This window comes from Occallatibacter sp. FHG110214_02, assembly GCF_059115385.1.
Map to the genome: position 1 here is coordinate 1 of NZ_JBZYWK010000021.1, position 103185 is coordinate 103185.

Sequence of the window (103185 nt, forward strand, 5' to 3'; positions counted from 1 at the left end):
GTCATACTGCCAGCAGTAGTTCGGATAAGGGTTGTTGTCCTGCGAGCCGGCAGCCGTGGCAAGACGGTTGAGCGAATCGTAGGTGAACGACCAGCTTCCATTCACTGAGTCGGTGTAGCCGGTGACGTTGCCCACGGCGTCGTAGCCTTCCGACCCACCTCCGGAACTCTGGATGGAGAAGCTGTAGAGAGAAGCACTGGAAGAAGCCTCCTGCTGGCCCGCGACCTGGAGGCTTAGGGTAGCCTCATCGTGCTGCTGCGGGGTGCTCGTGTCAACCACCTGCACCGTAAAGCTGACCGCGCTGCCCGCGGATGTAGGCGTGCCGGAGATGACACCCGCAGAACTCAATGACAGACCAGAAGGCAGCGAGCCCGAAACAAGCGACCATGTATAGGAGTTCGACCCGCCGGTAGCCTTCAGCTGTGCACTGTAGGAAACATTGGCCGCTCCGCTCGAAAGCGAATCTGTGGTGATTTGCAACTGATTTGGTGTAGGCCCAGCAGGACAAGTGCTGGAGTATGTTCCGGGCGTAACGACAAAAGGCAGGTCGTTGCTGACCACCCCGCCGGAGATAACTTCTACAATCCCCGAAACCGCATTCGGAGGAACTTTCAGGAAGATTTGGCTCGCGGTCCAGAGCGTGACGGCAGCTTGCACAGGCTGGACATTCGTATCAGCCGTGCCGTTCTTGTAAGCGATAAACCAGACTCCGCCGTTGTCGCCAAATCCAGAACCTGATAGCACCAACGGTGTACCGGCCGATCCGTAGGCTACACTCCCCGGCCCATATGTTTTGCCGGCCATCTGGACCTGTGACTGGAGCGCCGGATACGGAGCCGCCACGGTACTCAGTACCGGCGCCTGGGCGAAAGCAGACGATGCGGCAACCATAATCACAAGCGACACAAGCCATGAATCCCAACGTTTCATCGCGGTTCGTCTCTCTCCTGGGCTGTCGCCGTTGACGGTAACTACTCCATGGATGATCTCTATTGGCATTGCGGGGCCGTGATCTGCTGTTGTGCCGACTGTTGGTTGCAAACACGCAATCGGTTGTCATACTGCCGCGACGTCCAAAGGCTCGTGCCTAAAAGCCAGTTCGATAGAGCGCCTGCAGGAGAGTATGTCGTATTGGAAAACAGAGTCGCCGGATGTGTGGTGTCGCTCCAGGAACTGTTAACGGTTGCCAGATGTCCTGCTGAGTCGAACTTCTGCGAGAAAAGAAGTGCTTGTTGCGGATAGGAGCCCGCCGTTTGGGTTGTAACTCCATTGCTGTAATCAAGTAGATTACCCGCGAGATCGTAACAATACTGAAGCCCTGATGCGCTGGAAAGGCTGGTGCAGTTGGCTGATGGCTGTGAGGGTACGGAGGCGCTGGTACAGTAGCCTGCTGCGCACTGCTGTTCACTTACCACACGGCCCATTGCATCGTATGCCCCAAAGGCCCGCAAGGACTGATAGTTGGAAGGTGGTGACGATGCACAGCTTCCTGGCTGCGTCCACTCTGCTGCAAGATGACCAATCCCCTTAGAGGCCGAATCATATTGGAAGCAATTGGATAATGTACCTGCGGGGGCATTGGTATAGGTTTTACTCAACAGGCGATTTAGTGCGTCGTAGCCATAGGTAACCATCTGCGTCCCGGAAGTTACATTAATGGCCGGCGACGTCTTGGTAAGAACATTGCTGTTTGCATCATACGTGTATCCAGTGGTCCCAACCACATAAGAAGAGGAAGCCTCTGTAGGACATGCGGCACTCGAATTTTCAGGATTCGATGCGCAAACTAGGCGAGACAAACTGTCATAACTGAAACTGCGCGATCTACCGCCAGAACTACCATATGCACCGCCCCATTGCATCACTGAACCCAGATTATTCAAGGCATCATATTTGTAGTCCGTTTCAAAAGCGTAGCTTGGAGAAGAACCCTGTTGCGGGTTCTGTTCCATTGCCGCTACTAAACGGCCAAATACATCATTAACTCGTTGAGAAACGTGTCCGTTCTCATCAGATGAATCAACCCACAACGCTGAAGAAATGCTACTTGCATTTGGATGACAGTCGGACTGCCCCATGGTACTGATATTGTCATAGCACCACTGGAGCAAGTTCCCATCTTGCTGTTTTTGTATAGTTTTGCGGCCTATTGCATCGTAGGAATAGTAAGTTGTTATTCCTGAAGGAATTGTTCCGCGATATGGATTAGTTACTGACGCAACATGATCCAGTCCATCGTAAGTTATATCGACATCGTCGCTTCCCAACGGGTCAGATACCAATTGACTATGAATCTTCCGGCCTAAACCATCATAGACAATGCTATTGATAATTGATCCAGATGCACTTCCTGTCGCAGTAGTTACCGTAATCGTGGGAGATTGGCTTGTGACCGGAGTTGCATCTGTCGAGTATGCGTATTGAGCTCCTCCTCCGTCAGGATATTGAATCGATTGAAGGTTTCCATCGTTATAGAAGGTGTAGGTTGTTTTCTGCTGATTCGGATCAGTGATACTAGTCTTTTGTCCCGTATTGAAATCATAATAAATAGTTGTAGTTTGGCTGAGTGCGTTCGTGATGCTTGTCGGGTATAAGCCTTTATAGGTAGAGCTATAGGTGTTGATTTGATTAGTATTTCCCAAAGCATCCACAGTATGATCAATCATTCCTGTTGAAGTCCACGCGGTGTGCGTTTGGATAGCAGATCCTGTATTGTTCCATCTGCTGATCGATGTCGGATTTCCACAAACGCCGCAGGAGGAATAAGCAGATTCATCATACGTAATCTTGGTTTGAGCAATCATATTATTGCTGCCATCATATGTAGTGGTTGTAGTTGGTGTATTAACTAGCCCGTTGCTCCAATACGCAGTATTACTACCCCACGCATAAGAAGTTTGAGTGCTATTCAATACACTCCCCGTTCCACTCGATGTTTGCGTAGAAATTGGTAGCCCGAGTGAAAGTGGAATAGGAGAAGGTGAATTTGCCAAGGCGGCCGACGCTCCTCCTGTATCACAATTATTTGTGTCAGACTCCCAACAGGAAGGTGCCGCTGCTAGGAATACACTGTCGTACCCTGTATTCTTAACTAACGACGCCACGCCATCTATTGTCGTAGTTTGTTTGATAGGCAGACCATTCGCAACTCCGGGATACGGGTCTACCTGATTGAAATTATTTGGCAGGGGTACCGCTCCGAACTGGTTTGATGTGGAACGCGATTCCAATAAGACACCTGCGCTATGTGATCCCTGATATACGTTTGTGCTCGCCTCGTAGCCAGAACCACATCCGTTTTCATTGTTGGGAAGTTCATATTCATAAACCGTATCGTTTCCGTTCGGGTCTGTTACTGTTGGAAATTGTCCCGAAGAAATCCCAGTCCCTTTGTATTGCCAGGTATATGTGTGGCCTTGCAGGTCTGACTCTGTACGCTGCGTGATTTGAGGAGAGCTCCAATAGCCACCGCCCATAACTGCGCTAATGCTTGGGTCGGACACGATGCAACTCGTGTTCATCGCATAAGAATAGTTAATAGTTCCACCAGAGGGCTCAATCAGAGTCTTTAGAGTTCCATAGCCAAAAGATGATGAATCACTGGGATTGGCAGAATCATAGATAAACCCCCAAAATGTATTATCTGGGGAAACAATACTCTGGATAGCTCCGATTGCTCCGCTAGTCTCTTCAAAAGTCTGTATGAAGTTGCATGCCGATTGGTCTTCATCACCACAGCTTCCAGGAACGTTATTGGAAACTACGGTTTGCCCATTATTTTTCCAGAAATTTGTCTGTACGTTAATAGCCGTGTAGCAGACGAGATAGGTTACAGATCTCCCATTCGGTCCGGGAACAACCCACTGCGCACTACCAGTTATTGGCTGGTAAGGCGCATTGTATGGCGATTGCGAAAGATCTGGGCATCCAGTTGTTGCAGAAGTTTTGCTAGACCAAGAAGGGGGGAGGGAGATTGAGCGATTAACCGAATCCGTGATTGTCCCAGACGATTGGTTGATCGTAATTGCATTCCCGTGCTTGTCTGTAATGCTACTTGTCTGATCATTGAAAATGGCATATTGGATGCCCTTTGCATCTATCAAAGTTCCATTATATGAAATATCATGAAAATTGTATGGCTGAGGAGATGACGATTGAAATAAAAGTCTTGTCCCATCTACTGTTCTCATCTGCGTCAAATTAGTCGCATCATAATAAAGAAGATGTGTCGCTAATGTCCTATCTACAATAGAGTAATTTTCCATTATACCCTCTGCAGTATTCTGCGCTAGCGATATAAAAGATGATGCAAGTTGATATCCCTGATCGATTGTAATTTGAGGACCAAAGATGTCTTCATCCTCAATTGCCCCATTAGATGGAACTGCTTCGGTGTAGTAAGAAAACGTACAACTAATATCATCCTGAGTACAGGAATATCCCATTTGCCACGCAGTTGAGTTAGCAATGGCGCTAAAACTTAGCGAAAGATCTCCAAGCTGCGGTAAAGAATAGAGCGGAATATCAATGACAGCATTACCTGTGCTGACATTGACGGTATCTACATGATGCTCCTCGTATGGACCGTAGGGAACAATGCCGAGTGGAGGTGTCTGATTGGCGAACTGATTGCCGGTTTGAGCATAGCTGGTTGCAGACGACAAAAGGATAGATAGCATTGCACTGATAAAAAGAAAACCTGTTCTTTGTTTGCGCATGTCGCTACCTTATCTCGCGGTATCAAATGTTTCAGATGGAAGAGTGTCTGTAAAAACTACAGACGTAAGCTGCAATGTATCTGTATTACCGCTGATTCTTCGGACCTGAATTGTGGACGGCTGAAGAAGACTGCCATACCACTTGAAATCAACGAAAGAAGCAATTTCAGTTGGGTACTGGTTGTGAACGAGTTCGACAATCGGGTATTGAACAGATACAGGCAAACTGCTTACTTTTGAGAATGTCCATACCATTACAACTTGGTTCTGTGGGTAGAACAATTCATCACAGGTTGCAATTACAATTACTTCGTTCGCGCTGCCCTCAGACTGAGTGCGATTGGGAATACTGAAGCGACAATCTTTACGCTTCAGCGAAATAGAAAGCGCAGCTCCTGGGTAACTTTCAGCTAATGAAGTAATATCGCTTGTATTACGAATTGTACGAAGCGTGCCATTAGCTCCACGTAATGTCCGAGAACTATGCGTCTGAGTCATAGATAATCTGTGGCCTGCAGGATCGGTGAAATTCCGACGTGATTGATTATGACCACTACTCCAATCGTCTGACCATGTGACTTGGTGGTCGGGAATGCCTTTTTTCGATATAAGAACTGTCGCCGACGCGGCACCAACAGCATTCCATGCACCTCTCCCTCCTAATGCAGTTATTGCTTTTTCTATCGTCGTGATGGCTACGGAATCGCTTGTGGAGGAAACGGAAATGGATTGCGCAAATAGACAGTTTTCCTCTACACCCCAGTAACTAATAGTTACAAGCAAAGTTACGCAAAAGCAGAAATGACAAACTGCAAGATTCATCTTTCTATGTGCCCGCATGAGTCTCACGATCCCCCCTGTGACCGAATGCCCTCAACTAACGACCAGCCAACCTACGTCACTGCAATTAAACGCCTGAGATATAGTCAGGCCTGATTCAAGCGGCTCTACTTAAACCCCCTAAAATTTTTGGGCGTAAATGAAAGGAATTCTTTGCATATACGCTCGCATGCTCAGCTACAGATGCATTGATTATCCCTGACAAAATGAAGTTACACGCGAAGCAATAGCTGCCCTTTAAATACAAGGACATCATTAAGCACCATGGCGCTTGCCGCCAGCACAAACTGGCGTTTAAATTCAGTGACAAAGTTTGAAAGGGTTAGAACCCCGAAAGCGGTTCAACACATTCAGTTAAACTATTTTTTGACGCTTCATGTCAAGGAACTAATGGCCATAATCCTTTGTGGTGTTTAGTCCCGGCATTTGATGGGTTGGATCGAGGGTAAATCGATCTGGTTCTTTTTGCCAGCATTTGCAGATGAACTCGTATGCCGTGAGGCCATGGAGTGTCTTGAGCCGTTTAGCGAAGTTATAGGCGGCTACGAAGTCTGCCAGATGAGTGCGAAGCTGTTCGTGGTTCTCGTAGTGATAACGCTGCACCGTTGCCTCCTTGATGGTGCGATTCATGCGCTCGACCTGTCCGTTAGTCCAGGGATGATTGGGCTTGGTGAGGCGGTGATCGATGCAGTGCAAAAGACAGACCCTGTCGAAAGGATGTCCACGAAAGCGCGCGGTCGGTCCCCTGCGGTTCTTGGGCAAATCAGCGAATTGGATGCCGTTGTCGGTAAGCACGGTATGGATGCGATAGGGAACAGCTGCGATCAGAGCCTCGAGGAATGCAGCGGCGGCTCGCATGTCGGCCCGCTCCACCAGTTCCACGAAGACTAACTTCGAGGTGCGATCGATGGCCACAAACAGATAGAGCTTGCCCTCGGCGGTGCGCACTTCAGCCAGGTCGATGTGGAAGTAGCCGATCGGATAATGCTGGAATTTCTTGTAGCCAGGCTGGCTGCCGCCTTCCACCTCCGGCAGCCGGCTGATGCCGTGCCGCTCCAGGCAGCGATGCAATGAAGAGCGGGTGAGTTGAGGAACAGTGGCCTGGAGCGCATAAAGGCAGTCATCCAACGGCAGCAGCGTATGCCTGCGAAAGGCTACGATGATGGCCTCTTGCTCCTGGGTCAGGACTGTTGAACGAGGATGCTTCGGTCCGGTGGGCAAGTCGGCCACCGAGCAACGCTTCTTCCACTTGGCTACCGTCTTGGGGTTGATCCCATGCCGACGCGCCAGCGTCCTCAGACTCTCTTGACTATGTTGTATCGCTCGACGGACTGCCTCTGTCGTAGTGGCGCCCCGGTGCAGAACTTGTCCCACAGTGCTTCCTTCCACTCTCGCGAAAAGTATGCACCATCAAATGCCGGGACTAAACACCTAGTTCGGTACCGGGGATACCGGTCTTGGCAAGAATTTCGCTTTTCGGCAAGTCTGCCATCATCAGAAGGATGGCTTCGCGTCTAGTTTCAAATATTTTTCGCGCCTCAGGGTTGACGAGCGTCCTTTCGTCTACCTCCGGCCAGGTATCGGTTTGAAGCAGGTCTGCTCGATCTGCCCTAATCGTTTTTAATGAAAACCGTTCCATGTCTACCCCCCAACGCAATTGACAGGAATGGCCAACATTTTACCGCCGATTTCGTGACGAAGCTAATGTTTAGTTGCCTCGGTCAGGAATATCAATTTTTACTTGTCAAATACGACAACTTCATTCTCACCTGAAGATAGTCTAATAGACTTGTTTTCAGAGCTTTCTCCATCCGAGTGCCGATTAAGTTTTAGTTGCGTTTACGGCTACAGGCTCGCTCTGGATGATTGTGGACCATTCCCAAATTGCATCCATCGGACTCTGAGTGCAATCTTTGCTTTTTCAGCGAATTGCGGCGGCCTGTTTCACAACGCTATAGGGGTCTGACCCGACTCCGATTTCTAAAGCGACAGGCTTGTCATGGAGTTCTTGAAGCCGCTCATCTTGAAAATCACCTTCACGATAGTCCTGAAGAGGGACCATCGTAGACAATATCCGATGGTTCATGCCCATCTGCATCTACTCTCGTTAGCGGATTGTTCCGCACGTAGCTGTACAGGTTCAGGCTCTGTGGGTCTTCTAGATTGGCATAAGGAAGCGGCTCTTCCTTGGCTGCCCAGTCCGGGCTGAGGAACCTTCCCATCGTAGACGCGTAGTATCTGGCCCCGAAGTAGTCGTTCCCTGATTCGTTATCATGTTCCTTCGACGTGAAGTGTAGCGGCGTAGCATCCTCGGCGTTTTGATCCGCGTACGGGTCTGGGAAGTACGCTAATCGATCCCCGAAGGGCAAGCTCTGGAAGTCCATCTCCGGCTGTCCGAGGTTCGCGAGCATCCCGCTGACCTGCATCCGCCGTGTTCCCAGATGGTCTGACAGGTGAAAATGCAGCCACGGAATCTGCACAGAGGGATTCGCCGGGTCTGAGACAAGATCATAGGTGCCGATCAGCCCGCCACCGGCATATACATTGGTTCTCTGCCAGTTGTTCTTGCCATCCAGCATGGACAACTGCTCTCCACTCGGACCAAGCACATAGTTCTCCGTGAACTGGAAGCCGTTCTTCGTCGGGTCGCAGCTCATCGACGTGATTGTGCCCTTGGCCACGCGGTTTCCATCCGCGTCATAAAGATACCCGGTCATCGACGTCATGCCTGGGATAGCCGTGTTCGCGACCGCACAGACACGCCCTTCGCCGTCGTACAGATACTGGTTGACTCCATCATTGAGCAGATTCCCGGAAGCATCGTAGCCCAACGTCGCCGTAACCCCGCGCGCATTGGTGCTCTGGATGCGATTCGTGCCGGGATCGGAACCGTTTACGGTGAAGCTGTTAATCTCCGTCTCCAGCCACGCCGACGACTAGGCAGTGCAACTATTAGAGCCGGAACTGAACGCCGCCGACGAAATATCCTGCTGCAGGCGATTCCCGAAGCTGTCGTAGCTCCAGCACACATACCGCTGCGAACCATCCGGCCAGGTCACGTTCGCCGTGGCAAGGCGGTTCAAACTATCCGGGGGGTAGCTCCACGAGCCCATGATGCCGGTGCCATTGTTATACGTCGCATCCTGGAAGGATGTCACGTTGTTGGCAGCATCATAGCCTACACTGTAGCTGTAAATGGAGCCGGACTTTTTTCCTCTTCTGATACGAACAATCTTGCCGTCGTAGCTCCTGAAAGTATTTGGAGAACATTGCGATCCCAGGACAGCTCTGAAAGTCTGTTAGTTAAGATGTTGATGTGGCTCCCGAACCACCGACGGCGAGACAGTCGGCAATTCGTTGAGATTTAGAGCGATTTCTGGGTAGCTGTATCCTGAAGCCCCATCAACATCTCGCAGTCGATCACGGGGATACTCTCCAAACTCGGAATTGCACTCAGCCTGTTGCGTTTCATGTTGCTTACTGCAATGTAACCAGTACCTCGATGACACCCGAGCCGGAGTCGAGTGATCCCATCGCCTTACCAATCACCGCGCCAAGCATACGACTGCGGTCCGTGCCCCTCATTGCAAAACCAGGAACTGATGAGGAGACAAGCAGGTCGCCGCGATGAATCGCGCCGTTCTCTGCTGTAACTTTCGTCGGCACAATTCCCACCATCGCCATCGGCATCTGGTCGGTTGCGTCCTTGAGAGACTGTCGCTGACCGATTACACCTGGCTTTGTCGCGTAAATCCCCGCTACCATCGTCGAATACGGCTCGGCAGACTTTCGCACGTCACCCTTGGAGTCATCCGTTAACACGAGAACATCACCCGGCTCGTAGGACTTCTTTTCACCGGCAGCTTTTACAGCTTCGGCATAATCGCCGCCACACAATACGCCCGTCCATGCCGTCTTCTGCTGAGTTCCATCTGCATAGGTAACTGAGCCTCCGCTTCCCGTGGTCAGCGCGATGTTGCCATTCACCTCAAGCTTGTTGTTAGTCCCAGGGTTCGTCGTGCCGATGCCCACGTTTCCGGTTCCCTGGATGACCATAGGCGTGGTAAGAGGCGTACCGGTCGAATTCGTATTGATAAACTCCCATCCGCCGCTTGCAAGCCCCTCATTGTTGACAAAATCAGTCATTCCATTGCCGTTGTTCCATTCAATCCAAGCGCCTTGAGATGGGGCCTGTACCACACCTCCATTCAGGTTGCTATTCACGTAAAGGGCTTGCAGTGTGCTTGTGCTGCCATTACCTACCTGGAAAATACCTTGCTGGCTATATGCAGTCGTTTGAACAGAGCCATCTGGAAACACAACACCTCCAGATGAAGTACGAATCTGACCAGCAACATCAAGCGGGTAGAGTGGGCCTGATGTGCCAATCCCGACGAAGCCTCCATTGAAATAAGAGCTTCCGCCGCTCTTGAGAGAAATCATGGAGGGCTGAGCACTGGAAGTAGCAGCGCTTCCGAAAATGTCGAACTCGCCACCCGGAGTTCTGCTTCCATTACCTCCAGGTAAAGTAGTGAGGGCGGCGAGTTTGCCAATATCGTCCGCGTTTGCTCTCCAGTAGAAGCCGCCAGTCCAACTGGATATACTCTCAATGAAATTCGTAACTCCTGTACTGGGAGCGTTGGCGCTGAAGATTACGCCTGCGCCGCCACCGGAAACAGCACCTTGAAAGATGAGATTGCCATCGACAGTGGCGTTGCCGTTCACTTCAAGAAGAGATCCCGGCGATGTCGTTCCAATCCCGACGCTACTGCCGGAAACCGAGATCGGCGAGTTGCCTAACGTCGAACTTCCAGTAAAAGCCGGAACCGTGTTGGTGGTGCCGCTGCCCGTCACCGTCTGCGCCGACGCGCCCGCCGCCAGCACGACCGTCGAAAATACCAAACCGATTAGCTTCTTCCCCATCATCCGTGTTCCCTTCCTCTGCCTCGTCTCTTGAAAGCTCGCCAAAATATTTTCGAATCGCATCGCCACGCATTCCTTCCGGGTGAGTTTTATTGGCCACTGCTCCGGATCACTCCTCAATGCCGCAAGACACGGTAGCACGGCATGACTGCGCTCGGCGCCGGCGTATGATCCAGTTGTGGCTGGTAGCCTAGCCGTTCCGGCAGAATCGCCATCGGATCGCCGGGCGCAGTGCGCAGTAATATCTCCCCGAAGGGCCGGTCGCATTCCGGATCGCGCCGCACGGAAAGAACGGTGCCCGCTTCCGACTTGACGACTGCGTGTGCCAGCGCCGGCCATTGGTTGGGATAGGCATCCACCAGGCGCACGAGAACTGTCTCGCTTTGTTTCGGCAAGGACAGCTGCATCAGATAGGTGTCTTCGTTCATCCCCCATGAACTGCGAAGGAAGGTGCTCGTTGCAAGAAACCGTATCCGCGCTCGTTGTCCATGCCGATGCGGCCACGCTCCTGCTGGAACTGCAAGCATTGCCGTGATCACTAGAGCTATCACAATTTGCAACCGATGCTTCAAAAGCACAAAACTCCTCTTTGTCCGCCAATGGCGGACTCCCCTCAGAAGCCTGGCATTATGCGCAAAGCTACGCCATGCTTGTTCGAGTTCATACAGAATGTCGGAAGATAATAGACACTGCCTTATACGGCTGTGTGAAGCGAATCCGAGAACCAGACAAACAAAGATTAGAGCTACGTCCGGAGCAATCCGGCGAAACTCTTAAAGACTTGTGTGAAGCTAAAACTTATAGGCACAGTAGGCAATCCAGAATGGATTGTCAAGTTACGATTGGTGAATTTCTGAGTAGGTGTTTCCCAGCAACCTACAAACACCGCAAAAAGCTCCACACCCCTGCGGAGTACACATACCGACGTTACTACCGCTGACGGAAATCGGCGAGTTGCCGACCGTCGAAGCTCCGGTGAAGACCGGAACCGTATTGGTAGTCCCGCCGGAAGTGGTCACCGCAGTTTGGGCGGAGGCATTTGTTTGGACGTTAAGCACAAAAAGAAACACGACGGCGGGCAGTGCAAGACGCACTTTCATACGCTCTCCCAAGGCAACTGTGATAACAGCAATTCTGTGAGCCGCATGAACGTGTCTTGATTGACACGAATCCCTTGCGGGCACACCGCAATTCTTATCCAGATGTCGTTTGATTCCGTGAAGCTTTGTTAGTTCATGTTTCAGTGACCGTACTGGCAGCTTCCAGTACGGCGGTGCGAAACAGCGAAATGACAAACATCGACAGCTTTCGAGGCAGCGTCGGAGTCACCACCGCGGAGATACGAAAGGCCCATCCAGACGCTCTACCACTGCTGCCGTTATGCACAAGCAGAGATTGAACGATAAGGCCAAGGATGTGATTATGAATCGCACGTAGCCGAAATCCGTGTCAAGAGAAAAATATGTGAATGGCGTGCGCACGTAACTGAACAACTTGTGTTGTGCACAGTAGCAGTAGTAGCACCGGGTCCCGTCGTTCCATGCCCATTCGGATTTGAAAACTGGCGCCAGCGAACCGAAGTCCCTCTCGGTCCGCTGAAGTTCAGAGATACGACGGAGCGTACATCCGGTACTGCAACCGCGCGTGCTCCGGGCTGGAGTGGACATAGATCATTGTTGTCTCCACAAACGCGTGGCCAAGCTGCTCCTTAATTGCCAACAAATGCGCTCCGCGATGCAGAAGATTTGTGGCTAGTGAATGCCTCAAAAGGTGCGGATAAACACGCTTCTTGAGACTTGCGCGCTTTGCTGCCGTGCGGATCAACTTACGCAGGTTCTGCTGGGCATAGGGGCCGCCGTTACGGATACAGACAAACAACAGATCGCCGGGCTGTCCGCTACGCTCACGCAGGTACTCGGCCAGCAGGCTCACGCACGGCGCGGCAATATGCGCGTAGCGGTCTTTCTGTGTCTTGGTGGCCTGAATATGCAGCGTCTGGCTGCCCAAGTCAACGTCTCGTATTCGCAGCTGGCATAGTTCGCGGTTGCGCAAGCCAGCATAGGCAAGCGTCGCAATCATCGCGCGCTCGCGTAGGGTGTGGGCAGCCGCAATCAACAGCGTGATTTCGGACTCGGACAACGTTCCGCGCACCAGATGACGCGGCTTCTTCGGACGGCCAAGTTTAATGGGGCTTCCTGCAAAGGCGCAATAGGATTCGAGAGCGATTGACGTGTTGACGATGTGGGAATAGGAAGCTCCCGATTTGTGCATCCGTTCTATATGTTGTTCGATGGCCTTCGGTGTCGGCTGCAAGCCGATAATGGGCGCCAGCCGTCGGACCGTCGAAACATAGTTATGGACGGTGACCTCACACAATCCGCGCCGTGCGTGCAGATGTCGTGCGAAGCGGGCGAGAGTGGATTCGATAGAATTACGTGTAGCCATAAAGCCTCCTCAACAGGCTGATTGGTTAGGGGCGTCGCCGGTGTTGGTAGCACCGCGGCGCCTCGTTTGGTTTGATGGTTTCAATTGAACAATTCAGCGAGCAGCCATTTCTAAGCGCGCACCTCGCCGAACGGCTCCCCGCGTCGCTGTGCATGATTTTTCTCGTCTCGTGAGCAGGCCCTAATTGTCCACAACAAGCTGACTCGCCTTTTTTGAATTTCTCGGGCGCGTCGACGGTCGCTGAAGTGCCTTTTCCAGCCGAGTTTCTGCATTGGTAGCTCTGCGCTCCAGCGACTCAATTTGAGCCGCTTGCGCGCCGATCTTGCCAGTCAGCATGGCGACCTCTCCAAGCAGCGATTCGCGCTCGGCCTGCAGTCGATCCGCTTTCGCGGCCTCCCTGGCCAGATCGCTTTCGACTCTTTCTTGCTCATGGGTCTTCGATTCAAGCTGGGTCTTGAGTTGCTGAACCTCGGCGGACAGTTCGTCGTTCCTCTGCCGCGCGTTGGTTAGCAGCATCTCGGTTTGCCGGGCACTCTCTCGCGCTTCAGCGACCTGCGTCATGACCTGCTTCTGGACCCCTTCCAGCCGTTCTGTGGCGCGGTCAATCTCTGTATGGAACGCTTTCTCCTGTGCGGCCATGGCACTCTGAAGTTCGGCCATCCTCTGATCAAATTCACTGCGGGCTGCGGCCATTCGCCGGCCAGCCTCGGCACGAGAGGATTGCAGTTGTTCCTCCAGGGCAACGCTCCGTGCTTGTGCGGCTTCGGCAGCTACGCGCGCAGTGCCCAGCTCAATGCGCAACCTTTCAATATCCGCCCCGCGTGCCGTCAATTGCGTGCGCAGCTCGGCGGCCTGCTCCTCTCGATCCGCGAGGCGCGCTTCGAGAGCGGTCTGTGTCTCTGATGCTGTTGCCAAACTGGCTTCTATCTCTTCCCTGCGCTGCACGAAGACCTTCTCTCCGTGCTCGACGGCCAGGGTCCAGGTCGCGATCATCGCCTCTGCCACCTCGCGGGGCAGGGTGGAGCTGAATGCGCTGGTCTTGGATTGCTCGTCTTTCCACGCCTTGAGCTCGTCATTGATCGTGGTACGGCTGCCTTGACGGATTTCGGCGTAGATGAGGTCGACGGTCAGGTCGTGGGGTCTGCGCCCGGCCGAGAGCAGCCGCGTGGCAGCTTCGCGGGTACGGACACGGGTATCGCTGGCGCGGCTCATTTTCCTTTTCCTTCGCTTCTGATCTGAACTATGCCAAGCAGAACTAGAATAATCAGTATACGCATGTATACCGTTATATATGTAATGATAAAGGGCAGAAATTTATGATAATTTCTATTATCAAAACTTCTTTCCTGTACACTGAACAGGTTTCTTTCACCGCCCCCAGGAGGCTCGCTGCCATGTCCGACTTAGTTCTCGTTTTGCCCATCGCCAGCGAATTGGACGGACGCCACGGGTCCAACCGGGCGCAAGGCGGAGTGAGGCAAATCGCCGCCGACACCGATGTTGAGGCCGTGCGCCTCTGGTTGGCAGAGTATGCCGATTCGCCGCACACGCTCCGCTGCTACCGCAAAGAGGCTGTGCGGCTCTTGCTGTGGTCAGCCCATGTCCCGGGCAAGCCGTTGTCCAGCCTTACGAGGGAAGATCTGCTCGCGTACGAAGTCTTCCTGGCGAATCCTTCCGTCGAGTGGGCCGATCCTGACCGGCCGCGGAGGGGCAGCGACCGCCGCCTGTTCACAGGCCCGCTCTCGCCGGGCAGCGTCCGGCAAAGCTTACGGATACTTTCCGGACTCTTCGGATATCTCGTGGCAGCAGGCTTCCTGGCAGGCAATCCTCTCGCTCTGCGCCGCCGTCGAAGGGCCACGACAGCAGGCCGCGTAGTTGTCGAACGCTACCTTGAGAAGCAGCTTTGGGAATCCGTGCTCGATTTCATCGAGTCGCTGCCGCAAGAGACGCCTCGCGAGCGTCAGCACTATGAGCGAGCGCGTTGGCTATTGCGGCTGCTCTACGGTGCAGCCTTGCGCGTGTCCGAAGTCGCATACGCCAAAACCAGTGATCTTGCGCAACGGCGCGGCAAATGGTGGCTGCACGTGACTGGAAAGGGAGGGAGGGAGGGCGATGTGCCGTTGAGCGATGAGTTGATGGCGGATTGGACGCGTTATCGCCGGTTCAATGGTCTGCCTACCGCGCATTCCTCGTCAGACAACTCGCCGCTTGTCCTGTCGGTCTTCGGGCGCAGCGACCGATTCTTGACGCCCACCGCAATCTACCTGATCGTAAAAGAGGTTTTTTGCCGTGCCGCCGCAGCTCGTGAAGCAGTTGATCCTGATGGTGCAGCAATACTGCGACGAGCTTCAACGCACTGGCTACGACACAGTTCGGCAACTCACCAGGCTGACGCCGGTAACGATATCCGCTTCATCCAGAAAAACCTTCGCCATGGGTCTCTTGAAACCACCGCCCTCTATCTCCATGCCGAGGATGACAAGAGGCACGAAATGACCACCAGCCGCTGACGATCTACGCATCATGCATTAGGGAATAGCTTTTAAGTACCTGTTGAGCGATTGCAGATTGCGGCGATGAAACTTTCCTCGAAGTCGCTGGTGGCTACGTGTAATCGCAAATCGTCCATGGGATCAAACCTCATGTTTCTGCAATGTTATCTATAGCTTAACCTGATTTCCGTAACTTTTCGTACGAATCATTGCCAAGCCTCGATTCCAACTACACAACAAGCGGTGGCCAGACTGTCTACGGGACGCGAATGGGGCAGAACATCGGAACGCCAATCAATCCCTCCAGTGAAAACTATGGGGAGAATACGACAGATAGCACCATCGCCAACTCCAACTACAATGCGCTTGAAGCGACCCTTCATTATCAGCGCAACGGCTCGCAATTTCTGCTGAGCTACGCATATGCGAAGTCTATCGATCAGGGCTCCAATCTTGGCGAACAGCTTGACCCGGATGACCCGCGACACACCCGCGCCATCTCCGCACTGGTGTACTTCACATCAACACCAATGGCCGCAACGGCAAACCTGCATTCAACACAGATCTGTATTCTGAAGAACCGCCTGGACAACTCGGTAACGCGAAACGCCGGATGTTCCACGGCCCCGGCATCGACAACTTTGACATGACGCTACAGAAAGACGTCCATTTCACCGAATCCTCCCTGCTGGCATTGCGCTTTGAGGCATTCAACGTCTTCAACCACGCACAGTTTTATGGCCCAGCGGCGGTTGATGGTCAAATTGAAGATTCAGCCTTTGGACAAATCGAAAGCGCGCAGGCTCCCAGGCTTGTACAACTCGCGGCTAAGTTTTCTTTCTGAGGCCAATCACAGCATCCCTGTCACCGGACTCTCATGTTTGTTTCCATGCAGAGAACAAGCGCCTCAACGAGCCGTTTGTTCTCCGCTTCTTTGCGAACTGCAACGCGTAGATGCCGACCGGAAAGTCTTTCGTAATTTGCACAGTTGCGCAGGACAACCTGATGCTTTGTAATCAAGAGCTCCCACAACTTTTTGCAATCAATCTCATCTGAAAAACGGAGCAAAAGAAAGTTTGCAACGGACGGATAGACCTCAATACCTAGTTTTTCAATTTCCGTCTGCATCCAATTTCGACGGTCGAGATTCAATGCAATTGTGCGCTGCGCATAAGCTTCATCCTGAACTGCAGCGCAAGCAGCAAGCGAGGCTAAGGTTGTAATGGCCCATGGAGGGATTGCCTCTTGCAGCTTCCTATTTACATTCGCATTGGCAGCGGCATAGGCAACTCGCAGGCCGGGCATACCAAAAAATTTCGTCACTGAGCGAAACACAATAAGGTTCGGAAAGTTGTTGACCTCGTCAATAAGAGATGACTCGGGACAATAATCAATAAATGCCTCATCGAGCAGCACGTAGACGTTTCGACGTGCCGCCTCTTCTACCAACTGGAGAAGCATCTTGCGACCAGTGAGAACACCGGACGGATTCTGAGGATTGGCAAGCAGAACTGCATCGCAGGAATCCAGTTTTTGGGCTATGCCGTCATAGCTGAAGCAGGATCTGCATGCAAGTGGATAAGGATTCACCTGAACGGAAGCGCGTTCCAGCATCTTACGGTATTCAACAAATGCCGGGACTGGAAGCAGGCATGTACGAATCGGTAACACATGAAGCACTGCATCAAGAATCTGCACAAAACCGTTCGCTACAAGCACATTTTCAGCTTCAACTCCTGCATAGCTGGCAAGCGATTTTCTGAGTGCCATCTCCCGCAAGTCGGGATAATTTGTAAGTGTAGATACATCATCCAGAGATGCACGCAGGCAAGAAAGAGCAGATTCAGGCGGACCTTCCGGATTGATATTCGCGCTGAAATCGATCACCCCAGAGGCAGGGACACACAAGCGTTCTGCAATCTGGCTAAGCTGTCCTCCGTGCAATGGAATGAGCTCGCTCATCTTGATCTCCTTGCACAGAGCACTGCCCCTAGCAGCATGCCTGTACCGAGGCCAAGCAGCGTAACGGCTGACACGACGCGAATAGCCTTGCGCACATCTGCAGGTTGCGGCGTGGGAAACTCTTCCCCCATCTTCTCTGCGGGAAGAGCCTCTCCTGCGTAGGTATTGTCTCCACCGAGCTGAACTCGGAGCGCGCCAGCTATTGCGCTTTCTGGCTGTCCCGCATTTGGGCTCTTGTGTTTGCTACCGTCGCGCTGCCAAACATGCCACGCATTGACTGGGTTGTCGTCGCCAATCGGAGAGGCTGCCACTATTGCGAGCGCTGTCAATCTGGCAGGCAGAAAATTGGCGGCATCATCTAATCGAGCAGCCGCTTTTCCAAAATAGAAATACCTCTCATCCGCATGGCCGATCATCGAATCGAGCGTATTGACAGCCTTGTAAGCCATTGCTAACGGCACACCGCCCAGGCTCATGTAGAAAAGCGGGGCCATGATGCCATCCGATGCACTCTCTGCCACCGTTTCAATTACAGCGCGGCATATCTCGTTCGTGTCGAGATGCTGCGTATCACGTCCAACAATGCGCGCAAGACGCTGCCGAGCCAGAACTACATCGCCTGCGTCTAATGCTGCGAGAACGGAACAAGCCTCATCATGAAGGTTACGAGAAGCAAGACAGGTCCATCCCAGTGCAATTTCGGTAAGCCATCCAAGTATCATGAAACGACGATGCGCCTGAGCAATCATGTACCTCGTCACGTAATAACTGGCTGCGACCAAGGCCCCAGTAAGGACTGCACCCGCGAGAAACTCGTCACGTTTCCTTTGCCCTGGCTGCCGCAGTATGTCCTCGCCCCTAGTGATTGCCCATCCCATAAAGCGAACAGGATGTGGAAACCATTCAGGGTCTCCTGCTGCCTGATCTGCAATGTAGACAGCCGGAAGTAGAAGGCAACGGTTCATTGCGTCTCCAGGCTGTTTCCTGTTGATGGTGATGACTGATACTTCAGCCCAACCCACTCGAATACTTTTGGCATATCGAGCGCCTGAGAAACTTCTTTCGCGAGCCGATCAAAGGATTCTTTTCGCCTTGCCTGCCAATCGTGCAAATTCGTCGCTGGTTCCAGGCGATAGAACTGTCGAGCGGCGTTGATAAAAGTGTGCCGAAAACTATCTGCGTCGAATAAACCATGAAGATATGTACCGAAGACTCTTGTGTCCAGGCTAACGCATCCATCCGTCACAGATTCAGATTGTCCCGCGGCATAGCGAGAAAGCTGAGCAAAGGGTTTTCCTGGGCCGGTACTGGACGTTTCTCCGACATGAATCTCATATCCTTGCAGCGCTGCTTCCCCAACCGCTTGCCCGAAGAGCACCTGTGCTGCAAACGTCCCTCTGGCAGCGCGAGTAACTTTCGTGGCTTGCATGGTCGTAGTGATTGGCAGTAAGTCCAGTCCCGCGATTTCTCCCTGCGTTTCAATGCCGCACGAATCAAGGATTGTCTTTCCAAGCATCTGCATTCCCCCGCAGATGCCAGCTACCAGGCCTATACGGGCATGCGCCTCCAATGCGACATCGAGTTTTTCTGCGCGCATCCAATGCAGATCATCTACTGTCTGCTTGCTGCCGGGTAAAATCACGACGTCTGCTCTTAGAAGGTGTTTGGGTTTACAGCAAAAGCGCAGAGACACAGAAGGCTCTATGCGTAATGCATCGTAGTCTGTAAAGTTCGACAGGGATGGAAATGCAATTACCGCAACTCGTAATGGTCGGTTGGCTGTATCCAAGGACCATCGAGCATGACTCAACGAATCAGCCGGCGGCAGCCCAAGGCTGTCCTCTTCCTCCAGCGAAAGCTCCTCGATATATGGAACCACTCCGAGGCATGGCTTCTGCAATCTCTCTTCCATCATGCGAATGCCTGGCATGAGCAGCGATACGTCGCCGCGAAACTTGTTGATGACAAAACCTCCAATGCGCGCTCGCTCTTCTGGCTCCAATAGCTCTACTGTTCCGAGCAGCGATGCAAAAACACCGCCGCGGTCAATGTCGCCTACCAATATGCACGCTGCATCGGCCAGATTTGCCATCTGCATGTTCGCGATATCGTGCTGCTTGAGATTGATCTCAGCCGGAGAGCCTGCGCCCTCAAGAACGATTACGTCGTTCTCCGCAGCCAGCTTTGCATAGCTTTCGCGCACGATGGGCAAAAGCTCATCGACTCGCCGCAGATGATATTCCGCAGCCGAAAGACGTCCCCATATTTTGCCGCGGACAATAACCTGCGAAGTCATCTTTCCAGCCGGTTTCAACAGGATGGGATTCATGTGAACAGAAGCTGCAATTCCAGCCGCTTCTGCCTGCAACGCCTGGGCACGACCAATTTCAAGCCCCTCTGCTGTCGCTGCGGAATTGAGAGACATATTCTGCGACTTAAATGGCGCAACCCGATAGCCCTGCTGCGCAAAGATGCGGCATAGTGCCGCTGACAGAAGGGATTTTCCAGCATGGGAGCTAGTGCCAAGAACCATCACCGCGCGGACCGTCATGGAATGCTCGCCTCGGAGTAGCGCTCATACGATACAACGCTCTCCAGTTGTATCCGCTTTTCCCATCCAAATCGCTCCAAGTCTGGATCGCCAGCAAATTCCTCGACATAGCCAATGCAGAGATACGCGACCAGCATTAAATGGTCGGGGACATTCAGCAATGCGCGCAGCTTTGTGGGGTCCACAATACTTACCCATCCAACACCTATGCCCTCACTGCGAGCAGCAAGCCAAAGATTCTGAATTGCGCACACGGTGGAATAGGCTGCTGTCTCTGGCATTGTTTGGCGCCCAAGGCCATGTCCACGTTTGCTCCTGGAATCACAAAAAACACAGAGATTCTGTGGCGCTTCGAGAATGCCTTCCAGCTTCAGTTCTGCGTATTGCGTTGCCTGCTGGCCCATGTAAGCTTTGATGGCGTGCTTGTTTGCTTCCTTAAAAATCTCATGGACAGCTTTACGGGTAGCGAGTTCCCGGATGACTAGGAAGCGTGATGGCTGCATCAAGCCAACCGAGGGAGCGCAGTGCGCGGCACCCAGGATTCGCTTGAGCAAGTCCTCCGGCAGCGGCTTATCGAGATAGCCTTGACGCACGTCACGCCGTTCCGTAATTACGCGATAGATCGCTGCGCGTTCTGCATCGTTAAAGGAACGTTGCTGGCTCATCCTATCCTCACCACGCACGCGAGAATTTGGGGCCGCTATGAGTGTCGTCACGCAAACGGCTATTGACGCCGGCATTCACCTCAATCAGGCGGCCAAAGAGCCAAATCACATCCGAAAGCCGGTTTAGGTAGGCAAGGACGTCAGGATGAGCGCTGCCTCCACTCTCAACAAAACGAACAGCGCTACGCTCAGCACGACGGCAGACGGTACGCGCAATTTCATAGGCCGCAGATTCTGGATGCCCTCCCGGCAATGACCAGTCCGCAAGAATGCCCTCGGTTGCTTCAATCTTGTGCACCAAATCCGTGAGCTTATCGACATCTTCCATTGTGATAGCGGGCGGGTTTTTTTTGCTTTCCGGAGGTGTAGCCAGAGCGGAGCCGACACGAAAAAGTGTGCGTTGAATCTCTTCGGTCCATGCCGCTATCTCCTTGTTCTGGCAGATGCTCCTGGCAAAACCAAGATGGGCATTGAGCTCATCAACGGAACCGTAGGATTCGACACGCAGGTCGGCCTTGGATACGCGAATGCCACCGGCCAGACCAGTCTGCCCTCCATCACCGCGTTTGGTTGCAATGCTCATACGTTTTCTCCTTGAAGGGTATAGGTCTCCTCAATCCTGATACGAAGGCTTTTGATTAAAGGAGCCCGGTTGTACTCAATCACGAGCGCATCATCCAGAAAATCGGTAACTCGTGGCGGGGTGGAAGAAAAAAGAACCTGCTCTGAAAAGAACCATGGATGAACGGCTCCAAGTTCTTCTGCCGTTCTGGCCTGCACAATGACGGCAGGAAGACAGAAGATTTCAGCCTGCAGACATTGGAATGCTCGATGATAGCCATCCCGTAGAAACCAGCGGCTTTTGTACTCTGCGATCTCAAAGAACGGGCTGCCAGTATGGACTGCAATCGGATTTGCGCCGTTCCCTGTTACTCGGAAATGCAGGTTGGGATTGCTTGAACGCAATTCAACGGATGTATCCTTGTGAATCACTTCACAGACAACAGGCTTCGTCTCTCCGAAGCATAAGTCCATCCGCGCGTCCCAGTTATCGGTTGCGGCGCGCGTGGATCGTGAAATATCAGGACGCAAAATAAGCCTGCGCTGAAACGCGAGAAGCTTCCGAAGATCTACAACGCCGAGGAACCAGTCGAGGCCAGCCATTTCAGCTTGAAGATCATCCCTCTGCTTTTGAATTGCAAACAAACTGCTAAGCCTTTCAGCATCCTCTTCACAGAGAGCGTTTTCTACCTGATATGGCGAACGTGCAGCGACACGCGCATGCGCAGAGTGGAGTCTGCCAGTGTCTATGATTTTCGGACGGTACTCATTCTCATCCAAATCCCATCCGGCCAGTTCTCTCACCTGTGTCATTTCCATACTCACTGGCCACCTCCTTGCGTATATCGAAAGAATGAGCAGTACTCTTTTGTCTGTAGCCATGCCTGTTCTTCTTCAACGCCGCAAAGCGAACGCAATACAACACACATCACGCCGCGGTGCGTAACGATGGCTGCGCATCCTTGCCTAGGTGCAGAAAGAAGCTTTTTTACTTCTGCCCGCACCCTGGACTGGAACATTGCAAATAACTCACCGCCCGGAGCCGGTAATTCAGGAAAACCCTTTGCCCATCTGCGAGCATAATCGGCATCACGAAACTCGATCTCACTCCAGCTCAATCCTTCCCATTTTCCGAAGTTAATCTCGCGGAGTCCAGGAATCGTGATTGGCAAAGTTCCATGCACTTCGGCAATTGCATCCGCGGTTGTTTGTGCGCGGACCAGATCGCTTGTATAGACGGTGTCGATGGATATGCCTTCCAGCTTTCGCAATAGATCCTCTATCTGACGATGCCCTCGCTTATTGACAGGCGGGTCAGAGTGCCCGCAGAACCGACCTGCGAGGTCAGTTTCAGCATGGCGGATAAAGAGCAGCGACCTCATCAGATCCACACTCCGGAGAGCAATACTGCAATTTCGGTCAACTGTGTCGTCGCACCAAAGCAGTCTCCTGTAACGCCGCCGATTCGACGGTTGTAATAGAGTGCTGTGAGCAATGTGACGCCTGCGCTTACAAATACAGGCACGAACCCACGAAGGCGCAGTAATGCAAAAACAACGAGCGCTGTAAACAGGCTACCCAAAATGAGGCTACCGCGTGTCGCGAGGCGAGCAATACGCGCTCCTTGTCCGTCAATCTGATTGACGCTGCGTTCGCGCGCCGAAGGAAGATAGAAGCTAAGTGGGAGAATCGTCCAGCGGCTCAGAACCGGGGCCACAACGAGGTAGACTTCCGCCTGGGCTGCTGGTAGCGAGGCGATGAGGAGAACGCGAGCAAGCACGCTGAAGATGAGAGCCACTGCTCCATAGCTTCCAATGCGACTGTCGCGCATAATCGAGAGCACTTTTTCTCGCTCCCATCCGCCGCCGAAGCCATCTGCAGCGTCTGCAAGCCCATCTTCGTGCAGGCATCCTGTAATCACTACAAGGTAAATGACAATAAGCAATGCAGCTACCGTCAACGGGAGATGAGGCGCAAGCAGGAAATACAGAAGCGCACTACCCAGACCAATTAGTAATCCAACCGCAGGAAAGAACTTCACGGCGCGCGCTAGAGAATCCTTTTCATAGGGACCAGATGGCACTTGAAGACGTGTAAGGAACTGTACGGCGGTGAGACAGTCAAACCAAGCTCTCTGCATTTGGGTGGTTAGGCTCATGCTTCGGCTCCACTCACTCCTGCTGATGCAAAGGTTGCCATCTGGTTATAGATGGCGATTGCTGATTCGATGACAGGCATTGCAAGTGCGGCTCCTGAGCCTTCGCCAAGGCGCATTCCGAGAGTGAGCACGGGCGTAAGTTTCAGATGTTGAAGAAGCAGCTTGTGTCCCGGCTCCTCTGATTGGTGGCCAGCAATCAAATAGCCGCTCACATACGGCTCAATGCCAGCCGCGAGGGCCCCTGCGGCAGTAGAGATAAATCCATCGAGTACGACAACAAGGCGGTGCTTGGCGGCAGCAAGAACCATCCCTGTCATCGCGGCAATTTCAAGCCCACCAAGACACCGCAAAATCTCAACAGGAGAAAGACTGCTGGAGGGACTGCAATGTTTCGCAACGGCGGCTTCAACCACGCGCACCTTGTTCGCATATGCGGTGGGATCAACTCCAGTGCCCTTGCCGGTTGCCTCTATAGCTGCAACACCGATCAGCGCGCAAGTCACAGCGCTGGCAGCGGTCGTGTTGCCAATTCCCATTTCTCCAATTGCAAGGATGTTATGTCCAGCAGCAGCGGCGTCAGTTCCAAGCTGATAACCGACACGCAATGCTTTCCCAACTTCTTCTTCGCTCATCGCAGCTTCATGCAGCATATTCCGCGTGCCGCGCCGCACCTTGCGATCGAGAAGCCCCGCAATCGAGCCAAATTCCGCATCCACACCTACATCGACGACGTGCAATGCTGCGTGGTGCAATCGCGCTAACACGTTGATTGCGGCGCCCTCCGCTAGAAAGTTCAGAACCATCTGCCGGGTCACTTCACGTGGATATGCGCTAACGCCTTCTTCTGTGATCCCATGATCTGCAGCAAAAACATAGGCTGCTTTGCTTACCGGTTCCGTGATTCTTTCGCCTCGAATCGCTACAATTTGGGCCGCAATGTCTTCAAGCCTGCTCAGGCTCCCGAGTGGCTTCGTCAAGCTGTCGAGATGCAGGCGTGCCCTTGCGCGCCATTCTTCGCTCGGCGGACTAATCGCTCTAATCAACTCGTCAATGCCAGGTTGGCTCATCTCAGGCTTCGCGGCTGGATTTATGGAAACGGTCACATGCCCTCCTTTTCGCTGAGAGAGCCCTTGAGCACAAGTGGAAGCCCTGCCACCATTAAAACGACATGGTCAGCTACTGCGGCAATACGCTGATTGATCTCGCCGAGCAGGTCCCTGTATCGTCTCCCCATCTCGAAAGCTGGAACAACTCCGCTCCCGACCTCGTTGGAAACCAGCACGATGGTGAATCGATTTGATGTGAGGGACGTACACAGCGCATCTATGCTTTTGTTGATCGCTGCTGCATCGCTTTCATAGACTTCAAGAAGCTTCCCTGCAAACAGCGTCAGGCAATCTACAACCAATAAGTCACAGTCCCTTACCGATTCAATTACCTCCACCAAGTTCAGGGGTTCTTCGATGGTTGTCCAATGCTCAGGCCGTTCAGAACGATGCCGTTTGATTTTGCGCTGCATCTCCTCGTCCTGACGATGCTCCGCTGTCGCGAGGAAAGTGACCTTTTCCGCTCTCGACGCGAGTTGTAGGGCATAGCGGCTCTTGCCGCTGCGGACACCACCTAATACGAGAGTCACATCTCGGGCAGAAGCTGAACACATGCACCGTTCTCCGCGTCACTTACGCAACGCTAAATAGACAGGCGGGAAGAAATACTAAGGCCGCTGCGTGCGTCAGCTTTAGAAGCCGGACACCACAAATACACTCTTCGACTCTCCCATCGAAGTCGAACAAGCCCAGATTGGCATCTGGCCGGTCTCCTGACTTTCGCTTCGACAAGATCGAGCAGCCTTCCCGGAGGTTTGATCTCCAGTGGCTTCCAAAAGGAGTGCCGGTCTCTCAGCGTCACAGTTACGGGGTAGTGGCGGAATCGCACCGCCTTCCCGAACACCAGATGAATTGAAAGATAAATTCTTGGAACTCGACAGGTCAATGGATGTTTGAGTCGATGCATTCCGCTTTCGAGATCAATTGTGACTTAGCAGCATTTCATCGCGCAGGTGCATGTTAGGATAAATTTACTTCGAGGTATCTGCTGAAATTGAAAGCAGATCACAGAGGGAAGCGGGTGTAAATCCCGCACGGTCCCGCCACTGTAAGCAGTGAATCCTTCGCAATCTATGCCACTGTTCCGAAAGGAATGGGAAGGCTGCGACGGGTGATGACCTGCAAGTCAGGATACCTGCCTCGTAGTTAAGATGCGCCCCGTTTCGGTGAAAGCGGAGGGCAGGATGAGGACGTTCTTCGGTTCGGCTTTTCCTCTCTTCTCTACCCTTCTTTTATTCCATCGTTGCGGTCGCTCTAGCTCAATTATTTTGAGGCGCGGACTCCTCGACGGATGTTTACCTTTCTTGATTGGCGGCGCACGCAGCGGCAGAAGCAGGGCTGCGGGATCTCTATGCCACGGCTCCCAATGCGTAGCCACAGCTGCCACCATGTTCTCGTAATAGTCGCTGGAATCCTCGTACAAATTAAGCCATTTAACGGCAACATCCCGTATCCAGGGAGGAGTCAGCATGAAATTGCGGTTCATTTTGAGGATTGCCAGTGTTTTCTTTCTAGCTTGTGCAGTTGCTTGGGCGCAGGGGAATACAAGCTTCAGTGGGGTTGTGAGAGACCCCGCCGGAGTAGCCGTCGCTGGCGCAACGGTAACCCTGGTCTCGCAGGACAACACGACGAGCGTTCGAGTCGTCAGCGACCAATCCGGCCACTATCACTTCGAGCATCTTTCCCCAGCGCTCTATCTGCTTTCTGCTACGGCAAAAGGCTTGGTATCTTCGGCAGTTGTCACGGTTGATGTGACAGGACGCGATACTCCACCTGAGCTTGATTTACAGTTAGCTCTCGCCGCAGTTACAAACACGGTAATGGTCACTGCTTCCGGCACGGCGCAGACAACGGACGAAACGGCAAAATCCGTCTCTATCGTTGGCCCTGAGACAATCCAGGCGCTGGATACGAATACGATCTCCGATGCACTGAGCTATATTCCCGGTTTGCGCGTTGAACAGCAAGGGGGACCGGGAGGCCTGGTTTCCATCAAGACGCGCGGCCTGCGCAACCAGGACACGGCGATTCTTATCGACGGATTCCGCTTCCGCGATGTAACCGGCACACAGGGCGACGCCTCTTCCCTGTTGCAGGACATGCTCGTCACCAATGTTGACCACATCGAAGTTTTGCGTGGCACCGGATCGTCCATTTACGGCACGGATGCAACTGGTGGCGTCATCAATATCATTACGGGCATGGGTGGCGGCAGGCCTCGCGCTTCCCTGCTGCTTGAAGGCGGTTCTCTAGGCACCTTCCGCGGGCAGGCTGCGGGCTCTGGCTCGGCATTTCACAGCAAGCTCGGCTACAGCCTCGGTGCTTCTCATCTCAATGTGACACGCGGTCTGGATGGCAACTTGCCCGACCGTACGACGAATGCACAAGGAATGTTCGATTACGCAATTTCGGACAAAACGCGCATCTTTGGCCGAATGCTCTTTACAGACTCGTTCAGCTTCACTACGCAAAGCCCATCTGCGATTGCCTCTGGAGATGGCGCCCTCGAAGCTGTTCCGCTCACTGGCGAGGCGTTCAAGCAATATGAAAACGGCGTGCCTCTCGACCAGATCAATACCGGCAATGCCACTTATATTCCCGACTATGACGATCCCGACTACCATCGCACGGCGCGTACCTATGCTGGCGCGTTGATTTTTACTACACATCCCACCAACTCGCTGTCATTGACCGCTGACTATCAGGGGCTGGCGACGGGACGTAACTTCATCAATGGTCCTTTGGGGGCGGGCTATCAGCCTTATGGTGGCACTGAGTTCCTGAACTATGACGGCTTAACCAATACAGTCAGCGGGCGTTTTGACTGGCAACTTGGAAAATACCAGTCTATCGACGCTGGCTACGAGTTCGAGAACGAGCACTCCTACAATGGCGACACGGAGCCTGATCCTACAGCAAGCTTTGCAACGACTGTTACGGAAAGAAACCAGGCTTTCTTTATCCAAGACCAAGTGCATCTGCTGGATGGACGTTTGCAACTGGCCGGTTCCTATCGCTTTCAGGCCTTCAATCTGGATACGCCTACGTTTTTGCCGGCTACCGGCAATCCGTACAGCGGAATCCCGGTAAGCTCTCCACCGAACGCGAATACGGGAGATGTCTCGGCTGCCTACATCTTTCGGGAATCTGGCACAAAGCTGCGCGCTCATGCTGGCACAGGCTATCGCGCGCCCTCACTTTACGAGCGTTTCGGTGCCGGTTTCTATGTCGGTTACACAGCCTACGGCGATCCCAACCTGAAACCAGAGCGGACCAAGGCCATTGATGGAGGTATCGACCAGACCTTTTGGAATCGCCGCGCCGAAGCTTCCGCGACCTACTTTTACACCCGCCTCAATGAAGTCATCCTCTTTGATAATTTCCTTGATCCAACCACAGACCCTCTAGGCCGCTATTACGGCTACGCAAACACTAAGGGCGGCATTGCGCGTGGCGTTGAGGCCAGTTTTGCAATCAGCCCAGTCCGCAAACTCAATGTTCGCACGGCTTATACATTTACGAATGCCCGCGAAACCGACCCGCAGAGTCCCGGTATCTATCAGACTTTTATCATTCCCGATCACCAGTTCTCCCTGCTGGCGACTGGCAACCTGACGCCCAACCTGTCGGTAGTCTTCGGCACCGTGCTTTCAAGCAATTACCTGGCTCCGGCTTACAACTCGTTGACCTTTGCAAGCCAGGTTTTTCGCTTCGATGGCTTCCGCAGGGGCCAGTTTGGTGCGAGTTACCGGAAGCCGCTTGGCGAATCTCATGCCATGCGGTTCTTCGCTAATGTGAACAATGCTTTCAACCAGTCGTACTACGAAAGCGGCTACCGTACGCCCGACGCAACTGCGATGAGCGGCATGCAGTTTGAGTTCTGACACAGGTCCGCACTTGCGGATTTTCCCCTTGCTGCGGTGACTTCCGTTGCAAGGGGGAATCTCTTTACATAACTATTTCAACACTAAGGGATTAATGCGTGCGGTAGGCGAGGATGTTGGACTGCGAGGCGCTGCCAGCTATGTTGCTGGCGTCAAGCAGGAGCTCGAAGGATGGCAGTGTGCCGTTGGGGCGGCGAATGCTGCGCAGGAATGGCGCGAGGCGGGTGTCATCATTCACGAAATCCCAGGCGCACTCGGTGCCGGCCATGGTGGAGCCTTCCATCAGAAGAACATGCCCATTGCCTGACAGGTTGGGCAGCCAGGCAACAACTGAGTAGACGCGGTGTTGTGGGTCCGTGCTAATGCTGTCCCATTGTTTGGGCTCGTTGGCACGTGGCGCACGGTTGAGGACAGACATCTTGTGCCGGGCGCGATCGTAATAGAAGGTAAAGTTCATGCCGCGCTCTACGAGGGTGATCCAGGGATCTGCCTCAGCGGCTCCGACAAGGACAAGAGTTCCCTGTTTCAGATCATTTGGACGCAACTCGCGTGGGTAACGAACCTCGAGAGTTGCTCCGTGGTCGTGTGCGATGTGGCCGAGATCTGCTGCCACGTCAAGATCAACTATCGAGGTGTAGCGCCGCGACGCAATGTTGGTTGCGGAAGCATCGTCTTTGCCTACGGCTGGGTGGAAGTCGCGATAGGCTCCGCTGACGTACTCGTCGAGGGTGAGGTTTTGGCCCTTCATTCCCTGATAGATGACGAGGCTGCTATCGCCGGGGACAAGCAGCGTGGTTTGTCCGGGAACGAAAAGTTGAGACCAGATGGGGTGGTCGGGAGGCGACGGGAGTAAGGGCTGGGCGTGATTGGTCCGTGTCCATATAGTAATAAGGACCGCTGCCAGAAACGCGCAACCGGCGACGCTCCATGCAAAGGCCAGGCTGCGTAGTAAATTAGGACGCGATTTGGCTGGCTCTGGAGATGCAGGCAGAGATGCGAGCTGTGGTTCCACAGTCTGCGATGCCGTGGCTGAATCTGATTCCTGATGCGGCTCGAAGATGGGCGCGTAGAAGCCGCGTGGAATGGTGATGCGGACGGACTCGGCGGCGCCTTCCCCGCTGAAATAGAGATTGAGCCGGGTGCGCAGGCGGCTAGCCTGCGTGCGGACGATGCCGTCGGCCATGGTGTCGTAATCTCGCGAACGGCCGAAGACGGCTTCCCCTATACGCTGCTCATTGAGTTCATCGGCGCGGCCGGCGAAGGTCATGTCGCAAAGATAAGCAAGCAGGCCGGAGAGCCGCTTGCTTTGCGAAAAGGCCTCGGATGCGAGCACACGATCAAGGAGAGCGCGCTGAGCCTGAATAATGCGCGGACTCGAAGACGCTGACTGCTTCAACTCGGCTGAGATCATGGCGGCGGTTCAGGGGTTGCTCAGATTCAGTAAATCACACCTTTATGAACGTGACATGAATGGGCGTGTAACGCGGCTTTCACTGTATCTGATACATGCAAGGCGCGGCACTGCGCATGAATCAAGCAGATGACGGGTGTATCGGGACTGTAACTGTGAATTCGCTTGGCGGGCCACTGTGAGGTTGGTATCTGTTGCACATACTCAAACGTTTGCCCGCGAATGCACCATGCAAAACATGGGCGTGTGACAGCAAGGGCATTCTTTTTATCTTCGGCGCGCTTCCTTGGCGCGCTCTTAACTTATTGAGAACTAAGAAAAATTTGAAGGAGGACGCATGAAACGCAGGCTCGTAACCTTGCTCTTGCTGCTCTTACTCGGAGGCGCTACAGAGGCACTACACGCCCAGGCTAACGCCGTGGACGCCGCAGTGAATGGCTACGTTTTTGATCCATCGAAGAATGTGATCGCAAGTGCACACGCGGTACTGACCAATGTGACGACCAACATTTCCCAGGAAGTGGTTGCGAACAGCGACGGTTACTATCGCTTCCCTCTTGTGCCGGTGGGAACGTATCGGCTTTCGATCAGCGCATCGGGATTTCAGACGGTGACGCAAGAGAAGCTGGTGCTGAGCGTGGGCCAGGAGGCTCGCATTGACTTGGCGCTGCCGGTGGGCAACACGGTGGACTCGGTGAAGGTGGAAGCCAGCGACACGATTGTCGATACCGGTAGCTCGACTGTTGGCGCGGTGCTGGACAAGCAGCAGATTGAAAACCTTCCGATTGCTTCACGCCAGATTTATAACTATCTTTTGTTGGCTCCGGGCGTGATCGGTATGCCGACGAGCACATTTTCCACAACGCAGTTTACCTTTGCCGGCAACGAGCGTTCGCAGTGGAATATTGACGGACTGGATGACACGCAGCATGGTGGCGGTCGCCAGATTCGCCTCATTATTGTTACGCCGGAATCTGTGGCACAGACGCAGACATTGTCTTCAGGTTATTCGGCGGAGTTTGGCCGTGCGGCTGGCGGGCAGATTAACGTGATTTTGAAGTCGGGTACCAATGAGTTTCATGGCTCGGCGATTGGACAGTGGCGTCCGACGGATTTGCAGGCGATTCCTACGTTGCTGACGACTCAGCCGGACCGGAGTTGGGATGACGAAGCCTTCACGCTGGGCGGACCGATTCTGCGTAACAAGCTCTTCTTCTTCGGGCAGTATGAGAACAATCCTTACACCCTGCCGAATGCCATTACGGTTACGTCAGCTAACGCGGCGCTGCTTGGATTGCCGAGCGACCAGATTGGTGCATCGCCCTTTGGCGAAACCTATCGCACGCTGGTTGGCAAGGTGGACTATCAACTGAATGCAAAGAACAGCGGCTTTGTGCAGTTTGTGCGCTTTACCAATCATCAGCCATACAGCGCAAGCGGTTTGACGACTCAGCAACGCGGGCTGAACTATGAGGATCATCAGAATGGCGGCGGCGTTCAGTTCGCTACTGTGTTTACGCCGACGCTGCTGAACGAGTTGCGCTTTGGAACGATTCAGCGCGATACGGGCAATCATCCGCAGGACTGCACGGGCGCAGCGGGAAGCGTGTATATCAACATTACCAGCGTGGCCAACATTGGATGCAGTGCGCTGGCAGCGACGGCAACTACGGAGCGCAGCACTACGGTAGTGGACAACATTACCTGGACACGTGGACGGCATACGATCAAGTTTGGCGGTGAGTTTGACCACGAACTCTTTGCGAATGCTTCAGGCATTGCGCCGACATTTACCTTCAACGGACTTCCTGCGTCTGGTGATAACCCCGCAGTGAGTTCGCTGCAGGACTACCTTTGCACAGTTCAGGGAAAGATCAATCCGGAGACTGGCAAACCGTATACCTATGCAACGCTGGTTGCGTATGGCGGCACGCCGCAGATTCGCATTGGCTTTAACTTCATCAATGGCTTCGTGCAGGACGAGATTCGATTCAATCAACATCTCGATATCAACATTGGAGCGCGTTACGAGGCGATTCTCTTCCCTGAATTTGACTCGCAGGCTCCGTATATCAACTCACGCAGCACCAACAACGATTACACGGACATTGCACCGCGCTTTGCGATTACTTATTCGCCGGGCAACAAAGGAATGACGGTGGTGCATGCTGGGTTTGGCCTGTACTATGACATTCCAGGTCTGGGAACGTTTTACAACGCTGGCCAGGTGAATGGACATCGCTTGTTGCAGTATGACGTGCAAGGAACAGATGCGGATGCTCCAGTATTTCCGAATGTGCCGCAGTTCAGCGGTGCGTCGCACCTGGTTGCGCCAAGCATCACGGCTTTTGACCAGAACTTCCATAACACGTACCAGGAGCAGGCGAACCTGCAAGTGGAGCAGGTGCTGAACTCGCACACCAAACTTGTGGTGGGCTATCAGTTTGCTGCGCTGCGCCACGGGCTTTACTATGCGGATGTAAACCTGACCGCGACGGGCAACACTCTGGCCGATGGCCGTCCTACCTATGAAGGAACGAGTAAGCGCCCCAATGCAAGCTACGGCGCGATCAATACGCTGCATACAGGTACAACAACGAACTTCAACGGCGGATTTATCTCGCTGCAGCGGCAAGTATCACGCGGACTGGAGTTGACTGCAAACTACGAGTACTCGCATGCGCTTGATACCAACATAGGTGAAGGCGGCAGCATCAGCGATCCTTCCAATATCAATCGCGATTACGGCAATGCAGACAGCGATATCCGCCACAACTTTACCTTCCAGGGAATTTATACGACAAAGTTCTCTCAGCCTTTGCGCTGGCTGAGCGGCTTTGAGTTCTCCTCGATGGCCTATCTGAACTCCGGATTCCCTATTAACCAGGTGGCCGGCGTTGACCTAAATAACGACGGCGTAAACAATGACCGTCCGCTCTTTGTGGGACGCAACACGCTACGTGGACGCGGGCTAAAAGAAGTAGATGCACAGGCGAAACGCTACTTCCACATTGGCGAGCGCGTGAATATTGCCGGATTCATGCAGATTGAAAATGTGTTCAACACAAACAACCTGAATTGCAACACGACATCGGGCTGCTCCGGTGCAGTAATTAACGCGGTGAACTCAAGCGCATTTTTGACTGAAACTTCAGCTCGGACTTCCCGCAATATCCAGATCGGCGCGAGCATTAAGTTCTAGTCTGCGCGTTGATGTTCATCCAATCGATAACATAAACAAGAACAGGGGCAGAGATTGCGCTCGCATTGCCCTGCCCCTGTCACATAAACCTTCTGAGGACTATTTGGATGCGGCCTTCTCTTTTGCTGCGTATAGCTACAACGATGGTCACGGCTGCCGTGGCTCTGCCGGTGCTGGCACAGTCTCATGCTTCACTGCTTCGCATGTCGAAGCCGATTGTTGACAAAGATTTTTATCTCTTTTCCGCGCTGGAACGTGATGGAAATGCGCAGAAGTCACTAGCTAGTGATGAAGAGCTTGCCAGGGTGACAGCGGCACGTCGTTCTGTGATTGCAAACTCTGCCTATAGCTGCAAACAGGATGTGGCCTGCCAGCTACGCGAAGTGGAGTGGACAGAGGAAGAGATACTTACGATCTCTCTTGAGCTGCGCAAACTTGGCAACAGCGATGCAGCAGTCAAGGCGCTGGTCGAACATGACCTGCGGCCCAGCCATGCCTACATCCTGCTTGAAAAGCTCGATGATGGTGAATTGCTGGCACGCGCATGGGAGATTTGCGCGCGAGGCGTGAATCACGTCATCGAGGTATATGGAGAGGGAGCACCGCCTCGCTACCCGCTGATTGATTCTATTTCCATTGACACGAAATCAGAGGATGTGAAGCAGAAGGTCTCTGCACTGACAGCCATTGAAGCGGCTCCAGATGCCGCATCACTGGCGTTCTACGCAACTCCGCTCAACACTGCGCTGGCACTCCTTGAATTGAATCATCGCGATGAGGCGGGACGGCACGAGCCAATGGAAGACGGCGTGAATAAAGCTGCGTTTACAGCAGTCGCGTCAACGAAATGGAACAGCCATCCCTTCACGGTAATTGTTGTGCCGGGAGCTGGGCCGTCTGATCCGCAGACTGCTCTTTCTGAGATTGGGCATAGGCTCTGTGCGCTGGCGGCTGAGGCATATCGTGCAGGCAAGGCGCCTTTTATCCTGGTTTCGGGTGGGTATGTTCATCCATCGCAGACGCGATTCTCGGAGGCGATTGAGATGAAGCGTGCGCTGATGGAGGAATTTCATATCCCTGAATCGGCAATTATTGCTGATCCGCATGCACGGCATACGACAACCAACCTGCGCAATGCTTCGCGGCTTATCTTTCGGTATGGAATTCCCACGGACAGGCCTGCTCTTGTGGTCCATGTGTCGCCTAGTTCTATCACTTATATAAGCGGGCCACAGTTGGCGGAACGGTGTGTGCGTGAGTTGGGATATGTCCCTTACCGCATGCTTGATCACAAAACGGAACATGAAGCCGCATTTTTGCCGCTCATTGAGTCGCTTGAAGAAGATCCTATCGAGCCGCTTGATCCGTAAATTGCAGCAGACTGTTTTTCAACCACAAAAAAGGACGACTATGCGACGTCAGAATCCCTTGACTATCCTTCTGGCTCTGATTGCTATGCCGCTTTCGGCTCACGCATGGGGCAATCGCGCTCACTCCGTGATTGACCATACAGCCGTAGACACACTGCCGGAGGATGGCCCGGTTTTCTTAAAGAAGTACGTAGGCTATATTGCCGGATCTGCCAGCATTCCTGATACTTGGCGAGTTGCCAGCGAACCATTTTCCAAGATTGAGGAAGACCCGAATCACGGTTGGTTCCGTGAGCAGTTCGCTTTTCTTAAAACAATCCCGCGTTCCCGCTACGAGTTTGTGATTGCGCTCTATCGTGAGAATCAACGGATTTCGAAAAGCAATCCCGAAAACGCGAAGCGAATGAATGTTCGCTGGACGGGAACACTTCCCTATGCGTCGGCGGAAGTCTACGGACACTTGGTAGCAGATATGCGGTTATTGAGGGTACAGCCAGCGGAGAGTCCACAGCGAGCTTATCTCGAACAGACGTGTGCGTTTTATGTTGCATGGCTTGGGCACTACATCGGCGATGGTGCGCAGCCATTGCACGACACCATTCATCACGATGGTTGGCAGGGGCCAGATCCCAAAGACTACACGCGTGATCCGAGAATCCACGGGAGATTGGAATCGCAATATGTTGATGCGATTGCACTGGCTGAGCAGGATATTACTGCACGGATTGGCAAGCCGGGGCATCTGGATGGAGATGTTTTTGATTTGATCCTGGTGCATCTGGATGAAGCGGGCAGCTATGTGGAGGATATCTATAAGTTGGACAAGCGCGGAGCGTTTGCCGACCCGAAAGATAAAGAAGCACGCGAAATGGTTTATGCTCGCACCGCAGCGGGAGCGCGCATGTTGCGTGACCTTGTGTATCGAGCATGGCTGGAGAGCGCATTGCCGGTGAAGCGTCCGCAAGGTCCGGTGCCAATTGACCCGGCTAACCCGCTCTACAATTCTGAAACGGGATCAGCGCCAGCATCGGAGTCGCCAACTGTGCATCAGTAAATGCACTTAAGTTTTCATTAAGCGATGTAGTCAGTAACGAAGTCCGAGTTTCATTGGGAAATCATCTTCTCCTTCTTCCAACTCGACCTGACTGCAATGAAGCCGGATGACGTCTATGTTTGCCTTGCGAAACCACAGATGCAAAACGACCAATGCGGCCACAGAGATGCTAGCGTGTGACCATGCCATTTCGATCCAGTGCACGCCTGCCAGGGATATCCACATGACCGCTGGAAAAAATGTGAAGTAACGCAACAGGCTAAATGCAAGATCGCCCTGTCCTGTCTGCTGGGCGGATACGCCTGTGAACGGTACAGTGGTGACTTGCAGGAAGAAGGCATCAGTCAGCACTATAACGGCTATTAGCGCGACAAGTAATTGGGCAATGCTTGATTGCAGGCCATGCAACTCCGGCGGGGCGACTAAGCGCAGCAGTAGGACCGTGAGGATGGTGACTATTGCGCTGCAGAGCGCGACCCATGTTTTCTCTGCGTGTAGTTGCTCTAATAGGGCTTCAAACTGCGGTGGACTGCCATGCAGGACGCGCCATATCCAGCCGCCGCGCTGATTACCAGATGAGACAAAGGCTGTTCGCAGGCCTGCAATTGTCCAGAAAGCTACAATGCCGATGGATGTTCGGACTCCATCTGCTGAGATTTCATAACTGAGATGTCCATGCACTGCGGTAAGACGTAAAACTGTTGCGGTAACTACGGCCAAGCCTACTCCACCATACAACACAAGATAGATTCTGTAACGCGGCACGCGCTGAATGGTTTGTCCGATGAAATGGAATACGGCTCGCTGTATAGGATTGCGCACGAGTGATATATGCGTCAACAATCGAAGCGGAGTGAACAGGCTTCTGTTTGCAGAGCGCTTATTTGATCCCTCGATCAGTTGCTGTACGCGACGCATGTACGCTAACGGATATGCAGCTATCGCTAATACGGCTGTGGTAAATGTGGCGAAGCAGCCAATCTTTGCGAGGGTTCCATAGATAGGGAGTGCGGATGAGCCTTCGAGGAGCCATTGGTCGATTCCAAGGAACCAGTATGGCGGAAAGCCAAGTGCTAGTGGGCCAGGAGATTGCAGGAGCGTAGGAGTCACACCGGACAGAACTGGGAATAACAGTAGGAGGACTACAAAGGTTGTGACTGCAATACCCTGCACTGCGAGTGAAATCTGGCGAAACATTCGTTCGCCGAGCACAGCAATCAGTATGCCCTCTATGGCAAGAATAAAAGTTGCCGAGAAGAAGCCGCCCATGGCGACTGCAGCACAATGACCGGCAAGAAAGAGAATAACATTTGGTGGATCGGTAGCTACTACGAGCAGTGGTGGTGCAAGAATGTTTGCAACCAGTAGAAAGCCGAAGACAAGCGCTGAGATGGATGCGATACGTGCGAAGAAGATTCTGACACGGGATATCGGCAGCGTTTCAAGCACGAAGATATCCAGCAGGTCGGGGAAAAATAAATCCCATTCATACACCGTGGCCAGTCCCATGGCTACGAAAGAAAGCATCACGAAAAAGAAATGATGATTTACCTGAAGCCAGTATGGCGGCGGTCCCATGCGTGTGCTTCCAGGGGGCCATCCGCGAAATGGGTGATACGTAGGCCACAGATAGATGGCTACCACAAATCCAGGCAAACCAGCAGCACATGCTATCTGTATAAGACGCGCCTTTGCGTCCCCATCCGGCGATGCCGTTTCATGATTGAAAAAGCGCTCCAGAAAATGCCGCATTAGCAACGAGAATTGGCTATGCTCCGGCGCACGGACAGGTCCCATTGCAGCTTGCACATTAAGCGACATGACCTGTGGTTCAGAAGAGCGCTCGAAGAGGCGTTGGAAGGATTCAGGCATGGTTGATCTCCATGACCTCCACAATCTGACGGGCAATAGAGCGCGTGTCCTGCTGCTCGACGAGTTGAGCGAATACGCTTTCCAGATTTGGCAGGTTCATTAAGGTGGCGAGTTCGGATGGTGGAGCGTCGGCCAACACCTTGCCTTTTGCAATTACGATGACGCGGTTGCAGACTTGCTCTACAACTTCAAGTACATGCGAGATGTAGAGCACCGCTTTTCCTTGTTCTGCGAGTATTTCCAGCAAGTCCTTAAAGAGTCTTGCCGATGCCACATCGAGTCCGGATAAGGGTTCATCGAAGATGAGAAGTTTTGGATCATGCAATAGAGCTGCGGCGATTAAAACTCTCTGCCGCATGCCTTTTGAATAAGAAGAGATTGGCGAGTGACGCCATGATTCCAACTGCAGAAGTTGCAGCAAGCCTGTGGCTTTTGTTTCGATGAGAGCTTCATGCATTCCGCGAAGACGACCGACGAGTTGTAGGTATTCAAGCCCGGAAAGGTATGAGTAAAGATGCGCTTCTTCCGGCACATAACCGAGTGTGCTTCTGTACGCAACCATGTTCTCGCCAATGTCTTTATCCTCAAAGAGCACATGCCCGTCATTGGCACGCAGCATGCCAGTAACAATTTTCACCGTGGTGGACTTCCCTGCTCCATTGGGGCCTAGAAAACCTACAATCTCGCCAGGCTTGAGTTGAAAGCTTACATCTTCAACGGCTGGGATTCCGCGAAAGCTTCGATATAGATGTTGCGCTTCTAACATGACATCCTCCAAGGGTGGGTTCTCTGATACCCTATGTAGTATTCAGCATAATCAGAAAATTTCTATTGTCAAGTAGATTGCTACATAGGTACAATTCCGACCATGGCAGGAGAACCGAAACTTTCGCACACTTCCGCGATGATCCTGCAAGCTATTCATGCAGGATTTGTCTACGGATTCAGCATTATGGAAGTGACCGGACTACCCAGCGGAACGGTCTATCCGGCGATGCGCCGCCTGGAGCGTGATGATCTGATTCGATCGCAATGGGAGCGTCAGTCTATTGCGGACAACGAGCAGCGGCCGCCGCGCAAATATTACAAGCTTACCGTGGCTGGTAAAACTGCTCTGGAGTCTTCACGCAAACGCTATCCGTTACTCGAACGCCTCTTCCCTTCTGTGAAGGAGGTGAAATCGCTATGAGCCTGCCGCTGAATGCTTTCTTGCACATGCTTCATCTCATCCTGCTGCGTACGGCATCGCTGCTTGTGCCTGTATATCAACGTGCGGATTGGATGCTGGAGTGGCGTACGGAACTGCATTATGTATGCGAGTCTCTTATTTTTCTCGATAAATTTTCATGGCATATCCAGCATGAGATTCTTGCATTCTGTCTCGGTTCTTTTCAGGATGCAATGTGTCTTCGCAGACAGGCATGGGAGGCGGACACGAAAGTTGTTCGCGTTCACAATTCGGCGATGCAATGCCTGCTGTGTCTTTCTACCGTGCTTGCTCTCTGTGCGATTCTTTCCAGACTGCTTCCCGGCATCCAGGCAGAGTATGACACGGTACGTCATCCGCTGCGCTCCAATCTGATACTCATCCAGGGTGCCGATTCCAATAATAACGGCAGTGCCGCAGTCTCTTTTGTGCAGTTTCAGGATTGGAAGGCGAACAGGCAACGATTCTTCGATGGACTTGCCTTCTATCACATTGCTACCGAGATGGTATCTATTTCTGATGAGCGTAGCGCCAGGCTCAAAGTCGCTGTCGCAAGCCCTAATGCAATTTCTCTTCTCGGCCTCCCGGTTAAGATTGCAGATCGGACATCGAACGAGTTAATGGAAGATGCGCAAGCGGCTCCGCAGGTCATTCTCAGCTATGAGACCTGGACTCACAGCTTCGGCTCCAATCCGCATATTGCCGGAAGGTTCTTGAAGATAGGAAGGCAGTTCGCACGCATTGCAGGCGTGCTTCCCTGTGGTTCATGGAGTATGCCTACGAACCCTGATCTGTGGCTGCTTACACCTAATTCTCGAATTGCATCCACAGTCAGGAAGAGTCCCGGATACGTCCTTGCGCATCTGACACCTCTTGGACAGGATTCCATGTATTCAGACACGATTTCTATTACTGTTCGAGGTGCTAGCGGCAATGATCCTTCGATCTTCGGCATCTTATGCAAAGACCGTTCCGAAGGCCCGTGGCGGATTTACCTCTTCGCATTTGCACTTGCTGTTCTGGCCCTGCCTGCAGTCACTTCGGTTTTGATGAGCGAATCAAATTTCAGCTCGCATCATCCTTCTCGAAAACAGAACCTGAACCGATGGTTGTTTCTGGTTGCAAAACTTGTTCTTATCTCGGTGATTGCGTACTTTGCATCGCTCGATATCGCCTACTGGAACTCTGACGCCTATTCCGAGACGGCAGAACTTATCCAGTTTTCTGCAGACTTCTCGATATGCCTCTTAGGTTTGCGATGGGCACTGATAGACCAGGGAAGCCGTTGCCCGGTTTGCCTGCGGCGCGTTACGCATCCTGCACGAGTGGGGCTTGTCTCGCAGACATTTTTAGGCTGGAACGGTACGGAAATGATGTGTGTTGGAGGACATGCGCTGTTGCATGTTCCCTCTTTGCCAACAAGCTGGTTTGGCGCGCAACGCTGGCTCTATCTTGATACCTCTTGGGAGTTCCTGTTCGCTGATCTTCTCTCTTAATGCCTGTACTCAGGGGCCAGGGTAAGTTTCGTTCGTAAGCAGCACAGAAATTGGTGATGCAGCTCTTTCCGGATTCAAAAAATTGCAAAAAAACCTGGGAACATTTGCAACAATCTGCCCGTATGTACGTCCTTAGGAGAGACTTGCCAGTTTTCCCGAGCACATTTTCAACCGTCCGGCTCATAGGAATTGTCTGCCACTGCCGGAGAAAGAAGACCACTTCCATGAAGATGAGTCATGGCTTATTCCAACGCGGCATGTGTGCAAAACTTCTGGCGGTTCTTGTTCTATCAGCAGGCAGTGTGTTTGGTCAGGCGCCGGCCACTCCCGCTGCAACAGCACAGGCATCTTCTCCGCGTGACATTACCGGAACATGGCAAGGGACATTGCATATTGTTCAAGCCAATCGTGACTTACGACTGGTCTGCAAAATAACTAAGGACGACAAAGGAGAACTCAAGCTGGTTAACTACAGCATTGACCAGGGCGGGCAAGCGATGGTGGCCAACAAGACTACGTTTACTGATGGTGTGTTGAAGTTCTCCATTGATTTTCTGCACGCCAGCTATGAAGGCAAAATGTCGCCTGACGGCAAGACAATCGCAGGCACCTTTACGCAGGGCAATCCCCTTCCCCTTAACTTTGACCGCGCCACGCAAGACACGGCATGGGCAATTCCAGAGCCGCCAAAAGCAATGCCAGCGGATGCCAATCCGGGCTTCGATGTGGCAACGATTAAGCCCAGCCAACCTAACAGGCCTGGCAAAGGTTTCGGTTTTCGCGGACGTCATTTTATGACGATGAATACCAACGTCAATGACCTCATTGCTTTTGCCTATGGACTACACGCGAAACAGATTATTGGCGCGCCTGATTGGTTTGGGAATGATTTGTTTGATATTGATGGCGTGCCTGACGTGGAGGGCGAGCCTAATCTTAAGCAGATGGGATTGATGGTGCAGAAGCTGCTTACGGAACGCTTCAAGCTTACTTTCCATCATGATAAGCGCGAGCTTTCCGTCTACATTCTGACTGTCGCCGGCGGCGGGCCAAAGATGAACAAGACGACTGCAGCAGCGAATGATCCTACGCAGGGCTTTGGCTTTCGCGCGCTTGGTGACCTGTCCGTGCGCAACATGACAATGGCTGATTTTGCATCATGGATGCAGTCTGGCGTGATGGACAAACCTGTGGTTGACCAGACCGGATTAACGGATAAGTATGACTTCAATCTCAAATGGACACCGGACGAGTCACAGTTTGCGCAGTTTCGTGGCACCGGCATAGTTGTGCCGCAAGCCAAGGATGATCTGAACGCACCGCCAAGCCTCTACACGGCCATTCAGGAGCAAATAGGTATTAAAATCACGCCCGGTAAGGCCCAGGATGATGTGATTGTGATCGATCATGTCGAAAAGCCATCCGCAAACTGAGACAGGATAAAAATCCACGAGTGAGAGTAGTATGGAAACCACATATCACACAAATCGTCTGCGCATGTTCATCACTGCGTTTTGCATGACGGGATTGTTTGGTTATGTTGTGTGCCTACATCCGCAAACATCTTCTGCTCAGAATTCTGCTTCCACGCCAGCCTTTGAAGTAGCCACCATAAGACCGGGGAAACCTTCCACGCGAGGCAGCGGTGTATTCATTGACGGGCGCCGCTTCGAGGGTGTCGATACAAAACTGACTAATCTCATCGCGTTTGCTTACGGAGTGCATTTTAAACAGATTGTTGGTGCGCCTGAGTGGATTGATAAAAACGAATATGACATTACGGCCGTTACGGATGGAGACACGCAACCAACAATAGAACAGTGGAAGAGCATGGTGCGTAAACTGCTTGTGGATCGTTTCGCATTCAGCTTCCACCGCGACACCAGAATCTTATCCGTATACCTGCTCACCACAAGTCGCAGCGGTCTGAAACTAACGAAGACTACACAAGATCCAAATGCTCTGCCGATGGTTTATTTTCCCGGCCAATGGGGAAAACTTGTGGCTCGAAATGCAGGCATGCGAGACTTTGCTGCGCAAATTCAGGCTACTGTACTCGACCGTCCTGTTGTAGACCGGACCGGACTTACTGAGAGATATGATTTCACCTTGTCCTGGACGCCGGATGAATCTGAATTTTCGCGGATGAACGAACGCATTCCAACTTCTGCCGATACGGCAAATGCGCCACCTCCATTGTTTACTGCAGTGCAAGAACAATTAGGCCTGAAGTTTGAAGCAGCAAATGCACAAACAGATGTAATGGTGGTCGATTACCTGGAACAACCTTCAGCAAACTGAGTTCAACAATTCCTGACAAGGCACACGCCTATGAAACGATGGCTCGCCAAATCATTGCTCGTCGCAGCGCTTGCAGGCTTATGCGGTGCCAGATCGGCCATTGCGTCGGAATATTACGGACAGGTCGCATTCAATGGCTTACCTGCTCCGGGCGCAACAGTTACAGCGACACAAGGCGAGAAGCACTTTACGGTTCTTTCCGATGAGCGTGGCTTCTATCGCTTTGAGAACTTGCCGGATGGTGTATGGAAGCTCGAAATATCACTGCCGGGGTTCGAGAGCATTCATTCGGAAGTGACGATTTCTTCACAGGTAACTCCTGGAAAGTTTGAACTCGCCATGCTGCCGATGGAGCAGTTAAAAAAGATGGCGACGGAAATAAAACCGGCGAGTGCACCGCTGCCTGTTGTGCAGGCTGTGGCGCCCAAGAAGCCGGACGCACAGGCGGCCAATACTCCGGCTGAAATTCCCAAGCCCGCTGACGATCAGAATCAACAGAGCAATGACGGATTTCTAGTAAATGGCAGTGTGAACAATGCCGCTACTTCGCAGTATTCCTTGGATCGGGCATTTGGTAATCGCCGTGCGAACTCAAAGAGCCTTTATAACGGCGGCGTGGCTGTAATTCTGGATAATTCCGCTCTGGATGCAAAGCAGTATTCGCTTAGCGGATTCGACACTCCGAAGCCTGATTATGACCGCATCACTGCTGGTTTTACGATTGGAGGACCATTGCGGATTCCGCGTCTGATGCCACGTGGGCCTACTATGTTTTTGGCTTATCAGTGGACACGCAATCATACGGCTGCAACGGATGCGGCGCTAGTGCCAACGGAGGCTGAGCGCGAAGGTAACCTGCAGAATGCTGCGGGACAGCCTTCCACTATCATTGATCCTGCGACGGGTCAGCCGTATCCAGATAGCGTGGTTCCAGTCAATGTGCAGGCTGCAGCATTGTTGAAGCTCTACCCTTTGCCGAATATCTCCGGCAATCCTCTTTATAACTACCAGGTACCTGTGCTGAACAGCAGCCATCAGGATGTGGTGCAGTTACGATTAGACAAAACGCTTGGCCGCCGTGACCAGGTGTATGGGAACTTCAATCTCCAGAGCACGCGTGCGGCAAGCGAAAGCCTCTTTCATTTTGTGGATACCACCGATACGCTTGGCTTGAATACGAATATCAATTGGTCGCATCGCTTTAATGGCAATATATTTTTCTATGCTACTTATCGCTTTAGCCGGGAGAGAACGCTGGTACGGCCTCAGTTTGAGCATCAACAGAATATTGAAGCAGATGCAGGCATAGGAGGCGTTAATACCGATCCTGAAAACTGGGGGCCTCCTGCGTTGAATTTTACAAGCGGCATCTTTCCGCTCAGCGACGCACAGAGCGCGTTTAATCGTACTCGCACGGATGGTTTCTCTGCATCAGCGGGCATTTACCGAGGTCACCATAACATTACGGTTGGCGCTGATCTTCGCAAGCAACAGTACAACGAGCTCTTTCAGCAGGACCCGCGCGGCACATTTACTTTTACTGGTACAGCTACAGGATCGGACCTGGCTGATTTCCTCATAGGTGTTCCTGATGCAAGCTCCATCGCATACGGCAATGCGGATAAATATCTGCGTCAGACTGTCTATGATGCTTATGCAACGGACGATTGGCGGGTGCTTCCTTCCCTGAGCATTAATGCAGGATTGCGCTGGGAGTACGGTGCACCGATAACGGAACTATTTGGCAGGATTGTCAATCTCGATGTCTCGCGGGGTTTTCATGGCGCAGAGCCAGTGCTGGGTAGCAACCCGATTGGCCCGCTTACGGGAGAGCATTATCCTTCATCGCTAATTCGTCCTGACCGTTCGGGTATCGAGCCTCGTATAGGGATTTCATGGCGGCCTATTCCTGCCTCTACAGTGGTTATTCGTGCAGGCTATGGAATTTATCATGACACGACTGTGTATCTAACTCCTGTATTGCAGCTTGCACAGCAGGCCCCACTTTCGACAACCGTCAAAGTACAAAATGGCCCTGGCTGTGCACTGACACTTGCGAATGGTTTTCCGCAATGCGCCTCGACTACACCCAATACATTTGCCATGGATCCCAACTTTCGAGTTGGCTATGCGCAGACGTGGCGGCTTGCAGTGCAGCGTGATTTGCCCGGAGCCATGCAGGGAGTGCTGACCTATCTTGGAGTAAAAGGAACGCATGGAGTGCAGGAGTTTCTGCCAAACAGCTACCCTCTCGGTATAACCAATCCCTGTCCCAGTTGCCCATCGGGTTTTGTCTATGAGAGTTCCGGCGGTAATTCCACACGGCAGTCGTTGCAGGCACAGCTACGCCGCCGCTTGCGTGCAGGCTTTATGGCTTCCCTGCTCTATACCTATTCAAAATCGATTGATGATGATGCAATGCTTGGCGGGCAGGGGCATGGTACAAGCAACTCGCAAGAGGAGTCTTCTACATCGGCATCCACCGCTGCTTCTGCATTGCAATCAGCTCCGGCCATTGCGCAGAATTGGCTGAACCTCAGGGCCGAGCGTTCACTCTCCGCATTCGATCAGCGGCATCTTCTGAATGTGCAAGCACAGTACACCACGGGACAGGGGCTTGAAGGCGGTACGCTGCTTGGCGGCTGGCCTGGACGTTTGCTGAAGGAGTGGACGATCCTCACGCAAATCAATGTAGGCTCAGGCCTACCACTTACGCCTCTCTATTCTGCAGTCATTCCCGGCACGGGTTGGACAGGATCAATACGCCCATCGCTCACCGGGACACCAATTTATACATCAACAGGCAGCACGCATCTGAACGCTACAGCATACGCTGCTCCAACAGCAGGCGCATGGGGTACTGCGGGTAGAAATTCCATCACTGGACCAGATCAGTTTAGCCTCGATTGCGCAATGCAGCGAACCTTCCGTCCGCATGGGCGCTACTTTCTTGATGTGCGCCTCGACGCAACTAATCTGCTTAATCATGTTGTTTTTACTGGGTGGAATACGACCGTCGGCAACTTGACGGTCAGCAATCCGCAATTCGGCTTGCCTGTTTCTCCTAACTCTATGCGCAGTGTGCAAACCACCATACGGATGAGGTTCTGACCATGCGCAGATTGCTTGCTATCCTTCTTACTCTTGCATGCGCAACACTGGCCAGCGCACAACAGATTGGTCAGAATAAGCCCGCTGGTACAGAAGACAATTACACGCTTACGGTAAAGGTGCAGCTGGTTGTTGAAACCGTCAGCGTAAAGGACAAGCAAGGCAATCCGATTCGTGGTCTCACAGCGAAGGACTTTTCTGTTACGGAAGATGGTGCACCGCAAACAATCCGTTTTTGTGACTATCAGAGCCTTGCGGAGAATGCCAAGCCGCTTCCCGTTACAAAGTCCAGTGACGAGAATATCAAGATATATAAAAAGCTGAACCGCACGCAGATTACACCTGAGCACCCGGACAGCGAACATTACAAGAATCATCGCCTGCTTGCGCTCTATTTTGATATGTCGGCGATGCGTCCTGCCGATCAGCTTCGTGCTCTTCATGCCGCAGAGCAGTTCATCCGCACGCAGATGACTACGGTAGACCTTGTTTCAATCCTGCGCTATAACAGCGCATCTGTCGATATATTGCAGGACTTTACTGCGGACCGCGATCGTCTGCTCAGTGTTCTTGAGACCCTGGTTGTTGGTGAGGCTCAGGACTCCACCGAGAGTATAGATGATTCAAGCAGCGCAGACACAGGTGCAGCCTTTGGGCAGGATGATAGCGAGTTCAATATCTTCAATACTGATCGGCAGCTCTCGGCTCTTCAAACCGCTGCGAGGATGCTAGGTCAGATCAATGAGAAGAAATCTCTCATCTACTTTGCCGGTGGACTTCGCCTGAACGGTATTGATAATCAGGCGCAACTACATGCCACAGTGGATGCGGCTATTAAGGCCGGTGTTTCTTTCTGGCCTATCGATGCGCGCGGATTGGTTGCGGAAGCCCCTCTTGGTGATGCCACACAAGGTTCGGCAGGAAGCGCCAGCATCTATACAGGCGCTGCTGCCAATTCTGTTACGAATCAGTTCCAGGTTTCACAAGACACGCTTTATGCACTGGCAGGAGACACAGGCGGTAAAGCGCTGCTCGACTCCAATGATCTGGGCCGCGGCATTGTGCAGGCACAGGATGCCATTTCTGATTACTACGTGATTGGCTACTACACCACGAATGCCGAGCGTAACGGGAAATTCCGTCACGTGCGTATCTCTCTCGCACAGAATACAGAGGCTAAGCTCGATTACCGTCAAGGCTACTATGCTGATAAAGAGTTCAGTCACTTTACTGCTGTCGATAAGGAGCGTCAGCTTGAAGATGCGCTGATGCTCGACGATCCCATCACGGATCTCTCGCTTGCCGTGGAAATCGACCACTTCCAACTCAACCGCGCGGAGTATTTTGTTCCAATCGTGGTCAAAATTCCTGGACGGGAGTTGGCACTTGCCAAGCGTGGCGGCGCGGAACACACGCTCATCGATTTCGTTGGTGAAATCAAGGATATGGTCGGCGGTGTAACCGTCAGCAATGTGCGCGATAACGTGAACATCAAGCTTTCCGATGCAACCGCTGCGGAACTTGCTCACCGTCCCATCGAGTACGACACAGGATTTACACTTTTACCTGGCAAGTACATGATTAAGTTCCTCGCACGGGATGATGAAACGGGGCGTATCGGAACATATCAAACGACGTTTATTATTCCCAATCTCAATAAAGAAGAGAAGCGAGTTCCCATCAGCTCCGTTGTACTCAGCAGCCAACGCGTAGATGTTCATCAGGCCCTCTATGATGCAGCGAAGGCGAAAGAGCGTGAAAAAGAAGAGGCTGTGAATCCGCTGGTGCAGAATGGTAAGAAGCTTGTGCCCAGCGTAACTCGCGTCTTCAGTGCGAATCGTGAATTGTATGTCTACCTGCAGGCTTACAAACCGCCTGCAACTGCCGCTGCTCCTTCTACACCACCTGAGGCGCAACCGCTAATCGCTTTTGTGAGTCTATACTCTGGAGACACACAGGTCTTCCGCTCGACGCCAATTGCGGTTACTCCCAGCACCAGCACGCGCCTCGGCGTTACGCCACTCAGTTTCGACATTGCGCTTGCTTCTCTTACTCCTGGCCAGTACCAATGCCAGGTTACAGTGCTTGATCCAGCAACATCAAAAGCCAGCTTCTGGCGCGCGCCAATTGTGATTGCTCCATAAACTTCGTTCGTTATGTTGTGTTTTAGATTTTCTAAATTATTTCTTCCCTTCCCTTAGTCACGTTTTGCAGTTTGCTTGCACTACCTAGCAACAAGAGCAAAACTGGCAATCGTTGCCGGTGCTTTTCCTTCAGCCGCGGATATGCGGACAAAGGATATAACTCCGTGTGCTTTTCAACAGCAGGGGGAGCGGCTTGGCAGACTACACGGCCATCTATGCGGTTGGAAACTCGATTGCGCAGTTTCTACAGAACAGTTTCCCTCCCGCACTGAAGACGCAATTTCCCAGCGTCCAATTTCAGTTGGTTTCCAGTTCTCAAATAGCAGAAGAAGACACAACAGGCCTGGACCAGGTTGTGACAATTTTTCTGCACCGCATTACCTACGATGAGAACTTCCGGACAGCAACGCGAATACAAGATATACCCAATCGAAAAGCCGTTCTCTTTCTCAATCTTCATTATTTAGTTACTTACTGGGGAACGGACCCGCAAGCTGAGCAGACGATTCTTGGCTGGACGATGATGCAACTGCAAACGACGCCAATTCTGGACAACTCGATTCTGAGGCCGAGCACTATCTGGCACACCACGGAGAGCATTCAACTGGTGCCAGCTGACTTGAGTCTCGAAGATATTCTGCGCATATGGGATGCGTTGGGGCCCAAGTACCGCTTAAGTGTTGCTTATATTGCGCGGGTAGTACGCATTGATATGGACCAGACGCCTGAGACACCTGTAGTAGCTACCCGTTTCACCTTTGAAAAGGACGGAGTTACGCAATGAACGAGAACGTTGATCGTCGTGTGCTTGCGGGCTTCGTCTGTGTCGATGCAATCACGAATAGTTCGATTACTGCTCCGCTGACTGTAACGACAAATCAACTGGTGTTACGGCGTAATCGTCGTGGCGTGTTTGCCGTGATGGACGTGAAGGCGAACCCTGCATTATCAGCGCTTACGGATGAATTTATGGCTCCGGTTGCCAGCACAAGTTGGCCTGCGCCACAGAACTATGAGGTTACAATTCAGGACCCAACGCTGAAGTATCTTTCACGGCGCGTGACAATAGCCGCTCCGCAGCCATTGCCTGTTTCTTCACAGCCAGCATCTACAACGGGCGCGCCGACTACAACAGTGAACGTCAATGCTGCAACGATTGCGCCAGTAACTTCACCACAAAGTGTGACTCTTTATCCAACTCCGGCTACAACGCTGGCTCCTCACTGGGCAGTGGTGCGCACTGCAGTTGTAAGCAATGTAACAAAGCCACTGCCATGGGCTGTCGTGATCATTACAAGCGATGGCAGATCAATTGCTACCGGAGTGACCAACAACAATGGCGAGACTGTGCTGGCGGTGCCAGGCCTGGGCTTGAACTTAAGCTCAAGTAGTTCGGGCTCTGTGATTGAGGCAACAACTGCGGCCACGGTTACCGCATGGTATGACCCAGCAATATCCACCCAGCCGGATGGCTGGGTTTCCAATCCCGATGACATTCTGCAGCAGCTTGCGACGACGAATCCTCCGCTGAGCACGTCGCAAGGTATTCAGCTTGGACCAGGCCAGACGGTTTCCGTCGCCTTAACGATTCCCGTGTAAGTCAAGGAGGAGCAATGCCCGAGTATCTAACACCCGGTGTTTACGTTGAAGAAGTCAGCTTCCGTGCACCTTCAATTGAAGGCGTAGGAACCAGCACCGCCGGATTTGCTGGTGTGACCCTTACGGGACCAATCGGTGTAACTCCCGAACTGCTGACCAGCTTCGGTGACTATCAGAACATCTATGGCGGGTACAATCCTCTCACGCTTAGCGGCAATACATCTGACCCGCAGAACACGAACTACACGGCGATGGCGGTGAAGACGTTCTTTGATAACGGCGGGGCGCAGTTGTATGTTTCGCGTGTCTTTGCAGCAAATCCTGGCAAATCAGGAATTGCTACAAGCGGTACGTCATCCCCAACGAATGTAATAGTTTCCGCACGCTTTCCCGGAGCAGCCGGAAATCAGACAGTTTCCGTAAAGCTGAAGGCCGCGCGCACACAGAACGTATCCAGTTTGCCGCCAGGCTCGTTGTTGGTTTCCGCAGCGAATACTTCATCGCTTGCCGCGAGCATTAGCGCAACCGATACCCGCATCACGTTGAATACGCCGCTTCCAAACGGCACTCCAACGAGCGTGCGTATCGACACTGAGACGATGAACGTGACAGGCGCAGATGCAACGGGAACGATTCTTTCTGTCACTCGCGGAGGATCTCCTGTTGCTCATACTGCCGGAGCTGCAGTACTTGCGCCAGTTGGCGTGCTTTTCAAAAGCATGACGGCGACGGACACACAGCTCACAATTTCGTCTACGCCGGCACCTACTACAACTGCAGCACCAACCACTACAGCAGCGCCGACGACTACGCTAGCAGCCACTACGACGGTAGCACCAACCACTACAGCGGCTCCTGCAGCTTCCGCAGTTAGGCCCACTGGTGGCATCCCGGCAATTCTGCAGATTGATAACGAAATTCTAGTTGTGCAAAGCGTGGACCCGACGGGAACAGTGGTCACCGTAGCAGCGCGGACGGGTGGCATAGCACATTCGACGAATGCAGCGGTGTTTGCTCCTATTCAGTTCTATACCAATGGCATAACAGGAGCATTTGCGAATGGCGAGAACGATGAGAACAAGCTTCCTTCTGTAACGCCTTCAGGACTCTATGTGCTGACCATGCAGGTGACGGCGATTAACGCTGCGGGATCTCCTGCTGTGTATGACGGGCTTGGCTTTGATCCCGCACATCCGTACTACTTGGGCACGGTGCTTGGACAAACACCGCCGCGTCATATTGACGCGCTACAGAATCAGGTTGCCTTTACGATCGGCTCAGGCCTGGGCGCAGCGAAGCTTTTCGCGACTATCTTCCCTAACTGGGGCGGACCTACTGCAACCACTGTGTCAACCTATACTCTGGCAGGCGGGAGTGACGGACTGCAGCCCGAATCATTGGACTACGATGCAGCGCTGGCACTGTTCACTTCCCTGGAAGACATCGCTATAGTTGGCGCACCGGGTTCAGGCATCTTTGCATCAAGCCAGGACACCATCAACAGTCTGATTACGCATGTGAGCCAGCAGCGCGCCTACCGTATTGCTGTGCTGGAAACGCCTCCGAACCAACTTGCTTCGGACAATGAAGAGGTACGCAGCGCGATTGACTCAAGCTATGCGGCGCTGTACGTACCGTGGGTTATCACGCCGAATCCTCTTGCCACTTCAGGCTCGGCAATCCCTGCAGAAATTGCTGTACCGCCGACGGGTTTTATCGCCGGCATCTATGCGCGCAACGATCAGCAGAACGGAGTCTCCAAGGCTCCCGCAAATGAAGTACTGCTCGGTGCATCGCGGCTGGAGCGCGACATCAGCTTTGCTGAGCAAGGCATCCTGAATCCACTGGGAATCAACTGTCTGCGCTACTTCCCGAATCGCGGCTATCGTGTATGGGGCGCAAGAACGGCATCATCAGACTCTGAGTTCCAGTACGTGAATGTGCGTCGTTACCTGATCTATCTGGAGCACTCGATTGATAACAGCACGCAGTGGGCGGTCTTTGAAAACAACGGGCCGGCATTGTGGTCGCGAGTAAAGGAGTCCATCGACTCATTCCTTAACGCTGAGTACCTGGCAGGCAATCTGCTAGGCGATAGCCCATCGCAGGCATACTTTGTTCGCTGCGACCGCACTACCATGACGCAGAACGATCTCGACAACGGACGCATGATTTGCCTGATCGGCGTGGCACTGCTGAAGCCTGCCGAGTTTGTCATCTTCCGCATCGGCCAGACAACTGCTCTGGCTCAAGGCTAAGCTCATAGCGACACACAAAGGAGAATTGTCATGGCCACAGCTCGCCCCCCGTTACCGGCATATAACTACACCGTTGATCTTGGAAATATCACGTCGGGCCCGAACTCTCCGCTAGGCGGATTTTCCGATGTCTCCGGACTGGAGACGGATATTCATATCTCCGAGTATCGCAATGGCAATGAAAAGAACCCGCATGTTCGCAAGATTCCAGGTTCGCATAAAGTAGGCGACGTCACGCTGAAGCGCGGCGTGGTGAACTCCACGGATTTGTGGCAGTGGATCTCGGATACTCGCACAAATGGTTACTCGGCCAAGCAGGACGTAGTAATCACACTAAACGACGAAGCAGGTAATCCCGTGCAGAAGTGGAAGCTCTACGGCGCAGCCCCGATGAAGTACACCGGGCCAACGCTGGCTGGTAAAGGCGGCGGCGACGTTGCGATGGAAGAACTGGTGCTTTCTGTAGAAGGATACGAAATCTCTTCCGCTTCATAAGAGCAGCGCAGCCAAAGAAGGTTGTGAAGGTGAGTCATGAGCCGCATCGTGTTTGACAATGCGCGTCCGGTTGTCGATACCGACCCGGCGCGAAATGACATCGCGTTGTTTGTAGGCCTAGTAAGGGCTGCAGCGGGTGCAGTGCTTCCCGCTGCTGTTCTGGCCTGGCTACAGGCTCATGGATGGACAGATGGACCGTTGGCGCGATCTACAGATGCGCCCTTCACCGATATTCCAATTCCGGTGGAGAGCTACGCGACATTCACTTCCCTCTTCGATCCTGGCGGCTCCTCATCAAGCTATGGAACGGACTACGTTGCAGCAGCAGTGCGCTCTTTCTTTGCACAGGGAGGCAGACGCTGCTACATCGTTCGCATGGACGATCCCGTAACGCAGCTAGACACTGATACGGACAAACTGGGGAAGCTGGCATCGTTGTTGCCCGGAGATGTCTACGCCGTCGATGACCGCCGAAGCTGGCATGGCGTAGGACATCTGGGAGGGTTGCCCGAGGTGTCCTTCGTGACCTTGCCGGATCTTCCTCTGCTTGCAGCATCGCAGGCAACGGTTGCATCCGGCACAGTTCCGGACAATGTGACCGGGGCCGCACAATTTATTGTGTGCACGCCAGAGAGTCCTGAACCTCCGGCGACTCCTGTTTATTCCCTACCCGCTCCGCGGCTAGCTCCTGATGATTACGCACATCGATGGGCGCCAAGCTTACAGACGATACTGCAGTATCTCTCGACAAACGGCATTCGTAACATCCAGCTTGTTGCGGCTTTTCCGATGCCGCAGAATTTGAATCCCGCAGCCCTGATTGAAAGCCCATCGAGCGCTGTGCTGGCGCAGGATGTTCATAACGTGATTACGAGCTTGATGACGGAGAACATTCCTGCAGGCTATGACAATGACGTACCTGCCAATCCAGGACTCTCTACAGCGTTTTTACAGTTGACATATCCGTGGCTCAAGACAACTGGCTCAGGCGTGTTGAATGAATCACTCGAGCCGCCGGATGGCGTGCTTGTCGGTATTCTTGCTCGCAACGCATTAACACGTGGCGCGTTTATGGATGCCGTAAAGGTGGTGCCCGCCGAGGCCTTTGATGTGTCGCCTGCATTGCCCGCGCAGGAACTGGCTGTACCCCTTGCAGTTCCGATGTGGGGTGATAACTTATGGAAGCCATTGATTACCCGACTGAGTTTGTTTGGCTTTACACCTTCTGGATTGCGGCTGCTCTCCGATGTTACCGCGTATCCAGGCGAAGCATACCGTCCAGCGCGAGTACACCGGCTTGTCTCAGTGATTTGCCGAGCCGCACAGCAACTTGGAGAGCGAATTGTCTTTGCAAATAACGGCCCGGTTCTGTGGAGAAGAGTAGAGCTGACACTTGTGCAGTTAATGACTCAGCTTTGGCAATTGAATGCGCTCGATGGCAATACCACACAGGACGCCTTTTCCGTTCGCTGCGATGAAAGCACGATGACGCAGAACGATCTGGACAACGGGCGTTTGATTGCACAGGTAACATTCACCGCAGCTTCCACGATTGAACTCATAGAAGTAACGCTTGCAATCGAAACAAGTGGAGCCAGCGCTCAAAGTATTGCGGTAATGGCGGGAGCAAACTGATGGCAACTGCATCCACATTGATCCCGATGCACGTGTTCCGCTTCAAGGTGGAAGTAGCAGCGGATTCGATTGTTCAGTCCTCGCCTGGCTCAACTGTAGAGCTAAGTTTTGCCGAGTGCACTGGCCTTGAAGCCACGATGGAACCTAAGGCGATTAAGGAAGGCGGACGAAACTACGGCTCTGCACAACGAGCCGGCGGTGTGACCTTCGCCACTGTGGTGCTGAAACGCGGCGTCTGTGCGGACTTTGGTGTGTGGTCAATCTTCAATAAAGTCTCTACCGGGCAGTTTTCTCAACGGCTACAAGTAACAATCACGCTGCTGGATGGAAAGAAAAATTCCGTTGTGACATGGCAGTTGGTGCATGCAATGCCCGTGAAATACAAGTTCGCCGATCTGAATGGCAAGGCCACCGAGGTTGGCATCGAGGAATTGCACTTTGTGCATGAGGGACTGCTTTCAATCTAAGCGAGTGTGGAATGAGCCAGACAAATCCCAATTCGATAACTCCGCCAACGGTGGTGAAGGCGACGCTAGCAGCACTAGGCAAAGATGGAAAGCCCACAGGCACGCCGATTACCGTGCACTTTAATCCGTCTTCTCTCGTGTACACAGTCCAGGGATCGAGCCCGCAAAAAAGCGGAGACCCGAATAGGCGGCAGTATGCGGCGATATTCACGGGCAAGCTGACGATGGACCTGCAATTCGATGCAACAGATACAGGCTCGGATGTGCGGACGATAACAAGCCAGGTTGCAATGTTTATGCAGTCCTCGTCGGCGTCAAACAAGCTGAGCGCTAACAATAACGACAATGGACAAAACCCGCCTGCGCCTCCTGTACTGAGCTTTGATTGGGGGGCATACCACTTTCAGGGCTACATGGAATCTTTCAGGGAGACAATCGATTTCTTCTCTGCAGATGGGATTCCGTTGAGATCTCTAGTAAGTATTGGGCTGGCACAACAGAATAAGACTTTATCAACCGTGCAGAGTGCCGGCTCAAACACCAGTAATCCATCCACCCTTGTGCCAACATCCGGCACTGGGCCAGGCGCGGGGCAAGACGAAAACACTTCATCGAATGGACCAGGCTCTAGTGGCACAAGTATAACCGCGTTTGCCACACAGGGCGGCGATGCAAATGCTTCCCGCGCACTTGCGAGTGCAAACAACATTGAGAATCCGCGCTTCACAGGAGGAGCCATTCTGTCTGTCAGCAATGGGATTCAGCTAAATCCTGCTGTGGGATTTGCTACGAGCACTTCTGCCAGCGCTGGAGTCTCAGGAGGGTTAGGGCTAAGCCTGACTGGTGGAGTTGGAGTATCGAGTGGAACTAACGTTTCAGGCGGAGCAGGTGTTTCGTTCGGCATTGGCGCAAGTGTTTCTTCCAGCGCAGGTGGGCAAGTGGCCTTGGCAACGGGAGGCGGAGCACTGTTTGGTTCATCCGCTTCTGCCGGTGTGCCTGCAACGCAGGGCGCGTTTTCCGGACTCGAAAGAGGGCGTGCTGTAGTAAGCACAACGGCGCAATTGGATCCGTCACGGATGTTGCCTTCGACAGTGGGATCGGATGTTTCTGCGGGCGCTGGGGCTAGTTTTGGGCTGGGTGGTATAGCGCTTGCTCAGGCGGGATTTTCAGCCAATGTAGGCGTGAATTCCAGCCTGACTGACCGGCTGACATTTGACGGGGACTGATGCGCAGCACCGCTCTGGAGGAAGAATATGGCAGTCAACATCGATGAATTGCAAGTTGAAACGCAGCAGCCTGCATCACAACTAAACGCATCGCACACTGCATCAAGCAACGAGCATTCAAAGCACGATACTAAGGCAGAAATCATGTTCGAGATAGAAAGGAATCGCGAACGCGAACTGCGTTTGCGCGCGGACTAAGGACCTATGCCTGAGACTCCCGTCACCACCGCTGCCGTTTACAGCGCCGTACCCACCGTGCAGGTGGAAGGGCAATTGAACGACAAAGTCACTGCGCAACTGCTTGCGATGAAGATGCGCGAGCAGGAAGCGGGAATGTCGAGCCTGGAGTTACGCCTCAGCAACTTTGGCACTTTCAACGACGGGACAGCAGGAATGGTTTTTGAAGATGGGAAGATATTAAAACTCGGCACAAGCCTTACAGTGTATGCCGGTCTCGTTACTTCGCCAACTGAGATTTTTCGAGGTAAAGTATCTGCGCTGGAACTCGTTTATCCCAGTGATGGACCGCCGGAACTGATGGTAATGGCAGAGGACACGCTGCAAGGCGCTCGTATGAAGCGACGCACAAAGAACTGGGAGCAGACATCGCTTTCCAGCATTCTGCAGGATGTCGCGAACAATCTAGGGCTGACTCCCGTGACCGATGACCTTAATGCCACTATTGGTGACGAACTTCAGTTCAACGAGAGTGATTTGTATTTTCTGCGCCGCCTGCTCGCTCGCTATGACGCGGATTTGCAGGTGGTGGGCACGGAACTGCATGCTACGCTGCGCAGCAGCGCTCAGCGTAATGCAATTGTGCTGGATATGAATAGCCAGCTGCATGAAGTGCGTGTAATGGCGGACCTTGCGCATCAGGTCAACCAGATTACATCTACGGGATGGGATTACGATCAGGGGCAAACAATTTCCGTTACCAGTAATACAACGTCTCTTGGTCCCGGTTCAGGACGCACCGGAGGATCGTGGCTTTCGGATGCGATCGGAAATCGATCAGAACAATTAGCTCAATATGCAACGCTCAACGAGACAGATGCACAAGCTCTTGTGGATGCTGAATTTGTTCAGAGAAGCCGCAGATTTGTGGTGGCACGAGGCGTGGCAGAAGGCAATCCATCACTGCGTGTAGGAAGCTATCTGACGTTGACGGGGTTAGGGCCGCGGTTTTCTAACACTTACTACACCACGGCAACAGTGCATCGCTTCGATATCTACAAGGGCTATGAAACAGAGTTCACCGCAGAATGCGCGTACCTGGGAGACGGCCAATGAGCATGCTCATGCGAGACACGATGGTAGGACTCCTCGGGCCGGCCCTATTCCTGGCCACGGTGACCGATGTCAATGATCCGTCGAGTCATAACCGCGTGAAGGTGCGGCTGTATAACGCAGATGGAATCAACGATCAGGACGGGCCCGTATGGGCTCGCGTATCGGTGCCTTTTGCGGGCGACAATCGTGGTGCATTTTTTATTCCGGATGTGGGTGATGAAGTGGTCGTAGCATTTCTCGCAGGCGATCCCCGTTTCCCTATCGTGCTGGGCAGCCTTTGGAACGGCGCCGATACAGCTCCTGAAGCACTTGGCGGATCAGGTGACAGCGTAGACCGCTGGACGATCACAGGCAAGGCAGGCACGCGCATCGCAATTGTGGAGCAGCCAGCATCCAGCGCTACTATCTCGCTCACCACGCCTGGCGGACTCACAGGAAAGATGACCGATGAAGGTAGCTCGATTGAGTTCAGCGATTCTTCGCAGACTTCTGTACGGATTGATTCCAGCGGCGTAACGATCAATGCGCCGACAGCACAAGTGCAAATAACAGCGGCATCTTCTGTCTCTGTGACATCGCCACAGGTAAGTGTGAACGCTGCCATGAGCACGTTCAGCGGAATTGTGCAGTGTGACACGTTAATTGCAACGACGGTGGTCTCAAGCACATATACGCCTGGAGCTGGGAATGTATGGTAAAGCATGACATAGCGGTGAACGGTGTGCAGTTCTCCGGGGCCACACAAATGACGCCCACCGTGCTGCAAATGAACCGGGAAGATTTTCCGGATGCCTTCCTGCGCGATCTCGGAACGATTCCGCAACCAAATCAGGCAAGCACATCTTCTGCAACACGAATTTCTTCCGCGCAGCCCATAACTACTTCCAGTACATCTCCGGCAACGCTTTATCAGCCTGTATCGGGCGTAGTACATGTGGCATTAGTACAGTTGAATTGCAAAGTTATGGGCTCTCCGCGTGTAGATCCTACGAAGATACTTTCTGCCGGTTTGGTAATTCGCCGTGTGCCGCGTGTCAATGGCATAAGTCAGATCAGCAGTGCAGCAGGTTCCGCATGGCCGTGGATGAAAAATCCTACCGGGAAGTCGGGATGGATTCAGCCTCCGGCAGTCGCACAAAATGGATCGCTGCAATTGCCGCCAATCTGGTCTCCAGACGATGACCCTGACCCTACAGAACGTCCGCAGCTTCAATCAGGAAGACCAGATCTGGACCTGCTGCTTACAAGTCAGTCACTCTCATCTTCTCTGACAGAAAGCTGGACACCCGCATTTGCCGCTGCACCTGCTGTCTGCAACGCTGCACAGCGCACCATGGTTTACGCGCTGATCCCTACAGCCAGTAGCGAAACAAACACGCTGCAGTCATCTTCCATTTCACAATTAGCCGATGACGACCTGTTACCACTGCTTACAGTCTTTCTAAAAGCAGGCAGTCATGTCGTTCCACAGGCGGATCAATATGTGACCTATCAGCTCATGATTGATTCCAATGCTCAGGCGCAAGGCAAGAGCGACTTCACAAGTTTCGCGGCCACATTGCGGCTCTTGTACTCAGTATTCAATGCGTTCGACGGCTCAACTACGGCACAGACATTGCTCAATGAACTGGATAAATACAGTGTCACAGTGTTTGACGATAATATCCAGGCCTATATTTCCAAGCCAATGGGGGCTTTCTATCAGGATGCCGCCACGAAGCTGATTGCCTACGATCCCAACGATTCATCAACGCCGAATGTTCCGCAATTGCGCATGCCGATTCAGTGGCAATTTTTCAATGACGAACAGCAGAACTTCCTGCTGGCAGTTATGAAATCGGTATTGCAGACACGCGGCCAGGCTTCGTCATCACCGCAAGGGCGCTATCAAGATGCCAGCCGTCTCTATCGCATGCGCATGTTCTTCCGCATTCAAGGCGAGACGCCATCCTGCCCAACGCAACTGCTATGGAGCGACTACAGCGATCCTTTCCGGTTTGGCGCATGGTATGAAAGCGCAGGGCGATCGACCGCGCCCGTGCCTATGCCTGACCCATTCGATCCAAACACGCTCAAGAACTCCAAGCCAAGCGCTTCGTTTGCTGTACCTCCCAAACTAATGAGCGCCATGCAGTCATCAAGCCTAACATCACCATCAGCAGGATCATCTTCCGGAGTCAACATTAACTGGATCTGCGGCTTCAGTATTCCGCTCATCACTATCTGCGCTTTCTTTGTACTGAACATTTTTCTATCACTATTGAATATCGTTTTTTGGTGGCTACCGTTTATCAAGATTTGCATTCCACTCCCGGTAGCTGCGCCAAGCACTTCAGGAAGTGAGGACTAATGGCAACGACAAACTACAGCGATCCGATCTCCTGGCCGTTGTTGCCGTATCCGCAAAACGGGGCGTTGAGCTACAACTCGCTGGAGCAGTGCGTGCGCGATTCAATTCGCATCATCCTCACAACTCAGCCCGGCGAACAGCTTATGCAGCCTCTCTTTGGCGCAGGGCTACAGAATTTCCTTGATGAAGGAAATACTGTTGCTGTCCGGCGCAAGATTCAGTCGGCAATCATGAATACTTTGCAAACGTATGAAACAAGAATTTCCGTAGACAACGTAGAAGTTGAGACGATAGCGGGTGCTCCGTCACAAGTCCATGTACAGATTTTCTACCGCCTGTTGCGCACCAATCAGCAACAGCAGGTAGGCGTAACCATGCAGCAAGGCGGATAGAACAGTGCCACTGATACCACCAGCTCTTGACGACCGTTCTTACAGCGACCTAGTGCAGGATATGCTGGCCAGCATTCCCGCGCATACGCCAGAGTGGACGATTCAGCAACCAGGAGATCCGGGCCGCACATTGATCGAGCTGTTTGCGTGGCTTGCTGACTCGGTACTCTACCGGGCAAACCTGATTCCGGAACGCCAGCGGCTCGCATTTCTCAAGCTGCTTGGGTTGCCTCTGCAGCCCGCTGCAGCAGCCTCTGGAATACTTTCAGTATTTTTGAATTCATCTGCAACGAATGCTGTAACGCTGGCCACTGGCGCATCGGTTTCAGGGCCAGTGAAATTTGAAACTTTGTCAGAGGTTGATGTGCTTCCTGTAACTGCGCAGGCATACATCAAGGCCCCTTTGACGACAGCACAACAACAAGCTGCTTTGCCATTACTGCAGGGAATGCAGTCACTCTACAGCATGGCGAATATTCCTTCTGGCTATACAACTACGCCTGCCTTCGCCAACAATGCGGCTGATCCCAATGGCATAGATGTATACAACGATACGATTGATCAGTGCCTGTGGGTTGCCCTGCTGGCAGGCAAGCCGGCAAATCTCGGCAGCATACGCGCTGTGCTCGGTGGCAAGGACGGAACGCGCATTCTTAGCCTCGGATTCGCTCCAGCCATAACGCCTACAGATCCGCTCGCAGAGTACGGCCCACAATCGCCGATTCCAATCACCTGGCAAATCAGCGGTGGCACGGCTGCTGGGGAGCCGCTTGTGTATTACCCGTTGAGCGTGGCAAGCGATACAACGCAAGGGCTCACCACTGCGGGGATTGTGCAACTGGTATTGCCGCAAGCATCTGACATAGGCGCGCCAGCGAATGACGTGCGCAGCGATACACAAGCCGGTGTGGGGCCGAAGCCGCCACGCATCGATGATCCGAATATCGACTCGATGCTCGTAACATGGATTCGCATCAACGTCCAAAGCCCGCTGACATTGAGCTGGGCTGGCATTAACGCAGTGCCAATCGATCAGCGCACAACATTCAATAATGTGTCTATCGGTGTAAGTGACGGTACCGGCAACCAGCAGTTTTCGCTCGCACAAACGCAGATCGATCCATCAACTTTTCAGCTTGATGTAGATATGCCCGGCCTCGGTTTCCAGTTATGGACACAAGTGGATGATCTTGCGGTGCAGCAGGGTCCGGTAGCAGCGTATCAACTGGACCCGGAAGCTGGGAGTGTGACTTTTGGGGATCAGATGCGCGGAATGATTCCTCCAATGGGTCGCCGGGTGCGTGCGCGTTTAATGCGTGCTGGAGGTGGCGTTGCGGGCAATCTTCCAGCAGGCACACTAACCACATTCAGCAGCGCAACGGACACATCCGGCAATCAGGTTCAAGGGCTAACAATACAGCAGCCCATCGATACCACTGGTGGCGCTGATTCTGAATCACTCGATCAGGCAGAACAGCGAATTCCGGCTACGTTGCGCCATCAGGAACGCGCAGTCACAGCAAACGACTACAAGTCACTCGTTGAGGAGATGCCTGGCAGTGGAGTGGCACGCGTAGAGGTGCTTCCTCTCTTCAAGCCTCAGACGTTGGATACCAATGTCCCCGGTGTCGTTTCCGTGATGGTGATTCCTCCCAAGAGCAACTTGCAACCGCCCTGTCCACGTGCCGACAGGACACTGCTCGAAAACGTCTACGGATATCTGAATCCAAAGCGCCCTGTTGCCGCGGAGATGTATGTAATTGGTACCGACTATGTTGGCCTTGGGATCAGCGTGGCGGTTGAAGTGGCAAGCGGGTATGGCCTGTTGCAGGTAGGCCAACAGGTGGAGCAAGCATTGCGCCAGTATCTGTGGCCCGATCCTCCAGGTGGACCAAGTCAGCAAGGATGGCCTCTTGGTCGAACCGTGCGCAGTCTTGAGCTCGAAGTGATTGCGAGTCAGGTTGCAGGCGTAGTGGAAGTTAATGGTCTGCAGTTGTTCCAGCCAGTGAGCGGTGGTGGATATCAGCAGATTACTCCCGCGAGCGGTAATGCGGAACTAACACTTGAAGACTGGCAACTACCGGAAGTTCTGCAAGTGCTCGTAACCCCCGGCGCGGATGGCTCAGGCGTAGAGCCGGGAAGCTTGACTCCTGCAATCGAAACCGACAACACGGTCGCAGTGCCGGTTGTCCCCAACTTGTGCTGAGTGAAGTGGAATGGATTCCAACGGACTCAAATTCTGGATGCTGAGCCAGCAAAGTGACTGGCCTCTGTCGCCGCCCGTTGCTGGTGCTTCCGCCGCAGCCGACGATGTATCCTCGCTTGCACTCGGCGTAGGAGTTGCGGACACTCAGATTGTCTTGCTCACTCCGCTCCCGGCAGGCGCTCCAGAGTTTGTATCCATCGATGCTGAAATTATGGCTGTCAATGGAATCGATGAGACAGGCTTACAGTTGGGAGTAACGCGAGGTGCACAAGGAACAACGTCAACCAATCATCCACCGGGCGCGCTGGTGCTTGGCCCTGTAGGAATTTTGCACAGCAGTGTTGCTGCAGATGATACGCAAATCTCCGTGCAAGCAACTTTGCCACCGCCTGTCACAGCGGCTCCCACTTCGACAACATCAGAACCACCTGCACCAGCCACAACTTCTCTTTCCAATCACAATGCACCAGCAGGGCTTGCGCCGGGCGTCTTTCTGCAAATAGGCACGGAAACACTGATCGTTTCCGCCGTAGACTGGACAGGCATGAACCTGACCGTAGCGCGCGGCGGTCTGGGAAGCTCTCCCGCCGCTTATTCGACAGGCGCTCCGGTTTTTGCGCCTTTCCCGGCCAATACGCTTTACTACTGCAATTCATCCAACCGGCTTCAACTTGCAAGCATGCGTCTCGGCAATCCTCCAGTTGAATCCTTTGCAGCCGCAGACAGCCTGGTGGAAGCCGTACCGATGACGTGCGACACGTTCGGCAACTACGCGCGTTGGGATTCTGTTAACTGGCAAGTCATGGTGGGGGGAAGCGGCCCAGGTGAAGTGGAAATTTATTCGGCCCCGTCTGGTCAGGCAGTCACCGGGTTGGCAATGGGCTATGACGGCATTCTGTACGTAGCTGTTGGCGGTTCCCTTGTGCTCATTGACCGCCGTGGACGATGGCCGGACTTCACACTCACCGTTCCTGGGTTTACATTCTGGCGGCTGGCAGCGCTGACAACCGGTGGTGTGCTCGCACTCGACAGAACGAAACCACAACTGGGCACAGTGACAGGTGCTCCGCTACAAGTTGGCCCCATAGATGTTCCTAATTCAGGCATTTTGCGCCCTGTCGAACCAAACCCCAATCCACCGCGGATGACAACAATATATGCACTGCCTGCAGGAGAGGTGTTTGTTGGATTAACAGTGGCCGATGAACAATTTGTACTGCTTTCATGGGCAGCGTCTTCCGCAGCAAATACAGCTTCCTATCTGCGCTTCTTCAACTTCACAACTGGACTTGCAACTCCGTGGAAGTTGAATGGCGTTCTCTGGCCTTATTCGCTGGCATGGCTGGGTGAGTCCAAAGTTGCAGTGCTGGCCACGGGACTGAAAGAGGCATTAATCTTCGATATCTCAGAAATCACCGAAACACTACTGGCAACGGGTGATACATACGTACTGGCTGGCATCAACAGCGGCCCCTTCGCACATTGCCTGGGCTTGCCTCCTTACTACGCTGCGAATAATTCCCTTCTGTCGCCAGTTTTGTTGAAAAGCGGAAATGCGACAATCACACTCTCATCACTGGCAACGGGTCCTCATCGCATCCGCGCTGTCTATGGCGGAGATAACGCCAATGCCGCGCAAACCTCTCCTGTTATTGTGCAGACGGTTGCCGACCAGGCTTCCGGAGTTACACTCAGCACATCCGCAAATCCCTCTCTCGTCGCGCAATCCGTGACGCTTACGGCAATAGTCGCGCCTCCGGCAGCTACCGGAACAGTCCAGTTCCTCGACGGCATAACGGCGCTAGGAACAGCAACCATCAGCGCAGGCGTCGCCACGCTTGCAGTTACATCGTTTGCTGTCGGAGACCATTCGATTACAGCCGCATATAGCGGTGATGGATCGCATCCCGCACAAATTTCCGCCACACTGGTGCAATCTGTTGTGCAAGCAGCGTCCACGGTCACGCTTACCTCTTCGCCAAATCCTTCGCTGGCAGGACAGCCCGTAACATTCACAGCGCAAGTCTCACCGAATACAGCCACTGGCTCCGTTCAATTCACAGATGATGAGCAACTGCTTCCATTGCTGCCACTCTCCCTCAACTCACTCGCTGGCTTTGGTTCAACTGATCTGCGCTCTCCCAAAATTATCGATAGTGGCGTAGCACAAGCGACATGGCATCGAGTCTTCATGGAAGCAATCATCCCTCCACGTTGCTCTGTAGTTGTATGGCTTACAGCGGCAGACCAACCATCCGCAATCACTTCGCCAACTGCAACGTGGTATCCGCACGCATTTGGCGATGCGGACATGTCGGCCCTGCCACCACAGACACCAAGGGGAGTATGGCTGTCGATTCCCTCTGAAGTTCCGTTTGCCCAACCGCTGCTAGGCGATGATGTGCCCGTACCCAATCAGCAAGGCCTGTTTATGGTGCTCGTACAACGTACAGGACGTGTCGTGCGCAATCTGGCTGGCCGCTTTCTGGGCATACGCATCGAGCTATACGGAGACCGTCGCAGCACTCCGCAAATTGCCGCACTGCGCGCATGGTCTTCGCGCTACTCCTATGTGCGCAACTATCTCCCATCCATTTACCGCGAAAACAAGTTCAGCCCGGATGCCGACCAGCCCGGAGCGAGCACGCATCGCGATTTCTTCGAGCGCTTCGTAAACATCTTTGAAGCACAGATGACGCGCATCGAAGACCGCGTGGCGAATGCATATCTACTAACGCGGCCGGAAGCAACACCGGACAGCGCATTGAATTGGCTAGGTAGCTGGGTCGGACTTAACCCTGCAGGATATCCGCAGGACCGCCGTCGCGCACGTTTGCTTGCAGCCTCGCAATTGCACAAGCAGCGCGGAACAGTTGCAGGCGTAACACTCGCATTGGATATTGCTACGAATGGTCTCTGCACACGCGGCGCCTTGATCGTAGTGGAAGATTTTCGCCTGCGTCATATCTTTGCAACCATTCTCGGAGCCAATCTCTCTGTCCAGAATGATCCCCTCCTGCCCGGATATTCCGGCAGCAGCAACTCATTCGTCGGCGATACGCTCTTCCTTGGCAACCCGCGCGACCGGGCAGAAATTCTTGCACTATTCTCCGCCGAATTGCCAGAAAGCCTCACGGAACAAACGGCAGTCCAGCAATTTTATGACAGCTTGGCGAACCGAATGACCGTCTTCGTTCACAACCAGGTAGAAGCAGTAGATCTCAACCTTGTGCAAAGGATCGTAGAGCATGAAAAGCCGGCACATGTAGCAGCAGCGATTCGCGTAGCAACGCAGCCCTTCATGGTTGGACTAGCTTCGTTGCTAGGTGTGGACAGCTACCTTGCGCCGGAACCGCCGCCCGATCCCGTGGTTCTCGGCACAAGCCAGATTGGCCGCTACGACAGAGTCATAGAAGCCCCAAGCCTCGATCCGCGATTGGAGACCTGAGCAATGGCAACCGATACTCTTACTCTTAATCCGCCAATAACGCCGCAGCGAGTGTTTTACTCCACCGGGCGCATGCTTGGCGTGGACGACTTTCAGGCAGACCAGGATTACCATCGTGGCCGCCTTGCACGTGCACTTGTCCAGCTCCATGGTACAGGGACCGTCTCTGGCCTACTGGTGCAAACTGATGGAAGCTCCGATGTGACAAAATTGGAGCTGCAAGTTACACCGGGCATCGCCATTGATCGCGTTGGCCGCATCATTGATGCTCCACAGACACTGTGCATCGTATTGAATACATGGCTGACGCAGCAGATTACTGCCTGGCAGAGCCAGCTTGCGAATCCTGTCTCCGAGCAAACAGCAATACCCGATCCCAACACCGCAATTCATGACGGCCACAATCTGATGTGCGATGTCTTCGCTACATTTGTTGGATGCACGCGCGGACTAACTCCTTGCTTTGCCTCTGAAGACGATTACGATGCCACTGATGCCTTCTCCGCCAATCGCCTACTCGATTCTTTCGCGATGCAGTTAGTGTTGCGTACAGATCTAAACCCACTCACGCCAGTAGACCCATGGAAGGCCTCCGGAACCATTACAGCACCCGGCGCGGATCTGACAGCGCCAGCCGCGCCAACGACAACCACGGTATCTCCAACGACCACGACATCTCCAACAACGACACCGGTGGTCACAACCACAGTCGTTCCCACAACGACACCTGCGCCAACCACCACTGCAGTTCCGACGGCAACACCCACCACAACGACGCAGTTGCAGAACCTGCTCCTCGCTGGAACAGCCGGCCCCGCAGCGGCCGCAATAGAGTACCCGCCAAATATGGATACCAGTTCGGTATTTTTAGCGCGTGTACTCATTGCCGCAAAGGCAGGAACAGCCGGCCAGCCTCCCACCTGGGATCTGACCCAAATCAGCATCGACAATAACTCGCGCTTGTTCGTGTATCCGCACGCGCTGCTGGCCCGACTCATCGGACTGCCTTCTGGAACGGAGGCTTAGGAGAACGCCATGCCTAATTACACCGCTGGCAGCACGCGCGTAGCGCTCGACCAACCAGATCTCACCACCTTCCAAAGCAATGGCTCGGTAGTTTTGGATAACCGCCGAGTAAGACCATACTGGTTCGATGGTCGTTTCCTCGACGCACGGGATCTCGAACGCGAACAAGATTACTTCCTACAGCGCGAAGTAGACCTTGGACAGGCGGAAGGCTTCCAGGTGCTGACCGGCCTTATGGTGGATCAGACCGATGCCAATGGTAACTCCGTGGGGTCGGGGTCATTCGTCATCCATGCAGGAGAAGGACTCACGCCTGCCGGTGAAATGGTTTCTGTTGCCGCCGATCTCACGGTTTCCCTTCCCTGCTTGGCAGAACAGGCCGCCATGGACGTGCAGTTGGGGCTATCCATCATGCCCAGGCCGTTGCCAAAAAACCGCACTGGCCTATATGTCATCGGCTTGCAGCCCATGGAGCATACTTCCAATCCAATCTCTTCGTATCCAACAACTGTGCAGGGGCCACGCACTACGCATGATGGCGACATCGTAGAAACTACAGTCGTATCATTAATCCCCTATCCCAATCCGCCGTCCGGTTACCCCGCTGGTCAACAACAAGCAGCTCTCGCCAGGCAAATTTTCTTAACCGGAAACCCGAGCACACTTCCTGATTCCCTGCTTCCATTAGCGCTGGTAAGCGTTCAACAAGGCTCAATCAGTTGGATCGATCCTTACCTCGTCAGGCGCGATACGGGGCAACAATATAGCAGAGTGCGCTTCGGCCTTAGCGATCCATCTGCACAGGAAGCCTATCTGTTGCAATACGATATGCAGCTTCAGTCCATCGTTGCCACGCGTCAGATAAACGGACTAAAAGCCAACATCACGGCTTCGGACTTTCTGCAGGCTATACCTGGGTGCGGACGCTTTCCGCTGGACGCTATCGACACGAAAAATTTCTCGCAGGTCTTCTTCCCGCAAGAGATGGATGTGCGTCTAAGCATCATTCCGAGTGATGAACTCCCTGCACTGCTCGAGGATGGTCTCTCACTGCCGCCCATCGATCTTACGCTCGCATCCAGCGCATACTCCAGCATTTCCGTTCTTACATTGATTCCCGTTTCGCGCGACAACTTTGAAGCGCTCAAGAACTCACTTCCTGTAACGCCGATAAATCCAACTCTTCCGCAAGTACTGGCAAACCGCTCTCCAATGCAACTGCTGAAGTTGTATCAAGGTGCGATCAACCTGACTGCCATATCTCCAGTTACGAACAATGCATGGGCCTCTGCAATCAGCAACCAGCAGTACGCTTTCTATGTTCGTCGCCTGAGCGATCCAACGATGGTGCCTTTCCTCGCGCCTACAGGAGTTACGCTCCGCTCATCAGCAAACCCATCTCAGTTTGGGCAAGCAGTGACTCTCACCGCGGGGCTTTCGCCCACTGCGGCAGAAGGAAGCGTATCGTTCCTGGACGGAACAACAATACTGGGAACTTCGCCAATCACCAACGGTATAGCAACGCTCGATGTTTCAAATTTCTCCGTTGGCACACATCCCATCACTGCAACCTATGCGGGTGATTCCTCAGATGCACCCGGCGCATCTTCAGCGTTGACGCAGATAGTCAACAAAGCTACTGCAACCGTGTCAGTAACTTCATCCGTGAATCCTTCTACGCTGAATCAGTCTGTAACGCTGACAGCTACAGTAACCCCAGCCACGGCCACCGGTACTGTGCAATTTATGAATGGTCAAACAACGCTGGGAACAGGTGCAGTCAACATCAGCGGCGGCGCTGCTACGTTGGCAATCACAACACTCGCAATTGGAACGCACACAATCACTGCCATCTATAGCGGCGATGACAATACAGCTGCTGCCACTTCTGCTGCACTGACGCAGACAGTCAATAAGATTCCGTCCAGTGTGGCACTCACTTCCTCAGTTAATCCCTCCTCGGTTGCACAGCCCACCACACTTACCGCAACAGTAACCCCAACAACAGCAGCGGGCACAATCCAGTTCCTCGATGGCACAACAGCGCTTGGCACAGGTACGATCAGCGAGGGCGTTGCAACATTAGCCGTTACGACGCTAACAGCAGGTACCCACTCCATTACTGCGGTTTATAACGGAGACAGCAACAATGCCACAAGTACGTCTACCTTGCTCACACAAACCGTCAACCGCGTAGCAACGAGCGTAACCGTAACCTCTTCGCTGAGTCCATCTACTGTCGCCCAGGGTGTAACCTTCACTGCCAGCATTACTCCAACAACGACAACAGGCACAGTCCAGTTCCTCGATGGAACAGCAGTTCTCGGAGCAGCGACTCTGAGTGCAGGAACAGCAACTCTGCTTGTCAGCACACTAGCAGTCGGCACGCATTCCATTACAGCCGTATACAGCGGCGACACAAACGATGAGCCAGGCACATCTCCGGCGTTCGCGCAAATAGTCAACCAGGACGTATCGAGCGTAACGCTTAGCTCTTCATTGAATCCCTCAACTTTGGGAACGGCTGTGAACTTCGTAGCCGAAGTATCTCCAAAATCCGCAACTGGCACGATGCAATTCTTCGACGGTTCATCAGCAATAGGTACTGGCACTCTGGACTCAGGCGGCAAGGCTACATTGACGGATGCATCCTTGACAATCGGGGCTCATAGCATCACAGCCGCCTATAGCGGAGATACCGGCAACGCTGCAAGCAAGTCCGCCACTCTCACGCAGACAGTTAACAAGCCGCAAGCAGCCATAAAACTGTCATCCTCTGTAAACCCATCTGCATTGAATCAAGCGGTCACGTTTACAGCAGAAGTCAGCCCGTCCACGGCCACCGGCAATGTGACCTTTACAGATGAGACAACCTCGCTTGGTGTAGTGGCCCTAAAAGGCGGTGAGGCGCAATTGACTGTTTCGCAATCAGCCACTGGAGCGTCCGTGCTTGCTGCAGGAACCCACACAATCACCGCCACCTATTCTGGCGATGACAGCACATCAAGCATTGCCGCCACGCTGCAGCAGACGATCAATCAGCCGTCAATCCAATGACTGGAGCCGCGAAGGAGAAGTCGATGGTTAGCCTTTCCCATATCGTTCGCTCGCCCGTGCTGACAAAGTTGAAGAGACTTACCGGCAGCAGCGTGCCAGTAGTGGCCAGTAGCAATACACGCCCCCTGTGGTTCGATGGCCGCTTTCTCGCCGCGCATGATCTCGCACGCGAACAAAACTACTTCCTCCGCCGGCAGGCGCTTATGACACGGGCCGGCGGATTCGGCGTGTTACATGGGTTAACCGTCGATCAGGGCCAACCCGCAGGTCCGGAAACAATTGTGGTTCACTCAGGCACTGGCATCACTCCATCCGGTGCACTGGTAATGCTGTCAACAAACTTGACCATTCAGCTCTCGGATATCGCAGATGAAGAAAATCTCGATGAGGCGTTCGGCCTCGCCGCATCTCCGCAACAGCCATTTCGCACACGAACAGGGTTGTATGTAATCGCATTGCGCTCAGTGCAATTCACGGCAAACCCCATTGCCTTTTATCCTGCCAACCTGCAGAGTCCACGCGTAGGCCGTGACGGAGACATCGTAGAAGCAACAGCAGTATCGTTGATCCCTTACACCAACCCGGTAAACCAATACGACACTTCCCGGCAGCAGGCCGCACTCGCACGGCAAATCTTCGTCACTGGCGATGCGGGAACTCTCGACGAATCTCTCCTGCCGCTCGCAATGGTCAGTGTTGATCGCGGCATCATCCAATGGATGGATAATTATCTGGTGCGGCGTGACAGCGGCCCGCAACTTAGCGGAGCGCGATTGCAGCTTGCCGATCCGTCTGTGCAGCAGGCATTCCTGCTTCAATACACCGCACAGTTACAAGAAATTGTTGCCGCGCGCCAGGCAGTGGGGCAAAAAGCAAATTTCGCAGCGACCGATTATCTGCAAGCGCTACCTCCAGGTGGCCCCATACCCCTGGATGCAATCAATACGGCCGGCGCACAGCAAACGTTCTTCCCGCAACAGATGAATGTCGAGCTGAGTATTATTCCGGAAGACGAACTACCGGCAGTCATCGCAGACAGCCTACTGCTTCCGCCACTCGATCTCACGCTTTCAGCATCAAGCTACGCCAACGTCTCTGCGTACGTGTTGATTCCCGTACCTCGCGACAACTTCACACAACTCGCAAGCCAGTTATCGCCAGTAGCACTAAAGCCTTCCCTGCCGCAAACTCTCATCCGGCGTCAGTCCCTGTTGCCGCTATCTCTACCGGCATTGCAACTGCGCAATATCCTCTTGCCAACTGCGCCAAACCCCGCGTGGGCAACAGCAATTTCCGGCCAGGTCTATGGCTACTATCTGTTGCGGAGAAGCGAGCCTGTGTTGGAAGACTTCACCATCGCTCCGCCTGCAACAACCACGGCGGTGCCTACAACCACCCCCGCGGTCACAACTACAGCAGCATCAACCACAACACCCGTTCCCGTAACCACTCCAGACTCCTCGACACCCGCGACTACAATCACAGTTCCTCCAACAACAACGCCTGCAACAACCACCACACCACAGCCTCAAATCACTCTTGGTCCCGTAACAACAATCTCCCCTATCACCACAATCGGCCCAGTTGAAACGCTTCCCCCGGGAGTAACGCTCAGGCCCATAACCACCATCTCTCCCATAACAACAATAGGCCCGGTGGCGACGCTGAAACCCATTCCAACCATCTCTCCGGTAGTGACACTAAAGCCAAAAATTGAGGTTGAAGCCGAGAAAAGCGAAGTGAAAATCGTTACACCTCCGAGTGCAACACCTAAGACCTGACATCCTAAGAGCCTGGATAAAACAAATTGAAATGAATTGGAATGTGAGCCAAGAATATGAGCGTAACGCGAATACAAGACGCAATGACCGGCGAGAGCGTGATCGGCATTGAGCCACAACTTCTGCAACAGGTAGCCCCAGGATGGCGCCATCGGCTCGCGCTGTTTAACGGAAGAACTCTCACAGTAACTGCTCTCGACAGTGAGCAGGCTTATCGTGCCGGACGTCTTGCCACGCTTGGTCAGTGCGTTACGCACGGTGTGGTTAAAGGTCTCGAGCTCTCCGCTGACCTTACTGCGGCAGATCCAGTACTGCAGGTAACGGCTGGTTACGGCATCTCGGCCACAGGGGAAGATGTTACGCTCATGCGTACATTGAAAACAACCCTTGGCGCACTTCAAGTCATAGATTCTCAAACAGGTTCAGTCATTGCAGGATTTCCCGCATATGCTGCCAACTCAGCAAATAAAAACTATGCAGGCGTACTCGTGCTGCAGCCAATCGTAGGCCAGGTAAATGGAGCCAGCGTTGACACAGGTCCACTCCCTGCAATTGTCTCAGGGAATCTCAACGCATCTTGCAATCAGGACCCTGATGAATATGCATTCGAAGATTGGCAGATTGTGGATGGTGTACGACTGGCGATGGTCACATGGCCCACAAGCCTCACACTGCCACCCTTTACGCCTTCCATCAGTTATCGCAATCGCCTCGCATACACAATATTCAACGCGGAGATGGCTCTCACACCCGATGACCATATGCCATGGGACGTTCTCGGTGTTCCCGTTGCAATAATCGGTTTCGATGCCACATGGAAGCCACAGTTTGTAGATTGTTCCACGGTAGTGCGCACCGGAGGACTCACACGCAGGCGCTATATACTTCCATCGCAAAGCACTCCATTACTTGTACAGCCCGCTCTTGCGCAGGCACGTGTCAGTCAACTTGCAGAGCAAGTCAATGCCACCTCCGGCATCAATAGCTTGGTCCTCGCATTTCCGCTGTTGCCTCCATGCGGAATTCTGCCTGCATCATCAATGGACTTCATTCATCATGAAGCGCTATGGCTGCCTCCCACATGGAACATTCAAGTCGGCCCCATCCATCAAGAAGAAGTGGAAACAGCTCTGCTCACAGCCATGACCGCGCAGCCGCTAGACATAGCCCAGAATGAAACAGTGGAGATTCTGGTTCCACTACCCGATGCTGTTTACGACCCCGATGTGCTCGTTACGGAAACAGTCGATCCTGCCTTTCAGCAAGCAGTGAACAGCGCAACAACGGAATTAGCCACAGCTCTGGTACATCGCGAGGCCATTCAGCAGGAAGCGAACGCGCTCTCTCAAGTCATAACGGGCACGACACCAGGTCCGTTTTACGTGCTCGATGCTGGGCTTACCGACGCAGAACTTGCACTACGCAACGCACAGGCTCCATATACGCCTGCCTCCACTGAGACATTCGGAACCAACTCGGCAAAAGGGCAATCGAGCTCAGTCTATACCTCCGTCGATTATCAGAATCTGATTACAAATGCAGGACAAGCGCCATATACCCTGACAGCCTCCGACGGCAGTTCGCTCCCGTTGTTTTCTGCCGACGACATGAATGACATGGTCACAAATGGCCTGCAACACTTCATCGACCGAATCAAAGCGAAGCTTGCCAGTGCAAACGACCTTTTGGATCTGGCATTTCTCACCGCGCAGAGCGACATCTACCGCTTCCGGCAATATGTACTCGGTTCCACAGGCGCCACCGCACTGGCTGTATCTCCAATTGCAGCAGAGATCGCCACCGGCGAATCAGCAGCTTCTACGGCTGAAAATCTCCAGAATTATCTCAGCTCTATTCTGCCCGTGAGGACGCAGACAACACCTGTTTCGGCCACGACAACTTCCACTCCTTCTTCGAGTTCCGCAACAGTGACTACAGTCCCCGAGCAAACATATGAGGCTTTGAATTATTCCAGCATTCAGATAAAAGCTCTGAGCACACCGCTTCTTGCGTCCACCGTTGTCTCCAAGCCGACCTTGCTATCGCCAACGTTATTAAAAACCAGCTCCACGATAGGTTCCACACTATCGCAGGGCATTTCTACCGTAAAAACAACGTCCCAAACTCTTCAAAGTGCAATCACTGCTGCAGCGGCTGCCAAAGCAGTTGTCGCCAGCACTACTTATGCGCCAATCGCTCCAGGGAGTGTCGCTCAACCCGCTTCTACAGGTGATGTGTTAAATCAATCACCTCTTGTCGGAGCGCAACTGAATCTCCGTACACTGACCGTTGCCCAGCGTCTTGCCAACCCGCCTTCGCAGGAAGGCTTGTTCTACGCGGTCGGCAATCGTTTAGCGTTCGTGCAGTTGTTGTCGCAATTAGAAATTACCATTGACGATATTCCGATTCTGGTCGATGATCCGCCATTGCTGACGTCGTCTGCGACAACAACCACGACCGCAGCGCCAAGCGCTACTGTCCTCATGCCAACCTTCAAGGATTACCGAACCAGTTCAGCAATCATAGAAGCGGCCATCATGGCGCCTAAGATAAGTTACCCGCCAGGCGTGGACCCTGACGAAGCAAGCCTTTTTTCGACAGGTATTCACGTACTTGAGCAGCACTCCAGCATGCTGCGTGCAATTGAAGCTAGGATTCAGCAATACAACAGCTATCTGACGCTTTGCGCAACAGCCCTCAGCAATGTTCAAACAGATCTCCCTCAAGCGCAATCCTTGCTCACGCAGCTCGAAAATGAACTGGCACAGGCACGGCAAGATGTGGCATTTACCACGGCGCTGCTGAATGACGAGATCCAGCGTGTTGCCAATGTGAACGCACAGCGCACCTATACGCTGCAAAACTACGTACAATACGTAGCCTTCGCACGCCCGCGCACACTGGTTACAACGGCTGACGTCCCAAGCCGTCAGTTAGTTCCCGGCAACATCGCCAGCCCCGTTCCAAGCTGCCTGCAGCAAAGTATCTCAATTCCTCCGGAGCTGCGTGAAACCGTTGCATTACTACGCGAGGTTCCCATCAACTGGCTGCCTTCCATCGAGTCTCTATTGCAACAACTCGATCGTGTCACACTGCTGAAGAGCTTTGCCATAGATGCGCAAGCACGCGCCATGCTGCAGTTGCAACTCCCGCTGCAGGTTTCTTCAGCGGCGAACCAGCCAGGCGTGTATGCGCCGGTCATTACTACGATTTACAGCGCCAACCAACAGGCGATTCGACAGATTCAAACACAACGCGCAACCTTCCAGCCCCTTCAACTCGCCAACTTAAGTTGGGCTTCACAGATCGAGACACTGCAGTATGTCGCAGCTCCGGCAGACCTGATTGCTTCAAGCTATGTCCATACTGAAGTGGTCAATGCCACGGCGCGCCTGCTGCAACAAACCTCAAGCGTCGCTGCGTGCTTGTATGCGCGTGCCAACCAGGCGCTGCCCATCGATCGCCTCGCATGGGCAGAGTTTCTGCGTGGACAAGGCATGACCGTAAGCCTGCAGAGCCTCGCAGTTCTACCCAATTGGAACACGCAGGATTACGTCTCACGTCAGCAGATGCAAATGCTCGTAGACTGGCTATTCCAGCAGGTTGATACAACAGTTGCAGCCGCGTCTGCCTTTATGAGTGATGTAGTGCGAGTGGCGATTCTGCTCGCCAGTGATGCTCCGGTCAACACGGTCATTGCTGGAGCTGTAACGCTGGCTACAACACCAAAGATTGGCGGCATCATCTCGCTCACTCTTCCCTCCGAAAGAGTTGTGCACGGAATGTATGTCCAGCTTTATAGTGCAGGCACTCTCGCAGCACAGGCCATAGTCAGTGACATGGATAGTTCAGGCATACGCGCAACGGTAACGCAGGTGTACAACTCCGGAGTTACTTTACAAGCCAACTCGGTTGCTCATTTTGTTACACAGATGCCAGATGCGCCCGCACTCAAACCATTCGCTATCAGTTAAGCAGTAGACCATATGAACCAGTCGGCTGTCAGACCAATTCGTGATCGCTACGACCGTCATGTGCGGCATGCACAACTGCGTCTGAGCCCTGGAGTCTCACAGCACTCTACTGTCTTTGCCATTGAAGAAGGGCTGCGACTTATCTCGCTCCCAGGAGAAGATCAGGGCCGGACATATTATTTCCGCAAAGTGAATATCACTGGCCTGTCTTCCAACAATGATCGTGCAACGTGGCAGGCTAAGCTGCAGGAAGCGCTTGAGCAGAAAGCCAGCCAGGCCGTGCATGGAGTCGATGCGGACGCCGGACTAGCAGAAGCAGTCTACTTTCGTAGCGAACAAGAGGCACTTGAGATTCTTCTGCATCGCATGCTCGCTCGGCAACTCTATCGGGAGTGGTTTTGGCCTCAGCTCATAAACAAATCAGGAACATTCGCACAAGAGCAGCCTTCGCTGCTCGATGTCATAGAGCGTCTACGTGCACAGCCTGCCTCATGGATAGCATTCGCTACTTCTCTCTTTTCCGTTCCCAGCTTCGATGTGCTTCACCTTCTTCACTCAATCCCTGCAGCAACCATCGAGCATTGGCTTGTTCAAATGGACTCAGCTCCGAGCAGTGCGCTTTATCTCTCCACAGAAAGTATGCGCCCAGTTCAACCAGCAGTCCATCGTGCATTGCAATGCTTTGGTCGCGAAAACTCCGCTGTCATTTGGCTTGGCGCTTTAGCTGCACTGCTTGATTCTCCCGCCCACCTCGCCGCAAGAACCGCGGTATTAAGAGCTCGAATTCAACTGCAGCAACTTATGCTTCAGCCAGCAGCTCACATAAATGAAGAGACCTCCAGCGTAAGCAATGTAAGCCAACAATCATTTGCCAATTTTTCAAGCAACTTGCAAGAGTCACATAAAGATGCCCTTCGCACTGCAAGCACAGGCGACAGTAACACTCCAGAAGCAACACTCCCCAGGCACATCGAAACCTCGTCCTCAGCTTCGCAGGTGAGCCACACAACAGACACACCGCAGGTGCTCCGATCTGCATCTGTCGAACGCTTCGAAGATATCTCACACACAGTGCATGAGACGGACGAAGTGCTTCGCTGGCAAGTCTTTGGTCTTCACACAAAGTCAGCAGGAATCTTCTTCCTGCTCAATGCCATGCAACACATCAGCATGGACAAATCACAATCGCTATTTGTCTCCGTACCGCAGTTTGCTCCCCGAGTACTGCTGTATCTTGTGCTGCAATCCGGAACAACCGCGCATGATCCTGTTGCTCTTTGGCTGCATGAAGTCATCAGTAATTCATCGGCAGACACACTTCCGCAGCCACTACCGGCATCTTTCTGGCCAGGCAATTTCACTTCCTCCACGCGAGCTTACACACTGGAAGATTTCGTGCGTATCTGGTCGATAGTTATCCGGCGCTGGTGCTGGAAGTTCGTAAAAATGAGCGCGAGCCAAATCATTCAGCGTGATGGCCTGCTCTTCGTCAATCGCACGGACCTTGACATCTCACTCCCAATTGAAGCCGCCGATGTGCGCATCCGTAAGACAGGACTCGATCTCGATCCGGGATGGTTGTCATGGTTTGGCCACGTAGTGCGATTCCACTACCGCTTCCGCGGAGAACTCTATGACTGAATCTTCTGTAATTACCAAGCCAGTGGTTGCAAGCAGCTTTTATTCCTGTGCGCTTGCTGCGCTGGCTGCACTCTTGCCACAGAACGCATCGTCGCCCGAGGCACTCTTTCTGCGGGCACATGGACTGCCGCTCGATGAAAGAAGTTCATTGTCGCAATGTTTCTCTCGCATCCGCCGACAACCATCTACAAGCGATGAAGCACTGCTGGAACTTGGCACAAAGCTGGACCTGAAGCCCGTTGAACTCTTAGCAGTCGCGCTCGCGGCAGCCGTAGAGATGGATCTCATGTGTGGCCGCGCAATTGCGCATCTGCAATCACCAATCGGAGGCGCACGCCCTTCCCTCGGCCTGCTCGCTTCAGCCTTTTCTCCATTAGACGGGCATACGCTGGAAACTCTTCTCACCGGTGCTGCAGTGAACTCCGGCCTGTTGCAGTTATTGCAAGATGGTGCACCGCTCTCCGAACGCGCAATAGCCGTTCCACTTCCGCTATGTCTTGCACTCAACGGACGAGACGCTACATGGCCAGCGGCCATGCTTAGTCTCGAAGGAGTCCCCGAAACGCCATTGCCTCCCTCTGCCCTGCAAGAGGCCGAGCGCCAGGCAAACACACTGGCTGCAAGCTCGCAAAGCGTTCTTGTCGTGCGTAGCACAGGCGTGCCAGAAGGCCGCGCAGTGGCACAGGAAATAGCGGCAGCCTTGAACCTGAGACCACTCTTTCTCGACATGGAAAGAACCGCAGGCAACAGCGCCACTTCAATTCTGAGTGGACTTACTCCTTTCCTCCTTCTGCGCCGTCTCCTGCCGGTTTACTGTTTCGACCCCGCGCCCTCCGAACGAAGAATCGTTCCTTCTCTTCCCTACTTTGACGGACCATCGCTCGCGCTATGTGGTGTCGATGGCAGCATAGAAACGCGCCACGAAACTCCATCCGTTTGGCGTATTGCGGTGCCTCCACGTGCAGAGCGCCAACAGCTATGGCAAATTGCATTAGGAAACAGCTCTCTGGCAGCACAACTCGCCGCAGACTACAGGCACGGTAGTGGACGTATTGCACAGCTAGGCCGCCTGGCCAACCAGCGCCGTCTTCTCAACAAGCGCGAAGAGCTACAACTGTGCGACGTTGCAGATGCTTCATGGACCAGGCAAGGATCGCAGCTGGAAGCATTAGCACAGCCGCTTTCAGACCGTATTCCTGACGAAGCCCTGGTAGCCTCATCCGTGCTGCGCGATGAGTTATCGCGCTTGTTGCTTCGCTGCCGCCGAAGAGAAAGCCTGATCGAAGGCCTCGGAGCTTCAGCAACGGCACGCTATCATCCGGGCGTTCGTATCCTTTTCACCGGCCCCTCCGGCACAGGCAAAACGCTAGCGGCAAGCTGGCTCGCCACACAACTTGGGCTACCTCTTTACCGCGCCGACCTAGCTTCGCTGACCAGTAAGTACATCGGCGAAACCGAGAAAAATCTGGCGCAGCTACTCGCACGCGCAGAAGAAGCTGGCATACTCCTGCTCTTTGATGAAGCAGATTCTCTCTTCGGCAAACGAACAGAGGTAAAGGAATCCAACGATCGCTTCGCCAACGCGCAAACAAACTACCTGTTGCAGCGAATAGAGACTTTCGACGGCATTGCACTGCTAACCAGTAACAGTCGCGCACGTTTCGATCCAGCATTCTGCCGCCGCCTTGACATGATTATTGAGTTTGCATTGCCAGGCCCTGAAGAACGGCGAAAGCTCTGGCTCTCGCATCTCGGCTCGCAACATAGCATCAACAACAAAGAACTGAATCAACTCGCTGCAACAGCAGACATAGCCGGCGGTCACATTCGGAATGCGGTGCTCACAGCGGCAGTTCTGGCGCAAGTAAACTCGCGCCTTATTGAGTACCACGACATACTCACAGGACTAGCCGACGAATACCGCAAGCTAAACCGACAACTTCCGCCGGAATTGCGCAGGAGTACATGAAACAGGAATTCATATTCAGCACTAAAAGACAAGACGCAATGCCTTTTAGCAAAGGAAGCAATCCGTGAGCACCATAGTCACCGCCAAGCACGAAGAAAAGAAGACGAAGGCGACGACACGCGCATATGCGCAATCCGGAGACCAGCAACTGGAGCAAACTGCCGGAGCTTCTGCCGGCATGCCTCTCTTCCTTCTTGGCGTGCAGCCAAAGCTTTCAAGCAATCAGTCCAACAACTCTGGCGAGCAAGAGGCCAACACAACTGCCGATCTCATCATGCGCTCGCCCGCTTCCTCCACTTCTTCTTGCTGCCTTGGAAAAGATGAAGCTGAAATGTGCGAGGACTGTCGAAAACAGCATGCAGCAATTGCACGCAGCGCAATGCCGTCCGCTCAAGCAGGCAGCCATACACCAACGTATAGCGTACTGAACCAGGCGCTTCGTTCCCCCGGCCACCCACTCGACACGGCAACACGCGCCTTTTTTGAGCCGCGCTTCGGACGTGACTTCAGCAATGTGCGAATACATACCGACTCGAATGCCGCAGAATCCGCTGCAGCCATTCAGGCCAACGCATATTGCCTTGGCAACGATATCTGGTTTGGTTCAGGAAAGTACGCCCCTGAAACCACTGATGGAAAAAAACTTTTAGCACATGAAATGACACACACGGTGCAACAGCAACGCAATGGCAACTCCAGCGCAGCCTCAATTCTTAGCCGGAAGAGCGCCGTACTTGGTCGTATCAATGATCCGCTCGAAGCAGAAGCTGACCGTGTTGCCAACACCGTGATGACTGCTCACGATCATTCCCCCGTGCCCATTTCGCAGGATCAAACACACTCGGTACGTGGAGCCTGGTACGACTTTGCAACAGATGCCGGCGAATGGGCACTCGGAAAGTTAGAAAGTGGCGGTAAAGCTGTTATTCATGGCGCGGAATGGGTTGGAGAAAATGCCTACGCGGGAGCAAAGTTGGTAGGAAATTGGACACTCGATAAGCTAAAAAATGCAAAGCAATGCTTTCAGTCACTTGGTAGCGCAGCTTCAAAGCTTGTTACCGGTGATTTTGACTCGTTGGCAGACCTGCTTGGCATCCCCGCTCCTGCAGGAGCCGATCCCTCTACGCTATCCACAATCATCGCAGCTCTCAAGCATCCATGTTTGCAAATGATTCCTGGATACGGACTGATCTCATCTTCAGTTGGCATTCTTGAGCGCGTTGGCGAATTCCTTGTAGGCGCTTATCGCCTGATGCAGAACCCGCAACCGTTGATCGATGGCATACGCAACGAAATAGGCAAGATGATTAACGGTATTGCCGGTTATGTGCAGGGATTGGTCACAAAAGCTTTAAAAGCTGTAGGGGCCAAAGCGCGCGAATTCGGCGAGGGTGTATGGCGTCATCTTGAACCTAAGCTGGATTATTTAGCTAAACACTGGTGGGAGGTTATTAAGGAAACAGGCTGGCAGCTCTTGTGGCCGTGGCCTTCTGTTGGCAAGGAACTGGGAAAGGTCTGGGACCATCTGAAAGCTGCTGGCGACCACTTATGGAATTTGCGCTTCAGCAAGGCAGTAGATGAAATTCTCGCAGTAGAAAGAGGAGTCAACTCCATTCTTGGTTCACTCTATGGATGGTTCTTCATCGCCTCCGTACTAGTGGGAGCCATTTTAGGCGGCATCTTTGGCGTGGGTGCAGGTGCCATTCCAGGCGCGATTGCGGGCGCAGCGTTTGCAGGAGATGTAGGCGAAGCACTGCTCTTACTTACTGTCGCAGTCGAGTCAGCCAGCCTTGGCAAGTCCGTCTATAACCTGATGGTCCAGAAAGAAACGGAGAGCGAGAAGGAAGCCGATTACGAACAGATAGCCAGTAGCAGTCTCACTCTGGCAATCACTGGAGTCATGGTTGTTCTCGGCGCAATTGCTGTCAAATTCGCTCAAGGTATCTTGTCCAAGGCTGCCCGTTTCCTTCGTCGCGCCGGAGCCGATGCAGATACAGCAGCAGCGTCCGGTATTGGCAAAGGTGTCAAAGGCGAGACTCCAAAAGTAGAATCGCCCAAAGCCGACGCACACAGCGCCGAGCCTGTTTCCGGAAAAGCAAAAAACGCTACTCCACAAGAAGCAGAGAGCATTAAAGCTCATGACCTTCCAGAACTTGAAAAGGAAGTGCATACGCCTGATAAGGTTCATCCTCCGGAAGATCCAGCCTTTGCAAAGAAATATGATGCCGAAGTCAAAGTTGGCGAGCACACATATCGGCGTTCGAATACGGATGCAACTTGGTGCCGCTTCTCAGAACCTCTCTGCGGAATCAACCTGGGTGAAGTAAATGCGGAAGTTGATGACGCTCTTGCGTCCGCAACCAAGGCAAAGCCCAAACTTTCAGACGAGGTTATCGATCTCGCGATTGAGCGGCTGCAAGAACGGCACAACATTGACCCCGCAAAGATTCCTGAACTCCGCCAATTCCTCCGTGATCATCCTGAAGCTCTTGAAGATATTGGAGAGCTGATGAAGGACACGCCGGACATGTTTGAGAAGCCGGAGATCGCTCCAGATGCGCAGTCATCGCGTGGTGGTTCAAAACCTGGTGAGTTGGGCAAGCTAGGCAAAGACCTTAGCCGAGCTGATGCGGTGAAGATATTCAAAGAAACCTGGATAACCGATGAAGCTGAGTTTACCGTCAAGCTTCCGGATGGAAGCGAGCGCACATTCATCGCTGATATGGGAACGATGGGCCCGAATGGCGAACCTACACTTGTTGAAGCCAAGTTTGGAAGCGGCGCAGGATTAACGGAACCTCAGGAAATTGGATATCCCATCGTATCTCAGCAAGGTGCCACACCTGCCAACGCATCCGCTACGAAGTTCGCGCAAAAGGCCTTCCCCGGTTGGAAACCCGGACAACCTATTCCGCCCACTCGCGTTCGTATCGATTACTGGGCAGGCACAAAGCGAACTTCAATATGGCTTCCGGCTGGGAAATAGTTGCATGCATTAAGAAGCCTCATATTTACTGGAAAAAGAAACGGCCTTGGGCGACGCTGAAATGGCAACAACGGAATGGAAGGCATACGAATATGCGTAAAAAACTAACCATCGGCATGGCCACTTATGACGATTACGATGGCGTCTATTTCACTGTGCAAGCCATTCGTCTCTTCCATCCTGAAATCACGGACGAAACAGAAATCCTCGTCGTAGACAATCACCCCAACGGCCCCTGCGCAGCCGATCTCAAAGCCCTCGAAAGCTGGGTCTCCGGCTATCGCTACATCCCCTTCAATCGCATTCAGGGAACAGCCGTCCGCGATGTAATCTTTCGCGAAGCCAATGCAGACTCCGTCCTCTGCATCGATTGCCACGTAATGTTTGCACCCTGTTCGCTGCGCCAGCTCATCGACTACTTGGATGCGCACCCCGACTCACGCGACCTGTTGCAAGGCCCGCTTGTCTACGATGACCTCCGCAACTTCTCCACGCACATGACCCCCACATGGTCCGCAGGAATGTATGGAGTATGGGGCAGCGACGCGCGCGCAGCCGATCCCTCCGCGCCGCCATTTGAAATTACGCTGCAAGGCTTGGGAGCCTTCGCATGCCACAAAGCCGCATGGACAGGCCTCAATCCCCGCCTCCGCGGCTTTGGTGGAGAAGAAGGCTACCTGCAGGAAAAGTTTCGCCGCGCAGGAGGCCGCACGCTCTGCATGCCATTCCTGCGCTGGGTTCATCGTTTCGGCCGCCCCCTGGGAGTTCCCTACCAGAACACATGGGAAGACCGCATCCACAACTACATGATTATTGCCGACGAACTGCGCTATGACCCCACACCGGCACTCGAACACTTTCGCCAGCACATCGGTAGCGAACCCGCAAACCGAATCATCTGTCAGGTCCAGTCGGAGATAAACAACCCATTCCACTTCTTCGACGCCATCTACTGCATCAATCTCGAACAGGAAAAAGACCGCTGGCACGATGCAACATCCCGCTTCCAACAGTTAGGCATCGCTTCGCGAATCCGTCGCTTTGAAGCAATCCAGACCCAGCACAACCATCACATCGGTTGCGGCCTCTCGCACCGAGCAATCATTGCGGAGGCCAAAGCACAAGGCCTTGAAAATGTTTTGGTCTTTGAAGATGACGTGCGCTTCACATCCGACGCACTCGCTGGCTTACGCCAGTCCCTGGATGAACTAAATGGCCGCGAGTGGAACCTGCTCTATCTTGGCGCATGCCGTTGGCATCGCGAAGTGCTGCCACTCCCCGGTTGCCAGCGCCTCGGGCTCGCCGGCCCGGTAACCTGCGCGCACGCAGTTGCCTATCATCACTCCGTCTTCGACCGCATACTGAACGACATGCCCAATGAAAATGCCGCAATGGAGCAGTGGCTGCAAACCCATCACGGCATCGATCAGTACTACGCCTTCACCCTTACAGAAAATAAATTTCTGCTCTCGCCGGTTATCGCAACTCAGACAAGCATTCTGCCCATGGAGAGTGTAGAAGTGCAACGCATGCTGGTCTAAGCGGCACGCGGCAACAAGCAACGTGCGGCTCACAGGCTAACTCCGAATATCCTTCAGCAGAACTTCAATCTCCTGCTTCGCTGCGGCATCAATCGGCAGCAGTGGCAGCCGAGCCTTCCCGCCATAGTAGCCATTAAAGTCACACGCATACTTCACGCCACTGATTCCCAACCCATTCACAATCCGCTGGCTCGGTCCCACAATCCGTTCCTGCTTCGCTTTCGCCAGCTCCAGGTCGTGATCCTTCCATGCAAGATAAATCTCCTGGCAAGCCTGCGGAGCGCACGCTGCAAACGCAATCACAGCTCCCGCCGCGCCAGCTTCCAGCGCATCGAGCAACGTTTCAGCCGAGCCCGTCAGAACCTGAAAGCCAACTTCCTTCGTCCGCGTCTTAATCGGAGCCACCGGCGGAGCTACAGCAAGAGCCACACCGCCGCCCAGCTCGCCCACCGGAACAAACCCACTTTCCGTCGTCTCCACCTTTGGATTCAACATGCGTTCCGTCACCGGCCCAAACACCGTCGTCACCGGAACCGTCCGCGTAGGCGCAGTCCGCGTCGCTTCAATCAGCGACTTCACATGCGCCACATCGCCGGTCGAATCCTTCAGCCCGATAATGTTCGGGTGCTTCGCCAACTCCGCCACAACCGCAGCCGAAAACTTGTAAGGCACAAACTTCGGCACGTTATACAGCAGCACCGGCAGCGGCGATCTGTCCGCCACGCTGCGAAAATAATGCATCACCGCGGCATCACTCATCGCAGGCGCGTAATACGTTGGAGCCTTCACCAGCACCGCATCATAGCGAGCCGCAGCAGCAACCTCGGCCAGTTCCACCGTCGCCTTTACGCTCTCGCGCCCTACGCCGGCAATCAGCACCTTCTCCGCCGCCGCAATATCCGCTGCGGTCTTCAAAACCTCGCGGGATTCCTCATCGCTCAGCTCCACAGCCTCGCCCGTTGAGCCAAGCACAACCATTCCGGACAGCAGAGAGCGCGAATACCGCGCAACATTGGCCTCAAGCTTGCGGAAATATATCCGCTCATCCGCATAAAACGGCGTCGTAATCGCAGCAAAGATACCTTCGATGTACATGTCATCATTGTAAGCCGTGCCCGCGATTCCCCGCCTGCCCACAAATGCGCCATTGCTCACAACAGCCGCGGGATATATACATAAATCAGGCCATATAGGAGCTTTTCAGCAAATGCCCACCAGATTCGCTTCCGCAAATGCGGAAGAAGTGGACTTCGGACAACATGGACTGACCAGGCAGGCAATCTTCTTTTTCCTGCACTGCGCCATCGCCGTCGCAGCATGGTTTGCCATGATGCTGGTCGGCTACGCCATCAACCCCACGTTCGTTCCGCAGCTCATCGTTCTCGCGTTCTCTGCCGTCATCCCGCTCATAGTCGGATATATCGTCGCCCGCATCCGTCCCAACGAGATGGCAATGCACATCTGGCTCGCCGGAATCATCTGGATACTCTGCATGAGCCTCTGGATTCTCGACATGCCCACCGGCCCCAACGCCTGCCTCAACTGCACCGCTGCGGAGAAGCTCACCCGCACCTTCTTCAGTTTCCCCTCACCCAGCGGACTGTTCGATGACAACGGCCCTTTCTTCGCCACCTGGCCCGCAGCCGCACTCATCGGCTATGCCATCGGAGCCCGCTTCGCCATCAGTCGCACCACCAAGCACGAAGAATAACTCCACACCAAAACAAACGAGGTACGAGCATGGCTCGTACCTCGTTTTGATTTACAGCAAAGCAGCCTTATGCCCGCGCCGCATGTAACCCCTGCAGCGCATTCACCGTAATCTGCTTCTTCTGCGTAGCCGCAATTCCTTCGAGAGCCGCCTGCGCTGCCGCAATCGTGGTAATCGTAGGAACCCGCCCCAGCACAGCCGCCCGCCGAATCGCCTTCTCATCAAAGAACGGGTCTTGTCCATGCGGCGTATTGATAATCAACTGAATGCGTTCGCCCTTGATAAGGTCCACAACATTCGGCCTGCCTTCCTTCACCTTGAAGACGCGCTCCACAGTCAGCCCCGACTTCTCCAGCGCATTCGCCGTGCCTTCCGTAGCTACCAGCTTGAATCCAAGGTCAACAAAGCGATGCGCCAATTCCACGGCAGCAACCTTGTCCCCATCATTCACGCTGAAGAAGACTGTTCCGCCTGAAGGAAGCAACTGCCCCGCTGAAAGCTGTGCCTTGGCGAATGCCTCGCCAAAGCTGGCCGCCACGCCCATCACCTCGCCCGTAGACTTCATCTCCGGACCAAGCACCGTATCCACACCGGCAAACTTATTCCACGGAAACACCGGCGACTTCACATAAAAATGATCGCCAACCTCAAGGTCCCTTCCGTTAGCAACCTGCTCCGGCAAAAGCTCCTTCAGCGTGCGTCCCGTCATCAACCGCGCCGCAACCTTCGCCAGCGGTATACCCGTAGCCTTGGAAACATAAGGCACCGTACGCGAAGCACGCGGATTGACTTCAATCACATACACATGATCCTTGCCGTCCGCATCCTTCTGAATCGCGAACTGCAAGTTGACGAGACCAACAACCTTCAACGCCAGCGCAAGCTTCCGCGTATACTCGCGAATCGTATTCAGCGTTTCTTCTGCAATACCAACCGCAGGCAACACGCAGCTGGAATCGCCCGAGTGAATTCCGGCTTCTTCAATGTGCTGCATGATTCCGGCAATCACCACATCCTTGGAATCGCAAAGCGCATCCACATCAACCTCAATTGCGCTCTCCAGGAAGTGGTCAATCAGCACAGGCCGCTCTTGCGAATACTCCACAGCCTCGCGCATGTACTTCGACACGGCGTCGGCATCATAAGCAATCACCATCGCGCGCCCGCCGAGAACATACGAAGGCCGCACCAGCACCGGATAACCAATCTTCTCGCCAATCGCCAGCGCCTGCTCCACACTCGTCGCAGTACCACCTGCGGGCTGCGGAATCCCCAAATCAACCAGCAGCTTTCCAAACTGCTTGCGGTCTTCCGCCAAATCAATCGACTCCGGCGAAGTGCCAATAATCGGCACGCCCGCAGCCTTCAGCCTGTGCGCAAGGTTCAGCGGCGTCTGCCCGCCATACTGCACGATCATGCCAATCTTCGCGCCGGCCTTGGCCTCGTGCTCGTAAATCGCCAGCACATCCTCAAGCACCAACGGCTCAAAGTACAACCTATCGCTGGTATCGTAATCCGTCGAAACGGTCTCCGGATTGCAATTCACCATGATGGTCTCGTAGCCGTCATCCTTCAGCGCAAACGCCGCATGGCAGCAGCAGTAATCAAACTCAATTCCCTGCCCAATCCTGTTCGGCCCCGAACCAAGAATAATAATCTTCGGCTTATCGGTTGCAGGCGCTTCGTCTTCCTCGTCATACGTCGAGTAAAGATAAGGCGTCTGCGACTCAAACTCCGCCGCGCAGGTATCGACAAGCTTGAAGACCGGCTTCACGCCCTTGCCTTCGCGAAGCTCACGAACAAGCTTCACGCCATCATGCCCTTCAAGATTCCACTCGGTAGCAATGCGCTCATCGCTAAGCCCAAAGCGCTTCAGCTTGCGCATCGCATCTTCCGTAATCGCTTCGGGAGAAGTCTTGGCAATCGTCTGCTGCTCCAGCGTAATCTCGCGAATCTGATGCAGGAACCACGGGTCCATCCCCGTCAGCCGCGCAACCTCGCGCACGCTCATCCCGCGTTCAAACGCAAACCGAATGTATCCCAATCGCTCAGGCCGCGGCGTAACCAGCATCTGCGTAAGACGGCGCGGTTCCAGCACTTCGCTGCCAGTCTTCTTGCCCGTCTCCAGCGCGCGCCACGCCTTCATCATCGATTCCTTGAAGGTGCGCCCAATCGCCATCACTTCGCCCACAGACTTCATCTGCGGTCCCAGCACATCATCCGCGCCGGCAAACTTCTCAAACTGCCACTTCGGAATCTTCGTCACGACATAATCAATCGTCGGCTCAAAGCAAGCCGGCGTCATCTTCGTAATGTCGTTCGGAATCTCATCGAGCGTGTAACCAACCGCCAGCTTCGCCGCAATCTTCGCAATCGGAAATCCCGTAGCCTTCGAAGCAAGCGCAGAAGACCGCGAAACACGCGGGTTCATCTCAATCACAGTCATGCGCCCGTTCGCCGGATTCACCGAGAACTGCACATTCGATCCGCCCGTCTCCACACCAATTTCGCGCATCACGGCAATCGCCGCATCGCGCATCTTCTGGTACTCGCGGTCGGTCAGCGTCTGTGCCGGAGCCACCGTAATCGAGTCGCCCGTATGCACGCCCATCGGGTCAAAGTTCTCAATTGAGCAGATGATGATGACGTTGTCCGCAAGGTCGCGCATCACCTCCAGCTCATATTCCTTCCAGCCGAGAACACTCTCTTCAATCAAGCACTCATGCACCGGAGAGAGATCAAGACCGCGAGCAAGAATCTCCATCAACTCTTCGCGGTTGTAAGCAATACCTCCGCCCGAGCCACCAAGAGTAAACGAAGGCCGAATCAGTACAGGAAACCCATTCTTCGCCGCAAAGTCCAACCCATCGCGAAGATTATTCACCAGCGCAGACTTCGAAACATCCAGCCCGATGCGCAACATCGCATCCTTGAACAGCAGCCTATCCTCAGCCTTCTTAATCGCCTCAAGCTGCGCGCCAATCAACTCCACGCCATACTTTTCGAGAACGCCCGCATCGGCAAGATCGACAGCGAGATTCAACGCCGTCTGCCCGCCCACAGTAGGCAGCAGCGCAAACTTGCCCGAGCCCTTGGGCATCATCTCCACTTCGCGCCGAATAATCTCCTCAACATAAGCCGGCGTCAGCGGCTCAATGTAGGTGCGGTCGGCAAGCTCAGGGTCCGTCATGATGGTGGCCGGGTTAGAATTCACCAGCACCACCTCATAGCCATCCTGCTTGAGCGCCTTGCAAGCCTGCGTACCGGAGTAATCAAACTCCGCCGACTGCCCAATCACAATCGGCCCCGAGCCGATCACCAAAATCTTCTGAATGTCATTTCTGCGTGGCATTATTCACTCAAACCCATGTGCAAATTTTGCGGCGCATCTCTTCACGCCCAAAAAACAGCGGAGCCAAAAGCCCCGCTGCTCTTACTAAACCAACCGCATACAAGAAAGGATGAAGGTCATCCCTTCCACTCCTCCATCAAATTCCGAAAATCCCGGAACAGATAATGCGAGTCATGTGGTCCCGGCGCAGCCTCCGGGTGATACTGCACGCTGAACAGCGGCAGCGTCTTATGCCGCAGCCCTTCCAGCGTATTGTCATTCAAATCCACGTGCGTCAACTCAACTTCATTCGCATTCACCGAATCCGGATCAACTGCGAAGTTGTGGTTATGCGCCGTAATCTCCACCTTGCCGGTAACATTATTCCGCACAGGATGATTTCCGCCATGGTGTCCGAACTTCAGCTTGTAAGTCTTGCCGCCAAGCGCCAATCCCGTAAGCTGGTGCCCTAGGCAAATCCCAAAGACCGGCACACGCCCCAGCATTCCGCGAATTGACTTCACGGCATACTCAACCGGCTCCGGATCCCCCGGCCCATTCGACAGAAACACGCCATCCGGCTTCATCGCCAGCACGTCGTCAGCGGAAGTCTGCGCCGGAACCACCGTCACCTTCAGCCCTTCGCGCACCAGCATCCGCAGAATGTTCTGCTTCATGCCAAAGTCGTACGCAACAACATGAAGCTCCGGCTTATCAACCGCAGGAAACAGCAGCGGATCGCCCGTCTGGTTCCGAGCATCGTTCGTATCAAAGGTATAGACAGACTTGGTAGAAACCACCTTCGCCAAATCCGTCCCAACCATTTTGGGAATCGCTCGAGCCTTCGCCACCAGCGCGTCCACGTCCGTTGTCTGCGTCGAGATAACCCCACGCATCACGCCGTTGTCGCGCAAGTGCCGCACCAATGCCCGCGTATCAATCTCCGCCAGCACCGGAATCTGGTAGCGTTCCATGTACTCGTCGGTCACCTGTTCCGAGCGCCAGTTCGAGCTGACACGCGAAAACTCGCGCACAATCAGTCCTTCAATGTACGGCTTGGCCGCCTCATTGTCTGCCTGGTTGGTCCCGTAGTTTCCTATCTGGGGATTGGTGAGAACGACGATCTGTCCGGCATAGGAAGGATCAGTTGCGATTTCCTGATAACCGGTAAGGGATGTATTAAAAACAACCTCGCCCTGGGCTTCTCCAGGTGCCCCGTAGCCTTCGCCGCGGAAAACGCGCCCGTCTTCGAGCGCAAGTATAGCTTGCATCGCCTCTCCGAGGAGTGGATTCAATCGATTTTAGCAGGTTTCGCTTTTCTGTGCCCGGCACATTCTTACATTCCTGTTAACAGGTGTTTAGGAACATTTTCCACCAGCAAAACGTATACCTCTCTGCAATGTCCAATTTCCTTTTGATTCGCACGTGCTCGGCCATTCTGCTTGCGGGAATCGCAACCAGCGCAATTCCCTGCTCAGCGCAGAATCAGCAGCCTTACCAGCAAACCGATCAGCAAACTCCCATCCTCCGCACCGAGACGCACCTGGTGAACTTCACCTTCAGCGTTCACCGCCCCGACGGCACTTTGGTCAACGGCCTTCAGCGCGAGAGCTTCTCCGTCGCCGAAGACGGCATGCCGCAGAAGATCGCCTTTTTCAGCAAAGAAACCGAGCTCCCTCTGACGCTAGGCCTGATCGTGGATATGAGCGACAGTCAAAGCAAATTCTTCAAGCGGCACCGCAAAGATATTGAAGATTTTCTGAACACAGTTGTGCGCCCGCAAGATGAACTCTTCAGCATCTGTTTCGGAAATCACCTTCGCGTTACCAGCGAAAAAACCTCGTCCATAGGTGCGGTAATGGAGCAGCTTGCACGCTTCGACAAAGGCGAACGCAACTATCCAGAGTTGGCTCCCGAAGACAACCGCGACAAGCAGGACGGAGGTGGAACCGCTCTTTACGATGCCGTGTACTACAGTGTCGGAGCCAGGCTCGCGCAAGCCTCAGGCCACCGCCGCGCACTGGTGCTCTTTACAGATGGCGAAGAAAACGCCAGCGCTCATGACCTGTTGGATGCCATCGACGCCGCGCGCGAAAACGACACGCTCATCTATGCCATCCGCTACACCGATGAAAAGCAGATTACGCCGCACTCCCGCCAAGGAATCTCAGCATTACATCATCTTTCGTCAGAAACAGGCGGCTCGGATTTTGATGCGCTCCACACGGACATCACGCAGGCCTTCGAGCAGATCGCCAATGATTTGCGGTCGCTTTACTCCGTTGCCTACTACCCAACCAACCATAACCGCAACGGAGAATTCCGCCACGTAACCGTCACCACCACGGCAGATGCCGCTTACTCTGTCCGTGCGCGAACTGGCTACTACGCCCGCTAATTCACCACGCCAGCATCCCGCGTAGGCCAGTAAATAAACGCCGCCTTGCCGTAAACAAGCTCACGCTCCACCGGCCCAAACTCCCGACTGTCCGACGAAATCGACCGATGGTCGCCCATCATGAAGTAGCAATCCATCGGCACAACAATCTCCGCCATCGATCGCTCATCGCGAAACTCATCCGGCACATAAGGCTCCGCCAGCCGCTTGCCGTTCAAAATCACATCGCCGCGATCAATCCGCAGCCTGTCTCCCGGCACCGCAATCACGCGCTTAATGTAGCTCTTCTCCGGGTCGCGCGGATAATGAAACACCACCACATCCCCGCGATGAATCGCCTCAAAGTGGTAGACAAACTTGTTGATGAAGAGCCGGTCGTGATCCTCCAGCCGCGGCAGCATACTCGTGCCTTCCACGCGCACCGGCTGATAGAGAAACATAATAATCAGCACCGAAACGCCAATCGCCACCACCACATCGCGCACCCACAGCATCATGCTGTTCGTGCTGCGCACCGCATCTTGCTGCTCAGAATACGACGCCATAGCCGCAATGCACTCGTCCCGCTGTCTCTCAACAGCTTCCGTCTCTGAATTTTCCTGGGAAATCATGACCTTCAACTATTACTTTAGCTCAATTGCATCCTAGCGTGCCCGGCGGACACAACAAATGCAGCTTCTCCGGCTTAGCGAGCGGCTTCGCCTGTTCTCCCGCCGGAACCAGCCCCGCTGCCGTAGCACCGCTCAGGTTCTCATCCTGCAAAACCAGCGGCCGCTGCAGCACCATCTCCACCTGCTCACCCGCCCGGATATTCACATCCGCACCACGCGTAAACAGCGACACAAGCCCCGCTGCCGCCACACCACCTGCAATCCCGGCCACACCGCCCGCCAGCGGATGCCCCGACTCCAATCCCCCAACCGACCCCACCGTTCCGCCCGTAGGAATCGCAATCGCCGCGGCCTTTCCCATATTCCGCGTCTTGTCGCCGTCCTGCTCAACAGTGCCCTCGCCGTTATCCTTCACCGTCTGCTTGCTCGCGCCCGGCAGAGAGTTCACCAGCCCCGGAATCTCCACCACGCTCCCATTCGGAAACACAATCGAAGTAAAGTGCATATCAAGCTGCGCCTTGCCCTTCACACGCCCCGCCCGCTGCACTCGGTCCACCACGCCCTGCACATATACGCCCGCCGGAATCATCACCTTGTTCCCCACCACCACCGGAAACGTCGAAACAAGATAAACCCCATCCCCTGGCTTGGCGCTCTTCGTATTCACAGAGCTTTTCAGTTGCAGCAGAACCTTCGTCCCCGCTGGCACTGTATAAGTCTTCTTCTCAGCGGCAACATTCAACACAGCCCCCTGCGTCTGCGCCTCCTGTCCCGCCGCCATCCCGCAAGCCCAAAGCACCGCCGCACTCAGCCCTGCAATCGCAACACGCATCCCCATCCCCCACAACATTCTTGTACCGATAGACGGAATCCTTGCGTTCAAGGATAGTCCCATCCTTCTCAATTCGCTGATACGATGCAAACAAAGTGCCGCCACCACTCCAACCCGACGCAACAACACGCTTCGCGCCCGCCATCCGCGTCCTTCAGGATGCCATTGAAGCCCGCGCCTTCCCCGGCTGCTCCTTCGGCCTCCTCGCCAACAATCAGGTCCTTCTTCAATCCTCACTAGGCCGCCAAACCTATGACACTGCCAGCCCTGCTATCACCCCGGAAACCCTCTACGACATCGCCAGCGTAACGAAAGTCGTCATCACCACCGCCGCCTCCATGCTCCTCTACCAGCGCGGCATCCTCGACCTCGACACTCCACTCGGCGAACTCCTCCCCGGCTTCGTAGTTGGCCGCCCGCACGGCTCTCAGGCCCGCCATGTCCTCATCCGTCACCTGCTGGCACACAACTCCGGCCTACCCGGCTACGTAAAATTCTTCGAGCACCACACCACGCCCCTCGGCCTTCTCCGAGCCGCCCTCGAACTCCCCATCGAAACCGCTCCCGGCACCCGCGCCGAATACTCCGACCCCGGCTTCATCCTCCTCGGCAAGGCCATAGAAGTCCTCACGCACGAGCCCCTGACCCAGTGGGCCTACCGAGAAATCCTAACGCCCCTCGGCATGTCCGCTTCCTGCTTCTGCCCGCGCCCGCAACAGCACCCGGCCATCCCCCCCACAGAAAACGACACATGGTTTCGCCACCGCATCATTCAAGGCGAAGTGCAAGACGAAAACGCCTCCGTCCTTCACGGAGCCGCCGGTCACGCCGGCCTCTTCTCCAACATCCCTGATCTTCTAAGCTTCGCCGCCGAAATCCTAACGCCCAATAAACTCTTCACCCCAAAAACCATCGAGACATTCTCAAAGCGCCAGCCCCCGCAAGGCAGCTCCCGAGCACTCGGCTGGGACACCCCATCCGAAAACTCCAGCTCAGGCAGCCATTTCTCGCCCAACTCCATCGGCCACTTAGGCTACGCCGGCACCTCCCTATGGATAGACCGCGAAGCCAACCTCGCTATAGCCCTCCTAACCAACCGCACCTGGCCCGCCCGCCAATCCCAGCAAATCAAGCTCATCCGCCCGGCCTTCCACAACGCGATAAGAGAAGACTTATAAGCACACTCCGTTGTCTTTGCAGTTGCCTTCCTTGTCCCTTTTCCCTTTGTCCCTGCCTTTACCTGTCCCCTGCACCCCGTACCCTGTCCCCTTGCTTTACTAAATACCTCTGTAACCACACCCGGATTTTCTACTGTTTCACTTCGTGGCATTGCAGGAGTACAATCCCAGATATAGGGATAGATTCGATGGCCACAACAATAGTGACGCACGAGACGGAAACGGCAGCAAACCACTCGCCCACCCGTCAAGACCCCGCATCCCTCCTCCAGCAGCTCACCACCGAGAGCCAAAACGACGCATCCCAGGGCTTCGATACCAAGTCCGCTCTCGAAATAGCCCGCATCATCAATCACGAAGACTCCAAGGTTGCCGGCGCAGTCAAAAAGGCAATCCCCGAGATCGCGCAGGTCATCGACAAAGTTGCCCGCGCCCTTCGCGATGGTGGACGGCTCATCTATGTAGGAGCAGGTTCGTCAGGCCGCATCGCCTCACTCGATTCATCCGAGTGTCCTCCCACTTACTCCACCGCACCGGGCCAGATTCAGTACCTCATGGCCGGCGGTCCCAAGGCTCTCGCCTCCTCCGTTGAAGTAAATGAAGACTCCGAAGAGCTGGGTCAGAGAGACATCGCCCGCCGCCGTCCTACCCGCAAAGATGTAGTCATTGGCGTCTCAGCCTCAGGCCGCACGCCCTACGTGGTAGCAGCCACCGCTTACGCCCGCGCCCGCGGAGCCTACACCGCCGCCGTAACCTGCAACCCCGGCACGCCGCTCGCAGACGCGGCAGACATCGCCATCGTTGCAGAAGTTGGCCCCGAAGTCGTCTCCGGTTCTACGCGCATGAAGGCCGCCACCGCGCAGAAGATGATCCTCAACATGATCTCTACCGGAGCCATGACGCGCCTTGGCTACGTGTACGAAAACCTCATGGTCAACGTACACATGCAGAACTCCAAGCTGGTAGAGCGCGGCATCCGCGTACTCATGAAGGCCTGCAACATTGACCGCGCCACCGCCGTCGAAACCATCAAGTGCTCAGGCCGCAGCATTCCCGTAGCGCTGGTCATGCTCAAAGCAGGCGTGGACAAACCCGAAGCAGTCCGCCGCCTCGCCAAATCCGACGGCAACGTCCGCCTAGCCATCGAAGACAACGTCCTCGAACTGTAAAAGTCCTCACATTGCATAAAAAGGGGCCCCCTCAGGGCCCCTTTTATTTTTGCCCACCTGCTTACAGTCCGCTGGGAGCCGCTGCCGGAGCAGCCATCTTCGCCTTCCGGGCCGCATGATGCGCCTTGCGGTTCTCCTGGATCTGCGTATAAAGCTGCTTCTGCTGGTCATTCAACACGGCCTGGATTTTTGTGTTCGAGTCATCCATGATGCCCTTCGCCTTGGCGCGCTTATCCGCCTTGGCCACGGAGGTATCCGTCCGCAGAGCCCGCAACTGGGTATTGCGGTCCGCCAGGATCGGCTTAATCTGGTTCACCTGGTCGTCGCTCAGGTTCAGCGTGCTGGCCAGTTGCCCAAGCTGCCCGCGCCCATGCCGTCCATGACGCCGGTGATGCGGCGTACCGCTATCCGGCGTCTGCGAAGCCTGCGCCCCGGCAGCCGGAGCTGCCTGCCCAGCCTGCGCCGAAGCAAACACCGCGCCCGAAGCCAGCAGCGCGCCAAGAACAAAAGCAGCCTTAGGAACAAAACCTACCTTACGCGATTTCATGTACAACCTCTCCATCAGGCCAGTCTTGATTACCAGAAAACAAGGGGAGCCCAACCAGCCGGATGCAAAGTTAGAACCCCACTCCGCCCCGAGAGTTGCACCCATAAAGTTAAAGGATTGGTGAAAGCACAGCGTCTCGGACTACTCGCCGCAGCAACATGAGGTTTTAAGGTACATATCTCGACACTGATACAAACACGCAAGCTAGTTACACTGAAACTTCAGGCATCTTCTGAGGTATCAGCAATCCCATGGACAAATTCCTAATCACCGGCGGCACGCCGCTCGAAGGCACCATCCGCGTCTCCGGCGCAAAGAACTCCGCGCTCCCCTGCATGGCCGCGGCCATCCTCACTGAAGACGAAGTCGTCCTCGAAAACATCCCGCAGGTCAAAGACATTGCCACCGAGCGCAAGCTGCTGGCCTCCATGGGAGCAGACGTGGACCTGGGCGAGCCGCACCTCACGCGCATCCGCTGCGCCGTCCTCTCCGACCCCGTCGCCAAGTACGAAATCGTCAAGACCATGCGCGCCAGTTCGCTGGTCCTCGGCCCGCTCGTCGCCCGCACCGGTCTCGCCCGCGTCGCCATGCCCGGCGGCTGCGCCATCGGAGGTCGTCCCATCGATCTCCACATCAAGGGTCTCGAAAAGATGGGTGCCGAAATCGTGCAGGAGCACGGCTACCTCGAAGCCCGCGCCAAACGCCTCCACGGCGCACACCTCGTCTTCGACAAAATCACCGTCACCGGCACGGAAGACCTCCTGATGGCCGCCGCGCTAGCCGAAGGCGAAACCCTCATGGAGAACGCCGCCCGCGAGCCCGAAGTCGTAGACCTCGCCGCTCTGCTCACCAAGATGGGCGCAAAAATCGAAGGCGCAGGCACCTCCACCATCCGCGTACAGGGCGTCGATAGCCTCCACGGCGCACATCACACCATCATCCCCGACCGCATCGAGGCCGGAACCTTCCTCGCCGCCGGCGTCATCACCAACGGCAGCCTCACCATCGCCAACTGCGCCCCCTCACACCTCGGCGCAGTCATCGCAAAAATGCAGGAAGCCGGCGCAAACATCGAAGTCACCGGCCCCGACACCATCCAAATCCGCCCCAACGGAGGCTTCCACGCCGCCGACATATCCACGGAAGAGTACCCCGGCTTCCCTACCGACATGCAGGCGCAGTACATGGCCCTCGTCACGCAGGCCGAAGGAACCAGCCACGTCAAAGAAAACATCTTTGAAAACCGCTTCATGCACGTGCAGGAACTCGTCCGCATGGGCGCAAACATCAAGGTAGACGGCCGCACCGCTACGGTTCGCGGCAAGTCGCGCCTCTCCGGAGCCTACGTCATGTGTTCCGACCTCCGCGCCTCCGCCAGCCTTGTTCTGGCAGCCCTCGTCGCCGACGGCATCTCCGTCCTCGACCGCGTCTACCACATGGACCGCGGCTATGAGCACATCGAACAAAAGCTTCGCGGCGTCGGCGCAAAAATCGAGCGTGTAAGCTCCGCCCCCGACCCAGCCGAAGCCGAATAACCAATCAGAAAACAAAAAGCCCGGACATCTCTGTCCGGGCTTTTCTGTCAGTGCTTACGCCTGATGGCCTCCGCCCCCCTGGCCGGGGCCGCGTCCACCGCGACGGCGGCGACGGCGGTTGTTTCTGCCGCCCGCCGGACCACGCCCGCCCGCCTGCTGCTGTCCAGCAGGAGCAGGAGCGCCATCCGCACGGTTAAAGTTCGGCTCGTTCTCCTCGTCGAATTCTTCGCCTTCCTCATCATCATCAAAGTCCTCTCCGCCTTCAATGAGAATCGTGCTCTGGTTCGAGCGCGGCTGCCGCTCGTCGAACTCATTACGCGGCGCACGAGGCGCAGCCGGAGCAGCGGGGGCTTCTTCGGTGCTTTCTTCCTCCACCGGAGTTCCCTGCGCAGCGGCCAGCTTGGCCTTCTGTTCCTTGATGAGCGCCTTGCGGCTGAGCTTGATGCGGTTGCCTTCGATAGCGAGAACCTTCACCATCACCTGGTCGCCTTCGCGAAGCTCGTCCTTCACATCCTTCACGCGGTGTTCCGCAATTTCAGAGATGTGCAGCAGGCCGTCGGTGCCGGGGAACAGTTCAACAAACGCGCCGAACTCCGCCAAACGAACAACCTTGCCAAGATAAGTCTTGCCAATCTCCGGCACGGCGGTGATGTCGTTAATCATCGCCAGCGCGCGGTTCAGGCCGTCCGCGTCAGACGACGCCACCGAAACCTTACCGGTATCGTCAACGTCAATCTTGGCGCCCGTCTGCTCCACGATGCCGCGGATGGTCGCGCCACCCTTGCCGATGAGGTCGCGAATCTTGTCCGTCGGAATCTGCACGGTCTCGATGCGCGGCGCGTACTTCGAGCGCTCCGTGCGAGGTCCGTCGAGAACGGCGTCCATCTTATCCAGCAGGAAGATGCGGCCCTGACGAGCCTGCTCCATCGCTTCCTGCAGAATCTGGCGAGTCAGACCGCCAATCTTAATGTCCATCTGCAGTGCCGTAATACCCTTGCGAGTACCCGCTACCTTGAAGTCCATATCGCCGTAGTGGTCTTCCGCACCGGCAATGTCGGTCAGGATGGCGTAATCATCGCCTTCCTTCACAAGACCCATGGCCACACCTGCAACCGCGCCCTTGAGCTTGATGCCTGCATCCATCAGCGCCAGCGAAGCACCGCAGACCGAAGCCATCGACGAAGAACCGTTCGACTCCAGAATGTCGGAAACCACGCGATAGGAATAAGGCGACTCAGACTGCTCAGGAAGCACAGCCGAAATAGCGCGCTCCGCAAGAGCGCCATGGCCCACTTCGCGGCGTCCCACGCCCGTCATACGTCCTGTTTCACCAACGGAGAACGGCGGGAAATTATAGTGAAGCATGAAGTTCTTCTTCTGCTCACCCTCGTAGCTTTCCAGGCGCTGTCCGTCATCGGCAGTACCGAGCGTAGCCGTCACAAGAGCCTGCGTCTCGCCACGGGTAAACAGGGCCGAGCCATGCGTACGCGGCAGAACACTCGTCTCAATGCTGATGGGACGAATCTCATCAAACGCGCGGCGGTCAGGACGGATGCGGTCCTTCGTCACCTGCTCGCGGAAGGTGCGCTCACGCAGCGTCTCATAGTAGCCGCCAAGCTTCTTCTTCGCACCGGTCGTGTCATCCGCGGGAATCTCGGCTGCCAGCTCGTCCTTAATCTGCTTCACGAGCGCATAGCTCGTAATCTTGTCGTGCTTCTTGGTGTCGAGCGCGTCCTTCAGCTTCTCGCCAACCTTTGCCTTCAGCTCGCCGTAGTAGGCTTCGTCAAACTCCGGAGCCACAAACGCGCGCTTCGGCTTGCCGGCCTTGGCAACCAGCTCTTCAATCGCCGCAACAATCTTCTTGATTTCCGTGTGGGCAAATTCAATGGCTTCGAGAATAACCTCTTCCGCCTCTTCCTTCGCGCCAGACTCGATCATCACGATGCCGTCCTTGTGGCCGACAACCATGATGTTCAGCGTCGAAAGCGGACGCTCGGCGTAGGTGGGGTTGATGATGAGCTCACCATTCACGCGGCCCACGCGAACCGCGGCAACAGTCGCGCCAAACGGAATATCCGAAAGAGCAACAGCAGCCGCAGCGGCGTTAATCGCCACCACATCAGGATCGTTGTCCTTATCCGCGGAGAAAACCAAGGCAATCACCTGCGTCTCGTTGCGGAAACCGTCAGGGAACAGCGGGCGGATGGGCCGGTCAATCTGGCGGGAAGTCAGAATTTCCTTCTCGCTCGGACGGCCTTCGCGCTTGATGAAACCACCGGGGATACGTCCGCCGGCATACGTGTACTCGCGGTAATCCACCGTGAGCGGGAAAAAATCGATGCCCTCGCGGGGGTCGGGAGACGCCACAGCCGTGGACAGAACCACAGTCTCACCCAGGGTGACAAGAGCGGCGCCAGAGGCCTGCTTGGCCATGCGCCCGGTCTCAAAGACCAGTCGCTTACCGCCGGCAAGCTCGACGGCTACTTCATGCTTAGTCGACATAATGTCCTCTTTCCTCGAAATCGAGAAACTCATTTGATTTTTCTGCTTGGGAAATTTGGGGTTGAAAGGCGCCCGGATGATGGGAAGAAGTGCGGAATGGGGAGCGAGGCCTGTTTTTCAAAACAGGGCCACGGGGAGCAGATGCAGCACCGAGCATAAAGCTCTGCGGCAAAAGCTCGCAGGATACACCACGGCCCGGGTTTCTGAGGGAAACCAGGGCCGGGACCAATCCGCGGTCTGGGCGCTTCCAGGTCAATGTGTACTTTCTGAGGGGTTTACTTGCGGATTCCGAGCTTGCCGATCACGTCGCGGTAGCGGTCCGTGTCGTGCGTCTTCAGGTAATCCAGCAGACGGCGGCGCTTGCTCACAAGCTGCAACAGGCCACGGCGCGATGCGTGATCCTTCTTGTGTGTCTTGAAATGCTCAGTCAGCTCGCCAATCCGCTCACTCAGAATTGCAATCTGGACTTCGGGGGAACCGGTGTCCGTCGCGTGGGTGCGGAAGCGTTCAATCAGGTCGGTTTTCTTAGCAGTCGCCAGCACGGCGTTGATACTCCTATTTCGTTCTCAGTCCACTCTCAAGTGTCTATTGTGAGAGTACCATGAAAAGCCTTCTCAGGAAACCCCAATGGGGCCCGAAACAGGCTCACAAGTCCAGACAATTCAATAAGGTCCACTGGATTCAATCCATAAACGGATATTCCAGGTAAGGCTTCGAGACGCTGAGAACCTTATCCGCAGGCGACTCCTCTATCCGGCTGCCTGAATTCCCGTCCTGCAAAAACGCCACGGTGACCTTGATAAAGTGGCATTTCCGGAAAACATACCGGGAATTCTCGCGAATCTGAAGCCCGCCATCCAGCACAAAATCCCGCTCGACAGCTTCCCTCCTCTCGCCCGCCTTCAAGTGGTCCGTAGCCGCAATCGCCTCTTTCAAAAGCTCTTCCACCGGATCCTGACTCTCTAGCCTTACGCCAGAAAAGAAAGCCAGCATGAAGAGCACCGCAGCAATCATGCCCAATTTCACGGCCCTGCTCATCGACTCACCTCCACCCGGCGTCGAGAGTCAGCTATTGCGTCCCACCCACCGAAGCCTCATCCCCCACCCAGTAATTCGCCCGCGCCACAATCCGCGCCCCATAATCCTGGGCCAGCCGAACCTTCAGCGTATGCAGCCCCGGCGTAGGGTCCGACGGACTGAAGGTAAGCAGATACCGATTCCGCGTATGCCGCGCCGCATCCATCACCCGCGCCTGAAACTTCTTATCACCGGTAAAGGTTGTGTACTCGCCCCCACTCATCTGGGCAATCTCTTTCGTCACATTCTTCTTCATCGCCTGCACCAGCATCACCAGTGAAGAAAGCATGCTCATTGTCGGAGCCTCATCCGGTTCCTTCGTCGCGTCATGCAGAAACTCCGTCCGAGCCGGCGAAAACGAAACCGTCAGCAGCAGCACATCCGACTGCCCAATCTTCCGAATCAGCGCTGTGGTCTTCGTATGCTTGCTGCCATGATCGCGAGCCTCGCTAATCAGCAGCACCACGCGCCGAAAATCCCGCGGCTGATCATTCAGCAGGTCCACCGCATAGCTCACCGTATCCATAATGGCGTCCCCGCCATCCCCCGGCTCCATCCTCTGCAAGCTCGCATTCAACTCATCACTCGAATGCGTAAAATCCCGCAGCAAATGCGGCTCAGAATCAAACCCCACCAGCGCCGCCTGGCTCTTCGGATCGCTCAAAAACTGGTCCAGCAACGGCGCAATCTTCGCAAACTTGTCGAACTCCAGCGCCGACATTCCGCCCTGCTCAATCGCAACCACCAACGCCACCGGGGCGGTATCCATCTCCTCCTGCACATGCACCTTTTGTGGAACGCCGTTGTCCTCCACGACAAAATCCTTCGGCCCCAGACCAAAGACCACGCTACCGTCATGCTTCTCCACAAGCGTAGGCACCAGAACTTCCTTCGTAGTCACCCGCAAAACCTGGTCACTCTGCTCCACGCCCGGCAACGGCTTCGGCGGCTCCGGCGGAGGAATAGGCTGCTGCTGCGCGCACGCCGCGCCAACCGCCAGAGACACAAAGACCACTCCTCGAATCAGCCCCCTCACCCAATCCCCTTTCGCCCTATGAAGGGTACGGGCTTTAGCCCGTACATAAAAGACAGCAAAGATAATGGGGCTTTAGCCCCTGAGGGAAGAATTTTCAAGCCGCTATCATTACTGCGGCTTAGTAGTTGGACTTCCCGGCACAGTAAACGGCTTATATAGATCATCCTGTTTCGCAGCAGGAGCCACCGGAGCCGCCACAACCCCACCCAAAGGCTCCGCAACCACAGCCCTCGTCGCGTCTATCGCATCCCGCAACGCCGCAAACGCAGACAGCGGCTGCAGATTGTCATCAAACGGAAGCGGCCTCTGCCACGCGCCATCCGGTCTCCGCGCCCACGGCTCCTTCGACTGGTTAATCCACGTATGCGCGCTCGTAATCCCCCACGTCAGCAGCGCCGTCACATTCGGCTCCGCCAGCACCAGCCTCGGATAGTCCTTATACACCTGCGTCACCGCCGCATCCTGCAGCTCCGGCCCACCCGGCAGCTTATGCGTATTTACGTCAAGCTCCGTAATGTAAACCTCAAGCCCAAGCGCCTTCACATCGCGGATAAACGCCGTAAGCCCCGCACCTGGCGCTGGTGGAGTAGCCTGCAGATGGCTCTGCACGCCCACCGCATGAATTGGAATCCCCCGCGCCTTCAGCCGCCGCACCAGCATCAGTACACCGGCGCGCTTTGCCGTATCCTCCGGAGTATCCAGCTCAATCCCGTAATCGTTATAAGTCAGCTTCGCCGCCGGGTCCGCCTGCGCAGCCGTAGCAAACGCCAACTCCAGGTAATCCGGCCCAATCAGCTCAAGCCAGGGCGACTTCCGCAGCCCATCCCCGCGCCCATCCTTCGGGTCAATCGCCTCGTTCACCACATCCCAGCTATGAATCCGCCCGCGATACCGCCCTGCCACCGTCTGAATATGGTCCGTCAGCAGCTTCCGTGCATTGTCCTTTGTAGCCGTCTCTTTGAACCACGAAGGAAGCGCCTCATGCCAGCAGAGATTGTGCCCGCGCACCTTCTGGCTGGCCAGTTCCGCAAAGCGCATCAGCTTGTCCGCCTGCGTAAAATCAAACGTCCCAGCCGTAGGCCGCAGCCCCTGCCACTTCATTGCATTCTCGGCGACCACAATGTTCGCCTGCTCGGCCACAAGCTTCGTATATCCATCCGCAGTCGTACCCGCTGCAAAGCCATCCACATCCAGCAACGCGGGGTCCACCGCCGCGCCATATAACAACCCACGCGCCGCCGCATGTGCGCGCAGCGTATCCGGGCCCACAAACGTCATAATGCGGCCCTCTCCTGCCCGCAGCCATTGCGGAAACACAGAAGCTCCCGCTACCGCCAGCGCAGCCTTGCCCAACTTTCGCCGTGTCCAGATTCGCTTCCGGCTTCGTGCGTCCATCGGTTCCATTCGCATGTCCTGTAAAGAGGATTTAGTGCTTCCGCTCCGCCTCGCGCTGCACGCTGCCCGTCCAGAAAAGAAACTTCAGCAGCTCCCAGCGCTCCTGCCACACAAACGCCAGCATCTCGCCGGCTGTCATCTTCTCCGCCCACTTGCCGGAATACGTCTCAATGCGCCAGCGCAGGTAAGCACTGCGCCAAGGCCGCAGCCGCGCACCACGAGTTGCATTCCACACAAAACGAAGAGGCTCTAACACCGTTCCAATCCTTCGCTCAAGTATAAAGCTGCCGCAACCGCCAGGTGTCCATCCCAGCCCCCACAAATCCATGCCTAAAAATAAATCTCAAATCTGTGGACAACTTTTGCGCTCATTTAACCCCTTTTGTGCCACGATAATAATCAGCAGGCAAAACGGCCCGATTCTCATCGAATCGGGCCGTTTTCATTTCCGGGCTGGATGGATACCGCTCCCCCCTCAGAAACTGTAAATCTGTAATTCTGTAAACCGAAAATTAGCCTTAATACTGCAACTTATCAAACAAGCTTCCCGAACCAAGCTGTGCAATCACACTCTCAAGCGCTGTCTGCTGTGTCTCGGAGAGAGCTAACTGGCTCGAAACCTGCCCCACATCTGCCTGCATAATGTTGGTCTGCGCCGAGGTTAACTGGATGCCCTCGCTTGCCGCGGAAGAGGAAGCCGAGCCGAGCTGGTTGATCGAGTTATCAATCGTCACTCGCTGCTGCGAAACCCAGTTCAACGCGGAATTCAGCGTTGCAGTATCGGCTGAAGCCTGAGTTTCATTCAGTGGAGTAGTCGAAGTCACGCTGGAGTAATCCGCAATCAGCGCATCCAGCGCACCAAAAACACTCACAGCGGCGTTGCCGTTGCCATTGAATATCTGTGCCCCCGGCACATTCAACTGGATCTTCTGGTTATTCGGCGTCACCAGCGAGTTCACCGTCGCATCCCCATCATAAGTCGAGGAGGAGTAAGGAGCCGTCGAAGTCAAACTGCCGCCAAAAATATACTGCCCCTGGTAGCTGGT

At 54.2% G+C, this 103185-nt stretch carries 78 protein-coding genes and 2 riboswitches; of the genes, 40 read left to right on the forward strand and 38 right to left on the reverse strand.

Annotated elements, in window-relative coordinates; all coding sequences use genetic code 11:
- The 12 genes from AC5S3R_RS16185 to AC5S3R_RS16240 form a co-directional block, all read right to left on the reverse strand.
- A partial coding sequence (locus AC5S3R_RS16185; RefSeq protein ID WP_494268192.1) for an RHS repeat domain-containing protein occupies positions 1-930 on the reverse strand: 930 nt, incomplete at its 3' end.
- A gap of 59 nt (positions 931-989) precedes the next feature.
- The gene (locus tag AC5S3R_RS16190; protein WP_494268193.1) at positions 990-4718 is read right to left on the reverse strand and encodes an RHS repeat domain-containing protein; all 3729 of its coding nucleotides are present in this window, start codon (positions 4716-4718) and stop codon (positions 990-992) included.
- Positions 4719-4727: 9 nt separating this feature from the next.
- Positions 4728-5540: a hypothetical protein gene (locus AC5S3R_RS16195; protein WP_494268194.1), complete on the reverse strand. Its 813-nt coding sequence runs from the start codon at positions 5538-5540 to the stop codon at positions 4728-4730.
- A 405-nt stretch (positions 5541-5945) separates the two neighbouring features.
- On the reverse strand, positions 5946-6932 hold the full coding sequence (locus AC5S3R_RS16200) for an IS481 family transposase (RefSeq protein ID WP_494268195.1): 987 nt from the start codon (positions 6930-6932) through the stop codon (positions 5946-5948).
- A 49-nt stretch (positions 6933-6981) separates the two neighbouring features.
- Entirely contained in the window at positions 6982-7197 is a 216-nt protein-coding gene (locus AC5S3R_RS16205; protein WP_494268196.1) for a hypothetical protein, read from the reverse strand.
- A gap of 397 nt (positions 7198-7594) precedes the next feature.
- Positions 7595-8389, reverse strand: coding sequence for an RHS repeat-associated core domain-containing protein (locus AC5S3R_RS16210; RefSeq protein WP_494268197.1), 795 nt, complete (start codon positions 8387-8389; stop codon positions 7595-7597).
- A 105-nt stretch (positions 8390-8494) separates the two neighbouring features.
- The gene (locus tag AC5S3R_RS16215; protein WP_494268198.1) at positions 8495-8716 is read right to left on the reverse strand and encodes a hypothetical protein; all 222 of its coding nucleotides are present in this window, start codon (positions 8714-8716) and stop codon (positions 8495-8497) included.
- 319 nt (positions 8717-9035) lie between these two features.
- The gene (locus tag AC5S3R_RS16220) at positions 9036-10544 is read right to left on the reverse strand and encodes an autotransporter outer membrane beta-barrel domain-containing protein (RefSeq protein WP_494268199.1); all 1509 of its coding nucleotides are present in this window, start codon (positions 10542-10544) and stop codon (positions 9036-9038) included.
- 53 nt (positions 10545-10597) lie between these two features.
- Positions 10598-10909 (reverse strand): hypothetical protein, encoded by a 312-nt coding sequence (locus AC5S3R_RS16225; protein ID WP_494268200.1) that lies wholly within the window; start codon positions 10907-10909, stop codon positions 10598-10600.
- Positions 10910-11317: 408 nt separating this feature from the next.
- Positions 11318-11581: a hypothetical protein gene (locus AC5S3R_RS16230; RefSeq protein ID WP_494268201.1), complete on the reverse strand. Its 264-nt coding sequence runs from the start codon at positions 11579-11581 to the stop codon at positions 11318-11320.
- 502 nt (positions 11582-12083) lie between these two features.
- On the reverse strand, positions 12084-12926 hold the full coding sequence (locus AC5S3R_RS16235; RefSeq protein ID WP_494268202.1) for a tyrosine-type recombinase/integrase: 843 nt from the start codon (positions 12924-12926) through the stop codon (positions 12084-12086).
- Positions 12927-13106: 180 nt separating this feature from the next.
- The gene (locus tag AC5S3R_RS16240) at positions 13107-14138 is read right to left on the reverse strand and encodes a DNA-binding protein (protein WP_494268203.1); all 1032 of its coding nucleotides are present in this window, start codon (positions 14136-14138) and stop codon (positions 13107-13109) included.
- Positions 14139-14320: 182 nt separating this feature from the next.
- On the opposite strand from AC5S3R_RS16240, the gene AC5S3R_RS16245 reads away from it, so the two are divergent.
- From AC5S3R_RS16245 to AC5S3R_RS16255, 3 genes are all read left to right on the forward strand, one after another.
- The gene (locus AC5S3R_RS16245; protein WP_494268204.1) at positions 14321-15436 is read left to right on the forward strand and encodes a tyrosine-type recombinase/integrase; all 1116 of its coding nucleotides are present in this window, start codon (positions 14321-14323) and stop codon (positions 15434-15436) included.
- Positions 15437-15627: 191 nt separating this feature from the next.
- Positions 15628-16068: an outer membrane beta-barrel protein gene (locus tag AC5S3R_RS16250; RefSeq protein ID WP_494268205.1), complete on the forward strand. Its 441-nt coding sequence runs from the start codon at positions 15628-15630 to the stop codon at positions 16066-16068.
- The gene (locus AC5S3R_RS16255) at positions 15984-16262 is read left to right on the forward strand and encodes an outer membrane beta-barrel protein (RefSeq protein WP_494268269.1); all 279 of its coding nucleotides are present in this window, start codon (positions 15984-15986) and stop codon (positions 16260-16262) included. Before AC5S3R_RS16250 ends, AC5S3R_RS16255 begins: the two co-directional genes overlap by 85 nt.
- Before the next feature lie 20 nt (positions 16263-16282).
- Here the strand turns inward: AC5S3R_RS16255 and AC5S3R_RS16260 are convergent, their stop codons facing one another.
- The 10 genes from AC5S3R_RS16260 to cobU are packed head-to-tail and all read right to left on the reverse strand — an operon-like array spanning position 16283 to position 24951.
- Entirely contained in the window at positions 16283-17380 is a 1098-nt protein-coding gene (locus AC5S3R_RS16260; RefSeq protein WP_494268206.1) for a pyridoxal phosphate-dependent aminotransferase, read from the reverse strand.
- Complete coding sequence (gene cbiB / locus AC5S3R_RS16265; protein ID WP_494268207.1) at positions 17377-18345, reverse strand: adenosylcobinamide-phosphate synthase CbiB; 969 nt, start codon at positions 18343-18345, stop codon at positions 17377-17379. The genes AC5S3R_RS16260 and cbiB overlap by 4 nt, the downstream gene beginning before the upstream one ends.
- Positions 18342-19931, reverse strand: a complete 1590-nt coding sequence (locus tag AC5S3R_RS16270; protein WP_494268208.1) for a cobyric acid synthase — start codon at positions 19929-19931, stop codon at positions 18342-18344. Before AC5S3R_RS16270 ends, cbiB begins: the two co-directional genes overlap by 4 nt.
- Positions 19928-20596, reverse strand: a complete 669-nt coding sequence (gene bluB, locus AC5S3R_RS16275; RefSeq protein WP_494268209.1) for a 5,6-dimethylbenzimidazole synthase — start codon at positions 20594-20596, stop codon at positions 19928-19930. The genes AC5S3R_RS16270 and bluB overlap by 4 nt, the downstream gene beginning before the upstream one ends.
- Positions 20597-20603: 7 nt before the next feature.
- A complete protein-coding gene (locus AC5S3R_RS16280) occupies positions 20604-21179 on the reverse strand; it encodes a cob(I)yrinic acid a,c-diamide adenosyltransferase (protein ID WP_494268210.1) in 576 nt (191 codons plus the stop codon).
- On the reverse strand, positions 21176-21976 hold the full coding sequence (locus tag AC5S3R_RS16285) for a hypothetical protein (protein ID WP_494268211.1): 801 nt from the start codon (positions 21974-21976) through the stop codon (positions 21176-21178). The genes AC5S3R_RS16280 and AC5S3R_RS16285 overlap by 4 nt, the downstream gene beginning before the upstream one ends.
- Before the next feature lie 2 nt (positions 21977-21978).
- On the reverse strand, positions 21979-22539 hold the full coding sequence (locus AC5S3R_RS16290) for a histidine phosphatase family protein (protein WP_494268212.1): 561 nt from the start codon (positions 22537-22539) through the stop codon (positions 21979-21981).
- On the reverse strand, positions 22539-23315 hold the full coding sequence (cobS, locus tag AC5S3R_RS16295; protein ID WP_494268213.1) for an adenosylcobinamide-GDP ribazoletransferase: 777 nt from the start codon (positions 23313-23315) through the stop codon (positions 22539-22541). The genes AC5S3R_RS16290 and cobS overlap by 1 nt, the downstream gene beginning before the upstream one ends.
- Positions 23312-24418, reverse strand: coding sequence for a nicotinate-nucleotide--dimethylbenzimidazole phosphoribosyltransferase (gene cobT, locus AC5S3R_RS16300; protein ID WP_494268214.1), 1107 nt, complete (start codon positions 24416-24418; stop codon positions 23312-23314). Before cobT ends, cobS begins: the two co-directional genes overlap by 4 nt.
- Complete coding sequence (gene cobU, locus AC5S3R_RS16305) at positions 24415-24951, reverse strand: bifunctional adenosylcobinamide kinase/adenosylcobinamide-phosphate guanylyltransferase (protein WP_494268215.1); 537 nt, start codon at positions 24949-24951, stop codon at positions 24415-24417. Before cobU ends, cobT begins: the two co-directional genes overlap by 4 nt.
- Before the next feature lie 156 nt (positions 24952-25107).
- Positions 25108-25284: riboswitch (cobalamin riboswitch) on the reverse strand.
- A 99-nt stretch (positions 25285-25383) separates the two neighbouring features.
- Positions 25384-25578: riboswitch (cobalamin riboswitch) on the forward strand.
- A 312-nt stretch (positions 25579-25890) separates the two neighbouring features.
- On the opposite strand from cobU, the gene AC5S3R_RS16310 reads away from it, so the two are divergent.
- Positions 25891-28305 carry a TonB-dependent receptor gene (locus AC5S3R_RS16310; protein ID WP_494268216.1) on the forward strand — a complete coding sequence of 805 codons (2415 nt, stop codon included), beginning with the start codon at positions 25891-25893 and terminating at the stop codon, positions 28303-28305.
- Between the two features lie 91 nt (positions 28306-28396).
- Here AC5S3R_RS16310 and AC5S3R_RS16315 read toward each other — a convergent pair whose 3' ends face one another.
- Positions 28397-29716: a hypothetical protein gene (locus tag AC5S3R_RS16315; RefSeq protein ID WP_494268217.1), complete on the reverse strand. Its 1320-nt coding sequence runs from the start codon at positions 29714-29716 to the stop codon at positions 28397-28399.
- Between the two features lie 337 nt (positions 29717-30053).
- On the opposite strand from AC5S3R_RS16315, the gene AC5S3R_RS16320 reads away from it, so the two are divergent.
- The 3 genes from AC5S3R_RS16320 to AC5S3R_RS16330 all read left to right on the forward strand — a co-directional run bounded on the left by AC5S3R_RS16320 (position 30054) and on the right by AC5S3R_RS16330 (position 35342).
- The gene (locus tag AC5S3R_RS16320) at positions 30054-32918 is read left to right on the forward strand and encodes a TonB-dependent receptor (protein WP_494268218.1); all 2865 of its coding nucleotides are present in this window, start codon (positions 30054-30056) and stop codon (positions 32916-32918) included.
- Positions 32919-33025: 107 nt separating this feature from the next.
- Positions 33026-34288 (forward strand): YdcF family protein, encoded by a 1263-nt coding sequence (locus tag AC5S3R_RS16325; RefSeq protein WP_494268219.1) that lies wholly within the window; start codon positions 33026-33028, stop codon positions 34286-34288.
- Positions 34289-34328: 40 nt separating this feature from the next.
- Positions 34329-35342, forward strand: coding sequence for a phospholipase C/P1 nuclease family protein (locus AC5S3R_RS16330; RefSeq protein WP_494268220.1), 1014 nt, complete (start codon positions 34329-34331; stop codon positions 35340-35342).
- A 30-nt stretch (positions 35343-35372) separates the two neighbouring features.
- Here the strand turns inward: AC5S3R_RS16330 and AC5S3R_RS16335 are convergent, their stop codons facing one another.
- Both AC5S3R_RS16335 and AC5S3R_RS16340 read right to left on the reverse strand, forming a co-directional pair.
- Positions 35373-37214: a hypothetical protein gene (locus AC5S3R_RS16335; RefSeq protein ID WP_494268221.1), complete on the reverse strand. Its 1842-nt coding sequence runs from the start codon at positions 37212-37214 to the stop codon at positions 35373-35375.
- The gene (locus AC5S3R_RS16340; protein ID WP_494268222.1) at positions 37207-37980 is read right to left on the reverse strand and encodes an ABC transporter ATP-binding protein; all 774 of its coding nucleotides are present in this window, start codon (positions 37978-37980) and stop codon (positions 37207-37209) included. Before AC5S3R_RS16340 ends, AC5S3R_RS16335 begins: the two co-directional genes overlap by 8 nt.
- 102 nt (positions 37981-38082) lie before the next feature.
- On the opposite strand from AC5S3R_RS16340, the gene AC5S3R_RS16345 reads away from it, so the two are divergent.
- From AC5S3R_RS16345 to AC5S3R_RS16480, 28 genes are all read left to right on the forward strand, one after another.
- Positions 38083-38403, forward strand: coding sequence for a PadR family transcriptional regulator (locus tag AC5S3R_RS16345; protein WP_494268223.1), 321 nt, complete (start codon positions 38083-38085; stop codon positions 38401-38403).
- Positions 38400-39917, forward strand: coding sequence for a hypothetical protein (locus AC5S3R_RS16350; protein WP_494268224.1), 1518 nt, complete (start codon positions 38400-38402; stop codon positions 39915-39917). The genes AC5S3R_RS16345 and AC5S3R_RS16350 overlap by 4 nt, the downstream gene beginning before the upstream one ends.
- 56 nt (positions 39918-39973) lie before the next feature.
- A complete protein-coding gene (locus AC5S3R_RS16355; RefSeq protein WP_494268225.1) occupies positions 39974-41350 on the forward strand; it encodes a TIGR03435 family protein in 1377 nt (458 codons plus the stop codon).
- Positions 41351-41381: 31 nt separating this feature from the next.
- Positions 41382-42218 carry a TIGR03435 family protein gene (locus AC5S3R_RS16360; protein WP_494268226.1) on the forward strand — a complete coding sequence of 279 codons (837 nt, stop codon included), beginning with the start codon at positions 41382-41384 and terminating at the stop codon, positions 42216-42218.
- 30 nt (positions 42219-42248) lie between these two features.
- The gene (locus tag AC5S3R_RS16365; protein ID WP_494268227.1) at positions 42249-45329 is read left to right on the forward strand and encodes a carboxypeptidase-like regulatory domain-containing protein; all 3081 of its coding nucleotides are present in this window, start codon (positions 42249-42251) and stop codon (positions 45327-45329) included.
- A 2-nt stretch (positions 45330-45331) separates the two neighbouring features.
- Positions 45332-47473 carry a VWA domain-containing protein gene (locus tag AC5S3R_RS16370; RefSeq protein WP_494268228.1) on the forward strand — a complete coding sequence of 714 codons (2142 nt, stop codon included), beginning with the start codon at positions 45332-45334 and terminating at the stop codon, positions 47471-47473.
- A 193-nt stretch (positions 47474-47666) separates the two neighbouring features.
- A complete protein-coding gene (locus AC5S3R_RS16375; RefSeq protein ID WP_494268229.1) occupies positions 47667-48257 on the forward strand; it encodes a Pvc16 family protein in 591 nt (196 codons plus the stop codon).
- The gene (locus AC5S3R_RS16380) at positions 48254-49072 is read left to right on the forward strand and encodes a hypothetical protein (RefSeq protein WP_494268230.1); all 819 of its coding nucleotides are present in this window, start codon (positions 48254-48256) and stop codon (positions 49070-49072) included. The genes AC5S3R_RS16375 and AC5S3R_RS16380 overlap by 4 nt, the downstream gene beginning before the upstream one ends.
- A 14-nt stretch (positions 49073-49086) precedes the next feature.
- On the forward strand, positions 49087-51330 hold the full coding sequence (locus AC5S3R_RS16385; protein WP_494268231.1) for a phage tail sheath subtilisin-like domain-containing protein: 2244 nt from the start codon (positions 49087-49089) through the stop codon (positions 51328-51330).
- A gap of 30 nt (positions 51331-51360) precedes the next feature.
- Entirely contained in the window at positions 51361-51825 is a 465-nt protein-coding gene (locus AC5S3R_RS16390; RefSeq protein ID WP_494268232.1) for a phage tail protein, read from the forward strand.
- A gap of 36 nt (positions 51826-51861) precedes the next feature.
- Positions 51862-53460 carry a hypothetical protein gene (locus AC5S3R_RS16395; RefSeq protein WP_494268233.1) on the forward strand — a complete coding sequence of 533 codons (1599 nt, stop codon included), beginning with the start codon at positions 51862-51864 and terminating at the stop codon, positions 53458-53460.
- A complete protein-coding gene (locus AC5S3R_RS16400; protein WP_494268234.1) occupies positions 53460-53927 on the forward strand; it encodes a phage tail protein in 468 nt (155 codons plus the stop codon). The genes AC5S3R_RS16395 and AC5S3R_RS16400 overlap by 1 nt, the downstream gene beginning before the upstream one ends.
- Positions 53928-53938: 11 nt before the next feature.
- Complete coding sequence (locus AC5S3R_RS16405; protein WP_494268235.1) at positions 53939-55153, forward strand: CIS tube protein; 1215 nt, start codon at positions 53939-53941, stop codon at positions 55151-55153.
- 27 nt (positions 55154-55180) lie between these two features.
- A complete protein-coding gene (locus tag AC5S3R_RS16410) occupies positions 55181-55351 on the forward strand; it encodes a hypothetical protein (protein WP_494268236.1) in 171 nt (56 codons plus the stop codon).
- 6 nt (positions 55352-55357) lie between these two features.
- A complete protein-coding gene (locus AC5S3R_RS16415; protein WP_494268237.1) occupies positions 55358-56446 on the forward strand; it encodes a phage late control D family protein in 1089 nt (362 codons plus the stop codon).
- Entirely contained in the window at positions 56443-57144 is a 702-nt protein-coding gene (locus AC5S3R_RS16420) for a phage baseplate assembly protein V (protein ID WP_494268238.1), read from the forward strand. Before AC5S3R_RS16415 ends, AC5S3R_RS16420 begins: the two co-directional genes overlap by 4 nt.
- Positions 57138-58796 (forward strand): hypothetical protein, encoded by a 1659-nt coding sequence (locus AC5S3R_RS16425; RefSeq protein WP_494268239.1) that lies wholly within the window; start codon positions 57138-57140, stop codon positions 58794-58796. Before AC5S3R_RS16420 ends, AC5S3R_RS16425 begins: the two co-directional genes overlap by 7 nt.
- A complete protein-coding gene (locus tag AC5S3R_RS16430) occupies positions 58796-59188 on the forward strand; it encodes a GPW/gp25 family protein (RefSeq protein WP_494268240.1) in 393 nt (130 codons plus the stop codon). Before AC5S3R_RS16425 ends, AC5S3R_RS16430 begins: the two co-directional genes overlap by 1 nt.
- A gap of 4 nt (positions 59189-59192) precedes the next feature.
- Entirely contained in the window at positions 59193-61394 is a 2202-nt protein-coding gene (locus AC5S3R_RS16435) for a putative baseplate assembly protein (RefSeq protein ID WP_494268241.1), read from the forward strand.
- A gap of 10 nt (positions 61395-61404) precedes the next feature.
- The gene (locus tag AC5S3R_RS16440; RefSeq protein ID WP_494268242.1) at positions 61405-64842 is read left to right on the forward strand and encodes an Ig-like domain repeat protein; all 3438 of its coding nucleotides are present in this window, start codon (positions 61405-61407) and stop codon (positions 64840-64842) included.
- Between the two features lie 3 nt (positions 64843-64845).
- On the forward strand, positions 64846-65868 hold the full coding sequence (locus AC5S3R_RS16445) for a hypothetical protein (protein WP_494268243.1): 1023 nt from the start codon (positions 64846-64848) through the stop codon (positions 65866-65868).
- Between the two features lie 9 nt (positions 65869-65877).
- A complete protein-coding gene (locus tag AC5S3R_RS16450) occupies positions 65878-68925 on the forward strand; it encodes an Ig-like domain repeat protein (protein WP_494268244.1) in 3048 nt (1015 codons plus the stop codon).
- Between the two features lie 23 nt (positions 68926-68948).
- Positions 68949-70706 carry a hypothetical protein gene (locus AC5S3R_RS16455; RefSeq protein WP_494268245.1) on the forward strand — a complete coding sequence of 586 codons (1758 nt, stop codon included), beginning with the start codon at positions 68949-68951 and terminating at the stop codon, positions 70704-70706.
- Between the two features lie 56 nt (positions 70707-70762).
- Positions 70763-74680 carry a hypothetical protein gene (locus AC5S3R_RS16460; RefSeq protein WP_494268246.1) on the forward strand — a complete coding sequence of 1306 codons (3918 nt, stop codon included), beginning with the start codon at positions 70763-70765 and terminating at the stop codon, positions 74678-74680.
- A gap of 12 nt (positions 74681-74692) precedes the next feature.
- A complete protein-coding gene (locus AC5S3R_RS16465; RefSeq protein WP_494268247.1) occupies positions 74693-76321 on the forward strand; it encodes a hypothetical protein in 1629 nt (542 codons plus the stop codon).
- Positions 76314-78290: an ATP-binding protein gene (locus AC5S3R_RS16470; RefSeq protein ID WP_494268248.1), complete on the forward strand. Its 1977-nt coding sequence runs from the start codon at positions 76314-76316 to the stop codon at positions 78288-78290. Before AC5S3R_RS16465 ends, AC5S3R_RS16470 begins: the two co-directional genes overlap by 8 nt.
- Positions 78291-78354: 64 nt before the next feature.
- The gene (locus AC5S3R_RS16475; protein ID WP_494268249.1) at positions 78355-81276 is read left to right on the forward strand and encodes an eCIS core domain-containing protein; all 2922 of its coding nucleotides are present in this window, start codon (positions 78355-78357) and stop codon (positions 81274-81276) included.
- Positions 81277-81368: 92 nt separating this feature from the next.
- A complete protein-coding gene (locus AC5S3R_RS16480; RefSeq protein WP_494268250.1) occupies positions 81369-82817 on the forward strand; it encodes a glycosyltransferase family 25 protein in 1449 nt (482 codons plus the stop codon).
- Positions 82818-82853: 36 nt separating this feature from the next.
- Here AC5S3R_RS16480 and AC5S3R_RS16485 read toward each other — a convergent pair whose 3' ends face one another.
- Positions 82854-83912, reverse strand: a complete 1059-nt coding sequence (locus AC5S3R_RS16485) for a dihydrodipicolinate synthase family protein (RefSeq protein ID WP_494268251.1) — start codon at positions 83910-83912, stop codon at positions 82854-82856.
- Between the two features lie 112 nt (positions 83913-84024).
- Between AC5S3R_RS16485 and AC5S3R_RS16490 the strand changes: the two genes are divergently transcribed.
- The gene (locus tag AC5S3R_RS16490; protein WP_494268252.1) at positions 84025-84528 is read left to right on the forward strand and encodes a hypothetical protein; all 504 of its coding nucleotides are present in this window, start codon (positions 84025-84027) and stop codon (positions 84526-84528) included.
- Positions 84529-84595: 67 nt separating this feature from the next.
- Here AC5S3R_RS16490 and carB read toward each other — a convergent pair whose 3' ends face one another.
- Both carB and carA read right to left on the reverse strand, forming a co-directional pair.
- The gene (gene carB, locus AC5S3R_RS16495; RefSeq protein WP_494268253.1) at positions 84596-87880 is read right to left on the reverse strand and encodes a carbamoyl-phosphate synthase large subunit; all 3285 of its coding nucleotides are present in this window, start codon (positions 87878-87880) and stop codon (positions 84596-84598) included.
- A gap of 116 nt (positions 87881-87996) precedes the next feature.
- Positions 87997-89130, reverse strand: a complete 1134-nt coding sequence (carA, locus tag AC5S3R_RS16500) for a glutamine-hydrolyzing carbamoyl-phosphate synthase small subunit (protein ID WP_494268254.1) — start codon at positions 89128-89130, stop codon at positions 87997-87999.
- Between the two features lie 128 nt (positions 89131-89258).
- Here carA and AC5S3R_RS16505 point away from each other — a divergent pair, with 128 nt between their 5' ends.
- Positions 89259-90257: a VWA domain-containing protein gene (locus AC5S3R_RS16505; protein WP_494268255.1), complete on the forward strand. Its 999-nt coding sequence runs from the start codon at positions 89259-89261 to the stop codon at positions 90255-90257.
- Here AC5S3R_RS16505 and lepB read toward each other — a convergent pair.
- Together lepB and AC5S3R_RS16515 are read right to left on the reverse strand one after the other, a co-directional pair.
- Entirely contained in the window at positions 90254-90802 is a 549-nt protein-coding gene (gene lepB, locus AC5S3R_RS16510; RefSeq protein WP_494268256.1) for a signal peptidase I, read from the reverse strand. The two genes, AC5S3R_RS16505 and lepB, sit on opposite strands and share 4 nt — an antisense overlap.
- An 88-nt stretch (positions 90803-90890) precedes the next feature.
- Positions 90891-91700 (reverse strand): hypothetical protein, encoded by an 810-nt coding sequence (locus AC5S3R_RS16515; RefSeq protein WP_494268257.1) that lies wholly within the window; start codon positions 91698-91700, stop codon positions 90891-90893.
- A gap of 95 nt (positions 91701-91795) precedes the next feature.
- On the opposite strand from AC5S3R_RS16515, the gene AC5S3R_RS16520 reads away from it, so the two are divergent.
- Complete coding sequence (locus AC5S3R_RS16520; RefSeq protein ID WP_494268258.1) at positions 91796-92878, forward strand: serine hydrolase domain-containing protein; 1083 nt, start codon at positions 91796-91798, stop codon at positions 92876-92878.
- Positions 92879-93066: 188 nt separating this feature from the next.
- Positions 93067-94047, forward strand: a complete 981-nt coding sequence (murQ, locus tag AC5S3R_RS16525; protein WP_494268259.1) for an N-acetylmuramic acid 6-phosphate etherase — start codon at positions 93067-93069, stop codon at positions 94045-94047.
- A 61-nt stretch (positions 94048-94108) separates the two neighbouring features.
- On the opposite strand, the gene AC5S3R_RS16530 is transcribed toward murQ, so the two are convergent.
- Positions 94109-94594: a hypothetical protein gene (locus AC5S3R_RS16530; protein ID WP_494268260.1), complete on the reverse strand. Its 486-nt coding sequence runs from the start codon at positions 94592-94594 to the stop codon at positions 94109-94111.
- 251 nt (positions 94595-94845) lie between these two features.
- On the opposite strand from AC5S3R_RS16530, the gene murA reads away from it, so the two are divergent.
- Entirely contained in the window at positions 94846-96129 is a 1284-nt protein-coding gene (gene murA / locus AC5S3R_RS16535) for a UDP-N-acetylglucosamine 1-carboxyvinyltransferase (RefSeq protein ID WP_494268261.1), read from the forward strand.
- 54 nt (positions 96130-96183) lie between these two features.
- Here the strand turns inward: murA and pnp are convergent, their stop codons facing one another.
- The 7 genes from pnp to AC5S3R_RS16570 all read right to left on the reverse strand — a co-directional run.
- Entirely contained in the window at positions 96184-98631 is a 2448-nt protein-coding gene (pnp, locus tag AC5S3R_RS16540; protein ID WP_494268262.1) for a polyribonucleotide nucleotidyltransferase, read from the reverse strand.
- Between the two features lie 275 nt (positions 98632-98906).
- On the reverse strand, positions 98907-99173 hold the full coding sequence (rpsO, locus tag AC5S3R_RS16545) for a 30S ribosomal protein S15 (RefSeq protein ID WP_494268263.1): 267 nt from the start codon (positions 99171-99173) through the stop codon (positions 98907-98909).
- 139 nt (positions 99174-99312) lie between these two features.
- Positions 99313-99669 (reverse strand): hypothetical protein, encoded by a 357-nt coding sequence (locus tag AC5S3R_RS16550; protein WP_494268264.1) that lies wholly within the window; start codon positions 99667-99669, stop codon positions 99313-99315.
- Positions 99670-99700: 31 nt separating this feature from the next.
- Positions 99701-100714 (reverse strand): VWA domain-containing protein, encoded by a 1014-nt coding sequence (locus AC5S3R_RS16555; protein ID WP_494268265.1) that lies wholly within the window; start codon positions 100712-100714, stop codon positions 99701-99703.
- A gap of 138 nt (positions 100715-100852) precedes the next feature.
- Positions 100853-102148 carry an endo-1,4-beta-xylanase gene (locus AC5S3R_RS16560; RefSeq protein ID WP_494268266.1) on the reverse strand — a complete coding sequence of 432 codons (1296 nt, stop codon included), beginning with the start codon at positions 102146-102148 and terminating at the stop codon, positions 100853-100855.
- Positions 102149-102170: 22 nt separating this feature from the next.
- Positions 102171-102395: a hypothetical protein gene (locus AC5S3R_RS16565; protein ID WP_494268267.1), complete on the reverse strand. Its 225-nt coding sequence runs from the start codon at positions 102393-102395 to the stop codon at positions 102171-102173.
- Positions 102396-102657: 262 nt separating this feature from the next.
- Positions 102658-103185 (reverse strand): flagellin family protein (locus tag AC5S3R_RS16570; RefSeq protein WP_494268268.1); only part of this gene is annotated, 528 nt, incomplete at its 5' end.

What these genes read in the sequence shown, in the direction of transcription:
- AC5S3R_RS16190 (WP_494268193.1), bottom strand. Translation starts at nt 4,718, where the DNA reads ATGCGCAAACAAAGAACAGGTTTTCTTTTTATCAGTGCAATGCTATCT.
- AC5S3R_RS16195 (WP_494268194.1), bottom strand. Translation starts at nt 5,540, where the DNA reads ATGAATCTTGCAGTTTGTCATTTCTGCTTTTGCGTAACTTTGCTTGTA.
- AC5S3R_RS16205 (WP_494268196.1), bottom strand. Translation starts at nt 7,197, where the DNA reads ATGGAACGGTTTTCATTAAAAACGATTAGGGCAGATCGAGCAGACCTG.
- AC5S3R_RS16220 (WP_494268199.1), bottom strand. Translation starts at nt 10,544, where the DNA reads ATGCGATTCGAAAATATTTTGGCGAGCTTTCAAGAGACGAGGCAGAGG.
- AC5S3R_RS16225 (WP_494268200.1), bottom strand. Translation starts at nt 10,909, where the DNA reads ATGAACGAAGACACCTATCTGATGCAGCTGTCCTTGCCGAAACAAAGC.
- AC5S3R_RS16230 (WP_494268201.1), bottom strand. Translation starts at nt 11,581, where the DNA reads ATGAAAGTGCGTCTTGCACTGCCCGCCGTCGTGTTTCTTTTTGTGCTT.
- AC5S3R_RS16235 (WP_494268202.1), bottom strand. Translation starts at nt 12,926, where the DNA reads ATGGCTACACGTAATTCTATCGAATCCACTCTCGCCCGCTTCGCACGA.
- AC5S3R_RS16240 (WP_494268203.1), bottom strand. Translation starts at nt 14,138, where the DNA reads ATGAGCCGCGCCAGCGATACCCGTGTCCGTACCCGCGAAGCTGCCACG.
- AC5S3R_RS16245 (WP_494268204.1), top strand. Translation starts at nt 14,321, where the DNA reads ATGTCCGACTTAGTTCTCGTTTTGCCCATCGCCAGCGAATTGGACGGA.
- AC5S3R_RS16260 (WP_494268206.1), bottom strand. Translation starts at nt 17,380, where the DNA reads ATGAGCGAGCTCATTCCATTGCACGGAGGACAGCTTAGCCAGATTGCA.
- cbiB (WP_494268207.1), bottom strand. Translation starts at nt 18,345, where the DNA reads ATGAACCGTTGCCTTCTACTTCCGGCTGTCTACATTGCAGATCAGGCA.
- AC5S3R_RS16270 (WP_494268208.1), bottom strand. Translation starts at nt 19,931, where the DNA reads ATGACGGTCCGCGCGGTGATGGTTCTTGGCACTAGCTCCCATGCTGGA.
- bluB (WP_494268209.1), bottom strand. Translation starts at nt 20,596, where the DNA reads ATGAGCCAGCAACGTTCCTTTAACGATGCAGAACGCGCAGCGATCTAT.
- AC5S3R_RS16280 (WP_494268210.1), bottom strand. Translation starts at nt 21,179, where the DNA reads ATGAGCATTGCAACCAAACGCGGTGATGGAGGGCAGACTGGTCTGGCC.
- AC5S3R_RS16285 (WP_494268211.1), bottom strand. Translation starts at nt 21,976, where the DNA reads ATGGAAATGACACAGGTGAGAGAACTGGCCGGATGGGATTTGGATGAG.
- AC5S3R_RS16290 (WP_494268212.1), bottom strand. Translation starts at nt 22,539, where the DNA reads ATGAGGTCGCTGCTCTTTATCCGCCATGCTGAAACTGACCTCGCAGGT.
- cobS (WP_494268213.1), bottom strand. Translation starts at nt 23,315, where the DNA reads ATGAGCCTAACCACCCAAATGCAGAGAGCTTGGTTTGACTGTCTCACC.
- AC5S3R_RS16310 (WP_494268216.1), top strand. Translation starts at nt 25,891, where the DNA reads ATGAAATTGCGGTTCATTTTGAGGATTGCCAGTGTTTTCTTTCTAGCT.
- AC5S3R_RS16315 (WP_494268217.1), bottom strand. Translation starts at nt 29,716, where the DNA reads ATGATCTCAGCCGAGTTGAAGCAGTCAGCGTCTTCGAGTCCGCGCATT.
- AC5S3R_RS16320 (WP_494268218.1), top strand. Translation starts at nt 30,054, where the DNA reads ATGAAACGCAGGCTCGTAACCTTGCTCTTGCTGCTCTTACTCGGAGGC.
- AC5S3R_RS16325 (WP_494268219.1), top strand. Translation starts at nt 33,026, where the DNA reads ATGCGGCCTTCTCTTTTGCTGCGTATAGCTACAACGATGGTCACGGCT.
- AC5S3R_RS16330 (WP_494268220.1), top strand. Translation starts at nt 34,329, where the DNA reads ATGCGACGTCAGAATCCCTTGACTATCCTTCTGGCTCTGATTGCTATG.
- AC5S3R_RS16335 (WP_494268221.1), bottom strand. Translation starts at nt 37,214, where the DNA reads ATGCCTGAATCCTTCCAACGCCTCTTCGAGCGCTCTTCTGAACCACAG.
- AC5S3R_RS16340 (WP_494268222.1), bottom strand. Translation starts at nt 37,980, where the DNA reads ATGTTAGAAGCGCAACATCTATATCGAAGCTTTCGCGGAATCCCAGCC.
- AC5S3R_RS16345 (WP_494268223.1), top strand. Translation starts at nt 38,083, where the DNA reads ATGGCAGGAGAACCGAAACTTTCGCACACTTCCGCGATGATCCTGCAA.
- AC5S3R_RS16350 (WP_494268224.1), top strand. Translation starts at nt 38,400, where the DNA reads ATGAGCCTGCCGCTGAATGCTTTCTTGCACATGCTTCATCTCATCCTG.
- AC5S3R_RS16355 (WP_494268225.1), top strand. Translation starts at nt 39,974, where the DNA reads ATGCAGCTCTTTCCGGATTCAAAAAATTGCAAAAAAACCTGGGAACAT.
- AC5S3R_RS16360 (WP_494268226.1), top strand. Translation starts at nt 41,382, where the DNA reads ATGGAAACCACATATCACACAAATCGTCTGCGCATGTTCATCACTGCG.
- AC5S3R_RS16365 (WP_494268227.1), top strand. Translation starts at nt 42,249, where the DNA reads ATGAAACGATGGCTCGCCAAATCATTGCTCGTCGCAGCGCTTGCAGGC.
- AC5S3R_RS16370 (WP_494268228.1), top strand. Translation starts at nt 45,332, where the DNA reads ATGCGCAGATTGCTTGCTATCCTTCTTACTCTTGCATGCGCAACACTG.
- AC5S3R_RS16380 (WP_494268230.1), top strand. Translation starts at nt 48,254, where the DNA reads ATGAACGAGAACGTTGATCGTCGTGTGCTTGCGGGCTTCGTCTGTGTC.
- AC5S3R_RS16385 (WP_494268231.1), top strand. Translation starts at nt 49,087, where the DNA reads ATGCCCGAGTATCTAACACCCGGTGTTTACGTTGAAGAAGTCAGCTTC.
- AC5S3R_RS16390 (WP_494268232.1), top strand. Translation starts at nt 51,361, where the DNA reads ATGGCCACAGCTCGCCCCCCGTTACCGGCATATAACTACACCGTTGAT.
- AC5S3R_RS16395 (WP_494268233.1), top strand. Translation starts at nt 51,862, where the DNA reads ATGAGCCGCATCGTGTTTGACAATGCGCGTCCGGTTGTCGATACCGAC.
- AC5S3R_RS16400 (WP_494268234.1), top strand. Translation starts at nt 53,460, where the DNA reads ATGGCAACTGCATCCACATTGATCCCGATGCACGTGTTCCGCTTCAAG.
- AC5S3R_RS16405 (WP_494268235.1), top strand. Translation starts at nt 53,939, where the DNA reads ATGAGCCAGACAAATCCCAATTCGATAACTCCGCCAACGGTGGTGAAG.
- AC5S3R_RS16410 (WP_494268236.1), top strand. Translation starts at nt 55,181, where the DNA reads ATGGCAGTCAACATCGATGAATTGCAAGTTGAAACGCAGCAGCCTGCA.
- AC5S3R_RS16415 (WP_494268237.1), top strand. Translation starts at nt 55,358, where the DNA reads ATGCCTGAGACTCCCGTCACCACCGCTGCCGTTTACAGCGCCGTACCC.
- AC5S3R_RS16420 (WP_494268238.1), top strand. Translation starts at nt 56,443, where the DNA reads ATGAGCATGCTCATGCGAGACACGATGGTAGGACTCCTCGGGCCGGCC.
- AC5S3R_RS16425 (WP_494268239.1), top strand. Translation starts at nt 57,138, where the DNA reads ATGGTAAAGCATGACATAGCGGTGAACGGTGTGCAGTTCTCCGGGGCC.
- AC5S3R_RS16430 (WP_494268240.1), top strand. Translation starts at nt 58,796, where the DNA reads ATGGCAACGACAAACTACAGCGATCCGATCTCCTGGCCGTTGTTGCCG.
- AC5S3R_RS16440 (WP_494268242.1), top strand. Translation starts at nt 61,405, where the DNA reads ATGGATTCCAACGGACTCAAATTCTGGATGCTGAGCCAGCAAAGTGAC.
- AC5S3R_RS16445 (WP_494268243.1), top strand. Translation starts at nt 64,846, where the DNA reads ATGGCAACCGATACTCTTACTCTTAATCCGCCAATAACGCCGCAGCGA.
- AC5S3R_RS16450 (WP_494268244.1), top strand. Translation starts at nt 65,878, where the DNA reads ATGCCTAATTACACCGCTGGCAGCACGCGCGTAGCGCTCGACCAACCA.
- AC5S3R_RS16455 (WP_494268245.1), top strand. Translation starts at nt 68,949, where the DNA reads ATGGTTAGCCTTTCCCATATCGTTCGCTCGCCCGTGCTGACAAAGTTG.
- AC5S3R_RS16460 (WP_494268246.1), top strand. Translation starts at nt 70,763, where the DNA reads ATGAGCGTAACGCGAATACAAGACGCAATGACCGGCGAGAGCGTGATC.
- AC5S3R_RS16465 (WP_494268247.1), top strand. Translation starts at nt 74,693, where the DNA reads ATGAACCAGTCGGCTGTCAGACCAATTCGTGATCGCTACGACCGTCAT.
- AC5S3R_RS16470 (WP_494268248.1), top strand. Translation starts at nt 76,314, where the DNA reads ATGACTGAATCTTCTGTAATTACCAAGCCAGTGGTTGCAAGCAGCTTT.
- AC5S3R_RS16480 (WP_494268250.1), top strand. Translation starts at nt 81,369, where the DNA reads ATGCGTAAAAAACTAACCATCGGCATGGCCACTTATGACGATTACGAT.
- AC5S3R_RS16485 (WP_494268251.1), bottom strand. Translation starts at nt 83,912, where the DNA reads ATGTACATCGAAGGTATCTTTGCTGCGATTACGACGCCGTTTTATGCG.
- AC5S3R_RS16490 (WP_494268252.1), top strand. Translation starts at nt 84,025, where the DNA reads ATGCCCACCAGATTCGCTTCCGCAAATGCGGAAGAAGTGGACTTCGGA.
- carB (WP_494268253.1), bottom strand. Translation starts at nt 87,880, where the DNA reads ATGCCACGCAGAAATGACATTCAGAAGATTTTGGTGATCGGCTCGGGG.
- carA (WP_494268254.1), bottom strand. Translation starts at nt 89,130, where the DNA reads ATGCAAGCTATACTTGCGCTCGAAGACGGGCGCGTTTTCCGCGGCGAA.
- AC5S3R_RS16505 (WP_494268255.1), top strand. Translation starts at nt 89,259, where the DNA reads ATGTCCAATTTCCTTTTGATTCGCACGTGCTCGGCCATTCTGCTTGCG.
- lepB (WP_494268256.1), bottom strand. Translation starts at nt 90,802, where the DNA reads ATGGCGTCGTATTCTGAGCAGCAAGATGCGGTGCGCAGCACGAACAGC.
- AC5S3R_RS16515 (WP_494268257.1), bottom strand. Translation starts at nt 91,700, where the DNA reads ATGCGTGTTGCGATTGCAGGGCTGAGTGCGGCGGTGCTTTGGGCTTGC.
- murQ (WP_494268259.1), top strand. Translation starts at nt 93,067, where the DNA reads ATGGCCACAACAATAGTGACGCACGAGACGGAAACGGCAGCAAACCAC.
- AC5S3R_RS16530 (WP_494268260.1), bottom strand. Translation starts at nt 94,594, where the DNA reads ATGAAATCGCGTAAGGTAGGTTTTGTTCCTAAGGCTGCTTTTGTTCTT.
- murA (WP_494268261.1), top strand. Translation starts at nt 94,846, where the DNA reads ATGGACAAATTCCTAATCACCGGCGGCACGCCGCTCGAAGGCACCATC.
- pnp (WP_494268262.1), bottom strand. Translation starts at nt 98,631, where the DNA reads ATGTCGACTAAGCATGAAGTAGCCGTCGAGCTTGCCGGCGGTAAGCGA.
- AC5S3R_RS16550 (WP_494268264.1), bottom strand. Translation starts at nt 99,669, where the DNA reads ATGAGCAGGGCCGTGAAATTGGGCATGATTGCTGCGGTGCTCTTCATG.
- AC5S3R_RS16560 (WP_494268266.1), bottom strand. Translation starts at nt 102,148, where the DNA reads ATGGAACCGATGGACGCACGAAGCCGGAAGCGAATCTGGACACGGCGA.